General features: G+C 74.2%; 107 protein-coding genes and 4 tRNA genes (1 of these 111 running past the window's edge). 65 read left to right on the top strand and 46 right to left on the bottom strand.

What is annotated here, in order from left to right; genetic code table 11:
• Positions 1-616 carry the 3' portion of an RNA polymerase sigma factor SigJ gene (gene sigJ / locus G9H72_RS12870; protein ID WP_331272261.1) on the top strand. 281 nt of this gene lie to the left of the window's left edge, so 616 of the gene's 897 nt are visible here — the last part of the coding sequence; the start codon falls outside the window, past its left edge; it ends in the stop codon at positions 614-616.
• Positions 617-955: 339 nt separating this feature from the next.
• On the opposite strand, the gene G9H72_RS12865 is transcribed toward sigJ, so the two are convergent.
• On the bottom strand, positions 956-1,963 hold the full coding sequence (locus tag G9H72_RS12865) for a sirohydrochlorin chelatase (RefSeq protein WP_166171615.1): 1,008 nt from the start codon (positions 1,961-1,963) through the stop codon (positions 956-958).
• A gap of 166 nt (positions 1,964-2,129) precedes the next feature.
• Between G9H72_RS12865 and G9H72_RS12860 the strand changes: the two genes are divergently transcribed.
• A complete protein-coding gene (locus G9H72_RS12860) occupies positions 2,130-4,970 on the top strand; it encodes an aconitate hydratase (protein ID WP_331272260.1) in 2,841 nt (946 codons plus the stop codon).
• A gap of 97 nt (positions 4,971-5,067) precedes the next feature.
• Here the strand turns inward: G9H72_RS12860 and G9H72_RS12855 are convergent, their stop codons facing one another.
• Positions 5,068-6,231 (bottom strand): glycosyltransferase family 9 protein, encoded by a 1,164-nt coding sequence (locus G9H72_RS12855; protein ID WP_331272259.1) that lies wholly within the window; start codon positions 6,229-6,231, stop codon positions 5,068-5,070.
• A gap of 23 nt (positions 6,232-6,254) precedes the next feature.
• Between G9H72_RS12855 and G9H72_RS12850 the strand changes: the two genes are divergently transcribed.
• The gene (locus G9H72_RS12850; protein WP_166171613.1) at positions 6,255-6,638 is read left to right on the top strand and encodes a hypothetical protein; all 384 of its coding nucleotides are present in this window, start codon (positions 6,255-6,257) and stop codon (positions 6,636-6,638) included.
• A 149-nt stretch (positions 6,639-6,787) separates the two neighbouring features.
• Here the strand turns inward: G9H72_RS12850 and G9H72_RS12845 are convergent, their stop codons facing one another.
• From G9H72_RS12845 to G9H72_RS12835, 3 genes are all read right to left on the bottom strand, one after another.
• Positions 6,788-7,663, bottom strand: coding sequence for a carbohydrate ABC transporter permease (locus tag G9H72_RS12845; RefSeq protein WP_166171611.1), 876 nt, complete (start codon positions 7,661-7,663; stop codon positions 6,788-6,790).
• On the bottom strand, positions 7,660-8,505 hold the full coding sequence (locus tag G9H72_RS12840) for a carbohydrate ABC transporter permease (RefSeq protein ID WP_166171609.1): 846 nt from the start codon (positions 8,503-8,505) through the stop codon (positions 7,660-7,662). The genes G9H72_RS12845 and G9H72_RS12840 overlap by 4 nt, the downstream gene beginning before the upstream one ends.
• Before the next feature lie 161 nt (positions 8,506-8,666).
• On the bottom strand, positions 8,667-9,986 hold the full coding sequence (locus G9H72_RS12835; protein WP_166171607.1) for an ABC transporter substrate-binding protein: 1,320 nt from the start codon (positions 9,984-9,986) through the stop codon (positions 8,667-8,669).
• Positions 9,987-10,691: 705 nt separating this feature from the next.
• On the opposite strand from G9H72_RS12835, the gene dxs reads away from it, so the two are divergent.
• Complete coding sequence (gene dxs, locus G9H72_RS12830; RefSeq protein ID WP_166171605.1) at positions 10,692-12,605, top strand: 1-deoxy-D-xylulose-5-phosphate synthase; 1,914 nt, start codon at positions 10,692-10,694, stop codon at positions 12,603-12,605.
• Positions 12,606-12,668: 63 nt separating this feature from the next.
• On the opposite strand, the gene G9H72_RS12825 is transcribed toward dxs, so the two are convergent.
• On the bottom strand, positions 12,669-13,535 hold the full coding sequence (locus G9H72_RS12825; protein WP_166171603.1) for a hypothetical protein: 867 nt from the start codon (positions 13,533-13,535) through the stop codon (positions 12,669-12,671).
• 84 nt (positions 13,536-13,619) lie between these two features.
• Between G9H72_RS12825 and G9H72_RS12820 the strand changes: the two genes are divergently transcribed.
• Positions 13,620-14,495, top strand: a complete 876-nt coding sequence (locus tag G9H72_RS12820; protein ID WP_166171601.1) for a DNA adenine methylase — start codon at positions 13,620-13,622, stop codon at positions 14,493-14,495.
• Positions 14,496-14,501: 6 nt separating this feature from the next.
• Here the strand turns inward: G9H72_RS12820 and G9H72_RS12815 are convergent, their stop codons facing one another.
• Both G9H72_RS12815 and G9H72_RS12810 read right to left on the bottom strand, forming a co-directional pair.
• A complete protein-coding gene (locus tag G9H72_RS12815) occupies positions 14,502-14,735 on the bottom strand; it encodes a helix-turn-helix domain-containing protein (protein WP_166171599.1) in 234 nt (77 codons plus the stop codon).
• Positions 14,736-14,831: 96 nt separating this feature from the next.
• Positions 14,832-15,740, bottom strand: a complete 909-nt coding sequence (locus G9H72_RS12810) for an HDOD domain-containing protein (RefSeq protein ID WP_166171597.1) — start codon at positions 15,738-15,740, stop codon at positions 14,832-14,834.
• Between the two features lie 184 nt (positions 15,741-15,924).
• Here G9H72_RS12810 and G9H72_RS12805 point away from each other — a divergent pair, with 184 nt between their 5' ends.
• A complete protein-coding gene (locus G9H72_RS12805; RefSeq protein WP_166171595.1) occupies positions 15,925-16,137 on the top strand; it encodes a hypervirulence associated TUDOR domain-containing protein in 213 nt (70 codons plus the stop codon).
• Positions 16,138-16,164: 27 nt separating this feature from the next.
• Here G9H72_RS12805 and G9H72_RS12800 read toward each other — a convergent pair whose 3' ends face one another.
• The 4 genes from G9H72_RS12800 to G9H72_RS12785 all read right to left on the bottom strand — a co-directional run bounded on the left by G9H72_RS12800 (position 16,165) and on the right by G9H72_RS12785 (position 19,321).
• Complete coding sequence (locus G9H72_RS12800; protein WP_166171593.1) at positions 16,165-17,436, bottom strand: ribonuclease D; 1,272 nt, start codon at positions 17,434-17,436, stop codon at positions 16,165-16,167.
• Positions 17,437-17,572: 136 nt separating this feature from the next.
• Positions 17,573-18,232: a response regulator transcription factor gene (locus G9H72_RS12795; RefSeq protein WP_166171591.1), complete on the bottom strand. Its 660-nt coding sequence runs from the start codon at positions 18,230-18,232 to the stop codon at positions 17,573-17,575.
• A 130-nt stretch (positions 18,233-18,362) separates the two neighbouring features.
• Positions 18,363-18,941, bottom strand: a complete 579-nt coding sequence (locus tag G9H72_RS12790) for a DUF3000 domain-containing protein (RefSeq protein ID WP_407939590.1) — start codon at positions 18,939-18,941, stop codon at positions 18,363-18,365.
• Between the two features lie 74 nt (positions 18,942-19,015).
• Entirely contained in the window at positions 19,016-19,321 is a 306-nt protein-coding gene (locus G9H72_RS12785; RefSeq protein WP_166171252.1) for a hypothetical protein, read from the bottom strand.
• 198 nt (positions 19,322-19,519) lie between these two features.
• Between G9H72_RS12785 and hemE the strand changes: the two genes are divergently transcribed.
• The 4 genes from hemE to G9H72_RS12765 all read left to right on the top strand — a co-directional run bounded on the left by hemE (position 19,520) and on the right by G9H72_RS12765 (position 22,142).
• Complete coding sequence (gene hemE, locus G9H72_RS12780) at positions 19,520-20,590, top strand: uroporphyrinogen decarboxylase (RefSeq protein ID WP_331272258.1); 1,071 nt, start codon at positions 19,520-19,522, stop codon at positions 20,588-20,590.
• Positions 20,591-20,755: 165 nt separating this feature from the next.
• The gene (locus G9H72_RS12775; RefSeq protein ID WP_166171587.1) at positions 20,756-21,160 is read left to right on the top strand and encodes a hypothetical protein; all 405 of its coding nucleotides are present in this window, start codon (positions 20,756-20,758) and stop codon (positions 21,158-21,160) included.
• Positions 21,157-21,513 carry a hypothetical protein gene (locus G9H72_RS12770; RefSeq protein WP_166171585.1) on the top strand — a complete coding sequence of 119 codons (357 nt, stop codon included), beginning with the start codon at positions 21,157-21,159 and terminating at the stop codon, positions 21,511-21,513. Before G9H72_RS12775 ends, G9H72_RS12770 begins: the two co-directional genes overlap by 4 nt.
• A 5-nt stretch (positions 21,514-21,518) precedes the next feature.
• Positions 21,519-22,142: a PRC-barrel domain-containing protein gene (locus tag G9H72_RS12765; RefSeq protein WP_166171583.1), complete on the top strand. Its 624-nt coding sequence runs from the start codon at positions 21,519-21,521 to the stop codon at positions 22,140-22,142.
• 19 nt (positions 22,143-22,161) lie between these two features.
• Here the strand turns inward: G9H72_RS12765 and G9H72_RS12760 are convergent, their stop codons facing one another.
• Together G9H72_RS12760 and G9H72_RS12755 are read right to left on the bottom strand one after the other, a co-directional pair.
• On the bottom strand, positions 22,162-22,857 hold the full coding sequence (locus G9H72_RS12760) for a spermine/spermidine synthase domain-containing protein (RefSeq protein ID WP_331272257.1): 696 nt from the start codon (positions 22,855-22,857) through the stop codon (positions 22,162-22,164).
• Entirely contained in the window at positions 22,854-23,738 is an 885-nt protein-coding gene (locus tag G9H72_RS12755) for a DUF4349 domain-containing protein (protein ID WP_166171581.1), read from the bottom strand. The genes G9H72_RS12760 and G9H72_RS12755 overlap by 4 nt, the downstream gene beginning before the upstream one ends.
• 186 nt (positions 23,739-23,924) lie before the next feature.
• On the opposite strand from G9H72_RS12755, the gene hemG reads away from it, so the two are divergent.
• Together hemG and hemQ are read left to right on the top strand one after the other, a co-directional pair.
• The gene (gene hemG, locus G9H72_RS12750; protein ID WP_166171579.1) at positions 23,925-25,346 is read left to right on the top strand and encodes a protoporphyrinogen oxidase; all 1,422 of its coding nucleotides are present in this window, start codon (positions 23,925-23,927) and stop codon (positions 25,344-25,346) included.
• A 4-nt stretch (positions 25,347-25,350) separates the two neighbouring features.
• On the top strand, positions 25,351-26,079 hold the full coding sequence (hemQ, locus tag G9H72_RS12745; protein WP_166171577.1) for a hydrogen peroxide-dependent heme synthase: 729 nt from the start codon (positions 25,351-25,353) through the stop codon (positions 26,077-26,079).
• 152 nt (positions 26,080-26,231) lie between these two features.
• Here the strand turns inward: hemQ and msrB are convergent, their stop codons facing one another.
• Positions 26,232-26,663 (bottom strand): peptide-methionine (R)-S-oxide reductase MsrB, encoded by a 432-nt coding sequence (msrB, locus tag G9H72_RS12740; protein ID WP_166171575.1) that lies wholly within the window; start codon positions 26,661-26,663, stop codon positions 26,232-26,234.
• A gap of 182 nt (positions 26,664-26,845) precedes the next feature.
• Between msrB and G9H72_RS12735 the strand changes: the two genes are divergently transcribed.
• The 3 genes from G9H72_RS12735 (at position 26,846) to ligD (ending at position 32,551) form a co-directional block, all read left to right on the top strand.
• Positions 26,846-29,959, top strand: a complete 3,114-nt coding sequence (locus G9H72_RS12735; RefSeq protein ID WP_166171573.1) for an ExeM/NucH family extracellular endonuclease — start codon at positions 26,846-26,848, stop codon at positions 29,957-29,959.
• Between the two features lie 142 nt (positions 29,960-30,101).
• Complete coding sequence (locus G9H72_RS12730) at positions 30,102-31,337, top strand: pyrophosphate--fructose-6-phosphate 1-phosphotransferase (protein ID WP_166171571.1); 1,236 nt, start codon at positions 30,102-30,104, stop codon at positions 31,335-31,337.
• A 146-nt stretch (positions 31,338-31,483) separates the two neighbouring features.
• On the top strand, positions 31,484-32,551 hold the full coding sequence (ligD, locus tag G9H72_RS12725) for a non-homologous end-joining DNA ligase (protein ID WP_166171569.1): 1,068 nt from the start codon (positions 31,484-31,486) through the stop codon (positions 32,549-32,551).
• Positions 32,552-32,911: 360 nt separating this feature from the next.
• On the opposite strand, the gene G9H72_RS12720 is transcribed toward ligD, so the two are convergent.
• Both G9H72_RS12720 and G9H72_RS12715 read right to left on the bottom strand, forming a co-directional pair.
• Complete coding sequence (locus G9H72_RS12720) at positions 32,912-33,391, bottom strand: indole-3-glycerol phosphate synthase (protein ID WP_166171561.1); 480 nt, start codon at positions 33,389-33,391, stop codon at positions 32,912-32,914.
• Positions 33,392-33,415: 24 nt separating this feature from the next.
• Positions 33,416-34,480 (bottom strand): ATP-dependent DNA ligase, encoded by a 1,065-nt coding sequence (locus tag G9H72_RS12715; protein WP_166171559.1) that lies wholly within the window; start codon positions 34,478-34,480, stop codon positions 33,416-33,418.
• A gap of 18 nt (positions 34,481-34,498) precedes the next feature.
• Here G9H72_RS12715 and G9H72_RS12710 point away from each other — a divergent pair, with 18 nt between their 5' ends.
• Positions 34,499-34,903 carry a DoxX family protein gene (locus tag G9H72_RS12710; RefSeq protein ID WP_166171557.1) on the top strand — a complete coding sequence of 135 codons (405 nt, stop codon included), beginning with the start codon at positions 34,499-34,501 and terminating at the stop codon, positions 34,901-34,903.
• Here G9H72_RS12710 and G9H72_RS12705 read toward each other — a convergent pair.
• Both G9H72_RS12705 and G9H72_RS12700 read right to left on the bottom strand, forming a co-directional pair.
• Positions 34,872-36,140 carry a PD40 domain-containing protein gene (locus tag G9H72_RS12705; RefSeq protein ID WP_166171555.1) on the bottom strand — a complete coding sequence of 423 codons (1,269 nt, stop codon included), beginning with the start codon at positions 36,138-36,140 and terminating at the stop codon, positions 34,872-34,874. The two genes, G9H72_RS12710 and G9H72_RS12705, sit on opposite strands and share 32 nt — an antisense overlap.
• A gap of 30 nt (positions 36,141-36,170) precedes the next feature.
• Positions 36,171-36,956 (bottom strand): pyrimidine reductase family protein, encoded by a 786-nt coding sequence (locus G9H72_RS12700; RefSeq protein WP_166171553.1) that lies wholly within the window; start codon positions 36,954-36,956, stop codon positions 36,171-36,173.
• 44 nt (positions 36,957-37,000) lie between these two features.
• Here G9H72_RS12700 and zapE point away from each other — a divergent pair, with 44 nt between their 5' ends.
• A complete protein-coding gene (zapE, locus tag G9H72_RS12695; protein WP_331272255.1) occupies positions 37,001-38,035 on the top strand; it encodes a cell division protein ZapE in 1,035 nt (344 codons plus the stop codon).
• A 4-nt stretch (positions 38,036-38,039) separates the two neighbouring features.
• Here zapE and G9H72_RS12690 read toward each other — a convergent pair whose 3' ends face one another.
• Both G9H72_RS12690 and G9H72_RS12685 read right to left on the bottom strand, forming a co-directional pair.
• Entirely contained in the window at positions 38,040-38,324 is a 285-nt protein-coding gene (locus G9H72_RS12690) for a YciI-like protein (protein ID WP_166171551.1), read from the bottom strand.
• Between the two features lie 12 nt (positions 38,325-38,336).
• Positions 38,337-38,597 carry a GlsB/YeaQ/YmgE family stress response membrane protein gene (locus G9H72_RS12685; RefSeq protein WP_166171549.1) on the bottom strand — a complete coding sequence of 87 codons (261 nt, stop codon included), beginning with the start codon at positions 38,595-38,597 and terminating at the stop codon, positions 38,337-38,339.
• A gap of 32 nt (positions 38,598-38,629) precedes the next feature.
• Between G9H72_RS12685 and G9H72_RS12680 the strand changes: the two genes are divergently transcribed.
• Positions 38,630-39,268 carry a class I SAM-dependent methyltransferase gene (locus tag G9H72_RS12680; protein WP_331272254.1) on the top strand — a complete coding sequence of 213 codons (639 nt, stop codon included), beginning with the start codon at positions 38,630-38,632 and terminating at the stop codon, positions 39,266-39,268.
• Here the strand turns inward: G9H72_RS12680 and treZ are convergent.
• Positions 39,265-41,004: a malto-oligosyltrehalose trehalohydrolase gene (gene treZ / locus G9H72_RS12675; protein ID WP_331272253.1), complete on the bottom strand. Its 1,740-nt coding sequence runs from the start codon at positions 41,002-41,004 to the stop codon at positions 39,265-39,267. The genes G9H72_RS12680 and treZ overlap by 4 nt on opposite strands.
• Before the next feature lie 76 nt (positions 41,005-41,080).
• On the opposite strand from treZ, the gene G9H72_RS12670 reads away from it, so the two are divergent.
• The gene (locus G9H72_RS12670; RefSeq protein ID WP_166171543.1) at positions 41,081-41,947 is read left to right on the top strand and encodes a PPK2 family polyphosphate kinase; all 867 of its coding nucleotides are present in this window, start codon (positions 41,081-41,083) and stop codon (positions 41,945-41,947) included.
• A gap of 92 nt (positions 41,948-42,039) precedes the next feature.
• On the opposite strand, the gene G9H72_RS12665 is transcribed toward G9H72_RS12670, so the two are convergent.
• The 11 genes from G9H72_RS12665 to G9H72_RS12615 all read right to left on the bottom strand — a co-directional run bounded on the left by G9H72_RS12665 (position 42,040) and on the right by G9H72_RS12615 (position 55,624).
• Positions 42,040-42,774: a calcium-binding protein gene (locus tag G9H72_RS12665; RefSeq protein WP_166171541.1), complete on the bottom strand. Its 735-nt coding sequence runs from the start codon at positions 42,772-42,774 to the stop codon at positions 42,040-42,042.
• 162 nt (positions 42,775-42,936) lie between these two features.
• Entirely contained in the window at positions 42,937-43,629 is a 693-nt protein-coding gene (locus G9H72_RS12660) for a calcium-binding protein (protein ID WP_166171539.1), read from the bottom strand.
• 100 nt (positions 43,630-43,729) lie between these two features.
• A complete protein-coding gene (treY, locus tag G9H72_RS12655) occupies positions 43,730-46,204 on the bottom strand; it encodes a malto-oligosyltrehalose synthase (RefSeq protein ID WP_166171537.1) in 2,475 nt (824 codons plus the stop codon).
• The gene (gene glgX / locus G9H72_RS12650) at positions 46,204-48,309 is read right to left on the bottom strand and encodes a glycogen debranching protein GlgX (RefSeq protein ID WP_166171812.1); all 2,106 of its coding nucleotides are present in this window, start codon (positions 48,307-48,309) and stop codon (positions 46,204-46,206) included. Before glgX ends, treY begins: the two co-directional genes overlap by 1 nt.
• A gap of 135 nt (positions 48,310-48,444) precedes the next feature.
• Positions 48,445-49,674 carry a uroporphyrinogen-III C-methyltransferase gene (gene cobA / locus G9H72_RS12645; protein WP_166171810.1) on the bottom strand — a complete coding sequence of 410 codons (1,230 nt, stop codon included), beginning with the start codon at positions 49,672-49,674 and terminating at the stop codon, positions 48,445-48,447.
• A 148-nt stretch (positions 49,675-49,822) separates the two neighbouring features.
• Positions 49,823-50,719: an ABC transporter permease gene (locus G9H72_RS12640; protein WP_166171535.1), complete on the bottom strand. Its 897-nt coding sequence runs from the start codon at positions 50,717-50,719 to the stop codon at positions 49,823-49,825.
• Complete coding sequence (locus G9H72_RS12635) at positions 50,706-51,545, bottom strand: ABC transporter ATP-binding protein (protein WP_166171533.1); 840 nt, start codon at positions 51,543-51,545, stop codon at positions 50,706-50,708. Before G9H72_RS12635 ends, G9H72_RS12640 begins: the two co-directional genes overlap by 14 nt.
• A gap of 65 nt (positions 51,546-51,610) precedes the next feature.
• A complete protein-coding gene (locus G9H72_RS12630; RefSeq protein WP_331272252.1) occupies positions 51,611-52,735 on the bottom strand; it encodes an ABC transporter substrate-binding protein in 1,125 nt (374 codons plus the stop codon).
• 311 nt (positions 52,736-53,046) lie between these two features.
• Positions 53,047-53,766 (bottom strand): phosphoadenylyl-sulfate reductase, encoded by a 720-nt coding sequence (locus G9H72_RS12625; RefSeq protein ID WP_407939589.1) that lies wholly within the window; start codon positions 53,764-53,766, stop codon positions 53,047-53,049.
• Between the two features lie 2 nt (positions 53,767-53,768).
• On the bottom strand, positions 53,769-53,966 hold the full coding sequence (locus tag G9H72_RS12620) for a hypothetical protein (RefSeq protein WP_166171529.1): 198 nt from the start codon (positions 53,964-53,966) through the stop codon (positions 53,769-53,771).
• On the bottom strand, positions 53,963-55,624 hold the full coding sequence (locus G9H72_RS12615) for a nitrite/sulfite reductase (protein ID WP_166171527.1): 1,662 nt from the start codon (positions 55,622-55,624) through the stop codon (positions 53,963-53,965). Before G9H72_RS12615 ends, G9H72_RS12620 begins: the two co-directional genes overlap by 4 nt.
• A 350-nt stretch (positions 55,625-55,974) precedes the next feature.
• Between G9H72_RS12615 and G9H72_RS12610 the strand changes: the two genes are divergently transcribed.
• The 5 genes from G9H72_RS12610 (at position 55,975) to G9H72_RS12590 (ending at position 59,651) form a co-directional block, all read left to right on the top strand.
• Positions 55,975-56,937, top strand: a complete 963-nt coding sequence (locus G9H72_RS12610) for a YihY/virulence factor BrkB family protein (protein ID WP_331272251.1) — start codon at positions 55,975-55,977, stop codon at positions 56,935-56,937.
• A 232-nt stretch (positions 56,938-57,169) separates the two neighbouring features.
• Positions 57,170-58,309, top strand: coding sequence for a ribosome small subunit-dependent GTPase A (rsgA, locus tag G9H72_RS12605; RefSeq protein ID WP_331272250.1), 1,140 nt, complete (start codon positions 57,170-57,172; stop codon positions 58,307-58,309).
• 89 nt (positions 58,310-58,398) lie between these two features.
• The gene (locus tag G9H72_RS12600; RefSeq protein WP_166171525.1) at positions 58,399-58,599 is read left to right on the top strand and encodes a hypothetical protein; all 201 of its coding nucleotides are present in this window, start codon (positions 58,399-58,401) and stop codon (positions 58,597-58,599) included.
• A gap of 54 nt (positions 58,600-58,653) precedes the next feature.
• Entirely contained in the window at positions 58,654-58,971 is a 318-nt protein-coding gene (locus G9H72_RS12595; RefSeq protein ID WP_166171523.1) for a hypothetical protein, read from the top strand.
• Between the two features lie 167 nt (positions 58,972-59,138).
• Positions 59,139-59,651, top strand: coding sequence for a universal stress protein (locus G9H72_RS12590; RefSeq protein WP_166171521.1), 513 nt, complete (start codon positions 59,139-59,141; stop codon positions 59,649-59,651).
• Positions 59,652-59,746: 95 nt separating this feature from the next.
• On the opposite strand, the gene G9H72_RS12585 is transcribed toward G9H72_RS12590, so the two are convergent.
• The 3 genes from G9H72_RS12585 to G9H72_RS12575 all read right to left on the bottom strand — a co-directional run bounded on the left by G9H72_RS12585 (position 59,747) and on the right by G9H72_RS12575 (position 60,033).
• Positions 59,747-59,821: transfer RNA gene (locus G9H72_RS12585), tRNA-Val, on the bottom strand.
• A 36-nt stretch (positions 59,822-59,857) separates the two neighbouring features.
• A tRNA-Cys gene (locus tag G9H72_RS12580) sits at positions 59,858-59,928 on the bottom strand.
• A 32-nt stretch (positions 59,929-59,960) separates the two neighbouring features.
• A tRNA-Gly gene (locus tag G9H72_RS12575) sits at positions 59,961-60,033 on the bottom strand.
• 202 nt (positions 60,034-60,235) lie between these two features.
• Between G9H72_RS12575 and G9H72_RS12570 the strand changes: the two genes are divergently transcribed.
• Positions 60,236-61,240 (top strand): chorismate-binding protein, encoded by a 1,005-nt coding sequence (locus G9H72_RS12570; protein WP_166171519.1) that lies wholly within the window; start codon positions 60,236-60,238, stop codon positions 61,238-61,240.
• Positions 61,237-62,076, top strand: a complete 840-nt coding sequence (locus G9H72_RS12565; RefSeq protein WP_331272249.1) for an aminotransferase class IV — start codon at positions 61,237-61,239, stop codon at positions 62,074-62,076. Before G9H72_RS12570 ends, G9H72_RS12565 begins: the two co-directional genes overlap by 4 nt.
• A 34-nt stretch (positions 62,077-62,110) precedes the next feature.
• Here G9H72_RS12565 and G9H72_RS12560 read toward each other — a convergent pair whose 3' ends face one another.
• Entirely contained in the window at positions 62,111-62,530 is a 420-nt protein-coding gene (locus tag G9H72_RS12560; RefSeq protein ID WP_166171517.1) for an SsgA family sporulation/cell division regulator, read from the bottom strand.
• 201 nt (positions 62,531-62,731) lie between these two features.
• Here G9H72_RS12560 and G9H72_RS12555 point away from each other — a divergent pair, with 201 nt between their 5' ends.
• From G9H72_RS12555 to G9H72_RS12530, 6 genes are all read left to right on the top strand, one after another.
• On the top strand, positions 62,732-63,169 hold the full coding sequence (locus G9H72_RS12555) for a TIGR02611 family protein (RefSeq protein ID WP_331272248.1): 438 nt from the start codon (positions 62,732-62,734) through the stop codon (positions 63,167-63,169).
• A 48-nt stretch (positions 63,170-63,217) separates the two neighbouring features.
• Positions 63,218-63,292, top strand: a tRNA-Val gene (locus G9H72_RS12550).
• Between the two features lie 185 nt (positions 63,293-63,477).
• Complete coding sequence (locus tag G9H72_RS12545) at positions 63,478-63,813, top strand: histone-like nucleoid-structuring protein Lsr2 (protein WP_166171515.1); 336 nt, start codon at positions 63,478-63,480, stop codon at positions 63,811-63,813.
• A gap of 114 nt (positions 63,814-63,927) precedes the next feature.
• A complete protein-coding gene (locus tag G9H72_RS12540) occupies positions 63,928-66,312 on the top strand; it encodes a sensor domain-containing phosphodiesterase (protein WP_166171513.1) in 2,385 nt (794 codons plus the stop codon).
• Positions 66,313-66,385: 73 nt separating this feature from the next.
• A complete protein-coding gene (gene thrS, locus G9H72_RS12535; protein ID WP_166171511.1) occupies positions 66,386-68,365 on the top strand; it encodes a threonine--tRNA ligase in 1,980 nt (659 codons plus the stop codon).
• 15 nt (positions 68,366-68,380) lie between these two features.
• Entirely contained in the window at positions 68,381-68,938 is a 558-nt protein-coding gene (locus G9H72_RS12530) for an HIT family protein (RefSeq protein ID WP_166171509.1), read from the top strand.
• Here G9H72_RS12530 and G9H72_RS12525 read toward each other — a convergent pair.
• From G9H72_RS12525 to G9H72_RS12510, 4 genes are read right to left on the bottom strand one after another with little or no spacing between them, the layout of a single operon-like run.
• Entirely contained in the window at positions 68,885-69,787 is a 903-nt protein-coding gene (locus G9H72_RS12525; RefSeq protein ID WP_196791133.1) for a hypothetical protein, read from the bottom strand. The two genes, G9H72_RS12530 and G9H72_RS12525, sit on opposite strands and share 54 nt — an antisense overlap.
• Positions 69,784-70,260 (bottom strand): hypothetical protein, encoded by a 477-nt coding sequence (locus G9H72_RS12520; protein WP_166171507.1) that lies wholly within the window; start codon positions 70,258-70,260, stop codon positions 69,784-69,786. The genes G9H72_RS12525 and G9H72_RS12520 overlap by 4 nt, the downstream gene beginning before the upstream one ends.
• Positions 70,257-71,183 (bottom strand): HTTM domain-containing protein, encoded by a 927-nt coding sequence (locus tag G9H72_RS12515; protein ID WP_166171505.1) that lies wholly within the window; start codon positions 71,181-71,183, stop codon positions 70,257-70,259. The genes G9H72_RS12520 and G9H72_RS12515 overlap by 4 nt, the downstream gene beginning before the upstream one ends.
• Positions 71,171-71,617, bottom strand: a complete 447-nt coding sequence (locus tag G9H72_RS12510; RefSeq protein ID WP_166171503.1) for a hypothetical protein — start codon at positions 71,615-71,617, stop codon at positions 71,171-71,173. The genes G9H72_RS12515 and G9H72_RS12510 overlap by 13 nt, the downstream gene beginning before the upstream one ends.
• A gap of 73 nt (positions 71,618-71,690) precedes the next feature.
• Between G9H72_RS12510 and G9H72_RS12505 the strand changes: the two genes are divergently transcribed.
• Positions 71,691-73,157: a glycoside hydrolase family 15 protein gene (locus G9H72_RS12505; protein ID WP_166171501.1), complete on the top strand. Its 1,467-nt coding sequence runs from the start codon at positions 71,691-71,693 to the stop codon at positions 73,155-73,157.
• Here G9H72_RS12505 and G9H72_RS12500 read toward each other — a convergent pair.
• On the bottom strand, positions 73,090-75,246 hold the full coding sequence (locus tag G9H72_RS12500) for an elongation factor G-like protein EF-G2 (RefSeq protein WP_166171499.1): 2,157 nt from the start codon (positions 75,244-75,246) through the stop codon (positions 73,090-73,092). The two genes, G9H72_RS12505 and G9H72_RS12500, sit on opposite strands and share 68 nt — an antisense overlap.
• A 236-nt stretch (positions 75,247-75,482) precedes the next feature.
• Here G9H72_RS12500 and pgsA point away from each other — a divergent pair, with 236 nt between their 5' ends.
• Genes pgsA through G9H72_RS12480 form a run of 4 tightly spaced genes read left to right on the top strand, consistent with a single transcriptional unit; the run spans position 75,483 to position 78,835 of the window.
• Positions 75,483-76,136, top strand: a complete 654-nt coding sequence (gene pgsA / locus G9H72_RS12495; protein ID WP_166171497.1) for a phosphatidylinositol phosphate synthase — start codon at positions 75,483-75,485, stop codon at positions 76,134-76,136.
• Positions 76,137-76,162: 26 nt separating this feature from the next.
• Positions 76,163-77,128: a phosphatidylinositol mannoside acyltransferase gene (locus G9H72_RS12490; RefSeq protein ID WP_331272247.1), complete on the top strand. Its 966-nt coding sequence runs from the start codon at positions 76,163-76,165 to the stop codon at positions 77,126-77,128.
• Between the two features lies 1 nt (position 77,129).
• Entirely contained in the window at positions 77,130-78,296 is a 1,167-nt protein-coding gene (locus G9H72_RS12485) for a glycosyltransferase family 4 protein (protein ID WP_166171495.1), read from the top strand.
• A complete protein-coding gene (locus tag G9H72_RS12480; RefSeq protein ID WP_166171796.1) occupies positions 78,296-78,835 on the top strand; it encodes a hypothetical protein in 540 nt (179 codons plus the stop codon). The genes G9H72_RS12485 and G9H72_RS12480 overlap by 1 nt, the downstream gene beginning before the upstream one ends.
• A 3-nt stretch (positions 78,836-78,838) precedes the next feature.
• Here G9H72_RS12480 and G9H72_RS12475 read toward each other — a convergent pair whose 3' ends face one another.
• A complete protein-coding gene (locus tag G9H72_RS12475; RefSeq protein WP_166171493.1) occupies positions 78,839-79,207 on the bottom strand; it encodes a hypothetical protein in 369 nt (122 codons plus the stop codon).
• A gap of 262 nt (positions 79,208-79,469) precedes the next feature.
• Here G9H72_RS12475 and G9H72_RS12470 point away from each other — a divergent pair, with 262 nt between their 5' ends.
• From G9H72_RS12470 to G9H72_RS12400, 15 genes are all read left to right on the top strand, one after another.
• Entirely contained in the window at positions 79,470-80,321 is an 852-nt protein-coding gene (locus tag G9H72_RS12470) for a M20/M25/M40 family metallo-hydrolase (RefSeq protein WP_166171491.1), read from the top strand.
• Between the two features lie 48 nt (positions 80,322-80,369).
• A complete protein-coding gene (locus tag G9H72_RS12465) occupies positions 80,370-81,371 on the top strand; it encodes a DUF3048 domain-containing protein (protein ID WP_166171488.1) in 1,002 nt (333 codons plus the stop codon).
• Positions 81,372-81,465: 94 nt separating this feature from the next.
• Positions 81,466-82,389, top strand: coding sequence for a pyridoxal 5'-phosphate synthase lyase subunit PdxS (gene pdxS, locus G9H72_RS12460; protein ID WP_166171486.1), 924 nt, complete (start codon positions 81,466-81,468; stop codon positions 82,387-82,389).
• A 258-nt stretch (positions 82,390-82,647) separates the two neighbouring features.
• A complete protein-coding gene (gene pdxT / locus G9H72_RS12455; protein WP_166171484.1) occupies positions 82,648-83,250 on the top strand; it encodes a pyridoxal 5'-phosphate synthase glutaminase subunit PdxT in 603 nt (200 codons plus the stop codon).
• Between the two features lie 10 nt (positions 83,251-83,260).
• Positions 83,261-84,013 carry a YebC/PmpR family DNA-binding transcriptional regulator gene (locus G9H72_RS12450; RefSeq protein WP_166171482.1) on the top strand — a complete coding sequence of 251 codons (753 nt, stop codon included), beginning with the start codon at positions 83,261-83,263 and terminating at the stop codon, positions 84,011-84,013.
• Between the two features lie 284 nt (positions 84,014-84,297).
• Positions 84,298-84,465 (top strand): hypothetical protein, encoded by a 168-nt coding sequence (locus G9H72_RS12445; protein WP_166171480.1) that lies wholly within the window; start codon positions 84,298-84,300, stop codon positions 84,463-84,465.
• 61 nt (positions 84,466-84,526) lie between these two features.
• Positions 84,527-85,126, top strand: coding sequence for a crossover junction endodeoxyribonuclease RuvC (gene ruvC, locus G9H72_RS12440; RefSeq protein WP_166171794.1), 600 nt, complete (start codon positions 84,527-84,529; stop codon positions 85,124-85,126).
• Complete coding sequence (gene ruvA / locus G9H72_RS12435; protein WP_166171478.1) at positions 85,123-85,746, top strand: Holliday junction branch migration protein RuvA; 624 nt, start codon at positions 85,123-85,125, stop codon at positions 85,744-85,746. Before ruvC ends, ruvA begins: the two co-directional genes overlap by 4 nt.
• The gene (gene ruvB, locus G9H72_RS12430; protein WP_166171476.1) at positions 85,743-86,798 is read left to right on the top strand and encodes a Holliday junction branch migration DNA helicase RuvB; all 1,056 of its coding nucleotides are present in this window, start codon (positions 85,743-85,745) and stop codon (positions 86,796-86,798) included. The genes ruvA and ruvB overlap by 4 nt, the downstream gene beginning before the upstream one ends.
• Positions 86,799-87,031: 233 nt before the next feature.
• Positions 87,032-87,352, top strand: a complete 321-nt coding sequence (gene yajC, locus G9H72_RS12425) for a preprotein translocase subunit YajC (protein WP_166171474.1) — start codon at positions 87,032-87,034, stop codon at positions 87,350-87,352.
• 86 nt (positions 87,353-87,438) lie between these two features.
• Complete coding sequence (gene secD / locus G9H72_RS12420; protein WP_166171472.1) at positions 87,439-89,157, top strand: protein translocase subunit SecD; 1,719 nt, start codon at positions 87,439-87,441, stop codon at positions 89,155-89,157.
• 3 nt (positions 89,158-89,160) lie between these two features.
• On the top strand, positions 89,161-90,408 hold the full coding sequence (gene secF, locus G9H72_RS12415; RefSeq protein WP_166171470.1) for a protein translocase subunit SecF: 1,248 nt from the start codon (positions 89,161-89,163) through the stop codon (positions 90,406-90,408).
• Between the two features lie 21 nt (positions 90,409-90,429).
• On the top strand, positions 90,430-90,999 hold the full coding sequence (locus tag G9H72_RS12410; RefSeq protein WP_166171468.1) for an adenine phosphoribosyltransferase: 570 nt from the start codon (positions 90,430-90,432) through the stop codon (positions 90,997-90,999).
• Between the two features lie 76 nt (positions 91,000-91,075).
• The gene (locus G9H72_RS12405; protein ID WP_166171466.1) at positions 91,076-93,562 is read left to right on the top strand and encodes a RelA/SpoT family protein; all 2,487 of its coding nucleotides are present in this window, start codon (positions 91,076-91,078) and stop codon (positions 93,560-93,562) included.
• Between the two features lie 215 nt (positions 93,563-93,777).
• Complete coding sequence (locus G9H72_RS12400; RefSeq protein WP_166171464.1) at positions 93,778-94,245, top strand: hypothetical protein; 468 nt, start codon at positions 93,778-93,780, stop codon at positions 94,243-94,245.
• Positions 94,246-94,573: 328 nt separating this feature from the next.
• On the opposite strand, the gene G9H72_RS12395 is transcribed toward G9H72_RS12400, so the two are convergent.
• On the bottom strand, positions 94,574-95,803 hold the full coding sequence (locus G9H72_RS12395) for a DUF349 domain-containing protein (protein WP_166171439.1): 1,230 nt from the start codon (positions 95,801-95,803) through the stop codon (positions 94,574-94,576).
• Positions 95,804-95,808: 5 nt separating this feature from the next.
• Positions 95,809-96,639, bottom strand: a complete 831-nt coding sequence (locus tag G9H72_RS12390) for a peptidylprolyl isomerase (protein ID WP_166171437.1) — start codon at positions 96,637-96,639, stop codon at positions 95,809-95,811.
• A 237-nt stretch (positions 96,640-96,876) separates the two neighbouring features.
• Here G9H72_RS12390 and G9H72_RS12385 point away from each other — a divergent pair, with 237 nt between their 5' ends.
• From G9H72_RS12385 to G9H72_RS12325, 13 genes are all read left to right on the top strand, one after another.
• Positions 96,877-97,551: an MBL fold metallo-hydrolase gene (locus G9H72_RS12385; protein WP_166171435.1), complete on the top strand. Its 675-nt coding sequence runs from the start codon at positions 96,877-96,879 to the stop codon at positions 97,549-97,551.
• Position 97,552: 1 nt separating this feature from the next.
• Positions 97,553-98,851 carry a histidine--tRNA ligase gene (gene hisS, locus G9H72_RS12380; RefSeq protein ID WP_166171433.1) on the top strand — a complete coding sequence of 433 codons (1,299 nt, stop codon included), beginning with the start codon at positions 97,553-97,555 and terminating at the stop codon, positions 98,849-98,851.
• Entirely contained in the window at positions 98,848-100,578 is a 1,731-nt protein-coding gene (aspS, locus tag G9H72_RS12375; protein WP_166171431.1) for an aspartate--tRNA ligase, read from the top strand. Before hisS ends, aspS begins: the two co-directional genes overlap by 4 nt.
• Before the next feature lie 132 nt (positions 100,579-100,710).
• Positions 100,711-101,433, top strand: a complete 723-nt coding sequence (locus G9H72_RS12370; protein WP_166171429.1) for a GAF and ANTAR domain-containing protein — start codon at positions 100,711-100,713, stop codon at positions 101,431-101,433.
• Complete coding sequence (locus G9H72_RS22430) at positions 101,430-102,938, top strand: PP2C family protein-serine/threonine phosphatase (RefSeq protein ID WP_166171427.1); 1,509 nt, start codon at positions 101,430-101,432, stop codon at positions 102,936-102,938. Before G9H72_RS12370 ends, G9H72_RS22430 begins: the two co-directional genes overlap by 4 nt.
• 320 nt (positions 102,939-103,258) lie before the next feature.
• Positions 103,259-104,758 carry an EAL domain-containing protein gene (locus tag G9H72_RS12360; protein WP_166171425.1) on the top strand — a complete coding sequence of 500 codons (1,500 nt, stop codon included), beginning with the start codon at positions 103,259-103,261 and terminating at the stop codon, positions 104,756-104,758.
• 107 nt (positions 104,759-104,865) lie between these two features.
• Complete coding sequence (locus tag G9H72_RS12355; RefSeq protein WP_166171792.1) at positions 104,866-106,200, top strand: replication-associated recombination protein A; 1,335 nt, start codon at positions 104,866-104,868, stop codon at positions 106,198-106,200.
• Between the two features lie 10 nt (positions 106,201-106,210).
• The gene (locus G9H72_RS12350) at positions 106,211-106,609 is read left to right on the top strand and encodes a DUF948 domain-containing protein (protein ID WP_166171423.1); all 399 of its coding nucleotides are present in this window, start codon (positions 106,211-106,213) and stop codon (positions 106,607-106,609) included.
• 1 nt (position 106,610) lies between these two features.
• On the top strand, positions 106,611-106,886 hold the full coding sequence (locus G9H72_RS12345; RefSeq protein WP_166171422.1) for a DUF6167 family protein: 276 nt from the start codon (positions 106,611-106,613) through the stop codon (positions 106,884-106,886).
• Positions 106,887-106,888: 2 nt separating this feature from the next.
• The gene (gene alaS / locus G9H72_RS12340; protein ID WP_166171420.1) at positions 106,889-109,567 is read left to right on the top strand and encodes an alanine--tRNA ligase; all 2,679 of its coding nucleotides are present in this window, start codon (positions 106,889-106,891) and stop codon (positions 109,565-109,567) included.
• Positions 109,568-109,610: 43 nt separating this feature from the next.
• Positions 109,611-110,144 carry a Holliday junction resolvase RuvX gene (gene ruvX / locus G9H72_RS12335; RefSeq protein ID WP_166171790.1) on the top strand — a complete coding sequence of 178 codons (534 nt, stop codon included), beginning with the start codon at positions 109,611-109,613 and terminating at the stop codon, positions 110,142-110,144.
• Complete coding sequence (gene mltG / locus G9H72_RS12330; RefSeq protein ID WP_166171418.1) at positions 110,141-111,208, top strand: endolytic transglycosylase MltG; 1,068 nt, start codon at positions 110,141-110,143, stop codon at positions 111,206-111,208. The genes ruvX and mltG overlap by 4 nt, the downstream gene beginning before the upstream one ends.
• The gene (locus tag G9H72_RS12325; protein WP_166171416.1) at positions 111,208-112,068 is read left to right on the top strand and encodes a shikimate dehydrogenase; all 861 of its coding nucleotides are present in this window, start codon (positions 111,208-111,210) and stop codon (positions 112,066-112,068) included. The genes mltG and G9H72_RS12325 overlap by 1 nt, the downstream gene beginning before the upstream one ends.
• Before the next feature lie 4 nt (positions 112,069-112,072).
• On the opposite strand, the gene G9H72_RS12320 is transcribed toward G9H72_RS12325, so the two are convergent.
• Positions 112,073-112,510: a hypothetical protein gene (locus tag G9H72_RS12320; protein ID WP_166171414.1), complete on the bottom strand. Its 438-nt coding sequence runs from the start codon at positions 112,508-112,510 to the stop codon at positions 112,073-112,075.
• Positions 112,511-112,593 lie beyond the last annotated feature (83 nt).

Raw genomic sequence — 112,593 nt, 5'->3', positions numbered from 1 at the left:
TGCACAGCCGTCGTCGGGCGTCGGTGACCCCGCGGACCGCGTCACGCTCGACGACTCGGTGAGCTACGCGCTCATGGTCGTGCTGGAGACGCTGTCGCCGGCCGAGCGCGTGGTCTGGGTGCTGCACGAGGTGTTCGGCATGCCGCTGTCGGAGGTGGCCGACGTGGTCGGCCGGACCCCGGCGGCCGTCCGGCAGCTCGCCGTGCGGGCGCGGGCGCACGTCAAGGCGGGGGCGCCTCGGATGGACGTGCCCGCCGGCGCACACGGGAAGACGGTGTCGGCCTTCCTCGAGGCGGCGGGCAACGGCGACCTCGCCGGGCTGGTGTCCCTGCTCGACCCCGACGTCGTCCTCACGAGCGACGGCGGCGGGGTCGTCAACGCGGCCCGCCGGCCGGTCACCGGCGCCGAGCGGGTGGCCCGCTTCCTGCTGGGGGTCGCGCAGAAGCGCAAGTGGGGGGCAGGCGACCGCGTCGAGGCGATTCTCGTCAACGGCGGGCCGGGGCTCGCGTTCTACGCGGAGGGGCGGCTGAGCTCGGTCGCCGCGCTGACCGTCGTCGACGGGCGCGTCACGCGGGTCGACATCGTCCTGGCGCCGGCGAAGCTGGGGCAGGCCTAGGCTCGCGTCGTGGGCGCGGCGTCGGACGGTATGACCCTGCGCCGGGCCTCCCGCGAGGACCGGGACCTGCGGCAGGCTCTGGCAGCTCGTCCAGCACGACCTGGCGGACTACCGACCTGTGCTTCCGTCGTCGACGGGAGGTACCGCGACGAGCGCCTGCAGCAGGCCTCGACGGGCCCGGGCCGTGCGGCGTGGGTCCGGACGCCGGCCGGCCGCCCGGCGGGCTTCGCCGTCGCCCGCGGGCTCGACGCCAGCCCGTACGTCCTGAGCCGCGTCTTCGTCGTACGCGGCGCGCGTCGCGGCGGTGATGGCGGCGGTCGGCGCCGCGTGCTCCTCGGCTCAGTGGGCGTGCGCGTGGGGATGCCCGTGCGGGTGGGGGTGCCCGTGGTCGTGGGAATGGCCGTGCGGGTGCCCGTGGTCGTGGGAATGGCCGTGCGGGTGCGCCGGGTCGTCCGGGTGATCGTGCGGGGCCTGCGGGAGGCCGACCTTGGCCTCGCGCCCCGGCATCGCGATGCGGTACATGCAGGTGTCGCAGTTGTTCCTGATGCCGCCGGCGACCGCCTCCTCGTACCGGGAGATCACCACCTCGGCGAGCTGGTCGCAGTCCCCGATCAGGCCCGCGCAGCGGACGTCGACCTCCGGGTGCTCGGCCGCCCAGGCCTGCGCCTGCGCGACGATCCGGTCGGGCAGCACGCCGGCGAACATGAAGTACGGCAGCACCACGACCCGCGCGGCGCCGAGCATGCGGCAGCGCTCGAGCGCGGCCGGGACGCCGGGCCTGGCCAGGCTGATGAACGAGGACTCGACGCCCGCCAGGCCGCGCCCCTCCTCGAAGAGCCGGCCGGCCCGGAAGACCTCGGCGTTGGCGTCCGGGTCGGTCGACCCACGCCCGACGAGGACGACGTGCGTCCCGGCCCGCTCGGCGTCGTCGAGCACCGCCGACAGCCGCTCGTCCAGCGCGTCGAGGATGCGCGGGTCGGCGGCGAGCGGGCGGCCGTACGCGTACGTCATCGCGGGGTGGCGCTCCCGCTCCCGGTCGAGCGCCGCGGGGATGTCGCCCTTGGCGTGGCCCGCGGCGACGAGCATCAGCGGCACGGCGACGAGATGGCGGTGGCCGGCCCCGACCAGGCCGGCCACGGCGTCCATCAGCGGGGGAGGCGCGAGCTCGATCAGCCCGCCACCGACCGCGACGCCGCGTCCGGCCATGAGGGCGGCGACCCGGCGGGTGAAGCCCGTGAACTGCTCGACCCCGGCGGCGTCGCGCGTCCCGTGACCCACGATCAGCAGTGGGGGCCGGGAGGTGGTGGCGGTCGAGGGGGGCGGAAGGACGACGGCAGTGACGGACACCGCGACAGTGTGACCCGGCGGCGGCTACAGTGAAAGTATCTCGACGTCGAGATATATCGTCAGGTCCAGGTAAGCCTCGCCTTACTGCCTGACGGAGGCGGGAGCGGGGCAGGATGAGCGAGATTGCCTTGGTCCCGCACCGGGACGCATTGGGAGGAGAGCGCTCGTGAGCGTGGACAGCTTCGGCAGCAAGGGCCGGCTCGACGTCGGCGGCACGGACTACGAGATCTTCCGGCTGAACGCCGTGGAGGGCGCCGAGCGGCTGCCGTACAGCCTCAAGGTGCTCCTGGAGAACCTCCTGCGCACCGAGGACGGCGCCAACATCACCGCCGACCACATCCGCGCGCTCGCGCAGTGGGACGCCGACGCCGAGCCGAGCGTGGAGATCCAGTTCACGCCCGCCCGCGTCGTCATGCAGGACTTCACCGGCGTGCCCTGCGTGGTCGACCTGGCCACCATGCGCGAGGCCGTCCGCGACCTGGGCGGCGACGCCACGAAGATCAACCCGCTCGCCCCGGCCGAGCTCGTCATCGACCACTCGGTCATCGCCGACCTGTTCGGCGCCCCGGACTCGTTCGAGCGCAACGTCGACCTCGAGTACCAGCGAAACCGCGAGCGCTACCAGTTCCTCCGCTGGGGCCAGACCGCGTTCAGCGAATTCAAGGTCGTGCCCCCGGGCACCGGAATCGTGCATCAGGTGAACATCGAGCACCTGGCGCGCACGGTCATGACGCGCGAGGTCGACGGCGCGCTGCGCGCCTACCCCGACACGTGCGTCGGCACCGACTCCCACACCACGATGGTCAACGGCATCGGCGTGCTCGGCTGGGGCGTCGGCGGCATCGAGGCCGAGGCCGCGATGCTCGGCCAGCCGGTCAGCATGCTCATCCCGCGGGTCGTCGGCTTCAAGCTGACCGGCGAGCTGCCCGAGGGCGCGACCGCCACCGACCTCGTCCTCACGATCACCGAGATGCTGCGCAAGCACGGCGTCGTCGGCAAGTTCGTCGAGTTCTACGGCCCCGCGGTCTCGAACGTCCCGCTCGCCAACCGCGCCACCATCGGCAACATGAGCCCGGAGTACGGCTCCACCTGCGCCATCTTCCCGATCGACGAGGAGACGGTCCGCTACCTCAAGCTCACCGGCCGGTCCGAGGAGCAGGTCGCGCTCGTCGAGGCGTACGCGAAGGAGCAGGGCCTCTGGCACGACCCGGCGGCCGAGCCGGCGTACTCCGAGCACGTCGAGCTCGACCTGTCGACGATCGTCCCGTCGCTGGCCGGCCCGAAGCGCCCGCAGGACCGCGTGATCCTGGCCGAGGCCAAGGAGAGCTTCCGCAGCGCGCTGGCCAACTACGTCTCCGCCGGCGTGACCGGCGGCGACGACCGCACGCCGGGCGTCCCGCAGAACGAACAGCCGTTCGGAGTCGCGGGCAGCGCCGACGAGGCGTCCGCCGAGTCGTTCCCGGCCTCCGACCCGCCCGCCGCGACGCACGACGACCCGGCCGACCAGCCGGTCTCGGCGATCGTCGGCGACGTGACCGGCCGCCCGAGCAACCCGGTCCGCACCACGCTGTCGACCGGCGAGACGATCGAGCTGGACCACGGCGCGGTGACCATCGCGGCCATCACCTCGTGCACCAACACCTCGAACCCGTCGGTCATGATCGGGGCCGCGCTGCTGGCGAAGAAGGCCGTCGAGCTCGGGCTCTCGCGCAAGCCGTGGGTCAAGACGACGCTGGCCCCCGGGTCCAAGGTCGTCATGGACTACTACGACCGCGCCGGCCTGACGCCGTACCTCGACAAGCTCGGCTTCAACCTCGTGGGCTACGGCTGCACGACCTGCATCGGCAACTCCGGGCCGCTGCCGGAGGAGGTCAGCGCGGCGGTCAACGAGGGTGACCTCGCGGTCGTCTCGGTCCTCTCGGGCAACCGCAACTTCGAGGGCCGGATCAACCCCGACATCAAGATGAACTACCTCGCGTCGCCGCCGCTGGTCGTCGCGTACGCGCTCGCCGGCACGATGGACATCGACATCACGACCGAGCCGCTCGGCACGTCGAGCGACGGCAAGCCGGTCTACCTGCGCGACATCTGGCCGTCCTCGCAGGAGATCGAGGAGACGGTCGAGTCGGCCATCGCCTCGGAGATGTTCACCCGCGACTACGCCGACGTCTTCGCCGGTGACGAGCGCTGGCAGTCGCTGCCGACGCCGGAGGGCGACACGTTCGCGTGGGACCAGGAGTCGACGTACGTCCGCAAGCCCCCGTACTTCGAGGGCATGCCCGCGACGCCGGCACCGGTCGTCGACATCGAGGGCGCCCGCACGCTGCTCAAGCTCGGTGACTCGGTCACGACGGACCACATCAGCCCCGCCGGGTCGATCAAGCCGGACTCTCCTGCGGGCAAGTACCTCTCCGAGCACGGCGTGGAGCGGCGCGACTTCAACTCCTACGGCTCGCGCCGTGGCAACCACGAGGTGATGATCCGCGGCACCTTCGCCAACATCCGGCTGCGCAACCAGCTGGCGCCGGGGACCGAAGGCGGGTTCACCCGTGACTTCACCCAGGCCGACGCCCCCGTGTCGACGATCTACGACGCGGCGCAGAACTACGCCGCGGCCGGCACGCCGCTGGTGATCCTCGCGGGCAAGGAGTACGGATCGGGCTCGTCGCGCGACTGGGCGGCCAAGGGCACGGCCCTGCTCGGCGTGCGTGCCGTCATCGCCGAGTCGTACGAGCGCATCCACCGCTCGAACCTCATCGGGATGGGCGTCCTGCCGCTGCAGTTCCCCGAGGGCGAGAGCGCGGACTCGCTCGGCCTGACCGGCGAGGAGACGTTCAGCATCACCGGCGTCACCGAGCTCAACGAGGGGCGCACGCCGTCGACCGTCACGGTGCGGGCGGGGGACAAGGAGTTCCAGGCTCGGGTCCGCATCGACACCCCCGGTGAGGCGGACTACTACCGCCACGGCGGCATCCTGCAGTACGTCCTGCGCAGCCTGCTGGCCTGACGCCCGCGGCTCCGGCCGCCGCGTGCCCGCATGGGCAGAAGGCGCCCTTCTGACGGTAGGCCGTCACAAGGGCGCCTTCTCGCGTGCGGCAGGGGTCTCAGGGGGTGGCGAGCGACTGCTCCCACAGCTCCAGTGCCAGCCCGACGACCTCCTCGGCCCGGACGTCGTCGAGCGCCGTCTCGCCGTGGCCGCAGTCGCCCTGCAGGTAGCCCCGCCCGCACCGCGCGCAGCGCGGCGTCCACGACACCGCCACCCGGTGCCAGGCCCGCGCCAGCGGAGCCACGTCGACGAGGTTGGCGCTCGTGAACACCCCGACGGTCGGGGTCCCGATCGCCGCAGCCAGATGGCGCGGGCCGGAGTCGTTGCCGACCAGCAGGGCGCAGCGCTCGAGCGCCCCGAGCAGCCCGTCGAGGCCGACCCGCCCCACCAGCGGGACCACCGACCCGGAGTGGCTGGCCGCGGCGAGCAGCCGGTCGGCGCGACCCGCGTCCGCCGCGGAGCCGACGACCAGCACCGTCGCGCCGGCGTCGGCCAGCGCGTCCGCCACCGCGGCGAACTTCTCCGCCGGCCAGCAGCGGCGCGGGTCGCTGGCCCCCAGGTGCAGGGCGGCCAGCGGCCGGCCCGCGGGCAGGCCCGCCAGCGCAGACGCGGCGGCGGCGCGGTCCTCCTCGGTGACGCTGAGCCGCGGGGTGAGCCGGAGCGGGGGAGCGCCGAGCGCGGCCGCGACCTCCAGCCAGCGCAGGGCGTCCGGCTGGAACGGGGTCCACGGGACCGTCACGTCGAGCTTCGGCGCGTCCGGGGCGGCAGGCCCGGCGGTGACCCGCGCGCCGACGCGGCGCAGCAGCGGGTTCGCGTTGCCGCCACCGCCGTGCAGCTGCACCGCGAGGTCGAAGGCGTCCTCCCGGCGGGCTGCCGCCCACCGCTCCACCTCCTCCGGGGAGGCGTCCGGGCCAGCGCCCCCGCGTACGCCCGGCACCAGCGGCACCGCCTCGAACCGGTCCCACGGCCCGGGCCGCCCCTCGACCAGCGGGCGCATCTGCTCCGCGCCGAGCAGGGTGATCTCCGCGTCCGGGTACGCCGCCCGCAGCGCGGCGACGGCCGGCTCGGCGCCCACGAGGTCGCCCAGGCCACCCGAGCGCAGCACCGCGAGCCGCTGCACGTCAGGCACCAGTGGCCCGAGCCCGGCCCGCGGGGGGAGCCGAGGCGTCACCGTCGCCCCGGGCGCGTTGTTCAGGCGTTGTGCGAAGACGTGCTCTGTCACCGGGCGAGGTTACGGTGGCAGGCATGGCGGCAGGCGGACGGGAGGGCTTCGCGCCTCCCGGATGGCCGGTGGAGGTGCGGCCCCCCGGGGCACCGGACTGGGAGAAGACCGCCGTCGCCTGGCTCTTCGACCTCTGCCCGCCGGACTACCGGCTGCACGAGGTGCTGCGCCGGCACCCCGTCGTGCTCGCACGGTTCGCCTCGTACGCGGTGGCCGCGGGCATCGAGGCGTCGCGCCGCGGGCTCTCGACGGCCCGCGACGACCTGCGCGGCGCCGTCCCGCCGCAGGCCGTGGAGGCGGCGCTCGTGGCGTACGAGCGCGAGGGGGCGCGGCTCGTCGCGGCCGCGCGCGCAGTGGCGCTCGTCGAGGAAGCGCTGCGCGGCAAGCGCTTCACCCAGCGGCTGTAGGCGTCGGTGCGGCCGGCGCCGGTGCGACGTGACCGGCCGGTGCCGCCGCCCCTGGCGTCCCACGCCGGCTCCCCCAGCCCGCGGCCCGCTTCACGCGAACGGCGGGCCACCCGTGAGGGCAGCCCGCCGTCGGAGTACGGCAACGGGCGTCAGCTCTTCACCGACCCGGCCATGAGGCCGCCGACGAAGTAGCGGCCGAGGACGACGTAGACGACGAGCGTCGGGATCGAGGCGATCATGGCACCGGCCATGGACGCCGAGTAGTTCGTCAACTGCCCGCCGGCCAACGCGTTCAGCGCGATGGTGATCGGCCCGTTCCTGGTGTTCGAGAGGAAGATCGCGAACAGGTAGTCGTTCCAGGCCGACGTGAACTGCCAGATGATCGTGACCACGAAGCCGGGGCCCGACAGCGGCAGGATGATCGAGGCGTACGTTCGGATCATGCCCGCGCCGTCGACCTGGGCCGCCTCGACCAGCTCGTGCGGCACCGAGGCGTAGTAGTTGCGGAAGATCAGCGTGCAGATCGGGATGCCGTAGATGATGTGCACCAAGATCAGCGTCGGGATGCCGTTCGGCAGCCCGATCCAGACCGTCAGCTGCCGCAGCGGGATGACGACGGCCTGGTACGGGATGAACATGCCGAACAGGAACAGCGTGAAGAGGACGTCCGCCCCGGGGAAGCGCCACCGGGAGAGGACGAACCCGTTGACCGACCCGATGAAGGCGGAGATGAGCGCGGCCGGGACGGCCAGCTGGAACGTGCGCCAGAGCGACGGGCTCAGGCTGTCCCACGCGGTCCTCCAGCCCTCGGTGGTCCAGTTCTGGGGCAACAGCCACGCCCGGTCGGCCGACGTCTCCGCCGACGGCTTGAAGCTCGTCACGAAGAGGACGTAGGCCGGGAGCAGGACGAGCAGCAGGAACAGGACGAGGAGCACGAAGCGCGCCGTGCGCGCGGTCGTGGAGCGCGGGCCGGGCTTCTTCTTGCGCGGCCGGGCGGAGCCGGCTGCGACGGCTGCACTGCTCATCGGCGCTTCTCCGCCCGCGCGTTGGACACCAGGTACGGCACGACGACGACGGCGACGACCAGCAGCAGCACGACGGCGATGGCGCAGGCCTTGGCGTAGTTCGAGCCCAGCAGCGTCGTCCACAGGTAGACCGCCGGGACCTCGGTGAGGTACTGGGCGCCCGAGACCGCCATGATCAGGTCGAACATCTTCATCGACATGTGGCCGACGATGATGAGTGCGGACAGCGCCACGGGGGACAGCTGCGGGAAGATCACGTGGCGGTAGAGCTGGAACTCCGACGCCCCGTCGACCCGCGCCGCCTCGCGCAGCTCGGCCGGGATGCCGCGGAACCCGGCCAGGAAGAGCGCCATGACGTACCCCGACAGCTGCCAGATCGCCGGGAGGGCCATGGCGGCCATGCCCCAGTCCGGGTCGTTCCACCACGGGTTCTGCAGGAATCCGAGGTGCAGGCTGTCGAAGAGCTTGTTCAGGCCACCGGCGTCGTCGCCCTCCGCGCTGTTGAGCAGCCAGCGCCACACGACACCCGAGGCGATGAACGAGACGGCCATCGGGAACAGGTAGATCGAGCGGAAGACGCCCTCACCCTTGAACCCACGCTCGAGCAGGAGGGCCCACAGGAACCCGAGAACCATGGTGCCGACGATGAAGACGACGGTCAGCACGCCGAGGTTCTTCAGCGAATGGATGAAGCGGTCGTCCTGGAAGAGCTTGGTGAAGTTCTCCAGCCCGACGTAGCCATCGGCCGGCAGCGCGGTCGTCCGGTCGGTCAGGGACGTGTTGACCGTCCAGCCGATCAGCCCGTACACGAAGACGGCGATGACGACGATCGAGGGGGTCATGACCAGAAGGCCAGGCCCCCATCTTCGAATTCCGGTGTGACGCACGAGGTGACTCCAAGAGGCGGGATGCCCGGCCGCCCGTCACCCTTCCGCGCCGAGGCGGGGCCAGCCGTTGGCTGACCCCGCCCTGGCGTGGTCCGGTCGGAGCTGCCGGGGGACGATCAGCTCTGCAGGTTGTTCGACGCTGCCTGCACGAGGCCGCTCTGCAGCTCGGAGACCGCACCGGAGTCGAAGCTCGACGTGCCGAACTTGCCGACGGCCGAGGTGATGTCGTTCAGCCACGCGATCGAGGCCGCGGCGCCGTGGGCGAGCGACGGGACGATCGTGTCGGAGCTGAAGTCCTTGATGGCCGACTGCTGGTAGGCCGGGTAGTCCGCGGCGTCCGCGTCCGTGCGCGCCGGGATCGAGCCCTTGACCGTGTTGAAGGACTGCTGGCCCTCGGCGCTGCCGACGACGCGCAGCCAGTCCTTAGCGCCCTCGGGGTTCTTGGCGCCGACCGGCAGCGTGAACGAGTCGGAGAGGAAGTCGAAGATGCCCTGCGAGCCGGGGACGGGCATGTAGACGTAGTCCTTGCCCTCCTCGAGCTTCTCGCCCTGCCAGTTGGCGGCGACCCAGTCACCCATGACGTTGTAGCCGGCCTTGCCGTCGCGGACCATGTTCGCCGCGTCCGGCCAGTCGAGGCTGGACCGGTTGCTGTTGGTGTAGCTCATGAGCTTGGCGTAGTCGTTCAGTGCCGCGGTGACCTCGGGGGAGTCCCACTTGGTGTCGCCGGTCCACAGGCCGGCGTAGCCCTCGGCCTTGAGGTCGGCGATCAGGACCGTCTCGAGCAGCTGGACCTGCGTCCAGTCGGTCGCGATCGAGAGCGGGTTCTCGACGCCGCTGGCCTTCACCTTGTCCAGGTCGGTGATCCAGTCGGCGATGGACTCCGGCGCGGCGGTCGGGTCGACGCCGGCTTTCTCCAGCACGGTCGGGTTCGCCCACACGACGTTCGCCCGGTGGACGTTCGCGGGCACCGAGTAGAGCTTGCCGTCGTACGTGATCGCGTCGATCAGCGTCTTCGGGAAGATGTCGGACCAGCCCTCGGACTGGTACAGGTCGGAGAGGTCCTCGAGCTGGCCGGCCTTGATGTAGTCCGAGAGCTCACCGCCCGCGTGGCCCTGGAACGTGTCCGGCGGGTCCTGGGTCTGCAGGCGCGAGGCGAGCACGGCCTTGGCGTTGCTGCCCGCGCCCCCGGCGACGGCGCCGTTGACGAACTTGAGGTTCGGGTACTTCTCGCCGAAGACCTTGACCAGGCCGTCGAGCCCCGCCTTCTCGCCGCCCTCGGTCCACCAGGTGAAGACCTCGACCTCGCCGGAGGCCTCGGTGCCGCTGCCCGAGTTGCTACCGGTGTCGCCGGCCGAGGTGTCCGAGCCGTCTCCGCCGCATCCGGCCAGGGCGAGCCCCAGCGCAGCGATGCCGGCAACGAGCGAGAGTCGTCGCATGCCGCTTTGCCTCCGTGATGTTCCGAGACCTGGGGGCGACCGCCGCCAGGGGAGGTAGCACACGCCAGCGGGGCGCGGCCACCGGAAGTTCAGTGTTGCGCGTTAGTTAAGAGCCTGGTCCAGTTGACGGTCAATCGAACACCCTCGACCGCAACTCAACCGTGATCCACCTTCGTGAACGAAGCGTTCTGCTTTCGGGCAAGCAAGACAACGTTGTCAGTTCGGCCGTGTTGTCACTGCTTCCGAAACAGAGAGTGCTCCTGTCGGGCGGCTCCGCGCAAGCGGCACGTCCCGGCCCGGCCCGGGCGACCGAAGCTGCCCCCGGGCGCCCTGAGGGCGGCGTCGGGCGGCGTCGGGCGGCATCGGGCGGCATCGGGCGGCATCGGGCGGCATCGGGCGACTCCGGGCGACTCCGGGCGACTCCGGGCGACTCCGGGCGACTCCGGGCGACTCCGGGCGACTCCGGGCGACTCCGGGCGACTCCGGGCGACTCCGGGCGACTCCGGGCGACTCCGGGCGGGCCCGGTGCGCGGGGGGCGGCCCGCGCCTGCCCGGCACGCCACCCGGGGCTTCCGCCGCGCAAACCATGCCGCACGGGGTGCCGCCGCGTACCATCAACCCTGCCGAAGACGAGGCGGTCGAACCGGGGGCACGGGCCCCTGCGGGGGCGTAGTCGGGCTACGAGCCCGGGAAGCGGGGACGTGCGTGGGTCTGCTCGACTCGATCCGCGGGCCGCGTGACCTCCGGTCGCTCGACCGGGCCCAGCTCGACGAGCTGGCGACGGAGATCCGGGCCTTCCTCATCTCCTCGGTCTCCCGGACCGGCGGCCACCTCGGCCCCAACCTCGGCGTCGTCGAGCTGACCATCGCGCTGCACCGCGTGTTCGAGTCCCCGCGCGAGCCGATCGTGTTCGACACCGGCCACCAGTCCTACGTTCACAAGCTGCTGACCGGCCGCCGCGACGGCTTCGCCACCTTGCGCCAGAAGGGCGGCCTGTCCGGCTACCCCTGCCGGGACGAGTCGCCCCACGACCTGGTGGAGAACAGCCACGCCTCGACCGCGCTGTCCTACGCCGACGGCCTGGCCAAGGCGTACGAGCTGCAGGGACGCTCGGACCGCACCGTGGTCGCGGTCATCGGCGACGGCGCGCTGACCGGCGGCATGTCCTGGGAGGCGCTCAACAACATCGCCGCGAGCGACCGCCCCGTCGTCGTCGTGGTCAACGACAACGAGCGGTCGTACGCCCCGACGATCGGCGGCCTCGCCCGTCACCTGGCGACGCTGCGGGCGACCCGCGGCTACGAGCGCTTCCTCGAGTGGGGCAAGCACGTCCTCGGCCGCACCCCAGTCGTGGGCGCGCCGATCTACGACACGCTGCACGGGGTCAAGAAGGGGCTCAAGGACATCGTCGCCCCGCAGGGGATGTTCGAGGACCTCGGCCTCAAGTACATCGGCCCGGTCGACGGGCACGACGTGGAGGAGGTCGAGCGCGCCCTGCGCCTGGCCCGCAGCTTCGGCGGGCCGGTCATCGTGCACGCGCTGACCCAGAAGGGGCGGGGCTACGCGCCCGCCGAGGCCTTCGAGGCCGACCTGTTCCACGCGGTCGGCGTCATCGACCCGGAGACCGGCGAGCCGCTCGCCGCGTCCGGCACGTCGTGGACCAGCGTGTTCGCCGACGAGATGGTCGCCGTCGGGGCCGAGCGCACCGACGTCGTCGGCATCACCGCCGCGATGTGCATCCCCGTCGGGCTCGACTCCTTCGCCCGGGCCTACCCCGGCCGGGTCTTCGACGTGGGCATCGCCGAGCAGCACGCTGTCACCAGCGCGGCCGGCATGGCCACTGCCGGCCTGCACCCGGTCGTCGCCGTCTACGCGACCTTCCTCAACCGCGCGTTCGACCAGGTGCTCATGGACGTGGCCCTGCACAAGTGCGGGGTCACCTTCGTCCTCGACCGGGCCGGCATCACCGGCGACGACGGCCCGAGCCACAACGGCATGTGGGACCTGTCGATGCTTCAGGTCGTCCCCAACCTGCGGCTGGCCGCGCCGCGGGACGCCTCCACCCTGCGCGCCGAGCTGCGTGAGGCGCTCGACGTGGACGACGCACCGACCGTGGTCCGGTTCCCCAAGGGCAAGATCCCGGCCGACATCCCGGCGACCGGGCGCGTCGGCAGCGGCGACGTGCTGCGCCGCGAGGGCGACGAGGACGTGCTGCTGGTGTCGGTCGGTGCCATGGCCGAGCTCTGCCTCGAGGTCGCCGGCCGGCTCGTCGCCCAGGGCGTCGGGGTGACGGTCGTGGACCCGCGCTGGGTCAAGCCGGTCGACCCCGAGCTCGTCGCGCTCGCGGGCCGCCACCGGCTGCTCGTCAGCGTGGAGGACGGCGTACGCACCGGCGGGGTCGGTTCCCGGCTCGCCCAGGCGCTGCGCGATGCCGGCATCCCCACGCCCGTGCGCGACTTCGGCGTCCCGGAGCGCTTCCTCGACCACGCCAAGCGGGCCGAGGTGCAGGCGGAGATCGGGCTCACGGCCCAGGAGGTGAGCCGCCAGGTGATCGAGGCGGTCGCCGGGCTGCCGGAGGCCTACTCGCCGGAGGCCGGCGCCTCCGCCGGCCGGGGCTGACCGGGCCGTCCTGGTCGCGCGCCGCGTCAGGCCGAGCGAGGGCTCGGCCGGACGCGCACCCTGTCAGTCGGTCGGACGCTCGGCCCGCACCCGCTGGGGGCGCGGGCTGATGCCGTCGAGCGCGAGGCGCTCCGGGCGCCCACCTGCCCGCACGAGCACCAGCTCGTCCGCGGTGACGAGCAGCGGGCGGGGGAAGGCACGGTCGTCCTCCTCGACCAAGGCCGCGACGGACCCGACGAAGGCCGGGTCCAGGTGCGACGGGTCGACCCAGCCGCGCCGGCGCATGGGGACGACGACCGCCCGCATGCCGGTGGGGCACCCGGCGGCCAGCGCGCTGCGGAACGACCGGCTCGACAGCAGCGTCACCACGTCGGCGTGGCCCACGGGGACGAGGACGCGCGGCTCGCGCAGCAGGCGCTCGCCGGCGAGCTCACCCATGGCCTCGGCGTGGACGAGCGCGTCGGCCCATACCGCGTCGACGTCGCCGCCGCGCCCAGAGGCCGCCAGCGCGACGGGGGACAGCGGCACCACCTCCGGCCCGGGCAGCAGCCCGAGGAGCCCGGGCCCGACCTCCGTCGCTCCGCCGAGCACCCGGGTGCGCGCCCAGCCCGGCCCGGGAGCGGCGGCCGAGCCGGTCGGTAGGGCCAGTGCTCGTACGCGGTCGGGGGCGCCCGGCTCGTCGAGGGCGCGGCGCAGCTGCAGGTGGCGGCGGAGCCGGCGCCGAGCGGGCGAGGACGTGTCGTCCAGGTCGAGCACGTCGGGCAGGCCGTCCGCGCCCAGCGCAGCGGCGGCCTCGTCCCACGAGACCTCCAGCGGGCGCCCGTCGCGCAGCACCAGGCCGGCGCCGAAGGGCTCGAGCTCGACGCCGTCGAGCACGCTCACGGCCAGCGCCAGCTGCCGGAGCGCCTCCGTACCGGGCAGCCGCTGCACGCGGACGAGGCTAGCCCGCCCCGCCCCGAACGGCCGCGGTCCGTCCAGGGGACCCCTCGCACGGGTGAACTAGCCTCCTCACCGATGGCCGGCACCGAGGACCCCGGGGCTCCGGTGCGCCCGTTGCGCGCCCAGCTGCTCAAATGGGTGGGCAACAAGCAGCGGTTCGCGCACGAGATCGCGGCCCAGCTGCCGGCGCTGGGGGACGGGACGTACTTCGAGCCCTTCCTGGGCAGCGGGGCCGTCCTCGCGACGCTCGCCCCGCCGCGCGCCGTGGCCTCGGACGCCTTCGGCCCGCTCGTCGGCATCTGGCAAGCGCTCGCCGCCGACCCCGAGGCCCTCAAGGGCTGGTACGCCGACCGCTGGCAGCGCTGCACCGAGGCGCCGGACCGGGTGACCGCGTACGAGGAGATCAAGGCGGCGTACAACGCCGCACCGAACCCGGCCGACCTGCTGTTCCTGTCGCGCTCCTGCTACGGCGGCGTCGTCCGGTTCCGCAAGGCCGACGGCCACATGTCCACCCCCTGCGGCGTGCACCGGCCGATCCCGCCGGCGGCGTTCGCCGCGCGCGTCGACCTGTGGCGGGAACGGACGGCGGGGGCGGCCTTCGAGCACCTGGACTACCGCGCGGCGCTGGCGCTCGCCGGGGCCGGCGACGTCGTCTACTGCGACCCGCCCTACACGCACACCCAGGCGATCCTCTACGGCGCACAGGCCTTCCGGCTCGAGGAGCTCTTCGCCGAGGTGGCGGCGGCCAAGCGGCGCGGTGCCCGCGTGGCGCTGAGCATCGACGGCAGCAAGAAGTCGGGGGACGTGCTCTGCGACGTGCCCGTGCCCCCGGGGCTGTTCGAGCGCGAGGTGCTGGTGAACGTCGGCCGCTCGATGCTCCGCCGGTTCCAGATGCCGGGGCAGGACCTGCGGGGCGAAGGGGTCGTCGACCGCCTGCTGCTGACCTATTGACCCGGCTCAGCCGGTCGGCTGCCCGCTCGCGGGCCGCCTGCCCCTCGTGGAGCCGCCCCGGCTGCGCAGCGGGATCCCGCTCTCGACCAGCAGGTTGCGGCTGAGCCCGATGCTGAGCGAGTGCTGGACGGCCAGGTCGCGGATGCTCTTGCCCGCGCGGTACTCCTCCACGAGCACGCCGATGAGCTCCTTGCGCTCGTCGCCGCTGAGCCGCTGGCCCTTCCGTCGCTGCTGCTCCATCGCAACTCCTTCCGCCCCCGCGCCGCCTTCCGCCGGTGCTTACCCCTTGATCACGGCACTACGCGTGCGGTCACCAGCACGGTGCCGGAGCGGGTGTCAGGCGGTCACCGCCTCCTCCAGGTCGGCGGCGGCCTGGGCGAGGCGGGGCAGCAGGGGCGCGATGTCCTCGTCGTCGATGCGCCCGCGCGACAGCCGCTCCAGCGGGGTGGCCTCGTGCTCGGGGTTGGTGAGCCGCTCGCCGATCTCCAGCGCGAGACGCACGCAGACCGCCGCCGGCGCGGCGGGGCCGGCGGCCGCGTCGTCGACCGCCCGGAGGACCTGCGGCATCTCGACGGGGAACGACCAGGCGGCGAGAGCCGCCGACGACACCTGCGTGTGCCCCATGCCGTAGCGGGCCTGCTCGGCCTGCAGGAGCGCGGCCCGTCCGGACGCCGCGGCGAGCAGCCCGGCGTACTCCGGGTCGTGCTGGTTCAGCAGCGCCTGGCCCACGAGAGCGAGCAGCCCCAGGCAGAAGGTGTCCGGGGACGGGAGGCCGAAGCGACGGGCCAGCTCGCCGGCCGTGACGGCGGTCGCGGTCGAGCGCTGCCAGAAGCCCGGGGGGAGCGTCTCCACGTCGTCGAGCCCGGCCGCGGCGACGACGGCGAGGCTGCGCACGGTGGAGAACCCGACGGCGGTGACCGCGAAGGGAACCGTCCGGACCCGGCCGGAGAGGCCGTAGTACGCCGAGTTGGCCAGCCGCATGAGCCGTGCGGTCAGGGGCGCGTCGGCGCCGAGGACCCCGGCCAGACCAGCGGCGGAGACGTTCGGGTCGTCGGTCAGCGCGATGACGTGCGCCGCGACCGGCCGGCGGGCCGGGATCGCGTCCAGGCCCAGCAACAGGGTGGTGAGGGACACGCGCTCGGCGCCGGCCGCCCCCCGCGCGCCGTCGTCGGCGGCGCGGTGCAGGCCCGGCCGGCGCGACCCGGCGCTGCCGCTCCTGCCCCAGGCCCGGTAGACGGTGCTCATCGGTGGTTCCTCCCTGCGCGTCGCAGTCATGGTCGCCGGTGAGGGCGCCGATAGCGAGGGCCGCGGACGAGGTCCACTCCGCCGGCCCAGACCGTTCGTCCCGGGACGTACGCAGTGACCGGCGCGAATCGGCAGACGCGCCTCGGGTAGGACAGGGCGCACGAACCGCAGAGGGAGGACGACCGTGGCCGAGGACCTGCACAAGGGCGACAAGGTGACGTGGAAGTCCCACGGCGGCGAGGCCGTCGGGACCGTGGAGAAGAAGATCACCGAGGACACGCACGCCGCGGGCCGGACGGTGCGCGCCAGCAAGGAGGACTCGCAGTACCTCGTCCGTTCGGAGAAGAGCGGGGGCGAGGCGGTGCACAAGCCCGGGGCGCTCACGAAGGACGACTGAGCGCTCCGGGCGGGCGCGAGCGCTCGGTCAGGCGCCGCCCGGCTCGGCTGCCGCGGGGGCCTCCCGCCCGGCGCGCTCCAACGCTCCCGCCAGCGGCCCCGCGGTGAGCCGCACCTGCCACTCACGGGCGTTGTGCCGGCGCAGGAACTCGGCGACGGTGGCGACGTCGGCCACCGGGGGCGGCGACCAGGCGAGCCGTCGGACGGTGTCCGGGGTGAGCAGGTTCTCCACCGGCAGCTCGTGCTCGTCGGCCAGCGCGCCGACGGCCGCCCTGGCTGCGGCCAGCCGCGCTGCCGCGGCCGGGTCGCGGTCGGGCCACGACCGGGCGGGCGGCGGGCTGTCGTGGGGTGGGGAGACCTCCGGCAGCGCCGAGTCCGGGGTGTCCAGGCCGCGGCGGATCGCGTCCACCCACAGCGCCGCCCGGCGCCGCGTGGCCCGGCCGTTGAACACCGGAAGCGCCAGCAGGTCGGCGACGCTGCGCGGCGAGGCCAGGGCCGCCTCGACGATGGCCCCGTCGGGCAGGACGCGCCCGGGCGCCGTGTCCCGGTCACGGGCGACGGTGTCGCGGGCCTGCCAGAGCTCGCGGACGACGGCGAGCTGGCGCCGCTTGCGGACCCGGTGCATCCCCGAGGTACGCCGCCACGGGTCGACCCGCGGCGCGGGAGGGGGCGCCGCGGCCAGGGCCGCGAACTCCTCGTACGCCCACTCGAGCTTGCCGGCCTGCCGAAGGCGCTCCTCGAGCACGTCGCGCAGCTCGACCAGGACCTCGACGTCCAGCGCGGCGTAGCGCAGCCACGGCTCGGGCAGCGGGCGCGTCGACCAGTCGGCCGCGGCGTGGCCCTTCTCCAGGGTGTAGCCCAGCACGTCGAGCACCATCGCGCCGAGGCCGACGCGCGGCATCCCGAGAAGTCGCCCGGCCAGCTCGGTGTCGAAGAGGCGGGAGGGGCGCATCCCCACCTCCGCCAGGCAGGGCAGGTCCTGGCTCGCCGCGTGCAGCACCCACTCGGTGTCCGCGAGAGCCGCCCCCAGCGAGCTGAGGTCGGGCAGGGCCACGGGGTCGACCAGCGCGGTGCCGGCCCCGGCGCGGCGCAGCTGCACGAGGTACGCCCGGGCCGAGTAGCGGTAGCCGGAGGCCCGCTCGGCGTCGATGGCGACCGGGCCGCTGCCCGCGGCGAAGGCCGCCACGGCCTCCTCGAGCTGGGAGCCGGCCTCGAGCGGCGCGGGCACGCCGTCGCGCGGCTCGAGGAACGGGGCGGCCTCCTCCTCGCTGCTCGGACCCGTCTCGGCACGTGAAGTCATGGACCGAACCGTACGACTTGGCGAGCGCAGGCCGTGGCACGCCGCTCCGGCAGCGACGTACGCGCAGCGGCCCGCCGGCCCCTTCCACCGGTCGCGGAGGAGGGGCGGGCGGGCCGTCGCGTTGCCGCGAGCGGGCTCAGTCGATCGCCCCGGCGCGCAGCGCCACCATCACCATCTCGGCGCGGTCGCCCGTGCCCAGCTTGCGGGCGATCCGGGCCAGGTGGCTCTTCACGGTGAGCGCGGACAGGCCGAGCGCCTCGCCGACGTCCTTGTTCGACTGGCCGTTCGCGACCAGCGAGAGCACCTCGAGCTCCCGGCTGGACAGCTGCGCGACGGCGCCTCGCGTCGAGGCCGGGCGAGCGTCGACGGGGCGCAGCGGGCCACCGGTCAGCGGCGCGGGCACGGACGGCACCGCCGACACGGGCTCGGCGCCGGAGACGACGAAGCCGCGGGCACCGGACGTGAGCGCGGCGCGGACGGCGTACGGGTCGGCGCTGCCCGACAGGACCACGCCGTGCTGCCAGCCGGCGGTGCGCAGCTCGGCCAGCAGGCCCAGGCCGACACCGTCGGGAAGGGCCGTGGCGACGACCGCGAGGTCGCGGGTGGCGCTGGCGCGCGAGCGGGCGCGCGCCTCGGCCGCGCTGGCGGCCTCGAGCACGTCGCGGGCGCCGAGCGCGCGCAGCGTGCGAGCCACCGACTCGCGGGCGAACGGGTTGCCCACAACGACCAGCGCCGTGAACCGGGCCGGCCGCCCGACCGGCAGTGCGCCGGTTGTGCGGTCGATGAGTGTCGTCATGGTGATCCTCCGTGATCGAATCAGGCCTAGCTCCTGACACCTCCATCGGCGGCCGGAAGGCTTGGCTGAAGCAATCACTGCGGAGTGAGCGGACCCCAAATCGGACAGAAAGCCAGATTTCGGCCGCTGTTCAGCGACGACCACCCAGGAGAGCGACACCTGGTGGCAACGGCGGCAGCCCGGCCGAGCTCGCGCACAGCTGCGCGAAGGCCGAGACGTGCGCGTGCAACGGGTGCTCGCCCCCAGAGGTGACGGCGGGAACGTCGACCGGAGTCCAGGAGGCCCTTAGCTCCAGCTGCGCGGTGGCCCGCTCGGCCATCGCGCCGAACCCCTCCGAGGTCACCCTCGTGACGGTGCCGCTCAGGTGGGACCAGCCGGCGTCGCAGGCCTCGAGAGCTTCCTCGAGCCACGCCCACCCGACGCGCGGCAGCAGCGGGTCGACCGCCATCTCCTGCTCGAGCTCGGCTCGGACGTACGCCACCAGCCGCAGCGTCCCCTGCCAGGCCTCGTGCCCGGCCGGGTCGTGCAGCAGGACGAGCCGGCCGGTCGCCGCCTCCTCGTCGTCCACGACCACGTCGGCGGTGAGCGCCGCGCTGTAGGGCGCGAGCCGCTGCGGCCCGGCCGTCTCCTCGAGCACGACCTCGGACCGGACCCGGACGCCGTGCAGGCCCGCGCGGATCTGCAGCCAGGCGGCCTGCTCGTCGGACATGCCGGCGGCCGCGCCCGGCGGCTGCGGGGGGATACGCGAGCCGGCCATGGCCGCTGCCGGTCGGGAGGCGGTCCTCAGGCGGTGCGGGGCAGCGTCGACCATGGGGAGACCGTCTCGTCGGAGGGCGGAGGCGATGAAGCGCGCGTCCGGAACGGTGTCGCGACCGGCGCCGGGTCGGGCAGCCCCACGACGACCGCCGACCCGCAGTCGATGCAGGCGAGGTCGGGGCAGTCGGCGTGGCCGTCGGCGCACGGCGGGCACTCGAAGGCCCGCTGGTCGCCGCACTCGACGCAGTCGAGCAGCACGAGCGCGCTCGTGCCGGCCGCCGTCGCCGCGCCGGTGACGGCGCGCCGAGCCGCTCCACGTGGTGCACTGGCCATTCCTGCCTCCTCCGGTCGGGCTGCCGACGGCAGCTGTCGTCGGGCCGCACGGTTGCTTCGCCGGACGCCGCTCACGGTCGCACGCACCACCGACAGAACACCGTCAGCCCGCTCACGCGGCGTGTCGCGCCCCGGCGTGTCGCGCCGGCCGCGCTCCGCGGTTCGCAGCACCGCCCGCGCTCTGGGAGCATTGAGCCGGTGAGCAGCTCTGTGGCCGACGCCCCCGCCTCCCCGCCCGGCCCTGCCGCCGAGCCCTCGCCCTTCCTCGCCGCCTGCCACGGGACGCGCGGCGCCTGGACGCCGGTCTGGTTCATGCGCCAGGCCGGGCGCTCGCTGCCGGAGTACCGGCGCATCCGGGAGGGGATCCCGATGCTGGAGAGCTGTGCGCGCCCCGACCTGGTCGTCGAGATCACGATGCAGCCGGTCCGCCGCTACGGGGTCGACGCCGCGATCTTCTACAGCGACATCGTCGTCCCGCTCAAGGCTGTCGGCCTCGACCTCGACATCGTCCAGGGCGTCGGCCCGGTCGTCGCCCGGCCGATCCGCACGGCCGCCGACGTCGAGCGCCTGCGGGCGCTGGAGCCGGACGACGTCGCGTACGTGACCGAGGCCGTGCAGGGCCTGGTCGGCGAGCTCGGGACGACACCGCTCATCGGCTTCGCCGGCGCGCCGTTCACGCTCGCGAGCTATCTGGTGGAGGGCGGCCCGTCCAAGGACCACGCGCGCACCAAGGCGCTCATGCTCGGCGAGCCGGCGGTCTGGGCGGCGCTCATGGGACGGCTCGCCGACATCAGCGCCACCTTCCTGCAGGTGCAGGTCGACGCCGGCGCACGGGCGGTGCAGCTGTTCGACTCCTGGGCCGGCGTGCTGCCGCGCCGCCTCTACGCCGAGCACGTCGCGCCATGGTCCGCGCAGGTGCTCGGGCGCCTGGAGGGCCAGGTCCCGCGCATCCACTTCGGGGTCGGCACCGGCGAGCTGCTCGGGGAGATGGCCGCCGCGGGCGCCGATGTCGTCGGCGTGGACTTCCGGGTCCCGCTCGACGAGGCGGCCCGCCGCGTCGGCGGCGACCGGCCGCTGCAGGGCAACCTCGACTCCGCGGTCGTGCTGGCCCCCTGGCCGGTCGTCGAGCGCGAGGCCCGGCGCGTGCTCGACGAGGCGCGCGGCCTGCCGGGGCACGTGTTCAACCTCGGCCACGGTGTGCTGCCCGCGACGGACCCCGACGTCCTCGCGCGGCTCGTCGAGCTGGTGCACTCCGAGACGGCCCGCTAGCTGTACTCGGCCAGCACCCGCCAAGCACCCGCAAGCACCCGCCAGCACCCGCCAGCACCCGCCAGCACCCGCCAGCTGCTGATCCGGCGGGGTTCCTCCCGGCCGCGCTGGGTAGCGGTCCTGCGAAGGCGCGCCGTCGGGCGCGACCGACGCGAGGAGGAACGGATGAGCAGGCCGGACGAGATCGTCCCCGGCATGACGTTGCGCGAGGTAGACGGCACCGAGGTCGGCCCGGTGCGGCTGGTCTACGCCGATGACGAGACGCGCCGCCCGGAGTGGGCCGTGGTGGACGTGGCGGAGGGGGCGCGGTTCGTGCCGGTCTTCCCCGCCGAGGTCCGCGACGGCGAGGTCCACGTGCCGTTCTCGACCGCCACGATCGCGTCGGCGCCCTACTTCGACCCGGACGCCGGCCACCTTTTCCGGCAGAACGAGGCCGACCTCTACGACCACTACGACCTGCCGTACGACCGCACTGCGATCCTCGCGGTGGGGCAGCCGAACGCCGAGGACTACGCCTCGGGCCAGCCCGAGCCGGGCACGCAGCCGACCGTCCCGGGGGTCACGCTGTGAGCGCCGAGCACGAGAGCGGCGTGGACCCGGCACTGCACGGCGCGGCCTCGCCGCACGCGGCGACGACCATCGGCGGCCAGGGGACCAGGATCAGCGGCGACGAGCCCGCCCTGGGCGGGGAGGCGGCCGAGCCGCGCCCGACCGACGGCTCGCAGCCGGCGTACGAGGGTCATCTGCCCAGCCCCGACGCCCCGACCCCGGCGCAGACCGGCGGGCTGTCCCCGCGCGAGGAGATCCAGCAGGCGGTGGACATCGAGATGGGCGGGGAGCAGTTGGACGACGAGCAGCGGGCCCGGCGGGCCGAGGGCGAGCGGTACGCGGCGGGCAACGCCGCCGGCGAGAGCGGCAGGTGAGCGGGATGGCCGACAGCGAGCTGATCCAGCGGTTGTCCGGTGTCGAGGTGCACGGCAACGACGGCACCCTCGTCGGACGGGTCGCCGAGGTCTACCTCGACGACGAGACCGGGGTGCCGGCGTTCGTCACCGTCAACCGCGGGCAGCTCTCGTCCAAGCAGGCGTTCGTCCCGCTGGCCGGGGCCCGCGAGGACAAGCACGGGCTGGTCGTCCCGTGGCCGGCCGATCAGGTCAAGGGCGCGCCGGACGTCAGCGCGAGCGGCGGGGGCATCACCCCGGGCCAGCGCGACGAGCTGTTGAGCTACTACGACGTGAGCCGGGAGGACCTGGGCCGCGGGCCGCAGCTGCCGCTCAAGGCCGGGGACCTCACCGGCGCGCACGGCGGGGAGGTGACCATCGGCACCGGCCCCGGGGGCACGCGCACCGGCACCGCCGGCTTCAACAGCGCGGCCGGCACCGACTCGCTGCGCGAGCGCGGCACCGACGCGGGCGACTCCTACGACTCGAAGGACTACTTCGTCGTCAGCGACACGGGGGAGCACTTCCCGGTCGACGTGAGCGAGGTGGGCGAGGGCGGGCAGCCGGTCGTCGACCTGTCGAGCCGGGAGCGGCTGCGCGAGCAGCCCTGACCCCCGCCGGGTGCGACGCTCAGGACGCGACCCAGACGACGTCGGGCTCGCCGCGGTCGACCGGCACCTCGTGCCGGTCGACCGTCCCGAAGCCGGCGGCGCGCAGCCTGGCCTCGAACGACGCTGAGGACGCCGCGCTCCACACGGCAAGCACCCCGGCGGGAGCGAGCGCTCGCCGCGCGAGGGCGAGGCCGTGCGGGGACCAGATCGTGCGGTTGGCGGGGCGCACCAGCCAGTCCGGCCCGTTGTCGGTGTCGATGCAGACGACGTCGTAGCCGCCCGCCCGAGCGGCGGCCAGGTGGTCGGCGAGGTCCGCGACGACCACGGCCACGCGGGGGTCGTCCAGCGCGCCGGCGGTCACCGCCCGCAGCGGCCCGGCGTGCCAGTCGACGACCGTGGGCTCGAGCTCGACCACCACGACCGAGGTCACCGTCGGGTGGCCGAGCGCCTCCAGCAGGCTGAACCCGACGCCGAGCCCGCCGACGAGGACCCGCTCGACCGGGGCGGCCGATGCCGCCAGGGCGGCGCGGACCAGCAGCCTCTCGGACCGGCCGTCCCGGGTGTCCATGAGGAACGTGCCGTCGGCCACGATCTCGAGGACGCCGTCGCGCTCCTGCAGCACCAGCTCGCCGCTCACCCCGCGCCGCCGGTCGAGCACCGTGGCGGCGCCCCCGCCCCGGCGCACGGGCGCGGAGCCGAGGCCGTCGTCGCTCACTCGGGCACGGTAGCCGCCGGCTCGCCCCGCCCGCTCGTGCGCTGCAGGGCCCGGCGGACGTACCACGCGATGGCGGCGAGCAGGGCGGCCACCGGCACGAACGGCAGCACCGCACCGAGGCCGGTGAGGACCACGACCGCGCTGGCCGTCAGCGCCTTCCACCCGCCCGACAGGCCCGCGCCGAACCCCTCCTCGTCCTCGGCCGCCGCGGCCGCCCGGCCCAGGAAGGTGACCGTCACGGTGGAGTACGCCGTGCTGTCGCGCAGCGCGGCCTGCCGTGCCTCCAGCGACTCGAGCTCGGCGGTCCGGGTGGCCAGCTCGCGCTCGAGCGAGACGACGTCGCGCACCGACGTCGCGCGCTCGTAGAACCCGCGGACCCGCTCGACGCTCTCGCGGGCGTTGGCCAGCCGGGCGTCGACGTCGGCGACCTGCTGGGTGACGTCGGAGACGGTTCGGCCGCTGGCGAGCACGTCGCCGTACGCCTCCACCCCGCGCACGACGGCGTCGACCTGCTCGGGGGGTACCCGCAGCGTGACGACCGCCCGGGCACGCCCCGGCTCGTCGGGGTCACCCGAGCCGTCCTCCCCGTCGAGCCGGCCGCCGTTCTGCCGGGCGAGCTCGGCGGCCCGCCGGGCAGCGCCGGCCACGTCGTCGACGCGGACCGTGCGCGTGACGGTCACGAGAAGCGCGCGGTCGCTCAGCGCAGTCGGTGCGGCGGGAGCGGCAGGCACGGCGCCCGCTCCCGTCGAGCCGCCGCTCCGGGCCGCCGTCTCCGCGGCGTCCCGGCCCGCCGCCGGGGCCGCGGCCGGCGCGGCGACGCTCGCCGTCGCGCTGTCGTTCCCGCTGTCGTCGCTGGAGCACGCCGCCAGCGCGACCGTCACGACGGCCAGCATCGCGAGCGCCGTCCCTGTCCGCCGACGTGCCCTCGGTCCCGTCCTGCCACCGGCCATCGCCGCCCCCTCGCGTCCGGCGCCGCTTCCTGCGGCGCTCGTCCCTGGGACGCGGCAGCGGGCCGGCCGGTTGCGCCCCCACGTCTCGGTTCGGTTGCGGCTTGCGAGACTGCAGCCATGCACGTCGTGGTGGTGGGCGCCGGGATCGCAGGCCTCACGGCCGCGCTGGACCTGCTCGACGGCGACCCCGCCCCCCGGGTGACCGTCCTCGAGGGCGCGTCACGGGTGGGCGGCCCGCTGTCCGTCTCCGAGGTCGCGGGCGTCCCGGTCGACGCCGGCGCCGAGTCCCTCCTGGCCCGCCGGCCCGAGGCGCTCGACCTGGCGCACCGCGTGGGGCTCGGGGCGGACCTGCGCCCGGCGGCGACGACGGCCGCGGCGGTGTGGAGCCGGGGCGCGCTGCGCGGGCTTCCGGCAGGCTCCCTCATGGGCGTGCCGACCTCGGTCGGGTCCCTGGCGCAGAGCGGCCTGCTGTCCGCCGAGGAGGTGGAGCGCGCGGCGCTGGACGAGTCGATGCCGGGGGAGCCGCCGCAGGAGGACGTCGCCATCGGCCGCTACGTGGCCGACCGGATGGGCGCTGCGGTCGCCGACCGCGTGGTGGAGCCGCTGCTCGGTGGCGTGTACGCCGGGCACGCCGCCGAGCTGTCCCTGCAGGCCACCGTCCCCGCGCTGGCCGCCGCCGTGGGAGCCGAGCCGTCGCTCATGGCGGCGGCGCGCCGGGCCCGGGACGCGGCACCATCGCGCACCGGCCCGGTCTTCGAGGCGCCGGTCGGCGGGGTCGGGCGCCTGCCGCTCGCCGTCGCCGACGCGGTCGTGCGGCGCGGTGGCGACCTGCGCCTGCAGGCCCCGGCCCGGCAGCTGCACCGGACGCCGCACGGGTGGCGGGTCGTGGCAGGTGACCCGCGCTCGCCGTCCACGTTCGACGCCGACGCCGTCGTGCTGACCGTCCCTGCCGCGCCTGCCGCCCGGCTGCTCGGGCCCGACGTGCCGGCGGCGGCGGCCGAGCTGGCCGCCGTCGAGTACGCGAGCGTCGGGCTCGTCACGCTGGCCTGGCCGCTCGAGGCCGCGGGGCGGGCGCCGCAGGGCAGCGGCCTGCTGGTGCCCCCGGTGGAGGGACGGCTCGTCAAGGCGGTCACGCTCTCCTCCCGCAAGTGGGGCTGGTACGCGGACGCGGCCCCCGGGCTGCTGCTGGCCCGCGCGAGTGTCGGACGGCACCGCGAGGAGGCCGTCCTCCAGCGCGACGACGCGGAGCTGGCCGCCGCGGTCCGGGCCGAGCTGCGCGAGCTGATCGGGGTGGACGCCGAGCCCGTGGACACCCGCGTCACCCGCTGGGGCGGCGCTCTCCCGCAGTACGCCGTGGGCCACCTGCGCCGGGTGGCGCGCATCCGGGCCGCGGTCGCGGGGCAGCCCGGGCTCGCCGTGGCCGGGGCGGTCTACGACGGGGTGGGCATCCCTGCGGTCGTCGCCAGCGCCCGGCGGGCCGCGGCACAGGTGCTCGCGCACCTGGCGGATGCCGAACGGCCCCCGCGGGAGGAAGAATGAGCGCATGACCGACGCTCCCGCTCCCGCCGACGCCGCCCCGAAGCTCAAGGCCCGCGACCTCAACCAGGTCGTCCGCTACACCATGTGGTCCGTCTTCAAGGTCGGGGACAGCCTGGGCGACGACGCGCACCGGGTCGCGCTGGCGGCCGAGGCCGAGGAGATCCTCCGCGAGCTGGGCGAGAAGTCCGACCTCGTGGTCCGGGGGACGTACGACCTGGCCGGGCTGCGGGCCGACGCGGACCTGATGATCTGGGCGCACGCGCCGACGAGCGACGTGCTGCAGGAGGCGTACGCGCGCTTCCGGCGCACCCGGCTCGGGCGGCGGCTTGACCCGGTGTGGTCGCAGATGGCGCTGCACCGCCCCGCCGAGTTCAACAAGAGCCACATCCCGGCGTTCCTCGCCGAGGAGGAGCCGCGCCAGTACATCTGCGTCTACCCGTTCGTGCGCTCCTACGAGTGGTACCTGCTGCCCGACGAGGAGCGCCGCGCGATGCTCGCCGAGCACGGCCGCATGGCCCGCGACTACCCCGACGTGCGGGCCAACACGGTGGCGTCCTTCGCCCTCGGCGACTACGAGTGGATGCTGGCGTTCGAGGCCGACGAGCTGCACCGCATCGTCGACCTCATGCGCGTCCTGCGCGCCTCGACAGCCCGCCGGCACGTGCGCGAGGAGGTGCCCTTCTTCACCGGGCGCCGGATGCCTCTGCGCGAGCTGGTCGCCGCCCTGCCCTGAGGCACGTACCCTCTCGCCCCCGCGCACCCCTCACCCTCTCGCGCTGATCAGGCGGAGTCGGCGAGTTGTCCACAGCAACGAGCCTGTGGACAACTCGCCAGACGTACATGATCAGCGGGGGACGGGGCCGGCCGGGCCGGCCGCCGCAGCGGTCAGCCCGCCGCGGGCGCGAGCTTGATCGAGACCGAGTTGATGCAGTAGCGCAGGTCCGTCGGGGTGGGGTAGCCCTCGCCCTCGAACACGTGGCCCAGGTGCGACCCGCAGTTGGCGCAGCGCGCCTCGACCCGCACCATCCCGAGCGACCGGTCCTCGATCAGCTCGACGGCGTCGCTGTCCTTGGGGTCGTAGAACGACGGCCAGCCGCAGTGGGACTCGAACTTGGCCTCGGAGCGGAACAGCTCGACACCGCAGGCGCGGCAGGCGTAGACGCCCTCGGTCTTGGTGTCGACGTACTCGCCGGTGAAGGGCCGCTCGGTGCCGGCCTGCCGGAGCACGTGGAACTCCTGCGGCGAGAGCTCGGCACGCCACTCGGCCTCGGACTTCTGGACGGGGTAGGTCTTCTCGTTCTGCACGCCGGATGCCATACCCCGACGGTACGTCGCCGTCCACAGCCGGGCACGCCGCCGGCGGGCGTCCCCAGGCTTCGGTCAGGGTTCACCGGCCGGCAACGGCCGGGACATACTTCGGGAGCCCGCACCCGGTTGGGTGCAAGGCTGACCGACGGCGCCGGCCTGCTGCCGTCACGAGCCGAGAAGGTACCTCTGCGATGCCCTTACGCCGTACGGCGGGCGCCCTCGCGCTCTCCGCTCTGCTCCTCGCCCTGCCGGCGCTGCCGGCCAGCGCGGACACCACCGCCTCGACGCTGCCGTTCGCCCAGGACTGGTCCGACGCCGGCCTGATCGTGGCCAACAACGACTGGAGCGGGGTGCCGAGCATCATCGGCTACCGCGGCGACAGCCTCGCCTCGACCAACCGCGACCCGCAGACCGTGCTGGCCGACGGCGCCTCCACGCCGGTCAACGTCGTGGCCCAGTCGACCGGGGCCAACACGGCCGGCGGGGTCCACGAGGTGACCGCGGCCGGCGCCATCGCGCTGCAGGGCAGCGGCACCGCGCAGGCGCCGCACATCGTCATCCGCGTCGACACCCGCGGGCAGAGCACCGTGAAGGTGGCCTACACGCTGCGCGACCTCGACGCCGACGACGCGGGCGCCCAGCAGGTCGCGCTGCAGTACCGCGTGGGCGGCAGCGGCAGCTACGTCAACGTGCCGGCCGGCTACGTCGCGGACGCCTCCCAGCCGCCGGCCGCGGACGGCACCCCCTGGAGCCGGCGGGTCTCCGTCGAGCTGCCGGCCGCCGCTGCCGGCCAGGCCGTCGTGGACGTCCGCGTCATCACCACCGACACCACCGGCAGCGACAGCATGACCGGCGTCGACGACATCTCGGTCACGGGCGCCGGCGGCGAGGGCCCGGCCGCGCCGGCCGCCAGCTGCCCCGCTGCACTCGCCGTGCCCGCCGGCAGCGGCGGCTCCGCGCTCTTGAGCGCCACCGACGCCGACAGCGTCGTGTCCTCCGTCGCGATCACGTCCGCGGCGGTTTCGGGGGTCTCGCTCACCGGGGTGGCTCCGAGCGCGGCCGCGGGGCAGCCGGCCACAGCGGCGCTGACGGTGGCGGCCTCGGCGGCGGCCGGGACGTACCCGGTCACCGTGACGTTCTCGACCGCCGACGCGCCGGCCCAGACCACGGCCTGCAACGTCACGGTCTCCGTGCTCGAGGTCACCCGGATCTCCCAGGTCCAGGGCAGCGGCGCGACCACGCCGATGCCCGGGCGCACCGTGGCGGTCGAGGGCGTCGTCACGGCGCTCAAGACGGCCGCCGACGTGCTCGCCGGCTTCTTCGTGCAGGAGGAGGCGGCTGACGTGGACGGGGACCCGGCGACCTCCGAGGGCGTCTACGTCTTCTGCGGCGCGTCCTGCCCGACCGGGCTCACGGCCGGCGACCGCGCTGTGGCCGTCGGCACCGTGACCGAGTACTTCGGGCTCACCCAGGTCGACGCCCGGAGCGGGGCGGTCTCGGTGCGCGGCTCCGGGCTCGCGCTGCCGGTGCCGGTCGACGTCGCGCTCCCGGCCCCCGTCGCGACGACGGACCGCTCGGCGTACGAGTCGGTCGAGGGCATGGTCGCCCGCTTCCCGGCCGAGCTCGTCGTCACCGAGTACTTCGAGCTGGCCCGCTACGGCCAGATCGAGCTGGCGGCGGGCTCCCGCCCGTACCAGTTCACCCATGTCTCGGCGCCGAGCGTCGCGGGCAACGCGGCCTACCTCGCCGAGCAGGCCAGGACGCGGATCATCCTCGACGACGACAACGACAACGAGAACGACCAGGTCACCGGGGCGCAGAGCAACGAGCCCTACCCCTATCCCTCGGGCGGGCTCTCGGTCACGAACCGCTTCCGCGGCGGGGACTCCATCACGGGGCTGACCGGCGTCCTGGACTACTCCTTCAACGGGACCACCGGCACCGACGCGTGGCGCGTCCGCCCGCTCGCGGGCGTCGACTACACCTTCACGCCGCAGAACCCGCGCCCGGCGACCGCCCCGCAGGTGGGCGGCCGGCTGACGGTCGCCGGCTTCAACGTCCTCAACTACTTCACCACCGTCGACACCACCCCGTCGTCGAACAGCGGCCCCTGCGGCCCGCTGGGCAACCAGGACTGCCGCGGCGCGGACTCCGAGGCCGAGCGCCAGCGACAGCTGGCGAAGGTCGTCGAGGCGATCAGCGGGATCAGCCCGGACGTCGCCGGCCTCAACGAGATCCAGAACGACCCGGGCCGGTCGCTGGCCGACATCGTGAACGCGCTCAACGCCACGCTGGGCGCGGGCACCTACGCCGGCCTCGAGACCGGCTCCATCGGTGGCGACGCCATCAAGGTCGCGATGATCTACAAGCCGGCCGTCGTCGAGCCGGTCGGTGCGCACAAGGTGCTGACCTCCGCGATCGACCCGCGCTTCGTCGACACCGCCAACCGGCCCGCGCTCATCCAGACGTTCCGCGAGCGGTCCAGCGGCGAGAAGCTCACCATCGCGGCCAACCACTTCAAGTCCAAGGGCTCCGCCTGCGCGGGGGACCCCGACCTCGGGGACGGCCAGGGGAACTGCCCGGTCACCCGGCGCAACGCGGCCCGCGCGCTCATCGACTACCTGGCGACCGACCCGACGGGCAGCGGTGACCCCGACGTCCTGGTCATCGGCGACCTCAACTCCTACAAGCAGGAGTGGACGATCCAGGAGTTCGAGGCCAAGGGCTACGTCGACCTCGCCGAGCGCTTCGCCGGCCCGGACGCCTACAGCTACGTGTTCGACGGCCAGCTCGGCTACCTCGACCACGCGCTGGCCAACAGCTCGCTGAACCGTCAGGTGACCGGTGCCGCGGAGTGGCACATCAACGCCGACGAGCCGCCGCTGCTGGACTACAACGACTCCGTCCTCGACGCGGGCGAGTCCTCGTTCGAGCGCAAGTCCGACGCGCGGCCGCTGTACGCCGCCGACCCGTTCCGGGCCAGCGACCACGACCCGGTCGTCGTCGGCCTGGACCTGGCGCCGGCCCTGGCGTACGTCCCGGCGCTCACGGCCGGGGTGAACCAGACGTTCAGCGCGACGCTCGGCCGGCTGCCCTTCGCGGTGTCGAGCACGGCCGGCCTCGCCGCCACGGTCGAGTGGGGCGACGGCAGCACGTCGGCCGCGACGCTCGCCGGCCCGGCGTCCTCGCTGGGGGTCCTGGCCTCGCACCGCTACACGGCGGCCGGCAGCTACCCCGTCCTCGTCCGGGTGACGCGCAACGGAGCGACCGTCGCGTCTGCGGCCACGACGGTGACCGTCAGCTAGGCCTTCCATCCGCGGCGCGCCCCGGCAGCCGGGCTGTCGGGACGCGCCGTGTGTGCGGCCCCACTCGTGCACGGGCACGAGCGGCCGGGCCGCCCCACTACGCTTGCCACGCCACGTTCAGCACCTGCCGGAGGCTTTCTCGATGACCGTACGTCGTGTTGCGCTGCTCACCGCCGGAGGCCTCGCGCCCTGCCTGTCCTCCGCCGTCGGCGGCCTGATCGAGCGCTACACGGAGATCGCGCCCGAGGTGGAGATCCTGCTCTACCCCGACGGTTACGCGGGCCTCCTCGAGGGCCGCGGCACGCTGGTCACGGCCGAGGGCCGGGCCCAGGCGGGGCGGCTGCACGCCTTCGGCGGCAGCCCGATCGGCAACAGCCGGGTGAAGCTCACCAACGTCAAGAACCTCGTCGAGCGCGGCCTGGTCAAGGAGGGCGACGACCCGCTCAAGGTCGCGGCCGACCAGCTCGTGGCCGACGGCGTGGACGTCCTGCACACGATCGGCGGCGACGACACCAACACGACCGCTGCCGACCTCGCGGCGTACCTCAGGACTCACGACTACGACCTGACCGTCGTCGGGCTGCCCAAGACGATCGACAACGACGTCATCCCGATCCGGCAGAGCCTCGGTGCCTGGACCGCGGCCGAGCAGGGCGCGCTGTTCGCCCGCAACGTCCTCAACGAGACGACGTCGAACCCGCGGATGCTCATCGTCCACGAGGTCATGGGCCGGCACTGCGGCTGGCTGACCGCCGCGACCGCGAAGGCGTACCACGACCAGGTCCGCCTGGACGACCTCGCCGGTAAGTTCGCCCCTGCCCTCGGCCTGGACCCGCGCCGCTTCGACGTGCACGGGGTCTACCTGCCCGAGCTCGAGTTCGACATCGACGCCGAGGCCGAGCGCCTCACCAAGCTCGTGGACGAGCTCGGCGGCGTGAACCTCTTCGTCAGCGAGGGGGCCGGTGTCTCGACGATCGTCGCCGAGCTCGAGGCCAGCGGCGCCGAGGTCCAGCGTGACCCCTTCGGCCACGTGATGATCGACAAGATCAACCCCGGCGCCTGGTTCGCGAAGCAGATGGCCGGCAAGATCGGCGCCGAGAAGACGATGGTGCAGAAGTCCGGCTACTTCAGCCGGTCCGCGGCCGCCAACCCGGAGGACCTGCGCCTCATCAAGAGCTGCACCGACCTCGCGGTCGACTCGGCGCTGCGCCACGAGGGCGGCGTCATCGGCCATGACGAGGAGCGCGGGGACGTCCTGCGGGCGATCGAGTTCGAGCGCATCAAGGGCGGCAAGGCGTTCGACACGACCGTCCCCTGGTTCGTCGAGCTGATGGAGTCGATCGGCCAGCCCATCGGCGCGGTCGCTGCCGCGCACTGAGCGCAGCGCTGACGTGGAGGCCCTCGGGGCGCGGGCACCGCGCTTCCGAGGGCCTTGGCGCGTGCGAGGCGTCTCTCGTTGGCGCGCGCGGGCCGGCCGCGGGGCGCCTGCTGGCCGCTGTCGGCGCGACGGCCTAGGTTGAGGCCATGCCGTCGCCCTTCACCGAGATCGAGGTCGGGGACCGCGTCGTCAAGGTCACGAACCCGGACCGGGTCTACTTCAGCCGGCGCGGCGAGACCAAGCTCGACCTGGTCAACTACTACCTCGCGGTCGGGGACGGCATCGTGCGGGCGCTGCGGGAGCGGCCCTGCATGCTCAAGCGTCATCCGGAGGGCGCGGACGGCGAGGCGGTCTACCAGAAGCGGGTGCCGGTGCAGCACCCGGACTGGCTGCAGACCGTGCGGGTCAAGTTCCCCAGCGGCCGACACGCCGACGAGCTCTGCGTGACCCACCTGGCCGACGTCATCTGGTGCGTGCAGATGTCGACGATCGAGTTCCACCCCTGGCACTCGCGCCGGGCCGACACCGAGCGGCCCGACGAGCTGCGCATCGACCTCGACCCGCAGCCCGGCACCGACTTCGACGACGCCCGCCGGGTCGCGCTCGACGTGATCCGGCCGCTGCTCGAGGAGCTGGGCTGGGTCGGCTGGCCCAAGACGAGCGGCAACCGCGGCATGCACATCTACGTCCGCATCCGCCCGGAGTGGGGCTTCACGGAGGTACGCCGCGCAGCCCTCGCGCTCGCCCGTGAGGCCGAGCGGCGCGCTCCCGAGCTCATCACGACCAGGTGGTGGAAGGAGGAGCGCGGGGAGCAGGTGTTCGTCGACTACAACCAGAACGCCCGCGACCGGACGATCCGCTCGGCCTACTCGGTCCGGGCGACGGCGGAGGGTCGGGTGTCGACCCCCGTCACGTGGGGCGAGCTGGAGCACCTGGACCCGCACGACTTCACGATCGCCACCGTCCCCGCGCGCTTCGCCGAGCTGGGCGACGTCCACGCCGCCATCGACGACGTGGCGGTCGGCATCGACCCGCTGCTCGAGTGGGCCGACCGGGACGCCGCAGACCGCGGGCTGGACGACGCGCCGTACCCGCCGAACTACCCGAAGATGCCCGGCGAGCCGATGCGGGTGCAGCCGTCCCGGGCGCGACGCCGTCCCGCGGCGGGCGGCGGGGAGCCGGGGGAGCAGCAGGCCGAGCCCGTTGAGGGGTAGCTCACACGACGGCGTTTCGAATAGCGGAATGCCCTCCGCCTGACGATCGTTGTGGCAACCAAGAAACGATAGGCTCGCTGGGCTGCACGGGTGATCCCCGAGCACCTGTGCCCGTTGCGATCAGGGGGATCGCGGGCACGGGGGATACTGCAGCAGGCGGGTGACCATGAGGGGGCTACGGATGGAGGACGCAGTGCGTGACGCAGTGCTGGATCTGACGACGTCTGAGGAGCCGACCACGACGGGCGTGGCGAACCCGAAGCGAGTCCGGCTGTAGCTGCGGCGCCGCGAGCGACCGGAGGCACGACGAGGGCGGGGCACCGAGCAGGTGCCCCGCCCTCGTGCTGTCTGCGGGGGCCTTCAGCTCACGACCCGGTCGGTGCCGGCGATGACGTGCAGCAGCGGAAGCCCGCTGGCCTCACGCAGCCGGCTCGCCCAGTCCCGGCGCACGGTCTCCTCGACGAAGTGCGGCTCGGTCACGACGATGACCTCGTCGACCCCCAGCTCGTTCGCGGCGACCGCCGCCTCGTCGACCGGGTCGTCGCCGGTCAGCGCGCCGGTCGCGGAGACGCCGGCCGTGGCCAGCGCCGTCACAGAGGCGTCCAGCGCCTGCTGCGCGCGGCGGCGGGCTTCGTCCGGCGAGGACGGCCCCGGCTCCCGTACCGCCTCCGCGAGCCGGCCGAGCGCGACGTCGTCCAGCGCCTCGACCAGCCGGTTGCGGTGGGTGTCGACGGGCACGAGCACGTGGGCCTGCACGGGCTCCGGGTCGTGCAGGTGCGCGACCCGCTCGACGTCGTGGGGGGTCAGGGCGTCCTCGGTCAGCACCAGGATCGTGTACACCCCTCGAACGCTAGCGGCAGCCGGTCAGGCGCCGGAGAGCACCTCGGCCAGGTCGTACCTCGCCGGTACCTCGAGCTGGGCGTAGGTGCAGCTCTCCGGCTCCCGGTCCGGCCTCCACCGGCGGAAGTGCGCGGTGTGCCGGAACCGCGTCCCCTCCATCGCGTCGTAGCGGACCTCGCAGACCAGCTCGGGGCGCAGCGCCACCCACGACAGGTCCTTGCCGGCGTTCCACCGCGACTGGGCGCCCGGCATCCGGTCCGCCTCGTGCGCGGACGCCTCGGCCCAGGCGCCCCAGGGGTGGCTCTTCAGGTCCTCGGCCCGGAACGGGGCCAGCTCCTCGACGAGCTCGGCCCGCCGCTTCATCGGGAACGACGCCGCCACGCCGACGTGCTGGAGGGCCCCGTCCTGGTACAGCCCGAGCAGCAGCGAGCCCACGACGTCGCCGGACTTGTGCCAGCGGAACCCGGCCACGACGCAGTCGGCCGTGCGCTCGTGCTTGATCTTGAGCATGGCGCGCACGTCCTGCTGGTAGGTCAACGTCTCCGGCTTCGCGACGACACCGTCCAGCCCCGCCCCCTCGAACTGGCCGAACCAGCGCTGCGCCGTCGCGACGTCCCGCGTCACCGCCGTCACGTGGACGGGCGCGGAAGCCCCCGCGAGGGCCTCCTCGAGCCGGGCGCGTCGCTCGGCGAGCGGCCGGCCGGTGAGGTCCTCGTCGCCGAGGGCGAGCAGGTCGAAGGCCACGAACGATGCGGGGGTCTCGGCAGCGAGCCGGTTGATGCGCGAGACGGCGGGGTGGATCCGCTGCAGCAGGGCCTCGAAGTCGAGCCGCGGGCCGTTGGGGATGATGATCTCGCCGTCGACCACGCACCGCTCGGGCAGGTGCTGCTTGACCGCCTCGACCAGCTCCGGGAAGTAGCGGGTCAGCGGCCGCTCGTTGCGCGACCCGAGCTCGACCTCGTCGCCGTCCCGGAAGACGATGCAGCGGAAGCCGTCCCACTTGGGCTCGTAGAGGAAGCCACCGTCGGGCACCTCCTTGACGGCCTTCGCGAGCATGGGGGAGACGGGGGGCATGACCGGAAGGTCCATACCTGCATCCTGGCACCCATGAGCAGGGATGCCGTGCGCAGGCGGGCCCTCGCCGGGCTGCTGCTGGGCGCCGGGGCCAGCCACGTCGCCCGGCCACAGGTGTACGAGGCGATCGTGCCTCCGCTGCTCGGCAGCCCGCGCGGGTGGGTCCTCGGCAGCGGCGTCGCCGAGCTGGCCGTCGGCGCCGGCCTGCTGTCACCGCGTCCGGCGGCGCGGCGCCGGGCCGCGCTGGCCGCCGCCGGGCTGTTCGTCGCGGTCTACCCGGCGAACCTGCAGATGGCGTACGCCGCCGTCCGCGACCGGCGTTCCCGCACGTACGTCGCGGCGACGCTCGTGCGGCTGCCGATGCAGGTGCCGCTGGTCCTCGGCGCGCCGGCGGTGGCGCGCGACGTCAGCTCAGCCGGCCCTTCTCCAGCACGGTGAGGGCGACGGGCGGGGACCAGCGCAGGGCACGCAGGAACGGTGTGAGCCGGCCGGTGCGCGGGGACAGCGCGAGCAGCGCGGCGCGGAGCCCCGGGCCGGGGCCGTTGACGTAGCCGCGCACGAGCAGCGCGTTCCCCCGCCGGCCGACGATCGAGTGGCGGTCCACGCGGCCGGGGCGGGGGGAGAGCGGCACCACGCGCGCCGGCGAGCCGTCGACCGGCAGCCGGACGAGCACCTGGGTCGCCGTCGACGCGCGCGCCGTGTCCTCGGCGATGACCCACACCTCCCGGCCGTCGGCGGAGAAGACCGGGGCCCCGACCTGGCGGGCGGCCGGCCTCGGCAGCTCGGTGGTGCGCCCGGTGGGGACGTCGACCACGACGGTGCGGCGGGGAGCCCGGCCCGTCGTCTCCCGGGCCAGCCCGCTGCCGGAGGTGACGGCGAGCCGGCGCGAGTCGGGGCTCCAGGCGTACTGCCCGGACCGGCCCTGCAGGACCGTGCGCGAGACGCCCGTGCGCAGGTCGACCACGACGAGGTCGTGGGGAAGGTGGCGCGCCTCCGGCCGGCTGACCCCGAGGTCCAGCGCGAGGTAGCGACCGTCCGGGGAGAACTGCAGGTTGGTGGTCGTGCCGTAGGCGCCCACCCGGTAGCCGTCGCGCATGCCCGTGTCGACCTGCAGGGTGGTGACCCGCGCGGGCGTCTGCGCCGTGCCGCCCAGGGCGAGCCTCCGGCCGTCGGGCGACACCGACGCGGCCGCCTCGGGCCCGGGGAAGAGCTGGCTCTGCTGGGTGCCGAAGGCGCCGGGGAGCCGTCGCCAGCCGCCGCCTTCGGCGTCGAGCGCAAGGACGTCCCAGGCGGCGCTGCGGACCTGCAGCCGGCGCTGCGTCCCCGGCGGGGGAGGTGTCGTGACCCGCTCGCCGGTGTCGGCGTCGACCACCACCGAGCGCGACCAGCTCATCGTCTCGGCCAACGCGAAGACCCGCTCGACCGGGGCCTCGGCGAGCGTGGGCGCCTGCGCCGAGTCGGTGGGCGGAACGGGGGGCTTGAGCGGCACCCGGCCGTACGCCACCTCCGGGGCCGCGGACGCGGCGGCCCTCGCCGGGACCATGGTCGCGGCAACTGTCCCGGCGGTGGCCGGGGCGATCGGCACCGCCACCGACGCCGCCGTGAGCACCGCGGTCAGCACCGCGGCCGACGGCAGGGCGGCCCGCGGCGGCGCTCCGCGCAGAGTGAGAATCATGACGCTCCCCCGTCTACCTCCGAACGTTGATCACCCTGCCACCGATGGCCCCGTCGAGCCAGGCTCCGACGCGCCGGGCGCGGCCTGGAAACGGAGGAAGAGGTCGCCGTCCTCCTCCAGCACGGAGACGACCACCATCCGGGGCGGCGGCTCCAGCGCCGGCCCCACGAGCACCCGCGCGGCACCTCCCGCGCGCAGCTGCGGCGACAGCGTCAGGCAGAGCTCGTCCAGACGGCCGCACGCCGCCACGTCGCGCAGCAGCGACGGGCCGCCCTCGCAGAGGACGTGGTCCAGGCCACGGGCGCGCAGGGCGCTCAGCGCCTCCGGGACGTCGACCGTCGTCTCGCCGACGACGGCGACGTCGGCGACGGCTCGCGCGGCGGCCAGCCGGTCCTGCCCGGCGGCCGCGCAGGTCAGGACGACGGTGCGCGCCGGGCCGGCGAACAGGCCGGAGGACAGGTCGAGGTCGAGCCGGCGGGTGACGACCGCGATCGCCGCAGTCGGCGGCCGCCCTGCCGCAGCCCGGGCCTCGGGGTACGTCTCGTGCGGCTGCACCGCCGCGTACCCCTCCGCACGGGCCGTGCCGGCGCCCACGAGCACCACGTCGGCCAGTGCGCGCAGCACCCGGAAGACCCGCTTGTCGGCGGGCCCGGACAGCCCTCCGGACCGGCCGTCGGCCGTGGCGGCGCCATCGAGCGAGGCCACCATGTTGGCGCGCACCCAGGGGCCGGGCGGGCAGGCGTACGCCGCGAGCAGCGCGTCCGGGCCCAGCCCGTCCTGCGCGGGGAGCGGGAGCAGCCGGCGCACGCGGCGCATCCTCGCACGGACGGGCGGCCGGCCGGGACGTAGAGTTCGAGCTCGTGCCCGCCCCTGCCGCTCACCCTGCCGCGGGCCCGCTGCGGCTCGTCGAGCGCGAGCCGCGCGTCCCGGCCGACCGGCTCGTCGCCGAGCTGGTCCCGCCGCCGCACTTCGACGCGGTCCGGTTCGAGACGTACCAGCCCGACCCGGCCCAGCCCTCGCAGGCCGCGGCCGTCGCCGAGCTGCGGTCGTTCGCTGCCGCGCTGGCCTCGGGGCCGGTCAAGCGGGGCCTGTTCCGGCGGGCCGCTGCGCCGCAGGGACGCCCGGGCATCTACCTCGACGGCGGGTTCGGGGTCGGCAAGACGCACCTGCTGGCTTCGCTGTGGCACGTGGTGCCCGGCCCGAAGGCCTTCGGGACGTTCGTCGAGGTGACCAACCTCGTGGGCGCGCTGGGCTTCAACGCCACGGTGGACGCGCTGTCCGGGCACAAGCTGCTCTGCATCGACGAGTTCGAGCTCGACGACCCGGGGGACACGGTCCTCGTGTCGACCCTGCTGGGGCGCCTGGCCGACGCCGGCGTACGGCTCGCGGCGACGAGCAACACGCTTCCGGACGCCTTGGGCGAAGGACGCTTCGCTGCACAAGACTTCCTGCGTGAGATCCAGGGCCTCTCGTCGCGGTTCGAGGTGGTGCGCGTCGACGGGGAGGACTACCGCCACCGCGGCCTTCCCGCCGCGCCCGAGCCCGCCTCCGACGAGGAGGTCGAGCGGCGGGCGGCGGCGGCGCCGGGAGCTTCTCTGGACCGGTTCGACGACCTGCTGGCGCACCTGGCGAAGGTCCACCCCAGCCGGTACGGCGCCCTGCTCGACGGCGTGCGCAGCGTGCACCTGCTCGGCGTCGTGCCGGTCCCGGACCAGAGCGCGGCGCTGCGGCTCGTCGCGCTCGCGGACCGGATGTACGACCGGGACGTGCCGGTCGTCACCAGCGGGGCCCCGCTGGACCGGCTCTTCCCCGACGAGCTGCTGCGCGGGGGCTACCGCAAGAAGTACCTGCGGGCGGTGAGCCGGCTCGTCGCCCTCTCCCGCATGGCGGGCTGACGCCCTATCCGCGAAGCGCGGTTCCGACGACGACCGTCCACGGCCTGATCGACCACTCCCGCACGAGCCCCTGGCTGACGTACGGGTCCTGCTGCACGAACGCCTCGACCACCGAGCGGTCCGGGACGTCCCACACGAGCAGCGCGCGATCGGCGGGCTCGCTCAGCGCGCCGCCGAGGACCAGCTCGCCGCGCTCGACGGCCGCCGCGGCGAGGGCCAGGTGCTCCTGCCGGAGCGGGGCGCGGCGCTCGACGTAGTCGTCGACCAGGACGTACTCCAGAAGCAGCATTCGTGAACTCTCCTACCAGCGGTTGCGGCGGGACCGCTCCAGCGCGCTGACCAGGCTCACCAGCACGGCCGCGACGACGACCTGGATGGCAAAGGTGCCGATGCCGCCGGCGTCGATCGCGTTGCCGATGGACAGCCCGGCGACGGCGCCGACGACCCCGATGAGGATGGTGAAGAGGCAGCCGATGGGGTTGCCGCCGGGCGCGACCAGCCGGCCGAGCAGCCCGACGAGGATGCCCGACCCCAGGGCGCCGAGCAGGCTCGAGGTGTCCACGGCCCCAGCGTATGCGGCGGCAGGATGGGCCCGTGAGGCGTCTGGCATGGGACCACAACGCGTACTACCACCGGCTGGTGCTCCGGCAGCTCCCCCCGGGGCCGGGGCGTGTGCTGGACGTGGGATGCGGCGCGGGGTCCCTCGCCGCGAAGCTCGCAGCCCGCGCCGGCCACGTGGACGCGCTCGACCGGGACCCGGGCATGGTGGCGGCGGCCGCCCGGGCCGTGCCCGCCAACGTGACCTGCCGTCGGGCTGACTTCCTCCGTCACGAGGTGCCGGCCTCGGCCTACGACGCGGTCGTGTCGATGAGCTCCCTGCACCACATGCCGCTCGAGCCGGCGCTGCTGCGCATGGCCGACGCGCTGCGGCCCGGCGGCGTGCTCGTGGCCGTGGCGCTTCCTCGGGTCGACCTGCCGCACGAGCTGCCCGTGGAGCTCGCCGCCGCCGTGGCCCAGCGCGGCCTCGCCGTCGCGTTCGGCCTCGGCCGCGCGGTGTCCGGCGGCGGCTGGTACGCCCCCGAGCCCGGGCACGACGCCATGCCGATGCTCGAGCCGGGCCTGACCGTGCGCGAGGTGCGGGAGCAGGCGCGCCAGGTGCTGCCGGGGGCGGAGGCCCGCCGGCTGCTGTTCTGGCGCTACCTGCTCCGCTGGCGCAAGCCGCTCGGGCGTTAGCGCAGCTCCACGACCGCGACCGAGTCCGCCGGCATCTCCAGCGCCTCGCCGTCGTACGCGACCCCGCCGCTCTCGAGCAGGACGTGGACCTGCTCGTCCTCGGTGAGCACGACCGACGCCGCCTCCTCGGCGAGGTTCACGACGACCCGCACCGGGCCGCGGTGAACGACGAGCAGCCCGCCCTCGTCGTCGAGCTCGACCGCGACCTCGTCGAGCCGCGGGTCGGTGAGCTCCGGGCGCGCGCGGCGCAGCGCGATGAGCGCCCGGTACCAGGCCAGCAGCCCGCGCGGGTCCTTCGCCCGCTCGTCCCAGTCGAGCACGGACCGGTCCCGGGTGGCCGCGTCCTGGGGGTCGGGGACGTCCTCCTCGGCCCAGCCGTGGGAGGCGAACTCCTTGCGCCGGCCCTGGCGTACGGCCTCGGCGAGCTCGGGCTCCTGGTGGTCGGTGAAGTACTGCCACGGCGTCGAGGCGGCGTACTCCTCGCCCATGAAGAGCATCGGGGTGAACGGCCCGGTGAGGACGAGGGCCGCCGCGATCTTCAACCGGCCGTCGGACAGCGTCGCCGCGAGCCGGTCGCCGGTCGCCCGGTTGCCGACCTGGTCGTGGGTCTGGGTGTACGCCACGAACCGGTACGCGGGCACGCGCGGGTCGACCGGTGCGCCGTGCGTGCGGCCGCGGAAGGAGGACCAGGTGCCGGCGTGGAAGAACGCCCCGGTGAGGGTCGACGCGATCGCCTCGTTCGGGTCCTCGGCGAAGTCGGCGTAGTAGCCCTGGGACTCGCCGGTGAGCAGCGTGTGCAGCGCGTGGTGCACGTCGTCGTCCCACTGGGCGGTGAGGCCGTAGCCGCCCGCCTCGCGCGGGGTCACGAACATCGCGTCGTTGCGGTCGCTCTCGGCGATGAGGGACAGCGGCCGGCGCAGCGCGGTGGACAGCCGGTCCACCTCGTCGGCGAGCTCGGCCAGCAGGTGCGTCGCGCGCTCGTCGACGAGGGCGTGGACGGCGTCGAGGCGCAGGCCGTCCACGTGGAAGTCGCGCAGCCAGCTGACGGCGTTCTCGATGACGAACCGGCGGACCTCGTCGGACCCCTCGTCGTCGAGGTTGACCGCGTCACCCCAGGGCGTGGAGTGCCGGCCGGTGAAGTAGGGGCCGAAGCGGCCGAGGTAGTTGCCGCTCGGGCCGAGGTGGTTGTAGACGACGTCGAGCACGACGCCCAGGCCGCGGGCGTGGGCCGCATCGACGAACCGCTTGAAGCCGTGCGGGCCGCCGTAGGGCTCGTGCGCGGCGTACAGGTGCACGCCGTCGTAGCCCCACCCGTGCCGGCCGGGGAAGGACGCGATCGGCATCACCTCGACCAGGTCGACGCCGAGGTCGACCAGCTCGTCCAGCCGGCCGATCGCGGCGTCGAACGTCCCCTCGGAGGTGAACGTGCCGATGTGCAGCTCGTAGACGACCGACCCGGCCAGCTGGCGCCCCGTCCAGCCCGCGTCGGTCCAGCCGAAGCCGGCGTGCTCGTAGACCCGGCTGGGGCCGTGCACGCCGTCCGGCTGCCACAGCGAGCGCGGGTCGGGGGTCGGGCCCTCGCCGTCCACGACGTAGCCGTAGTCGGTCCCGTGCCCGGCGTCCGGCACGTCGAGGGACCACCACCCCCGGTCCCCGGCGGTCATCGGGCTGCGCTGCCCGGACAGGTCGAGCTCGACGGTCGTGGCCTGAGGCGCCCATACACGGAAGGTCGTCACGGCGCACTCTCTGCCCCGCGCCGGGCCCGGCCACTCCACCAGGTTTCGGCGCGTCTGCGACCGAGATGATCGGACCATGGCGAAGCACACCAAGACCCCCGCACCGAGCGTCAGCGAGCTGCTGCGGCTGCCGCCGGGGGAGCGGGTCGACCTGGCGGCCACGGACACGCGGGCCACCCCCGGCATCTCGGGCGGCAAGGGCGCGGCCGGCGCCGCCCAGCAGGAGCTGGCCGAGCGGCTGGCCGAGCTGCAGGAGCGGCTGTACGCCTCGGGCCGCACGGGAGGCGAGCGCCGCCTCCTGCTCGTCCTGCAGGGGATGGACACCTCCGGCAAGGGAGGGACGGTCCGGCACGTGCTCGGCCAGGTCGACCCGCAGGGCGTGTCGATCACGGCCTTCGCCCGGCCCACCGAGGAGGAGCTGCACCACGACTTCCTCTGGCGGGTCGAGCGCCGGCTCCCGCCCGCCGGCGCGATCGGCGTGTTCGACCGCTCGCACTACGAGGACGTCGTCGCCGCGCGGGTCCGCGGCTCGGTCCCGCAGAGCACCTGGGGCCCGCGCTTCGACATCATCAACCGCTGGGAGGAGCAGCTCGTCGAGCGCGGGCTCACCCTGCTCAAGGTGTTCCTCCACATCAGCCCGGAGGAGTCGCGCCGCCGCCTGCTCGCGCGGCTCGACACCCCGGAGAAGCATTGGAAGTTCTCGCCGGACGACATCGACGACTGGGGCCGCTGGGACGCCTACACCGAGGCGTACGAGGACGCGCTGCGCCGCTGCGGCACCCGCACGGCGCCGTGGTTCGTCGTGCCCGCCGACCGCAAGTGGTACCGCAACTGGGCCGTCACCGCGCTGCTCGTCGAGCACCTGGACGGCTTGGGGCTCGGGTGGCCGCCGGCGACGTTCGATGTCGCGGCCGAGCGGGCGAGGCTGCTGGCCGCGGGCTGACCTCTACGCCGCCTTTCGCGTGCCCCGGCGGCTGGACGACGGGGAAGGGGCACCCGGCCGGCCTGGCCGGGTGCCCCGTGCAGTGCGAGCGGTCAGAGCCACACCTGGCAGTTGGTCAGCGACTCGCCGGCGTCACGCCGGCAGCCGTTGAGCCCCGTGCCGCCGTCGCCGCTGTCCTCGGCGACCCCGTTCTTCGTGCGGAGCAGGTCGTTGTCCGCGCCGCCGTAGACGTAGTCGTAGGACCCGTCGTCCTTGCTCGCCGCGTCGAGGGTGTCGGCGCCGGCGCCACCGTCGGCGTAGTCCCACCCGGCCTCGCCGTAGATCTGGTCGTTCCCGCCGTCGCCGACGAGCGTGTCGGCGCCGTCGGAGCCGTTGATGTAGTCGTGGTCGGCGCCTCCGGAGACGACGTCCGAGCCGCCGCCGCCGACGACGACGTCGTTGCCTGCGCCGCTGAAGATGCGGTTGAGCCCGTCGATGACCGGCGTGGTGTCGTCGCCGTAGACGTGGTCGTCGCCGGAACCGGAGCAGATCGTGTCGGCGCCGCCGTTGCCGTAGACCCAGTCGTTCCCGCCGAGCGACACGATGACGTCGTTGCCCGGGGTGCCCTGGATCGAGTCGATGCCCGCGGTTCCGACGATGGTGGCGAGCTTCCCGTCACAGAAGTGGAAGTTGACCAGGTCGCCCGGCCCGGGCAACTGGGGAGCGGGCATCTCCGTGAGCGGTGGCGGGGGCACCGCGGCGGAAGCGGCCTGGGGAGCGAGCACCGAGAGGGCGGCGCCCATGGCGGTGGCGGCGAGCGTGGTCCAGCGGACAGAGTTCGAGAACATGGTTTCTCCTTCAGGGGTTCGGGTGGGGCACGGTGCCCCGTCGCAATGCAGGAATCAGCGGGAAGCCGTCTGATGCAGAGTGTCAGCAGAATGACGCTTCCTGTGTCAGATGGCTGACGTAGTGGTGCCCGGCACTCGTGCACGGGCGCGGAGCGGTGACGCCTACGCGAAGTCCTCGCAGTCGAGGACGGCCTCCGGGTAGTCCGAGGCGCACCGGTCCCAGCCGCTACCGCCCCGGCCCTGGTCGTTGGCCCAGCCGTCGTCGGCGTAGATGATGTCGTCGCCGGAGCTGCCGTAGACCAGGTCCACGTAGTCGGCGCCACCGCCGGCCACCGCGTCGAGGACGTCGTTGCCGTCGCCGCCGTCGGCCCAGTCGAAGCCGACGCCGTTCACCAGGTGGTCGTTGCCGATCCCGCCCATGAGCGCGTCCGAGCCGCCCGCGCCCCGGACGATGTCGTTGCCCGGGCCGCCGTCGACGCTGTCGTTGCTCTCTCCGCCGAAGACCGTGTCGTGCCCGGCCCCGCCGAAGATCGTGTTGGAGCCGTCCCACTCCGCGGGCGACGGCTTGTCGCCGTAGACCCAGTCGTTGCCGTCGCCGGCGCATATGGTGTCGGAGCCGCTGAGGCCGTGCACGGTGTCGTTGCCGCCGAAGGCGACGATCACGTCGTTGCCGGGCGTGCCGACGATGAACTCTGCGTTCGAGGTGCCCACGATCGTGGCCTTGAGCCCGTCGCAGGTGAGCGTGCCCTTGTCGGTCAGGTGGCCGACGGAGGCGGACGCGCTGTAGGGCGCTGCGGCCGACATCAGGGCGGCCAGGCCGACGGAAGCGACGGTCCAACGGACAGAGGTGCGCATGAGTCCTCCTCGGTTCCCGTGCGCAGCACCTTGCTGCGCACGGGAACGAGGCTATGGACGACGTGCCGGCCGGTCCGTCAGGAAGCTGACGCCTGAACCGTCATTCTGCTGACGCAGTGCGCGCGAGCAGTGCCACCGGGAGGCTCGCCAGCAGGTCGGAAAGGCGCACGTCCCCGCCCGGGAAGGTGCGCCCGGTGAGGCGGTCCACCCATTGCCCGGCAGGCAGCGACGCGGTCTCGGCGTCCCAGCCGCCCGCGCGCTCGAGGCCCGCGCCGAGGCGCGTCACCACGACCGCGACATCGTCACCGCGTACGAACCCGACGGCGTGCGGCGACGTCGTGGCCAGTGGCGTGTAGGCGCCGGAGGCGCCGAACGACTCGGGCCGCTCGGCACGCAGCCGCAGCGTGCGCGACACCACGAGCAGCTTCTCGGCGTCCAGCCCCTCGGCAGGTGTCCCGTCGTCCAGAGCGGCAAGCAGCTCCCGGCGGGCCGCATAGTCCACCGGCCGCCGGTTGTCGGGGTCGACCAGCGAGAGGTCGACCAGCTCCGTGCCCTGGTAGACGTCGGGGACGCCGGGCATGGTCAGCTGCAGGAGCTTCTGGCCGAGCACGTTGACGCGGAAGTACGGCGCGAGCCGCTCGACGAACGCCTCGACCGATTGGGTGATTCCCGGATCACCAATCACAGCTTCGGCGAACGTCTTGACGTCCGTGTCGTAGCGCTCGTCCGGCTCGGTCCAGGTGGTGTGCACCTTGGCCTCGCGGGTGGCCTTCTCGAGGTACGCCGTCAGCCGGTCGGCCGAGATCGGCCAGGCCCCGACGACGATCTGCCAGAGGAGGTACTCCGTCGCGGCGTCGGGCCAGCCGACGTCGGAACGGTGCTTCGCGGCCAGCGCCCGCCACTCCGTGACCGCGCCTGCCCATGCCTCGGGCAGCTCGCTGAGCACCGCGAGCCGCGCGCGCACGTCCTCCGAGCGCTTCGTGTCGTGCGTCGACAGCGTGGTCATGGCCAGCGGCCAGTCGCGCTGCTGCCCCGCGCACCACTCGTGCCATTCCTGCGCCTCCACCCCGAAGCGGGACGGGTCGCCGCCGACCTCGTTGAGCGAGACGAGCGGGTGCCAGCGGTAGAACGCGGTGTCCTCGACGCCCTTGGCCATGACGGGGCCGCACGTCTGCTGGAAGCGCGTGACGAACTCGTCGAGCCGGCGGCCCCGCCCCAGCCGGCCCAGCACGAGGTCGCGCACCAGGTCGAGCGTCGCGTGGCGCTCCTCGGGCAGCTGCTCGCGGGCCGCGGCGGCCGCCTCCTCGACCACCCGCACGCTGTCGGGGTGCGGCTCCTCGCCGGGCACGACGTACGCCCGGTAGACCGGGAAGGCCACGAGCAGCTCGACGACGGCCTCGCGGAGGCCGCGCCGGGTGTGGTCGCGCAGGTGCACGTCGTCGGCGCACACCGCGGCGGCCACCTCGACCAGGCGGGCGACCTCGGCGTACAGCCCGTGCTCGACCACCCAGCGCTTGGCCTCCGCGACGACCTCGGAGAAGTCCTCGGGGAGCCCGGTGAGCTCGGAGTGCAGGGTGCGCAGGGCGGGGGCGCCGTCCGGGTCGACGAAGACGCCGCCGGCCCGGAGCAGCGCGTCGTAGCCGGTGGTGCCGGCCGTGGGCCAGTCGTCGGGGAGGGACTCGTGGCCCTCGGTGATCTTCTCGACGACGACCCACGCGCCCTCCGTGGCCCGCTCGAGCCGGCGCAGGTAGTCGCGCGGGTCGGCCAGCCCGTCGGGGTGGTCGATGCGCAGCCCGTCGATGCCGCCCTCGCGCAGCAGCGAGACGAGGACGGCGTGGGTCTCGGCGAAGACCTCCTCCTTCTCCACCCGTAGCCCGGCCAGGGTGTCGATGTCGAAGAACCGCCGGTAGTTGAGCTCCTCGTCCGCGACCCGCCAGTAGGCGAGGCGGTACCACTGCCGGTCGACCAGCCGGTCCAGCGGCAGGTCCTCGGTGCCCTGCCGCACGGGGAAGACGTGGTCGTAGTAGCGCAGCACCGGCTCGCCGCCGGGCCCGCCCTCCGGGTCGAGCGTGATCTCGCCGTCGTCGAGCGCCTCGCCGATCCGCTTGCCGAGCACCGGCATGAGCACGGCGTGCGACTCGACCGACCAGTCGACGTCGAACCACGACGCGTAGGGCGAGCGCGGGCCGTCGCGCAGGACCGACCAGAGCGCGCCGTTCAGCGTCTCGGGGGTCGGCACCGCCATGTGGTTCGGGACCACGTCGACGACCATGCCGAGGCCCGCCTCGCCGAGGGCCTCCCGCAGCCGCGAGAACGCCGCCGCCCCTCCGAGCTCCTCGTTGAGCCGGCTGTGGTCGACCACGTCGTAGCCGTGCTGAGAGCCCGGCGCGGCCTGCAGGATCGGGGAGAGGTACGCGTGGGAGACCCCGAGCGCGGCGAGGTAGCCCGCCTGCTCGGCGAGGTCGCCGAACCCCCACGACGGGTTGAGCTGCAGCCGGTACGTCGAGCGCGGGACCGGCTTGCCAGCGGCGGGCAGGTGCCGGCCGCTGGACTCCGAGGACGACGCAGCCGCCATCAGTGGGCCCGGCGCAGGATGAGGAGCGAACGCGCCTCGACCTCGATCTCGCCGCCGGCCTTGATGGGGGGCCGGTCCTCGACGAGCGGCGCCGCGGTGTCGCACTCGATGTCCCAGGCCGAGCCGTAGTCCCCGTCCGGGACGGTGAAGGTGACGTCCTCGTGGCCGGCGTTGAACAGCAGCAGGAAGGAGTCGTCGACGACCTTCGCCCCGCGGGTGTCGGGCTCGCTGATCGCGTCCCCGTTGAGGAAGACCGCGACCTCCTTCGCGGACGCCTCGCCCCAGTCCTCGCCGGTCATGTGCGACCCGTCGGGCCGGAACCACGCGATGTCGTCAACCCCGTCGCCGGTGAGCGGCCGGCCCTGGAAGAACCGCCGGCGGCGGAAGACCGGGTGCTCCCTGCGCAGCCGGACGAGCCGCTGGGTGAACTCGAGCAGCGACCACTCGGCCCGCGACTCGTCCCAGTTCACCCACGAGATCTCGTTGTCCTGGCAGTAGGCGTTGTTGTTGCCGCCCTGGGACCGGCTCATCTCGTCGCCGTGCAGGATCATGGGCACGCCCTGGGACAGCAGGAGCGTCGCGAGGAAGTTCCGCTTCTGCTGCTCGCGCAGCGCGATGATGTCGACGTCGTCGGTCGGGCCCTCCGCGCCCGAGTTCCAGGACCGGTTGTGGCTCTCGCCGTCGGCCCCGCCCTCGCCGTTGGCGTCGTTGTGCTTCTCGTTGTACGACACGAGGTCGTGCAGCGTGAAGCCGTCGTGTGCCGTCACGAAGTTGATCGACGCGAACGGGCGCCGGCTGTCGTTGTGGTAGAGGTCGCTCGAGCCGGTCAGCCGCGACGCGAACTCGCCCAGCGTGGAGGGCTCGCCGCGCCAGAAGTCGCGGACGGTGTCGCGGTACTTGCCGTTCCACTCGGTCCACAGCGGGGGGAAGTTGCCGACCTGGTAGCCGCCCTCGCCGACGTCCCACGGCTCGGCGATGAGCTTGACCTGGCTGACGACCGGGTCCTGCTGCACGAGGTCGAAGAAGGCCGACAGCCGGTCGACCTCGTGGAACTGGCGGGCCAGCGACGCGGCGAGGTCGAAGCGGAAGCCGTCGACGTGCATCTCGGTGACCCAGTAGCGCAGCGAGTCCATGATGAGCTGCAGGACGTGCGGGTGCCGCATGAGCAGGGTGTTGCCGGTGCCCGTCGTGTCGTAGTAGTGCTTGGGGTCGCCGTCCACGAGCCGGTAGTACGCGGTGTTGTCGATACCGCGGAAGGACAGCGTCGGGCCCATGTGGTTGCCCTCGGCGGTGTGGTTGTAGACGACGTCGAGGATGACCTCGATGTCCGCCGCGTGCAGGGCGCGCACCATCGACTTGAACTCGAGGACCTGCTCGCCGCGCTGCCCGCTCGAGGAGTACTCGTTGTGGGGGGCGAAGAAGCCGATCGTGTTGTAGCCCCAGTAGTTCGACAGGCCGCGCTCGATGAGGTGGTGGTCCTGCACGAACTGGTGCACCGGCATGAGCTCGACCGCCGTCACGCCCAGCGACTTCAGGTGGTCGACCATGACGGGGTGCGCCAGGCCGGCGTACGTCCCGCGGATCTCCTCGGGGATGTCCGGGTGCTGGATCGTCAGGCCCTTGACGTGGGCCTCGTAGATGACCGTCTCGTGGTAGCCGTGCCGCGGGTGGCGGTCGTCCTGCCAGTCGAAGTACGGGTTGATGACGATCGACTTCATCGCGTGCGGCGCGCTGTCGAGGTCGTTGACCGCGTCCGGGTCGGCGAACTTGTAGTCGAAGAGCGCCTCGTCCCAGTCGATGCCGCCCTCGATCGCCTTCGCGTACGGGTCGAGCAGCAGCTTCGCCGGGTTGAACCGCTGCCCCGCGTCGGGGTTGTGCGGCCCGTGGACCCGGTAGCCGTAGCGCTGCCCGGGGCGGACCCGGGGCAGGTAGCCGTGCCACACGAACGCGTCGACCTCGGGCAGGTCGATCCGCGTCTCCGTCCCGTCCCGGTCGAACAGGCAGAGCTCGACCCGGTCGGCGCCCTCGGTGAAGAGTGCGAAGTTCGTTCCCGCTCCGTCGAACGTTGCCCCGAGCGGGTACGCGCTTCCCGGCCAGACCTCCATGCTCTCCCTTTCGTCTCGCATCGCTTCTCCGCCGGGCCGGCGCGCGTCGGCGACGCGCGCGCGGGCTCCGGCGCTTACACACCCTCCCCCCGCAGAGGGAGGACCATGCCTGGGAGCGTCATTCGGGCGCAACGGTCAGGGGGCGGCCTCAGCTCCCGGCTCGGCCGCCACCTGCCCGATCACGACGACGGCGGGGGCGCGCACACCCCGCTGCGCGGCCAGCGCGGCGATGTCGGCGAGCGTGCCGCGCGTGACGCGCTGCTGCGGCGAGTACGCCGACTCGACGATGCCGACCGGCAGGCCGGCAGGCGCCCCGGCCGCCTGCAGGCCCTTCGCGGCGTCGGCGAGGTGGGTCACGCCCATGAGCAGGACGAGGGTCGAGCCGCGCGCCAGCAGCCGGGCGTACGCCTCCAGCGTGTCGGGCTCGACGACGTCGTGCCCGGTGGCGACGGTGAACGAGCGGGCCACCCCGCGCGAGGTGACCGGCATGCCGGCGGTGGAGGGCGCGGCGATCGCGCTCGTGACACCGGGCACCACCTCGACCGGGACGCCCGCCGCGCGGCACGCCGCGACCTCCTCGGGGCCGCGGCCGAAGACGTACGGGTCGCCCCCTTTGAGCCGGACCACTCGCCTGCCGGCCAGCGCGTGCTCGACGAGCAGCTCGCCGATCTCGCGCTGCGGCACCGGGTGGTGGCCGGGCTGCTTGCCCACGTCGACGACCACGACGTCATCGTCGAGCTCCTCGAGCAGCGCGGTCGGGCCCAGCCGGTCGGTGACGACGACGTCGGCCTCGGCGAGCAGCCGGCGCCCTCGCGTCGTGAGCAGGCCGGGGTCACCGGGCCCGCCGCCGACGAGGGCGACCGAGCCGACCCCGGACGCGGGGCGGCGCTGCCTGCGCAACGGGAGGGCACCCTCGTCGAGCGAGCGGGCCACGGCGTTGCGCAGGGCCCGCGCGCGGAGCGGGTCACGGCCCGCCGACACCGCGATCAGCACGTCGTCGCGGCGGGTGACGGCCGGGGTCCAGGCCGCGGAGGCGGCGGCGTCGTCCGCGCGCACGCACCAGACCCGGGCCGCCTCGGCATCGGCCGCCACCGCGGCGTCGACCGCCGGCACGCCGGTCGCGGTGTGGACGAGCCACACATCCTCGAGGTCGGCGGGCGAGTACCCCCGCCGGTGCCAGGTCAGGGCGCCGGAGTCGGCGAGGGTGCGCAGGTCGCCGATGGCGTCCGGGGCGACGACCGTCACCAGCGCCCCCGCCTCGAGCAGCCCGCGCGCACGCCGGAGGCCGACCGGGCCGGCGCCGACCACGAGGGCCTGGCGCCCGGCCAGGCCGAGCAGCAGCGGGTATCCGGATGCGGTGTCGATGGCGGGGATTGTCGCAGGTCAGCGAGCGGCGGTCCGGCAGGCGTCGCCCGGCTGCGGCACGCGCCCCGCTCCTACGCGCACCGCCTTGCTCCCCGGTCGGGGGAGCAAGGCGGTGTCGGGCGGTGCGGAGCGTGGCTCGGTGGTCGCGCTAGTTGCGGTCGGTCAGCAGCCCACGGCGCTTGAGCACGGCCCGCTCGAGCGGCGTGAAGAAGGCGAGCTCGATGACGATGCCGACCAGCAGGATGAAGAAGACGCCGGAGAAGACCATCGGCATGTCCTGCAGCTGTCGGCCGTCGTCGAGGTAGCCGCCCAGCCCGCGGGCGATGTCGTTGCTGCGGACGATCAGCTCGGCCGCCATCAGCGACCTCCAGGAGAAGGCCCAGCCCTGCTTGAGGCCGGCGACGTAGCCGGGCAGCGCCGCAGGCAGCACGATGTGCCAGATCGCGCGGAAGCCGCGGGCACCCAGCACGTGCCCGACCCGCAGCAGCAGCGGAGGGACCTGGTCGACGCCGGACAGGAGCCCGTTGGCGATCGAGGGCACCGCGCCGAGCAGGATGACGGCGAACATCGCCTTCTCGGTCAGGCCGAACCAGATGATCGCCACCGGGACCCACGCCACCGACGGCAGCACCTGCAGGCCGGACAGGATCGGGCCGAAGCCGGCGCGCAGGAACGTGACCTGCGCGACGACGACGCCGATGGCCGTGCCCACGAGCACCGACAGGGCGAAGCCGAGGATCCCGCGCTGCAGGCTGCCCTGGAACGCCTCGACGACCACGCCCTTGGACCACTGGTCCGAGATGGCCGCACCGACGTCCGCCGGTCCCGGGAACTTGGTGATCGACGGGTTGAGCGCGAGGACCAGGACGTTCCAGAGCGCGAACAGCCCCGCGAGGACCACGAGCGGCGGGACGGCGGCCGTCACCCACTTGCGCCACCGCGGAGTTCCCGAGGGGGCCTCGAGCGCCAGCGCGTCGAGGCCGGCCTCGAGCTGGGCGTCGTCCCCCGCCCCGGCCTGACGCTTCACCGCATCACTGACGGACATCGATGCTGCCCTCCTCCGGGCTCGGGGCGGCGCCGGTGGCGTGACGACGGATCTCGACACTCAGCCGCTCGGTGATCTCACCGGCGAGCGCCGAGACGTCGGGTGCCTCGATGCGCCGCGGCTGCGGGATGTCGACCTGCCACTCGCGGATGACCCGGCCGGGGCGCGAGGACAGCAGGACCACCCGCTGGCCGAGACGTACGGCCTCGCGCACGTTGTGCGTGACGAAGACGATGGCGACGCCGGTCTCCTCCCACACCCGGACGAGCTCCCCGTGCAGCGCATCGCGGGTGATCGCGTCGAGCGCGGAGAACGGCTCGTCCATGAGCAGGACCGGTCGCTTCTGGGCGAGGGCACGCGCCAGCGCGACGCGCTGGCGCATGCCGCCGGACAGCTCGTGCGGCCGCTTGCCGTAGGCGCCGTCGAGCCGGACCAGGCTGAGCAGGCGCTCGGCCTCGGTGCGCCGCTCGGAGCGGGGGACGCCGCGCAGCCGCAGCGCGAGCTCGACGTTGCGGCCAGCGGTGAGCCAGGGGAAGAGGCCACCCTCCTGCGGCATGAGCGCGGCCCCCTCGCCCTGGACGGACACGGTGCCGGCCGTCGGGTCGTCCAGCCCCGCGATCAGGGAGAGCAGGGTGGACTTGCCGCAGCCCGAGGCACCGAGCAGGGCCACGAACTCGCCCGGGGCCACGTCCAGCGAGACGCGGTCGAGGGCGAACACGGCGCCCTCGCCCCGCCCGAACGCCTTGCGCACGGCTTTCACCGAGACGACCGGCGCGGGGGCTCCGCCGGCGCCGGCCGACGGGCCGGCCGTGTCGAGCAGGGACATCTCTCGCTACCTCTCGGGTGGTCCTCAGGCGGTCCGGGCCGCCGCGGATGGTGCGCGCTCGAACGTCAGACGCCGAGGCCGGCGTCGTCGACCGCGGGCTGGCCCTGCTCCTGGAGCACCTGGTTGAGCAGGGACAGGTCGTAGATCCCGGTGAGGTCGGGCTCGTCGAGCAGCCCGGCCGCCACTGCGTTCTCCGCGGCCTGCTTCAAGGAGGAGGCCACCGGGTCGTCGGTGACCTCGATGTTGGAGAAGGCGCTCTCGAGGATCGGCTCGGCGATCGCCTTGCCGGTCTCCTCCTCGATCTGGGCGTTGATGTCGGCCTTCGCCTGGTCCGGGTTGGCGGCGATCCAGGTGGTCGTCTCCACCTGGCCCTCGAGCAGCGCCTTCACCGTAGCGGGGTACTCGGAGAGGAACTCCTGCGACACCACGAGGTGGGTGGTGACGAAGCGGCCCTCGGGCCAGAGGGTCTTCTCGTCGACGAGGACCTTCGCGCCGGCTTCCTGGACGAGCCGCGAGGACCACGGCTCGGGCAGCCAGGCGCCGTCGAGGTTGCCGTCCTGGAACTGCTGCAGGGTGGTCGCGTTCTCCGTGTTCACGATCGAGACGTCGCCCTTGCCGGTCACCGGCACCTCGAGCCCGTTCTCCGCCAGCCAGGCTCGCAGTGCGACGTCCTGCGTCCCGCCGAGCTGCGGGGTCGCGATCTTCTTGCCCTCGAGGTCTGCCGCCGAGTTGATCTCCGGCTTCACCACGAGCGCGGCGCCGCCGGACGTGGCGCCGCCGACGATGCGCAGCAGCGAGCCGTTGCTCTTGACGAAGCCGTTGATGGCGGGGTTCGGCCCGAGGTACGCGGCGTCGATGGAGCCGCCCGTCATCGCCTCGATGGCGGCCGGGCCGGCGTTGAAGACCGAGGTCGTGATCTTCGTATCACCGAGCGCCTCGGCGTAGATGCCCTCGGCGAGGCCGACGAGCGGCGTCGCGTGCGTCACGTTGGCGAAGTAGCCCAGCCGCAGCTCGTCGGCGGTGCCCCCGGTCTCGGCGACCTGGGACGCGGCGGGCGCGGCCGGCGCGGCGTCGGCGTCGCTGTTGTCGTCGGCGCTGGCGCAGGCCCCGAGGGCGGTCAGCAGCGGAAGGGCCAGCAGCGGCGCCAGGGAGCGTCGCCAGCGGGAGGTGCGGGGGAGCGATCGGGTCACGGGAGGTCCTTCGGGGGAGGCGGCTGGGAGCAGGCGGGCGAGGCGCCGTACGGGAGCGCCCGGCATGTGCCGGGCGCGTCGCGGTACGCGCCTAGCGACATCGCCTCTCGACCCGAGGCGCGGCGACGGGGAGCGCCCGTGCGCGTACTGCCACCGACTCCTCCTCATGCTCTGGTCACGCCTACAAGTTTGGTAGGCAATCTAGCCGAACAAGGCCGGTCCTCGCGAGCCGACGCGAGGACCGGCACGAGATTCTTCCGGGGAAGACCGGACGAATCACCCGACGAAGGGCCGGAAGCCCTCCGCCCCTCTCACACGTGGATGCCGCACTCCGTCTTCGACATGCCGGCCCAGCGGCCGGCCCGGGCGTCCTCGCCCGGCGCGACCCGCCGGGTGCACGGCTCGCACCCCACGGACGGGTAGTCGTCCCACACCAGGGGGTTGAGCAGAACGCCGTGCTGCTGGGCGTAGGCGTCGACCTGCTCCTGGGTCCAGCGCGCGAGCGGGTTGATCTTGACCTTCTCGCGCTTGGCGTCCCAGCCCACCACGGGCGTGCCCGCGCGGGAGGGGCCCTCGTCCCGGCGCACTCCGCTGCCCCACGCGTCGTACTCGGCGAGCACGCGGTTCAGCGGGTCGACCTTGCGCATGGCGCAGCAGAGGTCGGGGTCGCGCTCGAAGAGCCGCTCGCCGTAGACCTCGTCCTGCTGCCTGATGGTCAGCAGCGGCAGGACGGTGCGCACCCGGACGGGGTACGTCGCCTGCACCGCGTCGCGGGTGCCGATGGTCTCGGCGAAGTGGTAGCCGGTGTCGAGGAAGAGCACCGTGATCCCCGGCACGACCTGGCCGGCCAGGTGGGACAGGACCGTGTCGCCGCCCATGGACCCGGTGATCGCGAACCGGTCCCCGAACGTCTGCCCGGCCCAGGCCAGGACCTCCTCGGCGGTCGCGTCCTCGAGGTCGCGACCGGCCTGCAGCGCGAGCTCGCGCAGCTCGTCCGGGGAGCCGGCCCCCATCAGCGGCTCGGTGGTCAAGGTCATGCGCTCGTGCCTCCTCCGGCGGTGCCCGCGCCGGCGCCGGACGCGGTGCTTCCGCCCACGGCCAGGCCGACCAGCTTCACGGTGAACACCCGCAGGCACGCCCCGCATGCCCACGCCGCGTGTGACGCTTCACTCGGGCGCAGGTCCTCCTCCCCGCAGTACGGGCAGTGGAACGGGACGGCGCGCTCGCTCATCGCAGGTCTGCCTCCTCGGCCCTCGCCACCCACGCGGCGAACGCCTCGTCGTCCTCACGCTGCTCGTCGAAGCGACGCGCGACGCGCTCGATGTAGTCCGGCAGCTCGGCGGCCGACACCTTGAGCCCGCGCAGCTTGCGCCCGAACCCCGCGTGCACGCCGAGGCCGCCGCCGAGGTGCACCTGGAAGCCGTCCTCGTGCTCGCCGTCCGGCCCCTGGACCACCATTCCCTTGAGCCCGATGTCGGCCGTCTGGATACGGGCGCAGGAGTTCGGGCAGCCGTTGAGGTGGACCGAGAGCGGCTGGTCGAAGGTGGGCAGCCGGCGCTCCAGCTCGTCCATGAGCAGGCTCGCGCGCCCCTTGGTCTCCACGATCGCGAGCTTGCAGTACTCGAGGCCCGTGCAGGCCATCGTCCCGCGGCGGAAGACGCTGGGCCGGGCCTGCAGGTCGAGGGCCTCGAGCGCGGCGACCGTCGGCTCGACCTGCTCGAGCGGCACGTCGAGCACGAGCAGGTGCTGCTGCGGGGTCAGGCGCACCCGGTCGCTGCCCACGGACTCGGCCAGGTCGGCGATCCTGGACAGGATGGGCCCGCTGACGCGGCCGGTGCGCGGGGCCGCCCCGACGTAGTAGTTGCCGTCGCGCTGCTGGTGCACGCCGATGTGGTCGCGCTGGTGCGGGGGCGGGGGGGCCGGCGCGGGCCCGTCGACCAGCTTGCGCCCGAGGTACTCGTCCTCGAGGACCTGGCGGAACTTCTCGGCGCCCCAGTCGGCCATGAGGAACTTGAGCCGGGCCCGGTTGCGCAGCCGGCGGTAGCCGTAGTCGCGGAAGATCGAGACGACGCCGGCCCAGACCTCCGGGACCTCCTCGATCGGCACCCAGGCGCCCAGCCGCTCGGCGATGCGCGGGTTGGTCGACAGCCCGCCGCCGACCCAGACGTCGAACCCGGGCCCGTGCTCGGGGTGGACCACGCCCACGAAGGAGATGTCGTTGACCTCGTGCGCGACGTCCTGCCGGGGCGAGCCGCTGATGGCCGTCTTGAACTTGCGGGGGAGGTTCGAGAACGCCTTGTCCCCGACGTAGCGGCTCTTGATCGCGTCGACCGCGGGCGTGCCGTCGAGGATCTCGTCGGAGGCGACCCCGGCCACGGGGGACCCGAGGATGACGCGCGGGGTGTCGCCGCAGGCCTCCTCGGTCGTCAGCCCGACCGCTTCGAGCCGCTCCCAGATCGCGGGGACGTCCTCGATCCGGATCCAGTGCATCTGGATGTTCTGTCGGTCCGTCACGTCGGCCGTGTCGCGGCCGTACGCGGTCGAGACGTCGGCGATCGCCCGCAGCTGGGCGAGGCTGAGCTGCCCCCCGTCGACGCGGACGCGGAGCATGAAGTACTCGTCGTCGAGCTCGTGCGGCTCCAGCACCGCGGTCTGCCCGCCGGGGATCCCGGGGCGGCGCTGGGTGTACAGGCCCCACCAGCGCAGCCGGCCGCGCAGGTCCTGCGGGTCGATCGCGTCGAACCCGCGCTGGGAGTAGACGCCGAGGACGCGCTGGCGGACGTTGAGCCCGTCGTCGTCCTTCTTGAACTGCTCATTGGGGTTGAGGGGCGTGAAGTACCCGAGGGCCCACTGGCCCTCACCCTTCTTCCGCCGCGGCGCGGGAGGCAAGCGCGATCCTTACTTCTTGGGACGGGTGGAGCACGTACGCGCAGGACCGGGAAGGAGCCCGCGGCCGCCGGGCGCGTACGACCGGGAACGACGTACGGCGACGGCGGAGGTCAGCAGCTGCGACAGACCGCGCTCGACACGTGACCGTGGTCGACGTGGAGCCGCGCCACGAGGCGCACGGAGGTCATGGTCCCCTAGGGTCCCCTGACGAACGGCCGTGAGCAAACGTCGTCCGGATGCTGAGACGTGGGCGGCTGAGGGCTTGACAGCCTGAGCCTCCGGTCCCCGCGGTCGACGCGCGCGGGACGTCGGATCGGCACCCCGCGCAGCGCGGCAACTACGGTGAGGGGGTGAGCATCGGGGCTGCCGGGCGTACGGCCGGGCGTGTCCGCAGCTCGTCCGGGCTGGCCCTGCTGTGGCGGCTGGTGCGCGCGACGATCGCCTCGTGCTTCCGCTACCGGGTCACCGGGCTGGCCGCGGAGGCGGGGTTCTTCGCGCTGCTCAGCCTGCCGCCGCTCGTGCTCGGGCTGGTCGGCGCGCTCGGCTACGTCGACTCCTGGCTGGGCAGCGAGACCGTGGATGACGTCCAGCGCTCGATCACGACGACCGCCAGCGACGCGCTCACTCAGCAGACCGTCGACGAGGTCATCACGCCGATGCTGGACGACGTGCTGCGCGGAGCCCGGCCGGACATCATCTCGATCGGCTTCGTCCTCGCCCTCTGGTCGGGCTCACGGGCGCTCAACGTCTACGTCGACACCGTCACGATCATGTACGGCCTGTCCGGCCACCGCGGGATCGTCCGCACCCGGGCGCTGTCCTTCACGCTCTACGTGCTGGCCCTGGTGCTCGGCACGGCCGTCCTCCCGCTGGTCGTCGCCGGCCCGGGGCTCGTGGGCCGGACGCTGCCGGAGGGCTACGAGCTGCTGCAACGGATGTACTGGCCGATCGTGCTGCTCGTGTCCGTGCTGCTGGTCGCGTCGCTCTACCACATCGCGGTCCCGGTCCGGACGCCCTTCCGGCGCGACCTGCCCGGGGCCGCGCTCGCCGTGGCGTTGTGGGTGGTGCTCAGCTTCGTGCTGCGCTGGGTGATCCGCGAGAGCGTGGGCGGCACGTCCATCTACGGCCCGCTGACGGCGCCCATCGTCGTCCTCGTCTGGCTGTACTTCCTGGCCATCTCGGTGCTCATCGGGGCCGCGCTCAACGCCGCCTGGGACGAGGTCTGGCCCCTGCGGGAGACCGCTGAGGGCCGGCGCCGCCCCGTCGCGCACCCCGAGGAAAACCCGCTGACACCGGTCCCGGGCGACCGCTAACGTCCCCTCCGTGGCCGCGACGCGCGGCCGCACCTGTCGGACGGAAGGAGGCGGTCCCGGTGGACGACGTCTTCGTCGTGCCCGCTGCCGGCCCCGGCCGCGGGACGCCCCGTTCCCGCGCCCTCGTCGGCCGATCGCCCTCGGCACTTCCGACCTCCGACGACCCGGCGCCCCGCTAGCGCCGCGCCACGCCGCGCCGCAGGGGCGCCCCTCCTCGACAGGAACCCCTGACGTGCAGTTCTCGACCTCTCGTCCGTCCACCTCCACCTCGCTGTACGCCGAGCCCGGGCTGCTGCGCTCCCTCGGCTGGGACGCCACCACCGCCGCCGCGTACGACTCCGCCGTCGCCCTGCTCGCCGCATCGGAGACAGCCGCGTTGGCCCCCGCGCGGGTCGTGCGGGTCGACCGTGGCGCCTCCGAGACCCTGACCGCGCAGGGCCCGCTCCGCGTCGAGCACGCCGCCGCCGTGCTCGAGGCCGGCCGAGCCGACCCCACCACGCTGCCCTGCGTCGGGGACTGGGCGGTCGTCTCGCGCCACGAGGACCCGCCGCGCCTGGTGGCGCTGCTCGCACGCCGCACGGCCTTCGTCCGCCTCGGCTCGGCGCCGGGCACCTCGGCCGGCCAGGTGCTGGCGGCCAACGTCGACGTGGCGCTGGTCGTGGAGCCTCTCGTGCCCGAGCCGCACCCGGGCCGGGTGGAGCGGCTGCTGACCCTCGCCTGGGAGAGCGGCGCGCAGCCGGTCCTGGTGCTGACCAAGGCCGACCTGGCCCCGGACGCCGACGCCCTCCGGGAGGAGCTGGGGGCCGCAGCACCCGGGGTCGATGTGATTCCCGTCAGCTCGCGGACGGGTGAGGGGGTCGACCTGGTCCGGGCGTACGCCGCGGCCGGCGCCACGGTGGCGCTGCTCGGGCCGTCCGGCGCCGGCAAGTCCAGCCTCGTCAACGCGCTGTCCGGAGCCGAGCTGGCCCCGACCGGGGGCACGCGGGCCGACGGGAAGGGCCGGCACACGACCGTCTCGCGGGAGCTGGTCCTGCTCGCCGGAGGGGGAGCGCTCATCGACACGCCGGGGCTGCGCGGCATCGGAGTGGTCGCCGGCGAGGATGCGCTCGAGCAGGCGTTCGCCGACGTGACCGCACTGGCGGCGCACTGCCGCTTCGCCGACTGCGCGCACGGCGCGGAGCCGGGCTGCGCCGTGCTGGCGGCCGTCGAGTCCGGCGAGCTGCCCGAGCGCCGCCTGGCCAGCTGGCGCAAGCTCGAGCGCGAGGCCCGGTGGGTGGCGACGCGGCAGGACGCACGCGCGCGGGCACAGGAGCGCGACCGCTGGAAGGCGATCCACAAGGAGCTGCGGCGCAGCGGGCGCTCCCGGCCCTAGCCGGGCAGCGGGGCACCTGACACGGAAACACCCGAAGGACAGGGGAGGGCGGTCGGCGCGCGACGGCAGGGGCCGGGCACAATCAGCCCATGTCCGCGTCCCCGGCCCCCGACGGCCCGACCGCCCGCCCCGCCTCCCACGACGAGGCGTACTCCGCGCTCCGCCACGGCAGCTCGGAGGACGCCTGGGACCTGCTCGCCCGGGCGGTGCTCGTGGTGAGCAGCCTGGTCTTCCTCGCCGCCGTCATGGCGTACGCCGTGTGGCTGTTCGTGGAGGCCGCAACCAACTGACCGGCGTCCGCAAGCGCCTGTTGGAAACTCTGCGTTTCCAATAGGCTGCGGTTCGTGACCAACGTGGGCGAGGACCTCCTCACGTCGCACCTATCGGAGCTGGCCGCCCTGGCCCGGGCCCACCACCTCTTCGATGTCGAGCCGGTGGACACCGTGCACGCTGCGGCCCCGGAGAAGGACGCCGAGCTCAGCGTGCAGCTGGGGCCGGGGGCGACGTACGCCGACGTGCGCCGCTTCGAGCTGGCGGCGGCCGCGCTTCTCGGCGTTCCTGTCGTGGCCGTCAGCAAGGCCGCTGCGGCCGTCCCCGTCGCGCGCGGCACGGCCTCCGTCCCACAGGCCGCGGCGCGCGCAGTGGCCCGCGCGGGCGACTGAGCGCAACGCCGGGCAGGTCGACCACTCGGTCTCCCGCGGGCCGGCGGGGTGCGCGGTCGAGCGGGTCTGCGGTCGTCGCGGACCGATGCAGCGATGGCTTTCCCGGTCGGGCAGGAGAGCCGGCGTGGGGGCGGGAGAGCCGCCGTGCGGCGGGGTAGACCTCGTCCATGACCGAGCGGACGACGACGGGGCGGACGACGGCGGGGCACACGACGGCGGGGCAGGCGGCGCGGTCCACGATCGTGGTCGGGACCGACGGGTCGGACTCCTCGCGGGACGCGCTGCTGTGGGCCGCGGACGCAGCCCGGCGCAGTGGCGCCGGGCTACGGGCGGTGTACGCCTGGGACGTGCCGGCCGTCTCGGGCCTGGCGCTGGGGTTCGTCCCCGAGCCCGACCCCGACGTGTCGGCGACGGCCGGGCGGGAGGTCACGAAGCAGATCACCCACGCGCTGGCCGAGGCGGGCTTCTCGGACCTGCCGCTGGAGGTCCGCATCCGGCAGGGCCACGCCGCCCAGGCGATCCTGGACGAGTCCGGGGACGCCGACCTCATCGTGGTCGGCCGACGGGGGAGCGGGGGATTCGCGGCCGCGGTCATGGGCTCGGTCAGCCGCTACGTCAGCGCCCACGCCGCACGGCCGGTGGTGGTCGTCCCCTGTGACTCGCACCGCGCGAAAGGATGAGCCCGTCCCTCGAACGCTGCTGCAGAGACGCAGCGCAGACGTCGCAGGAAGAATGCAGAAAGCCGCACGCGATCGCGTGCGGCTCTCCCTCGGGGTGGTGGGCGATACTGGGATTGAACCAGTGACCTCTTCCGTGTCAAGGAAGCGCTCTCCCACTGAGCTAATCGCCCAAGGTTTTGCCGACGACGCCGTCGCGGCAAAATGCGAGGTGGAGACGGGATTTGAACCCGTGTAGACGGCTTTGCAGGCCGTTGCCTCGCCTCTCGGCCACTCCACCGAGGTGAGGCCCGGGCACTCCCGACCTCTCCGAGCGGACGACGGGATTCGAACCCGCGACCCTCACCTTGGCAAGGTGATGCTCTACCAACTGAGCCACGTCCGCGTGTCATTCCGGTGAGTGCTTCCGCTCTCCCCGGCGACGAGAAGAACTGTACCCCACGCCAGGAGGAGCTGGCACCGCCCCTCCCTGTCGTGTCCCCGTCCTGTCCGAGCGGTGGACTCGACGTGGCCACCGGGTGGCCGATCGGCGGGGTCGTCGTGGGTGGCGGGCGGCCCGCCCGTCCGTGGCCCGCTAGCGTCGCGGCGTGCGGCGACCCCCCTCGGCCTGGCTCGGCGGCCGGCTGGCCACCGGCCTCGAGGCGATCACCGACGACCCCGCCGACCTCGACCGCGGAGGCTGGTGGGCCGTGGTGCAGGGCTTCGAGGGCACGTTCCGGGCGGCCCGGTTCGCGCGGGTGGTGGCCGCTCCGCTGCCGGCGGCGCCGCCCTGGGCCGGCCCGGCGCGCGGAGCCTGGCGGTCCTCGCTCGACAAGGCCGGCTTCGTCGCGGCAGTGCGGGACGTGCGGGCGCGGATCGGGCGCGGCGAGGTCTACCAGGTCAACGTCTGCCGGGTGCTGGAGGCCGAAGCCCCGGACGCCGACGTGCTCGCCCTCGGCCACGTGCTCGTGGCGGGCAACCCCGCTCCCTACCTCGGGGTCGTCGACGTCCCCGGCGTCGCGCAGCTGGTCACGGCCAGCCCCGAGCTCTTCCTGTCCCGCGAGGGCGACGCCGTGGCCTCGATGCCGATCAAGGGCACGGCCCGCACGCCCCAGGGGCTCACCGCCAAGGACACGGCCGAGAACGTGATGATCGTCGACCTGGTCCGCAACGACCTCGGCCGGGTCTGCCGGCCGGGCAGCGTGGTCGTGCCGTCGCTGTGCCGGGTGGAGGCGCACCCCGGTCTCGTCCATCTGGTCTCCACCGTGGCGGGGACGCTGCGGCCCGGGACGACGTGGGCCGGCCTGCTCGGGGCGCTCTCCCCGCCCGGATCGGTCAGCGGTGCCCCCAAGCACACCGCGCTGGCCGCCATCGAGCAGCTCGAGCCGGTGCCGCGCGGGCCCTACTGCGGAGGGATCGGCTGGGTGGACGCGGACCGGGGGCAGGCCGTGCTGGCCGTCGGTATCCGCACCTTCTGGCTGCAGGACGGTGCGCTGCGGTTCGGCACCGGCGCCGGCGTCACCTGGGGGTCGGACCCGGAGCGCGAGTGGGACGAGACGGAGCTCAAGGCCGAGCGACTGCTCGGGCTCGCATCCGCGAGCGGGCGGGAGTGAGCGACGTGGACGAGGTGACCGTCTGGCAGGACGGCCAGGTCCTGCCGGGACGCGAGGCGCGCGTCAGCGCCCTCGACAGCGGGCTCACGATCGGCGACGGAGTCTTCGAGACCGTGCGCGTGGACGCGGGCACACCGCTCGCGCTCACGCGGCACCTGGACCGCCTCGCGGCCTCCGCGCTGCGGCTGGGCATCCGCCCACCTGCCGCCGACGCCGTCCGCACGGGCGTCGGTCAGCTGCTGGCGGCCGCTCCCCGCGCACCTCGGCAGCGGCTGCGGGTGACCGTCACCGCGGGGCCAGGGCCGCTGGGGCCGGGACGGGGCACCGGGCCGGCCACTCTCGTGCTCGCCGTCGCGGCGCTCGCCGAGCTGCCGGCGCACGCGGCCGTCGTCACGTCGCCCTTCGTCCGCAACGAGCGCTCCCCCCTCGCCGCGGTGAAGTCGGTGTCGTACGCCGAGAGCGCGTGGCTGCTCGCCGAGGCCCGGCGCCGTGGGGCCGACGAGACGCTGGTCGCGAACACCCGGGGAGAGCTGTGCGAGGGGGCAGCGGCGAACGTCTTCGTGGTGCTCGGCGGGCGGCTGGTGACGCCGCCGCTGTCGAGCGGCTGCCTGCCGGGCATCACCCGGGCACTGGTGCTGGAGACCACCGGGGCCGTGGAGGAGACGTTCCCGTACGCCGCCCTGGCCGACGTCGAGGAGGCGTTCCTCACCTCGTCGCTGCGGCACGTGACCTCGGTCGCGCGCATCGACGACCGGCTGCTGATGGCGCCGACCCGGCGCACGAGGGAAGCGGCCTCCGCGCTGGCCGCCCTGCTCGTGGCCAGCCCCGACCCGTGAGGCAGGGGTGGCGCGTCGTGGTCCCGGCGGACGCTCAGGTCGCGAGGAGCGCGGCCAGGGTCGAGTCGAGGTCGAGGTAGCGGTTCTCCTCGCCGGGGGGGACGACCAGGGCGGTGCGCGCGACGAAGTCGCGCAGCACGCCCGCGGGAGCCTCGAGCAGCGCCTTGCCGTCGGGGGAGGAGAGCGCGAGGTAGACGACCTCGTCGTCAGGGTCGGTGCCGGGCCACACCCGGACGTCGCCCTGCCCGACCGGGCGGTTCACCCCGGCGGCGATGAGCTCGCGGGCGAAGACCCAGTCCACGCCCTGCCCGCCGGTGCGGAACGTGGCCTGGACGGCGTACGGGTCGGCGGAGTCGTAGCGGAGCACCACGGGGACGGGGACGGACGCTTCGCCGGGAACGACCAGGCGCACGTCGAGCTCGCAGGACACCGTGGCGGCGGGGCGACGGTCCATGGTCGAGTTCCTTCGGCTCGGAGGGCAACGCGTTGTCGTGCTCGAACGCAGAGTTGCCCGGGCCGGTCAGCCCCAAAACGCCGTAGGCTCACAGCGGAGCCGCGTTGATCGCGAACGCGGCCGCGCGGGGCGGCACGAGCGCGCCGTCCCGTCGGCGGGGGCGACAGTACTCCAAAGCGGAGAATCCGGACAGGGGGCGACGTGACGAGCGCGCAGCAGGGACCGGCCGGGGTCGACCAGGGCGGCGCGACCCGGCTGGAGCGCTACCACGCCTGGCGCGACCGCCGCATCGCGACGAGCCGCACCCGGCGCATGGTGTGGCGCACGATCATCGGCGCCCTCGGTGGCCTCATCGTCGTGCTGGGCCTGGCTCTCGTCCCGCTGCCCGGCCCCGGCTGGCTCATCGTCTTTCTCGGGGTGGGCGTCCTCGCCACCGAGTTCACCTGGGCCGAGCGGCTCCTCGAGCTCGGCAAGGACCTGCTCGACAAGTGGACCGACTGGCTCGGCCGCCAGCCCATCTGGGTCCGCGGGCTGATCGGCCTGGCCTGCTTCGTGTTCGTCTGCGCGGTCGTGGTGGTCACCCTGCGGATCGTCGGCGCCCCGGGGTGGGTGCCGGACTGGGTCCCGCTGGTCCGCTAGACTCCCATCAGCACTTCGGCGCCGGCCTCGGTCGGGACGCTGGGGCGCGGGCGATTAGCTCAGTGGGAGAGCGCTTCGTTCACACCGAAGAGGTCACTGGTTCGAACCCAGTATCGCCCACCACGGCCTCCGTGGCCCGGTGGACAGGTCCCGCCATCTGCGGCCGGACTCCAGGCCCCGTCGACATTGTCCGGGGAATTGCTCTCTCTGACCTGAGCGGGTTATCGATGCGCGTGCCGCGCGTTCTCCCGCGCCAGATCATGATTGACTTCCCCGGGCCTTTGTCGTGGAGGAGGAGTCGGAGACACATGGCGCAGCGTGTGGTTACCGAGCTGATCGACGATCTCGACGGAAAGAGCGCGGCGGCCGAGACGGTCACCTTCGGCCTCGACGGTGTGATGTACGAGATCGACCTCAGTGAGGAGCACGCCGAGGAGCTGCGCACGCTGCTCGAGGGGCATGCACTGCACGGGCGTCGCCTGCCCGCGAGCCGCAGCCCGCGCCGGCGGGGGGCAACGCGGCCCGCAGGCGAGGGGAGCGACCCCAAGCTCATCCGCCAGTGGGCGCAGGAGCAGGGCTACGAGGTCAGTGCCCGCGGCCGTGTCAGCAAGGCGCTCATCGAGGCGTACGAAGCCGCGCACTGACGATTCGCCCGCACGGGCCCGCGCTGTTCTCCCCCTGTCGGGTCGCGCGGCCGATCTGCCCTGGCTACGCTTCCGTCTGCAGCGGGGAGCCGAATCCGGTGGGGGCCGCTCGGAATGGTGCGTAGGGGGAGCGGGCCGTCGGCGGCCCAGTCGCTCGAGCGGACGGTCGAGCAGGCGATCGCCTCGCCCTCGAGGCTGTCGGCGGTGCTCGGCGCCCGGTCCGACCTCTACCCGCTCGGTCCTGCCCTCGACGCGCTCGCGCGCACCGTCGCCCGCCTCAGCGGGGCCGAGACGGGCCTGGTCACGCTGCTGACGCCCGGGCTGCAGCACCGCGTCGGCAGGAGCGGGACGGGCATCCCGGTGGACGAGCGACGCCCGGACGTCGAGGTCCCCTGCGCCCACGTCGTGGCGTTCGAGGAGCCGCTGGTCGTCCCCGACTGCGCCTCCGACGTCTCGTTCCGGGCGTCCGCCGAGGGGCCGCACGCTTTCCGCTTCTACGCAGGCGCTCCTGTGCTCGCGAGCGAGGGGCAGTGCGTCGGCACCGTCTCGGTGCGCAGCCGGCTCCCGCACGAGCCGTCCCACCTCGTGTCCCCGGCGGCACTCGTCGACGCCGCCCGGCAGGCGAGCGCGCTGCTCGCCGTCGCCCGCGGGCAGGCCGAGCGCGCTGCCCAACTGCGCGTGCTCGCCGCCCTCGCGGCGGGGCGGCCGATGCGCTCGGTGCTCGAGCTGCTCGCCGCGGAGGTCGAGTCCCTGCTCGGCCCCGGCCTGCGCTGCTCTGTGCTCGTCCTCGACCCGGCCACGCGGACGCTGTCCGACGCCGCCGGGCCGAGCCTGACCGAGGAGTTCCGCATGGCGGTCGACGGGCTCGCCGTGGCAGAGGGACAGGGGCCGTGCGGGTCCGCCGCGTACCGCCGGGAGCCCGTCGTCGCGGTCGACCTGACCGACCCGGTGTGGGCGCCCTTCCTGCGCCTCACCCGGGAGCTCGGCATCCAAGCCTGCGCATCGCTGCCGGTCCTGGCCCCGGACGGCGAGCCGCTCGGGACGCTCGCGCTCTACCGGGACGAGCCCGGCGCCCCGAGCGCCTACGAGTGGGCCACGCTGCGCAGCTTCGCGGGGCTCACCCGGCTGGTGATCGAGCGCTCGCGGGTGCAGGCCGAGCTCACCCGGCTCGCGACGAGGGACGAGGTCACCGGCCTGCTCAACCGGTCGACCTTCCTGCGCCGGGCCGAGGAGCTGCTCGCCGCACCGCCCGCGGCGGGCACGGACCACGTCCTCCTCTTCTGCGACGTCGACCAGTTCAAGCTGGTGAACGACACCCTCGGCCATGCTGCGGGGGACGCCTACCTGCGGCGCGCCGCCTCCGCGCTGCGCGAGCGGCTCCGGCCCGAGGACCTCATCGCCCGGTTCGCCGGCGACGCCTTCACCGTGTTCGCAGCCGACGTGCCGCGGGCCGGGGTCGACGCGCTGGCCGAGCGGGCCGGCGGCGCGTTCACCGTCCCGCTGCAGGTCGGAGGCCACGACCTGCGGCTGTCGGCGAGCGTGGGCGCGGCCTGCTCCAGCGTCAGCGGGTCGGCCGTGGACGACCTGCTCCGTGACGCCGACCTCGCCATGCACGAGGCGAAGCTGGCCGGCCGCGCGCAAACGCGGGTCTGCGACGCCTCGCTGCGGGCGCGGGCGGCGTCCCGCTCGGACCTGGTGCTCGCGCTGCGCCACGCGATCCTGGAGGGGGAGACCTCGGTCGCGTACCAGCCGGAGGTGGACCTGCTCACCGGCGAGCTGCTCGGGCTGGAGGCGCTCTGCCGGTGGGCACGGCCGGGCGGCGGGCCCGTGGCCCCGGACGTCTTCGTCCCGCTGGCGGAGGAGGCCGGCCTGATCGGCGGGCTCGGGCGCCAGGTGCTCGCCACGGCGATGGCCGACCTCGCCCGCTGGCGGGAGCGGGCCGCGGCGGTGGACGGGCTGACCGTGTGGGTCAACGTGTCGCCGCTGCAGCTCAACGACGCGCGGTTCGTGCCGGGCGTGGCCGACCTGCTCGACCGGCACGCCCTGCCCGGCCACTGCCTCGGGCTGGAGGTCACCGAGACCGCCGTGACGGCCCCGCGCGCGCGGGCGCGCCTGCACGAGCTGCGTGGGCTGGGGGTCCGGATCGCGGTCGACGACTTCGGGACCGGCTACTCCAGCCTTGGCGCGCTGAAGGCACTCCCCGTCGACCTGCTCAAGATCGACCGGGCCTTCATCGACGGCCTGCACGGCGCCGGCTCGGACGCCCGGATCGTGGCCGCGATCCTCGCCATGGCCGACGCGCTCGGGCTGACCGTGCTCGCCGAGGGCGTCGAGCGCGCCGAGCAGCTCTCGGCGCTGGTGCGGCTGGGGTGCACGCGCGGGCAGGGCTTCCTGCTCGGGGCCCCGGAGCCGGCGACGGCCATCGAGGCGAGGCTGAGCGCGCCGGGACCGGGAGCCGCCGCCGGAACGCGCGGGCGGCCGGGCGGGGGCCGACGGTAGGGTCGGCGCTCGACCCGCCGTTGCCGGCGTACCGGCCCGCCCGGACGCCGGCAGCCCGACAAGGAGGCCAGCCGTGCCCGACCTGCGCATCACCGTCGCGACCCCTGCCGAGCGGGCGGAGCGCGAGGTCCCGCAGGGCACGACGGCCGCGGACCTCGTCGGGGGCGACCGGGCGGTCGTCGTCGCCCGGGTCAACGGGGTGCTCCGCGACCTCAGCCACGTGGTGGCCGACGGCGACGTGGTCGAGCCGGTGCGCAACGACGAGCCCGACGGCCGGGCCGTCGTCCGCCATTCGGCGGCGCACGTGCTGGCGCAGGCGGTGCAGGAGCTGCACCCGGAGGCCAAGCTCGGCATCGGGCCGCCCGTCGAGAACGGCTTCTACTACGACTTCGACGTGGACACGCCGTTCACTCCCGAGGACCTCACCGCCCTCGACAAGAAGATGCAGGCGATCATCAAGGAGGGCCAGGCCTTCTCCCGCCGCGTCGTCACCGACGAGCAGGCGCGCGCCGAGCTGGCCGACGAGCCGTACAAGCTCGAGCTGATCGGGCTCAAGGGCGGGAGCTCCGAGAGCTCCGGTGGGGAGGAGTCGGTCGAGGTCGGCGGCGGCGAGCTGACGATCTACGACAACCTGCGCCGGGACGGCAGCCTGGCCTGGCGCGACCTCTGCCGCGGCCCCCACGTGCCGACCACCCGTGCGATCCCGGCGTTCAAGCTCATGCGCACGGCCGCCGCCTACTGGCGCGGCAGCGAGAAGAACCCGCAGCTGCAACGGGTCTACGGCACCGCCTGGGAGTCCAAGGACGCGCAGAAGGACTACCTCACCTTCCTGGCCGAGGCCGAGAAGCGCGACCACCGCCGCCTCGGCGCCGAGCTCGACCTCTTCAGCTTCCCCGACGAGATCGGCTCCGGTCTCGCCGTCTTCCACCCCAAGGGCGGCGTGATCCGCAAGGTCATGGAGGACTACTCGCGGCGTCGCCACGAGGAGGCGGGCTACGAGTTCGTCAACACCCCGCACCTGACCAAGGGCAAGCTGTTCGAGGTCTCGGGCCACCTGGACTGGTACGCCGAGGGCATGTACCCGCCCATGGAGCTGGACGAGGGCCAGCGCTACTACATGAAGCCCATGAACTGCCCGATGCACAACCTGATCTTCCGGGCACGTGGGCGGTCCTACCGTGAGCTCCCGCTGCCGTTGTTCGAGTTCGGCACGGTCTACCGCTACGAGAAGTCCGGGGTGGTGCAGGGCCTGACCCGCGCCCGCGGGTTCACCCAGGACGACGCCCACATCTACTGCACCCGCGAGCAGATGGCCGAGCAGCTGGACAAGCTGCTGACCTTCGTGCTGAACCTGCTGCGCGACTACGGGCTGGACGACTTCTACCTGGAGCTGTCGACCCGCGACCCGGAAAAGTCCGTCGGCACCGACGAGGCCTGGGAGGAGGCGACCGAGACCCTCCGCCAGGCGGCGGAGAAGCAGGGGCTCGAGCTCGTCCTCGACCCGGCCGGCGCGGCGTTCTACGGCCCGAAGATCTCCGTGCAGGCCAAGGACGCCATCGGCCGAACCTGGCAGATGTCGACGATCCAGCTCGACTTCAACCTGCCCGAGCGGTTCGAGCTGGAGTACCAGGCCGCGGACGGCACCCGGCAGCGGCCGGTGATGATCCACCGCGCGCTCTTCGGCTCGATCGAGCGCTTCTTCGCCGTCCTGCTCGAGCACTACGCGGGGGCATTTCCTCCCTGGCTCGCCCCCGTGCAGGTCGTCGGTATCCCGATCACGGACGCGCACATCCCCTACCTGCAGGACGTGGCGGCCCAGCTGCGGGCGAAGGGGGTCCGGGTCGAGGTCGACACCTCCGACGACCGGATGCAGAAGAAGATCCGCAACGCGCAGAAGCAGAAGGTCCCCTTCATGCTGCTCGCCGGCGACGAGGACGCCGCCAAGGGCGCGGTCTCCTTCCGCTACCGCAACGGCGAGCAGAAGAACGGCGTCCCGGTCGCCGACGCCGTGGCCGAGGTGCTCGACGCGGTCGAGCGCCGCGTACAGGTCTGAGGCCAGGGACCGCAGATGACGCTGGAGCCGCCCGAGCTCGTCGAGCAGCAGGGAGCGGGGGAGCCCGACGCGCTCGGGCGGCTCTGGACCCCGCACCGCATGGCCTACATCCGCGGGGAGAACAAGCCGTCCGACGAGGGCGGGCAGTCCTGCCCGTTCTGCCACATCCCCTCGTTGAGCGACGAGGAGGGGCTGATCGTCGCCCGGGGCGAGCTGGTCTACGCCGTCCTCAACCTCTACCCGTACAACGCCGGCCACCTGCTCGCGGTCCCGTACCGCCACGTGCCCGACTACACCGACATCGACGTGGCGGAGACGACCGAGCTCGCGGCCTTCACCCAGGCGGCGATGCGCACGGTGCGGCTGGTCAGCGGGGCCCAGGGCTTCAACATCGGGATGAACCAGGGCGGCATCGCGGGAGCCGGCATCGCCGCCCACCTGCACCAGCACGTCGTGCCGCGGTGGGGTGGCGACACCAACTTCATGCCGGTCGTGGCCCGCACCCGTGTCCTGCCCCAGCTACTGGCGGAGACCCGCCGCCTGCTCGCGGCCGCCTGGCCGGGCGAGCCCTGAGCCGAGCCGGGCGAGCAACGGGCGCGCCGGCACCAGCCGCTCGAGGGGAAGGAAGGCCGCGAGGCACACCACGAGCGGCAGGAAGTGGATGCGGGTCGTCGCCCAGGTCCCCAGGTGGAACGCCGCCAGCGTGAGGGCGCCGATCGCCTGCCAGCGCGCTCGCACGACGAGGAGTGCAGGGGTCAGCGCTTCCATGACGAGGACGCCCCACTGCGCGGTGCGCAGCAGGGCCGGCGCCTCGGCGAGCACGTCGCCCAGCTGCGTGCCCCGCCGCGACATGGCCCAGGAGAACGTCGCCCCCGTCGCCCAGCCGGCACCGCCGAAGCGCATCTTCGCGACCGCCGACAGGAAGTACGTCGCCACGCAGGCGACCTGCACCGCACGGAGCGCGAAGCCTGCGGCTGCGCTCGTGCGCAGGTCACGCAGGCCCGCCGGCCCGACGGTCGGGAGGGCGAAGAGCGCGACGACCAGTGCGAAGTGGTCGTGGTCGATCTTGCCGTAGGAGAAGGCGATCGAGACCCAGTCGAGGAACCCGACGGCCAGGACGGCGCCGGCCAGCCGGGGCAGCCGGCCGGCGGCGACGACGAGCGCGGCCACGACCACCACGGCCGCCAGCGCCCGGACGTACTCCGGGCCGGGCGCGGGCAGGCCCAGCACCCGGCGCAGCAGCAGCGGCTGGTAGAGCTCGGCCGGCCCCTTCGCGTGCGGCAGGACGTCGGCGGTGAGGAACGCCATGTCGAGCAGGACGAAGACGGCGAGCACCCGGCGCAGCACCGCGGCCCGGGCGAGCGGTACGGCCGGGGCCAGCCAGCGCGCGGCACGCCCGGGTGGGGCGACGGTCACGCTCACCGGCCCTGCCAAGCGGCTACCGGCACCTCGACCGGGTCGAGCAGCCGCCCGCCCTCCATCCGGGTCACGCGCTCGTGCAGCTCCACGCGGACCAGCCGGGGACGTCCCGGGTGCAGCGCGGCCCACGCCTCGGCGAGCGCGCGCAGCCGCTCGGGCCGCTCGCGGAAGCTCTCCAGCTGGCCCTCGACCTCCGCCCGGTTCATCCCGACCGAGTCGTTGGTGAGCGGGACGTCGACCGCGTCGCCGGCGTCGGTCACCGCGGTCACGAAGGCGGCGCGCACCTCCCCGTCCGGGTCGGTGCGGAAGGCGAACTGCGACATGGGCGCGAAGGGCCAGTGGTCGTCGACCCCGCGCAGGCTGCCCCAGGCCGCACCGGCGGTGACCACGGCGAGCGCGCCGCCGCGCCAGAGCACGGCGCGGCGGGTGAGCGGGAGGTCGGCGCCGCGTGGGCCCGGCCGCGCGGGGCCGGTCACGACGTGCGGGCCGGGGACCGTGTCCCGGGCAGCCCGAGCCGCTCGCGGGCACGCTCGGCGGCGACCGCCAGCCGCGGGGCGAGCCGCTCGAGGGGGAGGAAAGCGGCCAGGCAGAGCGTGTGCGGCCAGAAGAAGATGGTGGTGCCGGCGTACGTCGCCAGGTGAAAGGCGAGGAAGAACGCGACGATCCGCAGCCGCCAGCGCTCGTTCACGAACAGCACCACCGGGGCGAGCAGCTCGAAGGCGACGATCACCCACTGCCCGACGTGCAGCGTCCAGGGGACGTCGAGCATCCATTCCGACAGCACCGTCCCGCGCCGGTCCACGGCCCGGGCTAGCGTCGCCGAGTTGACCCACTCCCAGCCGCCGAACCGGACCTTCGCCCAGGCCGCGTAGAAGTAGGTGGCGACGACCGCGAGCTGCACCGAGCGCAGCGCCCACCCGGCCGCCTCGGAGGAGCCGCAGCCGCGCAGCCGTGCCCGGCCCACCGTCGGCAGCACCGCGAGGGCGACGAGGAAGGCGAACCGGTCGTGGTCGACCTTGCCGTAGGAGAAGGCGACGACCTGGTACTCGGCCCACAGCAGCAGCACGCCGACGCCGAGCACCCGGGGCGCGCGGCCGCTCAGCGCGGCCAGCGCGAGCAGCGCGGAGCCCCACTTGCAGACGAGCACGAGCGTCTCGTTGGGCACCGGCAGGTGCAGCAGCCGGCCGATCAGCAGCGGGGAGTAGAGCTCGGCGTTGGCCGCGCTGCGGGTGTCGCCGATCGTGTGCAGCAGCAGCACGTCCAGCGGGACGAAGAGGTAGACGAGGACGCGGAGGACCGCCACGCGCTCCAGCGCGACGGCCGGCAGCAGCCAGTTGCGCGCCCGGTCGCCCCACGTCCGCCGGGCCGCGCGCGTCTGCTGAGGCGTCAGCGTCGCCACGTGGCGAGCACCTCCCGGCGGACCTCGCCGGTCGGGCGCCGGTCCTCGAGCACGGTGGCGACCCGGACGAGGCGCACGGCCGGCCAGGGCGCGTCCTCCGGGTGCAGGCGCTCGTGCGCCTCGGCGAACCGGGCCAGCAACGCCGGGTCGGCCACGAGGCGGGGCTGCTGCCCCTCGGCCTCGGCCCGGTTCATCCCGACGTTCTCCGCGGTGAGCGGGGTCTCGGCCCAGCGGCCGTCGTGGGCCTGCCGCTCGAGGGTGAGCACGGTGACCACCCCCGAGGGGTCGGTGCTGGTCGAGTACATCCGGAACGGCCCGAAGGGCCAGGCGTCGTCCTGGCCCCAGAGCGTGCCGGCGGTCAGCAGGGCGCCGGCCACGACCGTGACGGCTACCCGCCAGGCGACGGCGCCGCGCGCCAGCGCGCTGTCGATCACGGACCTCCCACCCCCGGCACCCGGGGAGACTAACCGGCGCGCACGTAGAGTGCCGGTCATCAGGAGGCGATCGGTGCGGGCAGCGTGGCGGGCAGTGGCCGTCGTCCTCGTCGCCTCCGCACTCGCCGCCGGCGTCACCGCCGCCGCGCCCGGGGACCCCCCGCCGGTCGCGCTGCGCAGCCACGGGCTGGTCGGCACGCCCGGCTCGGTGCGGGTGCTGCACGCCGAGCGCCCCGGTGCCGCCTACGTCCCCGGCAGCAGCGTCCTGCGCCTCGCCGACGGCGTCCTGCTCACCGGGCCGGCGGACCCTGCGCCGGCGGTCCCCGCCCCGCTCGACCTCGGGGACGAGCGCCGCGACGAGGACCGGGCCGCCCGCCTCGTCCAGGCGTCCCGCAGCTGGCTGGCCGAGGGCACGGTGCCCGGCGACACCGCGCCGCTGCGCGACATGGCGGAACGGGCGCTGCTGGACCTGCGGCTGCTGACCCGGCCGGACGGGGCCTCCCTCGCCGCGCCGGAGGGCATCTGGGCGTACGTCTGGCCGCGCGACGCCGCCTTCGTCGCTGCCGCCTTCGCCGTCACCGGGCACGTCCCCGAGGCGGCGTCGGTGCTGCGCTGGATAGCCGGGCAGCAGCGCCCCGACGGCACCTGGGCGGCGCGCACCCGGCCCGACGGCTCCGGGCCGCCGGACGAGCGGCCCGACCAGCTCGACGCCAACGGCTGGGTGCCCTGGGCGGTCTGGACGGTCGTGGAGGAGGTACGCCGGGCGGCAGGGCCCGCGGCGGCCGCCCGGCTGCGCACCGAGCTCGCGCCCGCCGTCGCCCGCGCCGTGTCGGCGCTCGCGGCCCGCCTCGGCCCGGACGGGCTGCCGCCGGCCATGCCGGACTACTGGGAGGTGTCGGTCGACGGCCCGACGCTCGGCGCGGTGGCCCCGCTGCTCGCCGGCATGCGGGCGGCGGCCGACCTCGCCCGGCACGGCGGCGACCCCGCCACCGCGGCCCTCGCCACCGAGGCGGCCGGCCGGCTGCAGGCGGCGCTCGCCGCGGGCTGGAGCGGCGACCGGCCGACGCGGTACGCCGGCGGCGAGGGAGGAGTCGACTCGGCCGTCGCCTGGCTCGCGCCGCCCTTCGGCGACGGCGCCCTGCTCGGCCCCACGAGCCTCGACCGTGCCGAGCAGGCCCTGCGCACCCCCAGCGGGGGCGTCCGCCCCGGCGAGGAGTTCACCAACCCCAGCACCGCCTGGACGCCGGAGACCGCCGCCTTCGCCCTGGCGTACGCGACGACGGGCCGGCCGGCGGACGCGCGCCGCCTGCTCGGATGGCTCGCCGCCCACCGCACGTCCCTGGGCGCGCTGCCGGAGAAGGTCGACGCCTATGGGTCGCCGGCGTCGGTCGCCCCCCTCGGCTGGACGGCGGCGTCGGCCCTGCTCGCGCTGACGGCGCTGGAGCGGCCGCTGCCCGCGCCCGGCCAGGCGCTCACGAGCCCAGCACCTTCGCCGCGAGATGGCTCGGCATCGGCTCGTGCCGGGCGTACGAGCGGGTGAACGTCCCGCTGCCGTGCGACAGCGAGCGCAGCTCGATCGCGTACCGGGTGATCTCCGGCTCGGGGACCTCGGCACGCACGAGCGTCCGCCCGCCGGGCGCCGGCTCGGTCCCCAGGACCTTGCCGCGCCGGCCCGACAGGTCGCTCATGACCGCGCCCACGTACTCGTCGGACACCATGACGAGCAGCTCGTCGACGGGCTCGAGCAGCGACACCGCGGCGCCGGAGGCGGCGTCCCGCAGCGCGAGCCCCCCGGCCATCTGGAACGCCATGTCCGAGGAGTCGACCGAGTGCGCCTTGCCGTCGACGAGGGTGACGCGGATGTCCACGACGGGGTAGCCCGCGGCGACGCCCTTGGCCATCTGGGCGCGCACGCCCTTCTCCACGGAGGCGATGAACTGGCGCGGGACGGCACCGCCCACGACCTTGTCGACGAACTCGAACCCCGCGCCGGTCGGAAGCGGCTCGACCTCGACGTCGCAGATGGCGAACTGGCCGTGCCCGCCGGACTGCTTCACGTGCCGGCCGTGGCCCTTGGCCGGCCCGGCGAACGTCTCGCGCAGGGACACCCGCAGCGGCTCGGTCTCCACCCCGACGCCGTAGCGCCCCTGCAGCCGCGAGAGCACCACGTCGACGTGCGCCTCGCCCATGCACCAGAGGACGAGCTGGCCGGTCTCGGCGTCCTGGACGAGCCGCAGCGTCGGGTCCTCGGCGACGAGGCGGCCGAGCGCGACGCCGAGCTTGTCCTCGTCGCTGCGGGACCGCGCCCGGATCGCCACCGGGAGCAGCGGCTCGGGCATCGTCCACGGCTCCACGAGCAGCGGCTGCTCCTTGGCCGACAGCGTGTCGCCGGTCTCGGCCCGGGTGAGCTTGGCCACGGCGCAGATGTCACCGGCGATGCAGGCCTGGACCGGGCGCTGGGCCTTGCCCAGCGGCGAGGACAGCGCGCCGATGCGCTCGTCCACGTCGTGGTCGGGGTGGCCGGCGGTCTCGCCGAAGAACGACGCGGCGTGCCCCGAGACGTGGACCGGGAGGTCGGGGCGCAGCGTGCCGGAGAAGACGCGGACGAGGCTCAGCCGCCCGACGTACGGGTCGGTCGTGGTCTTGACCACCTCGGCGACCAGCGGGCCGTCGGGGGAGCAGGTGAGGGGAGGCTGCGGGTCGCCACCCGGGGTGGTGACGGCCGGCAGCGGGTGCTCGAGCGGGGAGGGGAACGCCTGGGTCATCAGCTCCAGCAGCTCGACCATGCCCACCCCGTCGAGCGCCGACACGGGCAGCACCGGGTAGAAGCTGCCGCGGGCGACCGCCTTCTCCAGGTCCTCGACGAGCGTCTTGACGTCGAGCTCCTCGCCGCCGAGGTAACGGTCCATCAGCGTCTCGTCCTCGGACTCGGCGATGATGCCCTCGAGCAGCGCGGCGCGCGCGTCGGCGGTGCCCTCGATGTGCTCGGGCTCGGCCGGGTGCTCCTCCCGGCTGCCCGAGGAGTAGTCCGCGATCCGCTGGGAGAGCAGGGCGTACAGCCCGGCCACGCTGCCGTCGTCGGCGAGCAGGGGGACGTACGCCGGGAGCACGCCGTCGCCGAACACGCGCTGGCAGACGGCGACGGACTCGTCGAAGTCCGCGCGCTCCTTGTCCAGCTTGGTGACGACCACCGCGCGGGGCATGCCGACCGCCGCGCACTCCTCCCACAGCAGGGACGTCGCCGCGTCGACGCCGTCCACGGCCGAGACCACGAAGAGGGCGGCGTCGGCGGCGCGCAGCCCGGCGCGCAGGTCCCCCACGAAGTCGGCGTAGCCGGGGGCGTCGAGCAGGTTGACCTTGATGCCGTCGTGCAGGAGCGGGGCGAGCGCGAGCGAGACCGTGCGCTGCTGGCGGGCCTCGGCCTCGTCGAAGTCGGTCACGGTGCTGCCGTCCTCGACCCGGCCGGGGCGCGGGATCGTCCCGGCCGCGACGAGGACGGCCTCGACCAGCGTGGTCTTGCCCGCGCCCGAGTGCCCGACGAGGACGACGTTGCGCACCTGCTCGGGGCGCTCGGCGACCGGCGCCGCACCGCCGCCGGCGGCTCCTGACTGGCTCGCTGCAGATCCCACGAGGCCCCTCCTTCGTACGTCGTCAACAGGTCGGGTCACCGGCCGGCTCCGGGTGGCCGGCTCGGACGGCCCGGCTGGCTGGAAGCCTGCTCCGGTCGTCGGGCCCCCGCAAGGGCCCGAGGGCCGCGTCGCCGCGGACGGTCGGGCACGCCCGCCGTCCTCACTACGATGTCAGCACCACCGCGCACCCACTGGACGACCTGCCCGGCGCGGTGGCCGCCGGCGACAGGACGAGGATGCTCAATCGGTACGCGCGCGCCTTCTTCTCGCGTGTCATGACCCCGATCGCGCGCGGCCTGCTGCGGGCCGGCGTGAGCCCTGACGTCATCACGCTGCTCGGCACGCTCGGCGTGTGCGTGGGCGCCCTCGTGTTCTTCCCGCGGGGCGAGTTCTTCTGGGGCAGTTTCTTCATCACGTGGTTCGTGTTCAGCGACATGATCGACGGCACGATGGCGCGGCTGTCCAACCGGTCCTCGGCCTGGGGCGCCTGGCTCGACTCCTCGACCGACCGCGTGGGGGACGCCGCGATCTTCGTCGGGATCCTGCTCTGGTGGTTCGGGGACGGCGACGACCCGCTGCTGGCCGGCCTCGCGCTCTACGGCCTGGTGGCCGGCTCGCTGGTGTCCTACGTCAAGGCCCGGGCCGAGGGGCTGGGGATGCGAGCGGACGTCGGCGTCATGGAGCGCTCGGACCGGCTGGTGACGATCCTGGTGGCCACCGGCCTCGACGGCCTCGGCGTGCCGTACATCCACACCGTTGCGCTGTGGCTCGTCGCGGTGGGCGCGACCGTGACGGTCGTGCAGCGGGCCCTGCTCGTGCGCCGGCAGGCGATGGCGCGCACCGACGCCGCGACGGCCGCTGCCGACACGTCATCGCGCCCGGGCGCCTGAGGCAGCGGCGCGTGGGGCGGCGGCGCGTGGGGCAGCGACGCGTGGGGCGGCGGCGCGTGCGGGAGCGGCTGGGCCAGCGTGCCGCCCTGGCGGGCTACTCCGCGGGCTGGTCGCTCGTCCGGCGGCTGCCCGAGCCGGCGGCGTACGCCCTGTTCGCCCGGCTCGCCGACGTCGCGGCCCGTCGCCGCGGCCGCGGGGTGCGCCGGCTCGAGGCCAACCTGCGCCGGGCCGTGCCGGACGCCGGCCCCGCCGAGCTCGACGTGCTGGTCCGCGAGGGCATGCGCTCCTACCTGCGCTACTGGTGCGACACGTTCCGCATGTCCGACTGGCCCCGCGAGCGGGTGGTCGGCACCACGAGGGTGGTGAACGGGCACCACGTGGCCGAGGCGCTGGCCGCGGGCAGGGGCTTCGTGGGCGCGCTGCCGCACATGGGCAACTGGGACCACGCGGGCGCGTGGGCCGCGGCCGTCCACGCGCCCGTGCTCAGCGTCGCGGAGCGGCTGCGCCCGGAGGAGCTGTACGACCGGTTCGTCGCGCACCGTGGGCGGCTCGGGATCTCGGTGCTGCCGCTCACCGGCGGCACGTCCCTGCTCCCGCAGCTGCGCGACTGGCTGCGGGAGAACCGCATCGTCTGCCTGCTCACCGACCGCGACCTCACCGCCAGCGGTGTGGAGGTCGACCTGCTCGGCGAGCGTGCCCGGCTCGCCCCGGGGCCGGCGGTCCTCGCGCTGCAGACCGGGGCGCCGCTGCACCCCGTCACCGTCGCCTACGACGAGCGCGGCATCGTCCTGACGTTCCACCCGCAGGTCCGCCCTCCGTCGTCGGGCACCACGCGCGAGCGGGTGGCCGTCATGTGCCAGCAGGTGGCGGACGCGTTCGGCGGCGCGATCGCAGCGGCACCCCAGGACTGGCACATGCTGCAGCGGGTGTTCGTCGCCGACCTCGACCCCGGCCGGGTGCCGTCGCCCTCCGCTCCCGCGACGGGGGCCTGACGTGCGGGTCGGGCTGGTCTGCCCGTACGCCTGGGACGTGCCCGGCGGTGTGCAGTTCCACGTCCGCGACCTCGCCGAGCAGCTGATCGCGCTCGGCCACGAGGTGTCCGTGCTCGCGCCGGCGGACGAGGACATGCCGCTGCCGCCGTACGTCGTCCCCGCCGGCCGCGCCGTGCCGGTGCCCTACAACGGGTCGGTCGCCCGGCTGAGCTTCGGGCCGCTCTCCGCGGCGCGGGTGCGCCGGTGGCTGGCGGTCGGGGAGTTCGACCTCGTCCACATCCACGAGCCGGCCTCGCCGAGCCTGTCGCTGCTGGCCTGCTGGGCGGCCTCCGGGCCGATGGTGGGGACCTTCCACACCGCGTCGCTGCGCTCGCGCGCCTACACCGCGTTCTACCCGGTCCTCTACCCTGCGCTGGAGAAGCTCTCGGCCCGCATCGCGGTCAGCGAGCAGGCGCGCCGCACCGTCGTCGAGCACATCGGCGGGGACGCGGTCGTGATCCCGAACGGCGTCTACGTCGACCGCTTCGCCTCCGCCACGCCAAGGCCCGAGTGGCGTGGCTCCGGGGGCACGCTCGCCTTCCTCGGGCGGCTGGACGAGCCGCGCAAGGGCCTGGCGACCCTGCTCGCGGCGTTCCCGCGCATCCTGGCGCGCCACCCCGACGTGCGCCTGCTCGTCGCCGGGCGGGGGGACGTCGAGGAGGCGCGGGCGGCGCTGCCCGCGGCCGCGCGCCCCTGCGTGGAGTTCCTCGGGCAGGTCAGCGACGAGGACAAGGCGCGGATGCTCGCGACCGCCGACCTCTACGTCGCGCCCAACACCGGGGGCGAGAGCTTCGGCATCGTGCTCGCGGAGGCCATGGCCGCCGGCGCCGTTGTCGTGGCCAGCGACCTCGACGCCTTCCGCACCGTGCTCGACGGCGGTGCCGCCGGCGAGCTCGTGCCGGTCGGCGACGCCGCCGCGCTCGCCGACGCGGTCGTGGGGCTGCTGTCGGGCCCGGCCCGGGCGGACCGGCTCCGGGCGACGGCCTCGACGGTCGTGCGCCGCTTCGACTGGCCGGTGGTCGCCGCCCAGGTTCTCGCCGTCTACGAGACCGTGACCGCCGGCGCGGGCAGCGTGGCGCCGCTCCCGCCCGGGCGTACGGGCCGGCTCGGGCTGTGGGGCCGGGAGTGATCCCGGACGCCCTCGCCACCGGGCTGCTCGTCCTCGCGCTGCTGGTGCTGCTCGGCTGGTACCTCTCCTGGACCGCCACCCGCCTGGACCGGCTGCACGCCCGGGTGGAGGGCGCGCGGGCTGCCCTCGACGCCCAGCTCGTCCGGCGCGCGACCGCCACCCTGGAGCTGGCGGCCTCCGGGCTGCTCGACCCCGCGTCGAGCGTGATCCTCGCCGACGCGGCCCACTCGGCCTCGGTGGCCACCGACGAGAGCCGCGAGCTCGCCGAGTCCGACCTGTCCCGGTCGCTGCGGGCCGCCCTCGGCGCGGACGCGGTCGAGGCGCTGCGGGAGGAGCCGGGGGGCTCCGAAGCGGTCCGGGACCTGGCCGCCGCCACCATGCGGGTGCAGCTCGCCCGCCGCTTCCACAACGAGGCGGTCCGCGCGACCGGGGTCGTTCGGGGCAAGCGCGTCGTGCGCTGGCTGCGGCTGGCCGGGCACGCGGCCCTGCCGGTGACGTTCGAGATGGACGACGACCCGCCGCCCGCGCTCGCCGGCTGATGCTCAGTCGAGCAGGTACGCGATCGCCGCGCGCCCGAGCGGCGAGACGTAGAGCGCGATGCCCGTGAGGGCCAGGGCGACCGCCGCGGCGTACAGCCGGCGGGCCACGGCGTCGACCCCGCGCCCGGCCGCCCCGACGGCGGCGCGCACGACGATCCCGGCGCAGACGAGCGGCAGCGCGAAGACCGAGGCGAACACCAGCACGAACGTCAGGTCCGTGACCAGCGGCACCATCGGCGCCCCGCTCCAGTAGTCGTGGCCCCTGTAGGGCAGCACGACGCCGAGCAGGAACGAGAGGTCGAACACGGCGGCTCCGGCGAGGGCCAGCGCCGCGCTGCGGCGGGCTTCGCGTACAGCGGTCCTGGTCGCCATCTGCTCGCCCTTCCGTCGGCCCGTCCCAGCATGCAGGAGCCGCTCGACAGGGCGAGCGGTTCAGCGCGGCCACTAGGGTCGAAACATCTTCGGAGCAGCTGAGCCACGACTTCGCCCGCTCGACCGGGCGGCGGCCCAGCGTGCCCGGACGCTGCGGGCCGCGGTCGACGAGGGCCGGCTGCGCGGCCTCGTCGAGCGCCTGCCCGCTCCTCGCGTACGCCGCCTCGACCCGGCCACGCGCGACCGGGCGGACTCGCTGCTGATGGAGGAGCTGACCGCCGCAGGGTGGGCGGCGCGGCGGCAGCGCTTCGGCGTGCGCGGGGCCCGGGACTGGGCGCTCGACGGCGGCCGGCCCGAGCAGGTCGACGAGCTGCCCGGCGTCAACGTGGTGGCGGTGAAGGAGGGCGCGCTGCCGGACGCGCTCGTCGTCGTCGCGCACGCCGACACGGTCCCCGGCAGCGGGGGAGCGGACGACAACGGCAGCGGGCTGGCGGCCCTGGTCGAGCTGGCCCGGCTGCTGGGGCCCGAGCGGCTGCAGCTCTCCGTCGTGCTGGCCGCCGTCGACCACGAGGAGCTCGGCTTCCACGGCGCCCGCGCGCTCGTCGCCCGGCTGCGCCGGGAGCGCCCGGTCCGAGCGGCGTACGTCCTCGAGATGCTCGGTTACGTGTCGCCGGCGCCCGGCTCGCAGCGCCTGCCGGCCGGCGTGGGCGCGCTCTACCGCGGCCAGGTGGCCAAGCTGCGCGCGCGCGGCATGCCGGGCGACTTCCTCGCCCTCGTCCATCAGCAGCGCAGCCGCGAGGCGGCGCGGTGCCTGGCGTCCTGCCTCGCCGAGCTCGCGGGCCCGCACGCCCCCGTGCTGCTGCGGGCGCCGACCGACCTGCCCGTCGTCGGCGCCGCGGCCCGGCGGGTGCCGATGGCCCGCGACTTCGCCCGCAGCGACCACGTGGCGTTCTGGGAGGCGGGGCTCCCGGCGGTGCAGGTCACCGACACCGCGAACTTCCGCAACCCGCACTACCACCGCGCCTCCGACCTGCCGGGGACCCTGGGCTACGCCTTCCTGGCGGACGTCACCGCGGCGACGGCGCTGGCGCTGCTGATCCTCTCCGGGCTCTGAGCCTTCGCCCGCTTCAGCCGCCCGCGCCGCCTGCCGAGACCCTGCTCGATGACTACTGCCACGCTCCTGCGCCGCGGCCTGCTCGCCACCACGGTGGCCGCCGCCCTCGCCGCCTGCTCGGGGCTGCCGCTCGAGATCGGCGGGGCGTCCGCCCCGGAGAAGGCGTCGGCCGCCGCGGCCAAGCGCGTGTCCGCGCTGTCCGGCCGGGCCGCGGCGGACGGCCCGACGCTCGTGGTGAAGATCGACAACACGGCGGCCGCCCGCCCGCAGGCCGGGCTCGAGGACGCGGACGTCGTCTACGTCGAGCCGGTCGAGGGGGGCCTCACGCGACTCGCGGCGGTGTTCTCCACCCGGCTGCCCGAGTCCGTCGGCCCGGTCCGCAGTGCCCGCATCAGCGACGTCGAGCTCTTCGCGCAGTACGGCAAGCCAGCGTTCGCGTACTCCGGGGCGCAGTCGAAGTTCCTCCCTACGCTGCGCAGCGCCTCCCTCGCGCTCGTGTCCGCCGACGACGACCCGTCCCTGTACCACCGGCGCAGCAGCCGCCCGGCGCCGTACAACCTCTTCGCTGACGCGGAGAAGCTGCTCGCCGCCGCCGAGGGCGCCACGACCGTGCAGGACATCGGGTTCCGCTTCGGCAAGGCCCCCGCGGGCGGCACGAAGGCCGCGAGCGTGACCGCCTCATGGCGCGCCGCGAGCTCGGGCTTCACCTGGTCGGCCACGGCCAAGCGCTGGCTCGCGTCCACCGACGGCACCCCGGCGGTCTCGACGTCCGGCAAGCGGCTCGCGGCCACGACCGTGCTCGTGCAGTACGTCGACGAGACCGACTCGGTCTACAAGGACAAGAACGGCTCGGTCACGCCGTACGCGCACACCGTCGGCACCGGCGAGGGGCTGCTCCTGCGCAACGGGAAGGCCTGGAAGGCGCAGTGGTCGCGCTCGGGCGCCACGACGGGCACGCGCTGGACGGTGGGCGGGCAGACCGCCCGGCTCGCCGCGGGGCAGGTGTGGGTGCTGCTGGTGGACAAGGACCGCCCCGTGCGCCTGCGCTGAGCGAGTGGGCCATTCGTCGCGGATCGGCCCGGTCGGACAGGTCCTGAGAACGCCTACCCTGGAGGGGCAGCAGTCCCCGACCAGCGAGGTCCCGTTGAGCGTCCCTTCCGCCCCTCTCGAGAACGAGTCTTCGTCCGGCAGCACCGGCACGGCCCGCGTCAAGCGCGGCATGGCCGAGATGCTCAAGGGCGGCGTGATCATGGACGTCGTCACGCCGGAGCAGGCCAAGATCGCCGAGGACGCCGGTGCCGTCGCGGTCATGGCGCTCGAGCGGGTGCCCGCGGACATCCGCAAGCAGGGCGGCATCGCGCGCATGAGCGACCCCGACATGGTCGAGGGCATCGTCGACGCGGTGTCGATCCCCGTCATGGCCAAGGCCCGCATCGGCCACTTCGTCGAGGCGCAGGTCCTGCAGTCGCTCGGCGTGGACTACGTCGACGAGTCCGAGGTCCTCACCCCGGCCGACGAGGCGCACCACATCGACAAGTGGGCGTTCACCGTCCCCTTCGTCTGCGGCGCCACCGACCTGGGCGAGGCGCTGCGCCGCATCGCCGAGGGCGCGGCCATGATCCGCTCCAAGGGCGAGGCGGGCACCGGCAACGTCGTCGAGGCGACCCGTCACATGCGGCAGATCCGGTCGGACATCCGCCGGCTCGGGACGCTGGACGAGACCGAGCTCTTCGTCGCGGCCAAGGAGCTGCGCGCGCCGTACGACCTGGTCGCCGAGGTGGCCAAGCTCGGCAAGCTGCCGGTCGTGCTCTTCACCGCGGGCGGCATCGCCACCCCGGCCGACGCCGCGATGATGATGCAGCTCGGCGCGGAGGGCGTCTTCGTCGGCTCGGGCATCTTCAAGTCCGGCGACCCGGCCAAGCGCGCCGAGGCCATCGTGAAGGCCACGACGTTCTACGACGACCCCGACGTCATCGCGAAGGTCTCGCGCGGCCTGGGCGAGCCGATGGTCGGGATCAACATCTCCGAGCTGCCGGCCGACCAGCGCTACTCCGACCGCGGCTGGTAGTCGCCGACGATCGCACCGTCGCGCCTCCTACCCGTTGCAGCGGGTAGGAGGCGCGACCTGTCGAGCGGGGGCGGGCTCGGCGGCCGTGCGCGACGTCGGCGTCGAACGGGCCTCCGGCTCGCGCCGGAAGCCACGTCGTGCGCCACCGCCTCGTGCCGCCACGGCCGGGGGGCGAACCGGGCGTTCCGGGCCGGCTGCGATGCCCGCCGGTAGCATCGGAGGCATCAGGACCGTCGTCGACCACGCAAGGCGGGGATCGTGCCGCAGCCGCAGATCGGCGTCCTCGCGCTGCAGGGGGACGTCCGGGAGCACCTGTCCGCGCTGGAGGCGGCCGGTGCGCGGGCCGTCCCGGTCCGCCGGCCCAGCGAGGTCGACAGCGTCGACGCCATCGTCCTGCCGGGTGGTGAGTCCACCACGATCAGCAAGCTGGCCCGCACGTTCGAGGTGCTCGACCCGCTCCGCGAGCGGGTCGCCGCCGGGATGCCGGCATACGGCTCCTGCGCCGGGATGATCCTGCTCGCGGACCGGATCGTGGACGGCGTGCCCGGGCAGGAGACGATCGGCGGGCTCGACGTCACCGTGCGCCGCAACGCCTTCGGCCGCCAGGTCGACTCCTTCGAGGCCGACGTCGAGGTCGACGGCGTGCCGGGCGACCCGTTCCACGCCGTCTTCATCCGGGCGCCCTGGGTCGAGCAGACCGGGGGCCGTGTCGAGCAGCTCGCGCGCGTCAAGGGCGGGCCCGCCGACGGTAGGATCGTCGCGGTCCGGCAGGGGCACCTGCTGGCCACCTCATTCCACCCGGAGCTGACGGGTGACCTGCGCGTCCACGCGCTGTTCGTCGAGCTGGTGAAGGGCCGGTGACCTCCGCGCTATGAGCGGCCACTCCAAGTGGGCGACTACCAAGCACAAGAAGGCCGTCATCGACGCGAAGCGCGGCAAGCTCTTCGCGAAGATGATCAAGAACATCGAGGTGGCCGCCCGCACCGGGGGCGGTGACCCGGCCGGCAACCCCACGCTCTACGACGCCATCCAGAAGGCGAAGAAGTCCTCGGTCCCGAACGACAACATCGACCGCGCCGTCAAGCGCGGCTCGGGCGCGGAGGCCGGCGGGGCCGACTACTCCACGATCATGTACGAGGGGTACGCCGCCGGCGGTGTCGCCGTCCTGGTCGAGTGCCTCACCGACAACCGCAACCGCGCGGCGGCCGACGTCCGCATCGCCTTCACCCGCAACGGCGGCTCGATGGCCGACCCGGGCTCGGTGTCGTACATGTTCAACCGCAAGGGCCTCATCGTCGTGCCCAAGACCGACGGCCTGACCGAGGACGACGTGCTCGGCGCGGTCCTCGACGCCGGCGCGGAGGAGGTCACCGACGACGGGGAGCAGTTCGAGGTCGTGTGCGAAGCGACCGACCTGGTCGCGGTCCGCACCGCGCTGCAGGACGCGGGCATCGACTACGACTCGGCCGACCCCACGTTCCTCCCCTCGGTCAAGGTCGAGCTCGACGAGGAGACCGCCCGCAAGGTCTTCAAGCTGATCGACGCGCTCGAGGACAGCGACGACGTCCAGGACGTCTACGCCAACTACGACGTCTCCGACGAGGTCATGGAGGCGGTGGGCTGACGCCCTCCCGCGTTCGCGGAGCACCGGTCGCCCCTCGGGGTAGCCGGTGCTTCCTGCTTGTCGCCGGTGGCCGCTTCCGGACATTTCCCGGACGCTCGGACACTCCTAGCGTCCGAAGGGCCGGGGCGACGAGGCGCCGAGCGAGGCGACAGGGGGCTGCTCCGTGCGCCGACCGTCCCGCTCCACCTCCCGCCTGCTGCGGCTCGCCGCGGCCGGCGCGCTGACCGTCACCGCGCTCGTCGCAGCTCCGACGTCGGCGACCGCCGCCGCGCGAGCTCCCGCTCGTGGCCGGCTGGGAGTACGCCGCCAGCCGCCCCGGCGCGGAGCACGTCGGGGTCGAGGACGGGCGCGCGGTGTTCGAGGTCGGCTCGGTGGACCGTGTTCACCCCGCAGCGGGCGCGGTGACACGCCGGGCCCGCCCGCTGCGCGGCCCGGCCTCGGGCGCCCGGTAGCGTCTTCTCGAACGCGTGTTCGGACGGAGCGCGCCGGAGCCGAGGGGTGCGCCAGGTGACCTTGCGGGTGCTCGGAGTCGACCCGGGCCTGACCCGGTGCGGCATCGGGGTGGTCGAGGGCGTGCCGGGCCGGTCGCCGCGGCTGGTGGCCGTGGGGGTCGTGCGAACCCCGCCGGACGCCGACATCGGCCCGCGGCTGGTCGCGCTGCAGCGCGGGCTCGAGGAGTGGCTGGACGCCGAGCGGCCCGACGCCGTGGCGGTCGAGCGGGTGTTCAGCCAGAACAACGTCCGCACGGTCATGGGGACCGCGCAGGCGAGCGCGATCGCCATCGCCGCCGCCGCCCACCGCGGGCTGCCCGTGGCGCTGCACACCCCGAGCGAGGTCAAGGCCGCCATCACCGGATCCGGTCGGGCGGACAAGGCCCAGGTCGCATCGATGGTCATGCGGGTGCTCCGGCTCGACGAGGCGCCTCGGCCGGCCGACGCGAGCGACGCGCTCGCCCTCGCCGTCTGCCACCTGTGGCGCGGCTCGGCCCAGGCTCGGCTGAGCGGGCTGGCCGTGCCCGCCGCCCCCGCGGGTGGCCAGACCCGGGCGCAGGCCCAGCTCGCCGCCGCTGCGAAGGCCGCTGCCGCACGCGGCGCGGCGGGGGTACGCCGGTGATCGCCTTCGTCTCCGGCAGGGTCGCCGCGCTCGGGCCGGACACCGCCGTCGTCGAGGTCGGGGGGGTCGGGCTGGCGCTGCGCTGCACGCCCGGCACCCTGGCCTCGCTGCGCCCGGGCGAGCCGGCCCGGCTCTCGACGCACCTCGTGGTCCGCGAGGACGAGCTCACGCTCTACGGCTTCGCCGACGACGACGAGCGATCGGTCTTCGAGACGGTCCAGACCGTGAGCGGCGTGGGCCCCCGCCTCGCGCAGGCGATCCTCGCGGTGCTCGCGCCCGACGAGGTCCGTCGTGCCGTCGCGGCCGAGGACCTCACCACCCTCACCAAGGTGCCCGGCATCGGCAAGAAGGGCGCCCAGCGGCTCGTGCTCGAGCTGCGCGACAAGCTCGGCGCTCCCGTCGGCGGCGCCTCCGCCGCCCCGGCGGCCCGCATCCCCGCCCAGGAGGGGTGGCGTCTCCAGCTCGCGGAGGCGCTGACCGGCCTGGGGTGGCCGGCCCGGGAGGCCGAGGCTGCGGTCGACGCCGTGGCGCCCGAGGCCCAGGCCGCGCTGGAGGCAGGGCACGCCCCTGACGTCGCGGCCCTGCTGCGCTCGGCGCTGCGCGGGCTCAGCCGCGCATGACCAGCGACCCCCTGCGGCTCGTCGGTGGCGCGGCCGACGAGGAGGAGCGGGCAGCCGAGCTGGCGCTGCGGCCCAAGTCGCTCGACGAGTTCATCGGCCAGGAGCGGGTGCGCGAGCAGCTCGGGCTGGTGCTCGACGCGGCGAAGGCACGCAGCCGCCCGGCCGACCACATCCTGCTCTCGGGAGGGCCCGGGCTGGGCAAGACGACGCTGGCCATGATCGTCGCCGCCGAGATGGAGGCCCCGCTGCGCATCTCCAGCGGGCCGGCCATCACCCACGCCGGCGACCTGGCGGCCGTGCTGTCCAGCCTGGCCGAGGGCGAGGTCCTCTTCCTCGACGAGGTGCACCGGATGGCGCGCCCGGCCGAGGAGATGCTCTACATGGCGATGGAGGACTTCCGCGTCGACGTGGTCGTCGGCAAGGGCCCCGGAGCGACGGCGATCCCGCTGGACCTGCCGCACTTCACGCTCATCGGCGCGACCACGCGGGCCGGCCTGCTGCCCGCGCCGCTGCGCGACCGCTTCGGCTTCACCGCCCACATGGACCTGTACGAGCCGGCGGAGCTCGAGCTGGTGCTCTCCCGGTCGGCCCGGCTGCTCGGCATCGACCTGCGCAAGGACGGCGGCCGCGAGGTCGCGCTCCGCTCGCGCGGCACCCCGCGCATCGCCAACCGGCTGCTGCGCCGGGTGCGTGACTTCGCCGAGGTGCGGGCCAAGGGCGTGGTGACCGGGCCGGTCGCCGCCGCGGCGCTGGAGATCTACGAGGTGGACGCCCTCGGGCTCGACCGGCTCGACCGCGCGGTCCTCACCGCCCTGGTCAGGCTCTTCGGCGGCGGGCCGGTGGGGCTGTCGACGCTCGCGGTCGCGGTGGGGGAGGAGCCGGAGACCGTGGAGGTCGTCGCGGAGCCCTTCCTCGTGCGAGCCGGGCTGCTGGCACGTACACCGCGCGGGCGCATCGCCACGCCGGCCGCCTGGTCGCACCTGGGGCTCGCACCGCCCCGCACGCACCCCGCGACGGGGGCCATGACGCTGCCGCTCGACGATGGCGACTGAGCCGGGGCGCTGCCGTTCGGGCCGGTGCTCGGCCGACGAGAGACGCCCTTCGCGTCCGCCGCGGATTCCCCGGCTTTCGTTGCGTCTTCGTTGTCAAGTCCGGGCGGCACCGCACTAGACTTCCGCGTTGGCTGCCGACCGGGTGTTTGTCCGGAGCCGCCCAGCCCTGCCGGAGACCCGGCGCCACCGGGAAGCCGACTGGGAGGACGTTGGTGCGATCCCTCGCGAATCTCTTGCCGTTCGTACTGATCGGCCTGGTGTTCTGGCTGCTGCTGATCCGGCCCGCACAGGCTCGTCAGCGGCGCCTCGCGCAGCTGCAGGCCGAGCTGTCGCCCGGGGCGCGCGTGGTGACCACGGCCGGCCTCTACGCGACCGTGGTCGCGGTCGACGACGACGCGGTCGTGCTGGAGACGTCCCCCGGGGTCACCAGCCGCTGGGCGCGCGGAGCCGTCGGGCAGGTCCTGCCCCCGGACGAGGCGCCGGGCACGGGCGGCTCGGTGTCCTTCCGGAAGCCCGACACGGGCGCCCCCCCTCCCGACAGCCCGGCCGGCTGACCGTCAGCCGCGACGGCTGACGCTCGGTCAGCAGCGACTTTCCCCGACTTCCTCCGTCCGAAGCACGCACAGGAGACACGACAGCAGTGGCTACGAAGAAGGGCCCGGCGACGGCCTCCCGGCCGGGACGCACCTTGCTGGTGCTCCTGGTGATTCTCGTCGCGATCTTCGGCGGAATCTTCATCAAGGGCGACTACACGCCCCGGCTGGGGCTCGACCTGCAGGGCGGCACCAGCGTCGTGCTCCTGCCGCGCACGGAGAACGGCGCGGCGCCGACCGGCGAGCAGCTCGACCAGGCGGTCGACATCATCCGCCAGCGCGTCGACGCGCGCGGCGTCACCGAGTCCGAGATCCAGACGCAGGGCGACAACATCGTCGTCTCCGTCCCGGGGGCCACCGGCGCCGAGACCGTCCGGCTGATCGCGAGCACCGCGAAGCTGACGTTCCGCCCGGTCCTCGCGGTGACCGGTGCCGCCCCCATCGTCGAGCCCACGCCGACGCCCTCGGGCGAGGCCAGCGCGCCGGCCGCCGAGTCGAGCGCCCCGGCGGCCCGACCCGCCCCGACCGCCTCCTCCAACGGGCGCGTCGTGCCGGACGCGCTGCGCGCCGCGGAGCCGACGCCGGCCGCCACGGCGACCGCGCCCGCGACGGAGCCGCTGCCGACCGAGGCCCCCACCGTTCCGGACCCCGCAGCCGCCGTTCCCGCCGAGGTCCAGCAGGAGTTCCAGGACAAGGACTGCACCGCGGCGGAGAACCGCGGCGGCGGCACCGAGTTCCCGGCCGACGCCACCGTGGTGGCCTGCGACCGCGACGGCGCTGCGAAGTACCTGCTCGGCGCGGTCCTCGTGCAGGGCGAGAACGTCGACGACGCCACCGCCGGGCTCACGCCCAACACGGCCAACGACTGGCTCGTCCAGCTCGACTTCGACGGCGAGGGCACCAGGCAGTTCTCCGACGCCACCCAGAGTCTGGTCGCCAAGGCCGCTCCGGAGAACGCGTTCGCGATCGTGCTCGACAACGCCGTGATCTCGGCCCCGACCGTCCAGAGCGCCATCACCGACGGGAACGCCCAGATCACCGGTGACTTCAGCGAGACCGAGGCGCGCGACCTGGCCAACGTGCTCCGCTACGGCGCGCTGCCGCTGGCGTTCGAGCAGGGCGAGATCAACACGATCTCGGCCACCGTCGGTGAGGACCAGCTCGACAAGGGCATCCTGGCCGGCGCGATCGGCCTGGTCCTGGTCCTGGTCTACTCGCTGCTCTTCTACCGCGGCCTCGGCCTGGTCAGCGTCGCCAGCCTGGTGATCGCCGGCCTGCTGACCTGGGGCGCCATCGTCCTGCTCGGCAGCCTCATCGGTTTCACCCTCATCCTCGCCGGCGTCGTCGGCGTCATCGTCTCGATCGGCATCACCGCCGACTCGTTCGTCGTGTTCTTCGAACGGCTGAGGGACGAGATCCGGGAGGGACGCACCATCCGGACGTCCGTGGAGCACGCGTGGAAGCGCGCCCGACGCACGATCCTGGTCGCCGACGGCGTCACGATCCTCTGTTCGGCCACGCTCTACTTCCTGGCGATCGGCCGCGTGCAGAACTTCGCCTTCACCCTCGGCCTGTCGACGCTTATCGACCTCGTGGTGGTGTTCCTCTTCACCAAGCCGCTGGTCTCGCTGCTCGTACGCACCAAGTTCTTCGGCAACGGCCACCGGCTCTCGGGGCTCAACCCCGAGAGCGTCGGCCGTCACATCTCGCCGGCGGCCGCCCCGGTCGCCACGGCCACCCGCGTCCGCACGGCCAAGGAGGCCTGAGCGATGTCCCGCCTCGGATCCCTCGGACACCGGCTCTACACCGGTGAGGTGGCGTACGACTTCGTCGGCCGCAAGCGCACCTGGTACGCCGTCTCGGCCGCGATCCTCGTCATCACGCTGCTCGCGCTGTTCATCCGGGGGCTGAACTTCGGCATCGAGTTCAAGGGCGGCGCGGAGTTCCGCGTGCCCGACGCGAACTGCTCCATCGAGAGCGCGCGCGGCGTGGTGGAGGAAGCCGTCGAGGGCGAGACCATCGTCCAGAAGCTCAACGACAACACGCTGCGCGTGCAGACCGGTGACCTCGCGCAGGGCCAGGACACCGACATCACGAACGCCCTGGCCGAGGAGTGCGGCGTCGCCGCCGGCGACGTGAACGTGCAGGTGGTCGGCCCCTCGTGGGGTGGCGCGATCACCGAGCGCGCGGCATGGGGCCTCGTCGTCTTCCTCGTCCTCGTGGCGATCTTCATCGCCATCGTGTTCGAGTTCAAGATGGCGATCGCCGCGTTCGTCGCGCTGCTGCACGACATCGTCATCACGGTCGGGGTCTACGCCCTCGTCGGGTTCGACGTGACGCCGTCGACCGTGATCGGCCTGCTGACGATCCTCGGCTACTCGTTGTACGACACCGTCGTCGTCTTCGACTCGCTGCGGGAGAACTCCGCGGGCCTGCAGGGCAGCAGCCGCATGACCTACAGCGAGGCGGCCAACCTCTCGGTCAACCAGACCCTCGTCCGGTCGATCAACACCTCGCTGCTCGCCCTGCTGCCGATCGGCGCGATCCTCTTCGTCGGTGCGTTCCTGCTCGGCGCCGGCACGCTGAAGGACCTCTCCCTGGTGCTCTTCGTCGGCATCGCGGCCAGCACGTACTCCTCGATCTTCATCGCCACCCCGCTGCTGGCCGACCTCAAGGAGCGCGAGCCGGCGATGAAGGCGCTCACCAAGCGCGTGGAGATGCGCCGGTCCGGCTCGGCCCCGCGGCGGGCGGGCACGGCGCGGCCCACGGGCGCCGGTGGCACCTGGCAGGCCCCGGTCGCCACGGGTGGGGCGACGGCGATCGCGACGGTGGGACCGGACGACGACGGGGTCGGGGACCCCGCCGGTGACCCGGCCGGCGGCGACGCCGTGCCCCCCACGTCGTCCCCGTCCACGCCGTCCTCGCGCCCCCGGCCCAGCGGGGCGGCAGGGCAGCGGCCCCAGCCCCGCCGGGGCGGCGGCTCCCGGCCCGGCGGCACGCGCGGCAAGCGCAGGTAGCCCCTCGGTAGAGTCTGGGCAATGAGCTCGGACCTCGGCGGCCCCGTCGGCACCGGAACGACGGCGGGGTCGCCGCCCCTGCGCGAGCGGATCGAGCCGTTCGTCCGGGACGTGCCCGACTACCCGAAGCCGGGCGTGCTCTTCAAGGACATCACCCCGCTGCTGGCCGACGCCGGCGCCTTCGCCGCGACCGTCGACGCGCTGGCCGACCTCGCTCACGGGGTCGACGCGGTGGTCGGCATCGAGGCCCGCGGCTTCATGCTCGCGGCGCCGGTGGCGTACCGCGCGGGCGCCGGCTTCGTGCCCGTCCGCAAGGCGGGCAAGCTGCCGGCACCCACCCTGTCCGCGGCGTACTCCCTCGAGTACGGCGAGGCGGTGCTCGAGGTCCGCGAGGGAGCGCTCGCCCCGGGCGCCCGCGTGCTCGTCGTGGACGACGTCCTGGCCACCGGCGGCACCCTCGCCGCCACCCTCGGCCTGCTGGAGCGCTCGGGTGCCGAGGTCGCCGGCATCGCGGTCCTGCTCGAGATCGCGGCACTCGGCGGCCGGGCCGCGCTGGGCGGCCGTCCGGTCGAGGCCCTGATCTCAACCTGACCGGCTCGGGCGGCACGGCTCGCCGGGCGGGCCGCCGCGCATAGACTGGAACCTCAGGGCGACGAGGGGGTAGCGCGTGGGCGAAGACCGGGCCGGTGCAGCGGTCGAGGCCGGCCGCGCCACCACCGGCACGGCGGGCAACGGCGCGTCCGCGCCCGCCGGAGCCGCCCCGACGGCGCCTCCGGCCTCCGACGCCGCTGACGGCGCGCGCCTCGGCCGGCTCGGGCGAGCCGCCGCCGAGCCCGCGCCGGCGCCCCCGCGCCCGGAGGCTCCCGCCACCGCCCGCGTCCGCAAGCGGCTCGCCCGCCTGGGCGCCCAGCGCAGCGGGACCAACCCGGTCCTCGAGCCGCTGTTCCGGCTGATCCGGGAGACGCAGCCCAAGGCGGACCTGCGCGACCTCGAGCGCGCGTACGCGGTGGCCGAGCGGTGTCACCGGGGGCAGCGGCGCAAGAGCGGCGACCCGTACATCACCCACCCGCTCGCCGTGGCGACGATCCTCGCCAGCTTCGGCATGAACCCCCCGACCCTGTGCGCCGCGCTGCTGCACGACACGGTCGAGGACACCGACTACACGCTCGAGCAGCTGCGCGCCGACTTCGGCGACGAGGTGGCCGGGCTGGTCGACGGCGTCACCAAGCTCGACAAGGTCAAGTACGGCGACGCGGCCCAGGCCGAGACCGTGCGCAAGATGGTCGTCGCGATGTCGCGCGACATCAGGGTGCTCGTCATCAAGCTGGCCGACCGGCTGCACAACGCAAGGACCTGGCGCTACATCCCGGCGGAGAAGGCCGAGCGCAAGGCCCGGGAGACGCTGGAGATCTACGCCCCGCTGGCCCACCGCCTCGGCATGAACAAGGTCAAGTGGGAGCTCGAGGACCTCTCGTTCGCCACGCTCTACCCGAGCCTCTACGAGGAGATCGTCAACCTCGTCCGCGACCGCGCGCCCAGCCGGGACGAGTACATCGCCGGGGTCATCGACGCGGTCGGGCAGGACATGACGGCCGCGAAGATCAAGTGCACGGTCACCGGGCGGCCGAAGCACTACTACTCCGTCTACCAGAAGATGATCGTGCGCGGCCGCGACTTCGCCGACATCTACGACCTCGTCGGCGTCCGCATCCTGGTCGACACCGTCCGCGACTGCTACGCCGCGCTGGGCACCGTGCACGCGCGCTGGAACCCCGTTCCCGGGCGTTTCAAGGACTACATCGCGATGCCCAAGTTCAACATGTACCAGTCGCTGCACACGACGGTGATCGGGCCCGAGGGCAAGCCCGTCGAGCTGCAGATCCGCACCCACGCGATGCACCGCCGCGCGGAGTACGGCGTGGCCGCCCACTGGAAGTACAAGGAGGACGCCACCACGCCGGGCACCGCCCGCGCCGACGACGGCGGTTCCACCAGCGACATGAGCTGGCTGCGCCAGCTGCTCGAGTGGCAGAAGGAGACCGAGGACCCGGGCGAGTTCCTCGACTCGCTGCGCTTCGACCTGTCCAGCGGCCAGGTCTACGTCTTCACGCCGAAGGGCGAGGTCGTGGCCCTGCCGACGGGCTCGACGCCGGTCGACTTTGCGTACGCCGTGCACACCGAGGTGGGCCACCGGACCGTCGGCGCGCGGGTCAACCAGCGCCTCGTCCCGCTCGAGTCCAAGCTCGAGAACGGCGACACGGTCGAGATCTTCACCTCCAAGGCGGCCAACGCCGGGCCGTCGCGCGACTGGCTCACCTTCGTCGCGTCACCCCGTGCGCGCAACAAGATCAAGCACTGGTTCTCCCGGGAGCGTCGCGAGGAGGCGATCGAACAGGGCAAGGAGGCGCTCGCACGGACGCTGCGCAAGCAGGGGCTCCCGCTGCAGCGGCTGCTGTCGAGCGAGGCGCTGACCGCGCTAGCGAACGAGATGCGCTACCCCGACATCTCCGCTCTGTACGCCGCGATCGGCGAGAACCACGTCAGCGCGCAGTCGGTGGTGGCCAAGCTCGTGCAGTCCCTCGGCGGCGAGGAGGCCGCCGAGGAGGACATGGCCGAGGCCACCGTCCCCACGGCCCCGCACGTCGCCCGCGGCCGCGCCCGCCCGGCCGGCGACCCCGGCGTGGTCGTGAGCGGCGCGCCGGACGTGTGGGTCAAGCTCGCCCGCTGCTGCACCCCGGTCCCGGGCGACCCCATCGTCGGTTTCGTGACGCGTGGCAACGGCGTCTCGGTCCACCGCGCCGACTGCATCAACGTGGCCAGCCAGTCCCTCTCGCCCGAGCGCATGGTGGGCGTCGAGTGGGCGCCCACGTCGCAGAGCGTCTTCCTCGTCCAGATCCAGGTCGAGGCGCTCGACCGCAGCCGGCTCCTCTCCGACATCACGCGGGTCCTGTCCGACCAGCACGTCAACATCCTGTCGGCCTCGGTCACCACCACCCGCGACCGCGTCGCCGTCTCCCGCTTCACCTTCGAGATGGGCGACACGACCCACCTCGGCCACGTGCTCAAGGCGGTCCGCGGCATCGAAGGCGTCTACGACGTCAACCGCCTCACCAACCCGAGCGCCGGCTCGACGCCCTCACCGACCCCCGCCTGATCAGCGCGTGGCGCTCTCGAGAGCGCCTTTGTGGGGATGACGGCGACGACCGCAGCACCCGCACTTCGCGCTGAGCGCGCACTCCTCCTCCCGCTGAGCGCGCGACCGCTCCTCCGCTGATCATGCACCTTTGGCGAGTCGTCCACAGGCTCATCAGCGCCACGCGCGCTGGCCGGCCCACGCGCAGGCGGCACGCCGAGCAGCTCGGCGACGACGTGCTCGAAGCCCTGGCGGCGGCCGAGCACGTGCTCCTTCGTCACGATGCTGACGTCCCATCCCCGGCGCAACAGCGCACGTCTGCCGGCGTCGCAGGCCCGATCAGCAGCCGAGGTGTGGTGGGCCTCCCCGTCGTGCTCCAGCGCCTTCCGCCGCGCCTCCCACCCCATGTCACGCCGGAAGACGCGACCCGCGACGCGTACCTCGATCTGCAGGTCGGGCGCGGGAAAGCCGGCGTCGTGCAGCCGGAGCCGGCACCTCGTCTCGCCCCAGGACTCGCTGCGCGGGTCTGCGAGCGCGACCACTTCGCGAGCCTGTGCGACGAAAGGATGCTCGGCCCACCGCAGCTGCTCGTCGCGGGCCTTGCCGAGATCGAGTACGCCCCGGTGCGCCAGCCCGTCGAGCGCGCAGAGCGCGTCCGCCCGCGCAAGCCGACGGGCCAGGTCTGCCCCTGTGCGACGCGCTGAGGTCACCGGCACGTCGTCGAGGACCGTCAGGTCGTGGGGGGCCAGGTCCTGGCGCGGCTGCGGCGCAGCGCAGCGCAGCGCAAGGAGGCGGGCACCCTCGCCGCGACGTACGCCGTCGAGCAGGCGGCGGACGGCCCCACCCGAGGTCAGCCCACGGATGTCACCGGGGGAGAGCCCGTCGGCAATGGCCGATCGCCGGGTGAAAGGCCCGTCCAGCAGGAGGGGCATGAGGCCACGGTCGTGGCCTCATGCCCCTCGGAACGGCGTGCGCTGTCAGCTGTGGACAACTCGCCAGAAGTGCTTGATCAGCGTGGGGAGGAGAGGCGGGTCAGCGGGAGAACTCCGCCAGCGCCCGCTCGGCCTCCTCCAGCCAGGAGCGCCGGGCCTCGAGCGCCGACTCGGCGTCCGTGGCCTGCTTCTCCTTGCCGGCGGCGCGGGCCTTCTCGGCCTGCGCCGCGAGCTGCTCGATGGAGGCCCGCAGCTGTGCGACCGTGGCCTCGGCCCGGGCGCGGGCCTCGGGGTTTGTCCGGCGCCACTCGTCCTCCTCGGCAGCGCGGACGGCGTCCTCGACGCGGCGCAGCCGGCCCTCGACGCGGTCCCGGTCGCCGCGCGGGACGTGGCCGACCGCCTCCCACTTCTCCGAGATCGCCCGCAACGCGCGGCGCGCCGCGCGGTGGTCGGTGATCGGGAGCAGCTGCTCGGCCTCGGCCGCGATGGCCTCCTTGGCCTCGAGGTTGGCCCGCTGGTCGGAGTCGCGCTCGGACATGACCGCGTTGCGGGCGCTGAAGAAGGCGTCCTGCGCGGCCCGGAAGCGCGTCCACAGCGCCTCCTCGTCGTCCCTGCCGGCTCGGCCGGCGGCCTTCCACTGGGACATGAGGTCGCGGTAGCGGCCGGCGGTCGGGCCCCACTCGGTGGAGCCGGAGAGCTCCTCGGCCTGCTTGACCAGGAGCTCCTTGCGCGTCTTCGCCTCCGCCCGCTCGGCGTCCAGCGCGGCGAAGTGCTGCCGGCGGTTGCGGTCGAAGGTCGACCGGGCGGCGCTGAAACGCTTCCACAGCTCGTCGTCGGCCTTGCGGTCGAGCCGGGGCGCGGCCTTCCACTCGTCGAGCAGCGTGCGGAACCGCTCGCCCGTCGCCTTCCAGGCGGTGGCATCGGCGAGCGACTCGGCCTCGGAGACGATGCGCTCCTTGACCGTGCGCGCCTCCTCACGAGCCTTGGCCCGGGCGGCGTCGGACTCGACGCGGCGCTGCTCAGCGAGCGAGGACAGCGTGTCGAGCCGGGCGCTGAGCGCGTCGAGGTCGCCGACGGCGTTGGCGGTCGCGATGGCGATGCGCAGCCGATCGATCGAGGACCCGGCGTCCTTGGGCGCCAGCTCGGCCTTGCGGACGCGCTGCTCGAGGAGGGCCACCTCCGCGGCGAGCGCGTCGTACTTGCGGGCGAAGTAGGCGAGGGCCTCGTCCGGCGTCGCGCCCGGGTAGGACCCGACCGGGCGCTCCACCTCGCCGACGCGGACGTAGACGGTGCCGTCCTCGGCGACCCTGCCGAAGTCGCTGGTTGTCATGGGAGTCAGCCCCTTGCCTTCGCGACGGTGACGGTGTCCAGGGTCACGGGCTGGCTGGGCGCGCCGTCCCCGCCACCATCGGCGACACCGGCGGCTGCGACCTTCTTCAGGATGTCGAGCCCCTTGGTGATCTTGCCGAAGATCGAGTAGTTCGGCGGGAGCTGGGTGTCCTCGTAGACGAGGAAGAACTGGCTGCCGTTGGTGCCCGCGCCGCTGTTCGCCATCGCGACGGTGCCGGCGGGGTAGTTCGCGGCGCCCTCCTCGGGGAGGTTCTCGTCCTCGAACTGGTAGCCCGGGCCGCCGGTGCCGGTGCCCGTCGGGTCACCGCACTGCAGCACGTAGAGCCCGCTCGTGGTGAGCCGGTGGCAGGGCGTGCCGTCGAAGAACTTCTCCTCGGCGAGGAACGCGAAGGAGTTGACCGTGTGCGGCGCCTTCGCGCCGTCGAGGGTGAGCTCGATCGGGCCACAGTTGGTGTCGAGGGTGGCGGTGTAGCTCGCCTTGTCCACCGTGAGCGCCGGCTCCTCGTCGAACTGGGGCGCGTTCAGCCGGCCGGTCGCGGACGAGGCCGTGCACCCGTCGACCACGGGGGCGGCGGGCGTGGACTCCACGGACGCGGTCGACTCCGGGGCGGCGGCGGGGGCGTCGAGCGTGTCGTCGTCGTTGTTGACGAGGAGCGAGATCACCGCGACGCCGGCGATCACCGCCACCACAGCGGCGACCGCGGCGAGCACCTGGGTCCGCTGGCGGCGACGCTTGCGTGCCTCGGCTCGACGGGCCTGCTGGCGGACGTAGCGCTCGCGCGCCAGCTGACGCTCCCTCTTGTTGCTGGCGGCCAAGGCCGGCCCTCCTCGCGCCTCACGGCGTTACACCTGACGGATGACGGGCACAGTCTAGGCAGCCCCGCCCCTCCCGCACCGGCCGTCCCCGCACCCGGTGTCATTGCGAGGTAGTCTCGGCGCGCCCGCCGTCCGGGACCGACCTCGCTGCGGCCGTTCCCGAGCGGGGCTGCCGTGGCCGCCCCGAGGACGTGACAGCGGCGCCGGAGCCAGCGTCGCCAGAAGCGGAGGACACCCGTGCTGATCGCCGCACTTCCTGCCGCGGCGTTCGGCACCAACTGCTGGGTCCTGGCGCCGGGCGCGGGGCAGGAGTGCGTCGTCGTCGACCCCGGGGTGGGCATCGTCCCCGGCCTCGACGAGCTGCTCGCGCGCCACCGGCTGCGCCCGGCCGCGGTGCTGCTCACCCACGGGCACGTCGACCACGTCTTCTCCGTCGTGCCGGTCTGCCAGGCGCGCGGCGTGCCGGCCTATCTGCACCCCGACGACGGCTTCCTGCTCGCCGACCCCCTCGCGGCCGTCGGCCCGGGCGCCCGTGAGGCGTTCGCCGCCGCGGGGCTGGAGTGGGCCGAGCCGGACGACGTACGCCCGTTGCCGGACGGCGCCCAGCTCGAGCTCGCGGGCCTGACCCTGCGCGTGGACGCGGCACCGGGCCACACTCCCGGCTCCGTCCTCTTCATGACCGACGACGGCGGGCGCCCCACCTGCCTGTCCGGCGACGTGCTGTTCGCCGGCTCGATCGGGCGCACCGACCTGGCGAGGGGGAGCGCGAGGGACATGCGGCACAGCCTGCGGACCAAGGTCCTCCCGCTGCCCGACGAGACCCGAGTGCTCCCCGGCCACGGGCCCGAGACCACCATCGGCGCCGAGCGCGCGTCGAACCCGTTCCTGCTCGACCTCTCGGAAGTGCGCTGACATGCCCGGCTCCCCGACGTTCCAGGCCCCGAAGGGGGTCGCGGAGTACGTCCCGCCCGACTCGAACGCCTGGCTGGCGGTGCGTGAGGCGCTCTGCGCCCCGGCGCGCCGGGCCGGCTACGGCTACGTCGAGCTCCCGGTGTTCGAGGACACCGGGCTGTTCGTGCGCGGCGTGGGCGAGTCGACCGACGTGGTCAGCAAGGAGATGTACACCTTCGAGGACCGCGGCGGCCGGTCGATCACGCTCCGCCCCGAGGGCACGGCCGGGGTGATGCGGGCCGTGATCGAGCACGGGCTCGACCGCGGCCAGCTGCCGGTCAAGCTGTGGTACGCGGGGCAGTTCTTCCGGGCCGAGCGCCCGCAGGCGGGCCGCTACCGCCAGTTCTCCCAGGTCGGGGTCGAGGCGATCGGCACCGACGACCCGGCCCTGGACGCCGAGGTCGTCGCGATCGCCGACGAGGGCTTCCGGTCCCTGGGCCTCACGGGCTACCGGCTCGAGCTGACCTCGCTCGGCTGCGCGCAGTGCCGGCCCGCCTACCGCGAGCGGCTCCAGGCGTTCCTCGCCGGCCTCGACCTCGACGAGGCGACGCGCGCCCGCGCCGCGCTCAACCCGCTGCGCGTCCTCGACGACAAGCGCGAGGGCGTGCGCCGCCAGCTCGCCGACGCCCCGTTGATGCTCGACAACCTGTGCGCCGAGGACGCAGCGCACTTCAGCGAAGTCCGCGTCCACCTCGACGCGCTGGGCGTGGCGTACGACATCAACCCGCGGATGGTGCGCGGGCTCGACTACTACACGCGCACCACCTTCGAGTTCGTGCACCCCGGCCTCGGCGCCCAGTCGGGCATCGGCGGCGGCGGACGCTACGACGGCCTCATGGAGTCGCTCGGCGGGCAGGCACTGTCCGGCATCGGCTTCGGGCTCGGGGTGGACCGCGCGCTGCTGGCCTGCCGGGTCGAGGGCCTCGCCCCGGCCGACGAGTCCCGGTGCGACGTCTACCTCGTGCCGCTCGGCCCCGCCGCCAAGGCCCGGCTGGTCACCGTGGCCGGCGCCCTGCGCGGGCGCGGCGTCCGGGTCGACCTGGCGTACGGCGACCGCGGCATGAAGGGCGCCATGAAGGGCGCGGACCGCAGCGGCGCCGCGTACGCCGTCGTCCTCGGCGAGCGTGACCTCAAGGCCGGGACGGCGCAGGTCAAGGACCTGCGCTCCGGCGAGCAGCGCGCCGTCGCCCTCGACGACCTCACAGACCACCTGACCCGAACCGTCGCAGCAGCACACGTCCCGCAGGGAGAGCCCCAGTGATCCGCACGACAGAAGCAGGAACGCTGCGAGCCGAGCACGCCGGCCAGGGCGTGGTGCTCGCCGGTTGGGTCGCGCGCCGGCGCGACCACGGCGGGGTGGCCTTCCTCGACCTGCGCGACGCGTCCGGCATCGTGCAGGTCGTGGTCCGCGAGTCGGACGTCGCGCACGACCTGCGCGCGGAGTACTGCGTCAAGGTCACCGGCGAGGTGCGCACCCGGCCCGAGGGCAACGAGAACACCGAGATCCCGACCGGTGCCGTCGAGGTCGTCGCGTCCGGGGTCGAGGTGCTGAGCGAGGCCGCGCCGCTGCCGTTCCAGCTGGACCAGCAGGACGTCAACGAGGAGGCCCGCCTCCGCTACCGCTACCTGGACCTGCGCCGTGAGGGGCCGGCCAAGGCGATCCGGATGCGCAGCGAGGTCAGCCGGATCGCGCGCAACGTGCTGGCCGAGCGCAGCTTCGTCGAGGTGGAGACCCCGACGCTGACCCGATCCACGCCCGAGGGCGCCCGAGACTTCCTGGTCCCCGTACGCCTGCAGCCGGGTTCCTGGTACGCCCTTCCCCAGTCTCCGCAGCTGTTCAAGCAGCTGCTCATGGTCGGCGGGCTCGAGCGGTACTACCAGATCGCGCGCTGCTACCGGGACGAGGACTTCCGCGCGGACCGGCAGCCGGAGTTCACCCAGCTCGACATCGAGATGAGCTTCGTCGAGCAGGACGACGTCATCGAGCTCGGCGAGGCCGTCGTGCGCGCGCTCTGGAAGGGCGTGCTCGGCCACGACATCGGCGAGGTCCCGCGCATGACCTACGCCGAGGCGATGACCCGCTACGGGTCGGACAAGCCCGACCTGCGCTTCGGCAACGAGCTGGTCGACCTCACCGACTACTTCAAGGACACGCCTTTCCGCGTCTTCCAGGCCGCCCACGTGGGCGCGGTCGTCATGCCCGGCGGAGCGTCCCAGCCGCGCAAGACGTTCGACGCGTGGCAGGAGTGGGCCAAGCAGCGCGGCGCGCGTGGCCTGGCGTACGTCACCTTCGGGCAGGACGGCGAGCTCGGCGGCCCGGTCGCGAAGAACCTCTCCGAGCAGGAGCGCGCCGGCCTGCGCGAGGCCGTCGGTGCAGAGCCCGGCGACTGCGCGTTCTTCGCCGCGGGGGAGCGCAACGGCGCCCTCGCGCTGCTCGGCGCCACCCGGCTGGAGATCGGCAAGCGCACCGGCCAGATCGACGAGTCGGCCTGGTCGTTCCTCTGGATCGTCGACGCACCGATGTTCGAGCTGACCGACGAGGGCACGTGGACCTCGCTGCACCACCCCTTCACCTCCCCGAAGGCCGAGTGGCTCGACCGGCTGGAGGAGGCGCCGGGGGAGGCGCTCGCCTACGCGTACGACATGGTCTGCAACGGCAACGAGATCGGCGGCGGGTCGATCCGTATCCACCGCGGGGACGTCCAGCGCCGGGTCTTCACCCTGCTGGGCATCTCCGAGGAGGAGGCGGCCGACAAGTTCGGCTTCCTGCTCGACGCGTTCAAGTTCGGCCCGCCGCCGCACGGCGGCATCGCCTTCGGCTGGGACCGCATCTGCATGCTGCTCGCCGGCGTCGAGTCGCTGCGCGAGGTGATCGCGTTCCCGAAGACGGGCGCGGGCTACGACCCGCTGACCGGCGCGCCGACGCCGATCACGCCGGCGCAGCGCAAGGAGGCGGGGGTCGACGCGGTGCCCGAGCCGAAGGAGTGAGGCCGGCTCGCGGCTCCGGGTGAGCTAAGGTTCGCGCAGCACCATCGGTCGAGCCAGTGGCCGGACCGCCGGGAACGGCGGACTCAGCACTGATCTCGCTACCTGCCCGGCCTCGGGCGGACTGGACCGACGGTGACAGACTCTTCGCCCCTCTCCGAGGAGATGCTGGGCGTCTTCGCTCGCATGGCGGGCCTGCTACTGACCGAGGAGACCGTCGCCACGGCGCTGCGGCTGGTGACGTCCCTGGCGGTGGAGGCGATCCCGGCCGCGACGGGGAGCGGGCTCACGCTCGTCGGCCCGGGCGGGCACCCGGCGACCTCGGCGGCGACCGACGACGTGGTCGAGCAGTCCGACGCCCTCCAGTACGACCTCGACGAGGGCCCGTGCCTCGCCGCGGCGGCCAGCCGGGCACTGGTGCGGGTGGACGACACCGGGGCCGAGCAGCGCTGGCCGGGCTGGGCGTCCGCCGCCACCCGGCTCGGCCTGCGGTCGTCCCTCAGCGCGCCCCTGGTGGCCGGCGACCGCTGCCTCGGCGCGCTCAAGGTGTACGGCCGCGAGCCGCACGCCTTCGATGCGCGCACCGAGAGCATGCTCGTGCTCTTCTCCGCCCAGGCCGCGATCCTCGTCGCCAACGTGCAGGCGTACGACTCGGCGCAGCGCCTCTCCGGGCAACTGCGGGAGGCGCTGCGCAGCCGGGACCTCATCGGGCAGGCGAAGGGCATCCTCATCGCCACCCGGCGCGTCGACGAGGACACGGCGTTCGCGATGCTCGCCGCCACGTCGCAGCGGGAGAACCGCAAGGTGCACGACGTCGCCCGGGGGCTGGTGGAGTCCTACTCGCGGCGCCGCCGGTGAGCGACCGGCCGGCCGGGCGGCACGAGCCCGGCGTCGAGGGCCACCGGCGGGCGCTGCAGGCCGTGCTCCGGCGAGGCGCGGTGACCCCGGAGCAGCTGTGGCTGCGCTACTTCGCGACCGGCGGCGTCGCGGGGATGCTCGAGCTGGAGGGCTACCTGCAGGGCCTGGTGGAGCTGCCGCCGGCCGACCGCGACATGCTCGCCCAGTCGGCCAACGAGCTGCTCGACGAGGTCGCCGGGCGCCTGCGGGTGCCCTACAGCCGGCAGCTGCGGGACCCGCTGCCCCCTGCGGGGCCGCTGCTCGCGCTGGTTCGCCTCCTCCAGGAGACCCCGCGGGCCCTGTCCGGCGGGGTCGACGACGCGGTCGCCGCCGCGGTCGCGGCCCTCGGGCCCGGGATCGAGGCCACCGTCTACGTCGTCGACTACGCCGAGGAGCGGCTCGTCGCGCTGCCCAGCAGCAGGCATCCGGAGCGGCCGCCGATCGGCCTCGAGGGGACCCTGGCCGGGCGGGCGTTCCAGCTCACCGAGACTCAGGCGGCCTTCCACGACGCGCAGCCCCGGCTGTGGGTGCCGCTCCTGGACGGGGTGGAGCGGATCGGCGCGCTCGACGTGGCCGTGAGCACCGCCAGCGAGCTGACCGACCCCTTGCTCCGCGAGCAGTGCGAGTGGGTCGCCTCGCTGGCCGCCCACCTCGTCGCGAGCGCGGACCGGTCGGGGGACACGGTCGACCGGGCCCGGCGGGGCCGGCCGCGCAACGCCTCCACCGAGCTGCTGTGGTCGCTGCTGCCACCGTTGACCGGCGGCAGCGAGACGTTCACGATCAGCGGCCGGCTGGAGCCGGCCGACGCGGTCGGCGGCGACGTCTTCGACTACGCCCTGAGCGGCGACCGGGTCCACCTCGCGGTGTTCGACGCGATGGGCCACGCCCTGGGCGCCGGGCTCATCGCCGCGACCGCGCTCGCGGCGTACCGCGCCGCGCGGCGGTCCGGGGCGGGGCTGTTCGGGCAGGCCGCGGCGCTCGACGAGACGATCGCCCAGCACTTCCCGGAGGCCTTCGCGACCGGGGTGATCGCCGAGCTCGACCTCACGTCCGGGGCCCTGCGCTACCTGGTCGCGGGCCACCCCGCCCCCCTCCTGCTGCGGGATGCGCGGGTCGTGCCCGGGCTCGCGGACGGGCGCCGGGTGCCCTTCGGCCTCGGCACCGGCGCGATGGACATCGGCCAGGCGTCGCTCGAGCCGGACGACTGCGTGGTGCTCTACACCGACGGGGTGACGGAGGCCCGGGACGCGGCGGGCGAGTTCTTCGGCCTGCCGCGCCTGGTGGACCTGCTCGAGCGCGGGGCCGCCGCCCGCCAGCCGCCCCCGGAGACCGTGCGCCGGCTCATGGCCTCGGTCCTCCACCACCAGCAGGGGCTGCTGCAGGACGACGCGAGCGTGGTGGTGGCGCACTGGGGCCCGCCGCCGCCGATCCCTGGTGCGCGAGCGGACACCGCCGACTGGCGGTGACGATCCTGGCGATACCTGGACATCAGCCGCGATCCGCCGGGGTCGAAATTCGCGCGCCTGCGCTATGTGGCTGAGCACGCACGGAGCGGTACCTTCTGCGGTGCACGGTTTGGCGGGCTCCAGCTGGGCTCCTCGGGGGAGGGCGCCGGACGAAGGGCGGCGGCGTGGGTGGGCGGGCGAGGCCGGGCTGGCGCGTCCCCGTCGGCCGTCTCCTTCGGACGGCGGCGGTCGTCCTCGCTGCCGCGGCGCTGACCTCCACCGCTCTCGCCGCCCACGTCGACGGGCCGCGCAGAAGTGCAACGAGCATTGCACTTCTCGGCTTGACGGCGCTCGCCCTGCTGGTCAGCGGCGGGCTGCTGGCGGTCCGGCTGCCCGGCAACGGCCGTAGCCCCTGGCTGCTCACCGGCTACCTCACGGCCGGGGCGCTGATGGCGTTGCGCTCGGTGCTCATGCCGGCGGGCCCGCGCCCAGGTGACTCGCCCGGCCCGGCGGCGGGCGACGCGGCGCTGCGCACGGCCGCCGAGCACTGGGCGGACACGGCCGGCACCAACGCCCTCGTCACGGCGGCCGCGCTCGTCTCCTGCGCACTGCTGGCCGCCCACCGCCCGTATCCGACGCCCAGGGCCTGCCTGTCGGTCGGCACGGGGCTGGTGCTCGGCGGCGCGTACCTCTGTGTCGAGGGGGCCCCCGGCGTCGCCCTGGCCGGGCCCGCGGGCGACGCCACGGCGTACGCCTCGGTCGCGCACGGCGCGCTGGCCCTGCTCGCACTGGCCGCGCTCGTCGGCCTGCGCCGGGCCGCGGGCCCGCGGCCCGACTTCACGCTCGCCTGGCCGCTCGGCCACCTGGCGCTCCTCACGGCGGTCCTGCTGCTGCGCGCGCTCTCGCCGGACGTCTTCGGCCCCGGCTGGTGGGCCGCCCTGGCCCTGCAGGCGCTGGCCGCCGTCCTGCTGCTGGCGGGCCTGCTGACCGGCGTCGCCCGGCTGGTCATCGCCCTGGAGAAGGGCGTGCCGCGGCGGGCCGAGGACGGGCACCGGCTCGCCGGCCCGCCGGCGGAGGCCGTGGCCGGCTCGCAGGTATCGCGTCGCGAGGTGCTCGACCTGCTGACCGACGGGCATCTGGAGGTGGCCGTCCAGCCGGTGGTGTGCCTCGCCGGCGGCAAGCCGGTGGGGCTGGAGGCGCTCGCCCGGTTCTCCGCCGGGCCGGCAGGAGCCCCGCTCGCGCCGGCCGGGGTGTTCGCCGCCGCCGGGGAGGCCGGGGTCGGGGTCGAGCTCGAGGTGCTCTCCGTACGCCGGGCGCTGGGCCTGCTCGACCGGCTGCCGGCCGGGCTGTGGCTGTCCGTGAACGTCTCCCCGACCACCGCCGCGAGCCGGGAGCTGTCCGGGGAGCTGTTCCGGGCCGGCCCGGCCCGTATGCGGCGCATCGTGCTCGAGCTGACCGAGCACGCCGCGGTCGAGGAGTACGACCTGCTCGTGGGCGCGCTCGAGCCGCTGCGGGAGGCGGGAGTCCGCGTGGCGGTCGACGACGCCGGCGCCGGCTTCGCCAGCTTCCGCCACGTGGTCCGGCTGCGCCCCGACGTGGTCAAGCTCGACAGCAGCCTCATCGCCGGGATCGACGCCGACCCGGTACGCCGGTCACTGGTGGCCTCCCTGCTGCGCTTCAGCGCGGACATCGGGGCGACCGTCGTCGCCGAGGGGGTCGAGACGAAGGGCGAGCTGAAGGCGCTGGGCGAGCTGGAGGTCGCCTGGGGGCAGGGGTACCTGCTCGGGCGGCCCGGCTGCGTGGCCGCCGTCCTCGACGGGCTCGTCGGCCAGCGGGTGTAGCCGGCTCCCCGGGGGCCCGGCCTGGCCTTAGCCTCGAGCGCGTGACCGACCTGTTCAGCTCCGCGGGCGAGGACGTCGCGCGCGGCAACGCGCCGCTGGCGGTGCGCATGCGGCCGCGGTCCCTCGACGAGGTGGTGGGGCAGGCCTCGCTGCTCGGCCCGGGCGCCCCGCTCCGCCGGCTGGCCGAGGGCGGTCAGGCGCCGGCCTCGGTCGTGCTGTGGGGGCCGCCCGGCACCGGCAAGACCACCCTGGCGCACCTGGTCTCGGCGGCAGGCGGCCGCCACTTCGTCGAGCTGTCCGCGGTGATGGCCGGGGTGAAGGAGGTGCGCGCCGTCGTCGAGGACGCGCGCCGGCGGCTCGGCTCGTCGGGCCAGGAGACCGTGCTGTTCGTCGACGAGGTGCACCGCTTCTCCCGCACGCAGCAGGACGCCCTGCTGCCGTCGGTGGAGAACCGCTGGGTCGTCCTCGTCGCGGCCACCACGGAGAACCCCTACTTCTCGGTCGTCTCGCCCCTGCTGTCACGGTCCCTGCTGCTGACGCTGTCACCGCTCACGGACGAGGACGTCCGGGTGCTCGTGCGGCGCGCGCTGACCGACGCGCGCGGCCTCGGCGGTGCCGTACGCCTGGAGGAGGCCGCGGAGGAGCACCTGCTGCGCATCGCCGGCGGGGACGCCCGACGTGCCCTGACGGCCCTGGAGTCCGCGGCGGGGGCGGCACAGGAGGCGGGCGCCGCGGCGATCGACGTGGAGACCCTCGAGCGCGCGGTGGACCGCGCGGCGGTCCGCTACGACAAGACCGGCGACCAGCACTACGACGTCGCCAGCGCGTTCATCAAGTCGGTCCGGGGGTCCGACGTCGACGCGGCCCTGCACTACCTCGCCCGCATGGTGGAGGCGGGGGAGGACCCGCGCTTCATCGCCCGCCGGCTGATGATCTCGGCCAGCGAGGACATCGGCATGGCGGACCCGACGGCCCTGCAGACCGCGGTCGCCGCCGCCCAGGCGGTCGCCCTCATCGGGATGCCCGAAGCCCGCATCATCCTTGCCCAGGCCGTCGTCGCCCTCGCCCTCGCGCCGAAGTCGAACGCGGTCTACCTGGCGGTGGACGCGGCCATCGCGGACGTGCGCCGCGGGCTGGCCGGGCCGGTGCCGGCCCATCTGCGCGACGCCCACTACGCGGGCGCGAAGCGGCTCGAGCACGGGGCGGGCTACCGCTACGCCCACGACTACCCCCACGGGGTCGTCGCCCAGCAGTACGCCCCGGACGCCGTGGTGGGCCGTGACTACTACGCCCCGACGGGCCACGGCGCCGAGCGGATGATCGGCGACCGGGTGGACCGCCTCCGGCGGGCGGTGCGCGGCCTGCCCGCTCCCGAGGCGGCCGTCGCCCCCGCCCCGCCGCCGCCCCCCGAGGCGGCGGAGGGACCGGAGGCCACGGGGTAGGGTTCCCGCCATGTCCCCTGGGGAGATCGCCGGCCTGGTGGCGGCGTTCGCTTTCGTGCTGCTCGTCGGTGTCGTCGCGGTCCCGCTCGTCAAGCTGGGCCGCCTGATCGACGAGGCCCGCGGCACCGTCCGCGGCCTGACCGACGAGACCGTCCCGCTCGTGCGGGAGGTGACGACGACGGTGACGACGACCAACGGCAACCTCGTCAAGCTCGACGGCATCACCGGCAACGTGCAGGAGATGTCCGGCAACGTGTCGGCGTTCACCGCGCTTCTGGTGTCGACGCTCGGCCGCCCCATGTTGAAGGCGTCGTCGTTCAGCTACGGCGTCCGCGAGGCGCTCTCCGAGCGCCGCCGGCCGACCGGGACCCGCCGTGCGCAGGGCCGCCCGACCCGCGGAAGGGGCTGACGTGATCCGCCGGCTGTTCTGGCTCGGCCTCGGCGCCGCGCTCGGCGCGCTGATCGTGCGCCGGCTCACCCGCGCCGCGCAGGCGCTCACCCCGCAGAGCATGGCGCAGACCCTCGCCGACGCGATGCGCGAGCTCGGGGCGGGCATCCGCGACTTCGGCCAGGACGTACGGGCCGCGATGTCCGACCGCGAGGCCGAGCTCCGCGACGCGCTCGGCATCCCCGACGGCGAGGCCCCCGACAACCGAACCGGCGATTCCGGAAGGACGCGTCACTGATCATGGAGTCCGCCGAGATCGCCCGTCGCTGGCTGTCGTTCTTCGAGGAGCGCGGCCACCGCGTGGTCCCGTCCGCATCGCTGATCGCGGACGACCCCACGCTGCTGCTCGTCAACGCGGGCATGGTGCCGTTCAAGCCGTTCTTCCTCGGCGAGCAGACGCCGCCGTCGCCGCGCGCGACGAGCATCCAGAAGTGCGTGCGCACCCTCGACATCGAGGAGGTCGGCAAGACCACGCGCCACGCCTCCTTCTTCCAGATGTGCGGGAACTTCTCGTTCGGCGACTACTTCAAGGAGAAGGCCATCCCGCTCGCCTGGGAGCTGCTCACGCGCTCGCAGGCCGACGGCGGGTTCGGCTTCCCCGAGGACCGGCTGTGGGTGACCGTCCTGCACGAGGACGACGAGTCGGCCGACCTGTGGGCCAACGAGGTGGGCGTCTCGCGCGACCGCATCCAGCGCCGCGGGCCCAAGGACAACTACTGGCACATGGGGGTCCCCGGCCCCGGCGGCCCCTGCTCGGAGATCTACTTCGACCGGGGGCCGGAGCACGGCGCGGAGGGTGGGCCGGAGGCCGACGAGGAGCGCTACCTCGAGGTCTGGAACCTCGTCTTCATGCAGTACGAGCTCAGCGCCGTCCGCAGCAAGGTCGACTTCGACGTCGCGGGCGAGCTGCCGGCGAAGAACGTCGACACGGGACTCGGCCTCGAGCGCATGGCCACCCTGCTGCAGGGCGTCGACAACCTTTACGAGATCGACACGACCCGGCAGGTGCTCGACCGCGCGGCCGGGCTGGCGGGCAAGACGTACGGCGCCGAGAGCCGCAGCGACATCTCGCTGCGCGTCGTCGCCGACCACGCGCGAACGGCGGTGATGCTGATCGGTGACGGCGTGGCGCCCTCGAACGAGGGCCGCGGCTACGTCCTGCGCCGGATGATGCGGCGCACGATCCGCAACATGCGGCTGCTCGGCGCCCCGGACGCGACGATGCCCGAGCTGGTGGACGCGTCCATCCGGGCGATGGCCCCGCAGTACCCCCAGCTCGAGCAGCAGCGCGACCGCATCACCAAGACCGCGGTCGCCGAGGAGGCGAGCTTCCTCTCGACGCTCCGCTCGGGCACCCAGCTGTTCGACCTGGCCGCCGGTCAGGCCAAGACCGCGGGCGCGCGCAGCCTCTCCGGCGAGGAGGCGTTCCGGCTGCACGACACCTACGGCTTCCCCATCGACCTGACGCTGGAGATGGCCGAGGAGCAGGGCCTCTCGGTCGACGCCGACGGCTTCCGGCGCCTGATGCAGGAGCAGCGCGACCGGGCGAAGGCCGACGCGCGGGCGAAGAAGACCGGCCACGCGGACGTGTCGGCGTACCGCGGGGTAGCCGACGCGATGGGCGCGGCCGTCACCTTCACCGGCTACGACGAGGTGGTGGGCGAGGGCACCGTCCGCGGGCTGCTCCGCGACGGCACCTCGGTCGCCGTCGCCGCCGAGGGGGACGTGGTCGAGGTCGTGCTCGACCGCACGCCGTTCTATGCCGAGGGCGGCGGCCAGCTCGCCGACGCCGGTTACCTGCAGCTGGCCAATGGCGCGCAGATCGAGGTCTACGACGTCCAGCAGCCGGTGCCGGGCGTGATCGTGCACCGCGGGAAGGTCATGGCCGGCGAGGCCGTGCTCGACCTCGGGGCGCAGGCCGTGGTCGACATCGAGCGTCGCCGGGCGATCTCGCGTGCGCACACCGCCACGCACATGGTCCACAAGGCCTTCCGCGAGGCGCTGGGCGAGACGGCCACCCAGGCCGGCTCGGAGAACGCGCCGGGGCGCTTCCGGTTCGACTTCCACGCCGCCGGTGCCGTGCCGCAGACCGTCCTGCTCGACGTCGAGCAGAAGGTGAACGAGCTGCTCGCCCAGGACCTGCCGGTCCACGCGGAGGTCATGACGCAGGCCGAGGCCGTCTCCTCCGGGGCCATGGCGCTGTTCGGGGAGAAGTACGGCGACGAGGTGCGCGTCGTGTCCGTCGGCGACTGGGCGCGCGAGCTGTGCGGGGGCACCCACGCCCAGCGCTCGGGCCAGCTCGGCCTGATCACCCTGCTCGGCGAGTCCTCCATCGGCGCGGGCACGCGGCGCGTCGAGGCGCTCGTCGGCACCGACGCCTACCGCTTCCTGGCCCGCGAGCACCTGCTCGTCAACCAGCTCTCGGACGTGCTCAAGGCGCGGCCGGAGGAGCTTCCGGAGCGGATCGGCGGCATCGTCGAGCGGCTGCGCGAGGTGGAGAAGGAGCTGCAGCAGGTCCGCTCCGCGCAGGTCCTCGCGGCCGCCGGCGGGCTAGCCGCCAACCCGGCCGACGTGTTCGGCGTCGCGGTCGTGACGCACCACGCCCCCGACGCCACGAGCGCCGACGACCTGCGCCGGCTCGCCCTCGACGTCCGCGGCCGCATCCCGGCCGACCGGCCCGCGGTCGTGGCCGTGGCGGCCCAGGCGGGGGAGCGCCCCGTGGTCGTCGTCGCGGTCAACCAGGCGGGCCGGGAGTGGCGGCTCAAGGCCGGTGCCCTGGTCCGGGTGGCGGCCCAGGTGCTCGGCGGCGGCGGCGGTGGCAAGGACGACGTCGCCCAGGGCGGCGGCACCGACCCGGCGAAGATCGACGAGGCGCTGCGCCAGATCGAGCACACGGTAGGGTCGACGGTCACCGGCTGAGCGCCGACCGATGGAGCCCGAGGCCTTCCTGCCCGGCCCCGGCGTGCGCGCCGGTGCCCGGTTGGGCGTCGACGTCGGCAGCGTCCGGGTCGGCGTGGCGGTGAGCGACCCGCGGGCGGGCGTGGCGGTCCCGGTCGAGACGGTGCCGCGCGCGTCCGCCCGGTCCGGCACGGACATCGAGCGCATCCGCGCGCTCGTCGACGAGTACGCCGTGGTCGAGGTCGTCGTCGGCCTGCCGCGATCGCTGTCCGGGGCGGAGGGGCCGGCAGCGGAGGCCGCCCGGTCGTTCGCCAGGCGGCTGGCCCGGCGCCTGGACTGCCCCGTGCGCCTCGTGGACGAACGGCTCTCCACGGTGGCCGCGACGCGCGACCTGCGATCCGCGGGGGTGGACGCCCGGCGCGGCCGTACAGTGGTCGATCAGGCAGCGGCCGCGATCGTCCTGCAGAGCGCGCTGGACCTGGAGCGCTCCACCGGGCAGCCTCCCGGTGAGGCGGTGCCGGGGCGTGCGCGCCCCGGAACCAGGGACGCGACCGGCGCGTTCGGAACCGAGGACCCCAAGCACCAGGTGGAGGAATGAGCGGAACGAGAGCGGCCGGGCGCCGACGCCGGGAGAGCCGCAGCAGCGCGATCGCCGTCATCGTCTCGCTCGTCGTCGTCCTCGGCCTGCTGGGAGCGGGCTTCCTGGGCGTGCGGGCGCTGGTCGACGGCGTCGACCTGGCGGGCAGCACCTCCGAGGACTACACCGGCACCGGGACCGACACCGTGCTGGTGGAGGTGCGCAAGGGCGACACGTCGTCCGCCATCGGCCGGACGCTGAAGGCCGAGGGCGTCATCAAGACCGTCGGCGCCTTCGTCGACGCGGCGACGGCGAACGAGGAGTCCAAGGGCATCCAGCCCGGGTTCTACAACCTGCGCAAGGAGATGGCCGCGGCCGAGGCGCTGACGCTGATGCTCGACCCGTCCTCCCGGGCCGAGAAGAAGGTCACGATCCCGGAGGGCCTGCGGGTGACCGAGATTCTGCCGCTGCTCGTCAAGGGCACGGGCATCCCGCGCAAGCAGTTCAACGCCGCGCTCAAGAGCCCCAAGCTCAAGCTGCCGGACTACGCGGAGGGCAACCCCGAGGGCCTGCTCTTCCCCGCGACCTACACGGTGGCCCCGGACGCGACCGCGCTGTCGGTCCTGCAGCAAATGGTCAACCGCTACGAGAGCGCCGTGGAGGAGCTCGACACCGCGGACGCCCGCCTCGACGTCTACGACCTCGTGAAGATCGCCAGCATGCTGGAGAAGGAGGTCAACAACGAGGCCGACTACGGCAAGGCCTCCCGCGTGGTCTACAACCGGCTCGAGGCGAGGGAGTCGCTCGGCTTCGACTCGACGCTGCACTACTTCTACAACGACGGCGAGGCGCTGACCACCGAGCGGCTGGCCGTCGACAGCCCCTACAACACCCGCAAGTACCAAGGCCTGCCGCCGACGCCGATCAGCAACCCCGGCATGGCGACGCTCGAGGCGGCGGTCAACCCGACCCCCGGCGACTGGCGCTGGTTCCTCACCATCAGCCTGGAGACCGGCGAGACCCGGTTCTACGACAACTACGACGACTTCGTCGCGGACCGGATCAAGTACGACATCGACTACTGATGGTCGCTCCCGCGGGGCGGCGCCGGGCGGCTGTGCTCGGCTTCCCGATCGAGCACTCGCTCTCCCCGGTGCTGCACCGGGCGGCGTACGCCGCGCTCGGGCTCGAGGGCTGGTCCTACGACGCCCACGAGGTGGACGAGGCGGCGCTGCCCGGGTTCGTGGAGCGGCTCGACGCGGCGTGGGCAGGGCTGTCGCTGACGATGCCGCTCAAGCGGGCCGTGCTCCCGCTGCTGGACGAGGTGTCCGGCACCGTGCGCGCGACCGGCGCCGCGAACACCCTCGTGCTGCGCGACGGCCGCCGCCTCGGCGACAACACCGACGTCCCGGGGCTGGCGGCGGCACTGCGAGAGCGCGGCGTCGTGTCGGCGCGGAATCCGGTCGTGGTCGGCGGCGGGGCGACGGCCGCCTCGGCGGTCGCCTCGCTCGCGCTGCTGGGCGCGTCGAAGGCCCGCGTGGTCGTACGCCGCCCGGCCGCCGCGGGCCCGCTGCGCGAGGTGGGGGAGCGGGTCGGGGTGGCGCTCGCCGTCGAGCCGTGGGACGAGCCGGCCCGGGTGGCCGGCCTGCTCGCCGGCGCGGACGTCGTCGTGGCGACGACCCCCGCGGGAGCGACCGACGACGTCGCCGCGGCGCTGCCGGCACAGGTGGCCGGCGTGCTCCTCGACGTGGTGTACGCCCCCTGGCCCACCGCGCTCGCGGCGGCCTGGCGGCGCTGCGGCGGCGCGGTCGCCGGAGGGCTCGACCTGCTCGTGCACCAGGCGACGCTGCAGGCCGTCGCGATGACCGGCGCGCGGGTCGCCGCCGCCGACCTCGTGGCGCCCATGCGCGCCGCCGGTGCGGCGGCGCTGGCCGCCCGCGGCTAGGGCCTCAGAGCATGCGGTCGACCTCGCACAGGTAGCCGAAGAAAGCGGTCAGCTCGCGGGGCTCGGTGCTCTCGACCTCGACCTCCAGCCGCCGCGCGACGAAGTCCTCGTTGGCCTCGACGCGCACGGCCGTGTCCAGCCCGCGCCGCGCCGCCGCCGCCCGGGCCGCGCCCACGCGCGCCAGGTCCGTCACCAGCACCTCCGCGTACAGGCGGAACCGGTAGGTCAGGGCCAGGTCAGGTGCCACGGGCGCGACGAGGCCGAAGCGTTGCAGCCGGCGCACGTGCGCCCCGCGCAGCAGGTCGGCGCGTGCCCGCGCCTCCGCGGCGGCCTGCCGCGCGCGCTCCGCCGCCTCCTGCGCCCGCGCGCGGGCGGCTTGCGCCCTCGTGCAGGCGAACCGGGCGCTCTCCTGCAGGGCCGCGAGATCCTGCGCACGGGCCATCCCAGGCACCTCCGACACGACGACGACGGGGCGGCGACGAAACGGTCCGAAGTATGCAACAGCGCTTCCGCTCGCCCCGGCAG

The sequence above is a fragment of the Motilibacter aurantiacus genome (assembly GCF_011250645.1).
In the GTDB taxonomy this organism is placed as follows: Bacteria; Actinomycetota; Actinomycetes; order Motilibacterales; family Motilibacteraceae; genus Motilibacter_A; species Motilibacter_A aurantiacus.
Note: the sequence above shows the minus strand (reverse complement) of the source record. Positions and strands in the feature narration are given on the sequence as shown.

Excerpts from the sequence above, each read along its gene's own strand:
- G9H72_RS12540 (WP_166171513.1), top strand. The coding sequence starts at position 63,928 with ATGGTGCGTAGGGGGAGCGGGCCGTCGGCGGCCCAGTCGCTCGAGCGG.
- hemQ (WP_166171577.1), top strand. The coding sequence starts at position 25,351 with ATGACCGACGCTCCCGCTCCCGCCGACGCCGCCCCGAAGCTCAAGGCC.
- G9H72_RS12690 (WP_166171551.1), bottom strand. The coding sequence starts at position 38,324 with ATGCTGCTTCTGGAGTACGTCCTGGTCGACGACTACGTCGAGCGCCGC.
- G9H72_RS12395 (WP_166171439.1), bottom strand. The coding sequence starts at position 95,803 with ATGACAACCAGCGACTTCGGCAGGGTCGCCGAGGACGGCACCGTCTAC.
- G9H72_RS12660 (WP_166171539.1), bottom strand. The coding sequence starts at position 43,629 with ATGCGCACCTCTGTCCGTTGGACCGTCGCTTCCGTCGGCCTGGCCGCC.
- G9H72_RS12815 (WP_166171599.1), bottom strand. The coding sequence starts at position 14,735 with ATGGAGCAGCAGCGACGGAAGGGCCAGCGGCTCAGCGGCGACGAGCGC.
- G9H72_RS12810 (WP_166171597.1), bottom strand. The coding sequence starts at position 15,740 with ATGAGCACCGTCTACCGGGCCTGGGGCAGGAGCGGCAGCGCCGGGTCG.
- secF (WP_166171470.1), top strand. The coding sequence starts at position 89,161 with ATGTCCCGCCTCGGATCCCTCGGACACCGGCTCTACACCGGTGAGGTG.
- G9H72_RS12450 (WP_166171482.1), top strand. The coding sequence starts at position 83,261 with ATGAGCGGCCACTCCAAGTGGGCGACTACCAAGCACAAGAAGGCCGTC.
- G9H72_RS12470 (WP_166171491.1), top strand. The coding sequence starts at position 79,470 with ATGGAGGAGCTGACCGCCGCAGGGTGGGCGGCGCGGCGGCAGCGCTTC.
- G9H72_RS12710 (WP_166171557.1), top strand. The coding sequence starts at position 34,499 with ATGAGCAGGGATGCCGTGCGCAGGCGGGCCCTCGCCGGGCTGCTGCTG.
- G9H72_RS12705 (WP_166171555.1), bottom strand. The coding sequence starts at position 36,140 with ATGATTCTCACTCTGCGCGGAGCGCCGCCGCGGGCCGCCCTGCCGTCG.
- alaS (WP_166171420.1), top strand. The coding sequence starts at position 106,889 with ATGGAGTCCGCCGAGATCGCCCGTCGCTGGCTGTCGTTCTTCGAGGAG.
- G9H72_RS12850 (WP_166171613.1), top strand. The coding sequence starts at position 6,255 with ATGGCGGCAGGCGGACGGGAGGGCTTCGCGCCTCCCGGATGGCCGGTG.
- G9H72_RS12560 (WP_166171517.1), bottom strand. The coding sequence starts at position 62,530 with ATGGACCGTCGCCCCGCCGCCACGGTGTCCTGCGAGCTCGACGTGCGC.
- G9H72_RS12640 (WP_166171535.1), bottom strand. The coding sequence starts at position 50,719 with ATGTCCGTCAGTGATGCGGTGAAGCGTCAGGCCGGGGCGGGGGACGAC.
- treY (WP_166171537.1), bottom strand. The coding sequence starts at position 46,204 with ATGGCGGCTGCGTCGTCCTCGGAGTCCAGCGGCCGGCACCTGCCCGCC.
- hisS (WP_166171433.1), top strand. The coding sequence starts at position 97,553 with ATGCCCGGCTCCCCGACGTTCCAGGCCCCGAAGGGGGTCGCGGAGTAC.
- G9H72_RS12320 (WP_166171414.1), bottom strand. The coding sequence starts at position 112,510 with ATGGCCCGTGCGCAGGATCTCGCGGCCCTGCAGGAGAGCGCCCGGTTC.
- G9H72_RS12635 (WP_166171533.1), bottom strand. The coding sequence starts at position 51,545 with ATGTCCCTGCTCGACACGGCCGGCCCGTCGGCCGGCGCCGGCGGAGCC.
- G9H72_RS12835 (WP_166171607.1), bottom strand. The coding sequence starts at position 9,986 with ATGCGACGACTCTCGCTCGTTGCCGGCATCGCTGCGCTGGGGCTCGCC.
- G9H72_RS12765 (WP_166171583.1), top strand. The coding sequence starts at position 21,519 with ATGGCCGACAGCGAGCTGATCCAGCGGTTGTCCGGTGTCGAGGTGCAC.
- G9H72_RS12350 (WP_166171423.1), top strand. The coding sequence starts at position 106,211 with ATGTCCCCTGGGGAGATCGCCGGCCTGGTGGCGGCGTTCGCTTTCGTG.
- msrB (WP_166171575.1), bottom strand. The coding sequence starts at position 26,663 with ATGGCATCCGGCGTGCAGAACGAGAAGACCTACCCCGTCCAGAAGTCC.
- pgsA (WP_166171497.1), top strand. The coding sequence starts at position 75,483 with ATGCTCAATCGGTACGCGCGCGCCTTCTTCTCGCGTGTCATGACCCCG.
- G9H72_RS12715 (WP_166171559.1), bottom strand. The coding sequence starts at position 34,480 with ATGGACCTTCCGGTCATGCCCCCCGTCTCCCCCATGCTCGCGAAGGCC.
- G9H72_RS12620 (WP_166171529.1), bottom strand. The coding sequence starts at position 53,966 with ATGAGCGAGCGCGCCGTCCCGTTCCACTGCCCGTACTGCGGGGAGGAG.
- G9H72_RS12600 (WP_166171525.1), top strand. The coding sequence starts at position 58,399 with ATGTCCGCGTCCCCGGCCCCCGACGGCCCGACCGCCCGCCCCGCCTCC.
- G9H72_RS12665 (WP_166171541.1), bottom strand. The coding sequence starts at position 42,774 with ATGTTCTCGAACTCTGTCCGCTGGACCACGCTCGCCGCCACCGCCATG.
- G9H72_RS12730 (WP_166171571.1), top strand. The coding sequence starts at position 30,102 with ATGACCGTACGTCGTGTTGCGCTGCTCACCGCCGGAGGCCTCGCGCCC.
- G9H72_RS12530 (WP_166171509.1), top strand. The coding sequence starts at position 68,381 with ATGACGCTGGAGCCGCCCGAGCTCGTCGAGCAGCAGGGAGCGGGGGAG.
- G9H72_RS12325 (WP_166171416.1), top strand. The coding sequence starts at position 111,208 with ATGGTCGCTCCCGCGGGGCGGCGCCGGGCGGCTGTGCTCGGCTTCCCG.
- G9H72_RS12475 (WP_166171493.1), bottom strand. The coding sequence starts at position 79,207 with ATGGCGACCAGGACCGCTGTACGCGAAGCCCGCCGCAGCGCGGCGCTG.
- G9H72_RS12545 (WP_166171515.1), top strand. The coding sequence starts at position 63,478 with ATGGCGCAGCGTGTGGTTACCGAGCTGATCGACGATCTCGACGGAAAG.
- G9H72_RS12465 (WP_166171488.1), top strand. The coding sequence starts at position 80,370 with ATGACTACTGCCACGCTCCTGCGCCGCGGCCTGCTCGCCACCACGGTG.
- ruvB (WP_166171476.1), top strand. The coding sequence starts at position 85,743 with ATGACCAGCGACCCCCTGCGGCTCGTCGGTGGCGCGGCCGACGAGGAG.
- G9H72_RS12670 (WP_166171543.1), top strand. The coding sequence starts at position 41,081 with ATGGCGAAGCACACCAAGACCCCCGCACCGAGCGTCAGCGAGCTGCTG.
- G9H72_RS12845 (WP_166171611.1), bottom strand. The coding sequence starts at position 7,663 with ATGAGCAGTGCAGCCGTCGCAGCCGGCTCCGCCCGGCCGCGCAAGAAG.
- G9H72_RS12410 (WP_166171468.1), top strand. The coding sequence starts at position 90,430 with ATGAGCTCGGACCTCGGCGGCCCCGTCGGCACCGGAACGACGGCGGGG.
- hemG (WP_166171579.1), top strand. The coding sequence starts at position 23,925 with ATGCACGTCGTGGTGGTGGGCGCCGGGATCGCAGGCCTCACGGCCGCG.
- G9H72_RS12700 (WP_166171553.1), bottom strand. The coding sequence starts at position 36,956 with ATGCGCCGCGTGCGCCGGCTGCTCCCGCTCCCCGCGCAGGACGGGCTG.
- G9H72_RS12800 (WP_166171593.1), bottom strand. The coding sequence starts at position 17,436 with ATGACTTCACGTGCCGAGACGGGTCCGAGCAGCGAGGAGGAGGCCGCC.
- G9H72_RS12775 (WP_166171587.1), top strand. The coding sequence starts at position 20,756 with ATGAGCAGGCCGGACGAGATCGTCCCCGGCATGACGTTGCGCGAGGTA.
- G9H72_RS12790 (WP_407939590.1), bottom strand. The coding sequence starts at position 18,941 with ATGTCCGACGAGCAGGCCGCCTGGCTGCAGATCCGCGCGGGCCTGCAC.
- glgX (WP_166171812.1), bottom strand. The coding sequence starts at position 48,309 with ATGGAGGTCTGGCCGGGAAGCGCGTACCCGCTCGGGGCAACGTTCGAC.
- G9H72_RS12820 (WP_166171601.1), top strand. The coding sequence starts at position 13,620 with ATGGCCGGCACCGAGGACCCCGGGGCTCCGGTGCGCCCGTTGCGCGCC.
- G9H72_RS12355 (WP_166171792.1), top strand. The coding sequence starts at position 104,866 with ATGCGGCCGCGGTCCCTCGACGAGGTGGTGGGGCAGGCCTCGCTGCTC.
- G9H72_RS12785 (WP_166171252.1), bottom strand. The coding sequence starts at position 19,321 with ATGGCCAGTGCACCACGTGGAGCGGCTCGGCGCGCCGTCACCGGCGCG.
- G9H72_RS12590 (WP_166171521.1), top strand. The coding sequence starts at position 59,139 with ATGACCGAGCGGACGACGACGGGGCGGACGACGGCGGGGCACACGACG.
- G9H72_RS12795 (WP_166171591.1), bottom strand. The coding sequence starts at position 18,232 with ATGACGACACTCATCGACCGCACAACCGGCGCACTGCCGGTCGGGCGG.
- mltG (WP_166171418.1), top strand. The coding sequence starts at position 110,141 with ATGAGCGGAACGAGAGCGGCCGGGCGCCGACGCCGGGAGAGCCGCAGC.
- ligD (WP_166171569.1), top strand. The coding sequence starts at position 31,484 with ATGCCGTCGCCCTTCACCGAGATCGAGGTCGGGGACCGCGTCGTCAAG.
- G9H72_RS12735 (WP_166171573.1), top strand. The coding sequence starts at position 26,846 with ATGCCCTTACGCCGTACGGCGGGCGCCCTCGCGCTCTCCGCTCTGCTC.
- G9H72_RS12840 (WP_166171609.1), bottom strand. The coding sequence starts at position 8,505 with ATGACCCCCTCGATCGTCGTCATCGCCGTCTTCGTGTACGGGCTGATC.